General features: G+C 69.4%; 110 protein-coding genes, 2 tRNA genes, 3 pseudogenes and 1 riboswitch (1 of these 116 only partly in view). Of the genes and pseudogenes, 45 read left to right on the top strand and 70 right to left on the bottom strand.

From position 1 onward, the window contains the following. The 11 genes and pseudogenes from urtA to KTN05_RS11780 all read right to left on the bottom strand — a co-directional run. A protein-coding gene (gene urtA, locus KTN05_RS11830) for an urea ABC transporter substrate-binding protein (protein ID WP_217329609.1) crosses the window boundary here: on the bottom strand, nt 1-741 show its 5' portion. 537 nt of this gene lie to the left of the window's left edge; the window shows 741 of its 1,278 coding nt (coding positions 1-741); its start codon is at nt 739-741; its stop codon lies beyond the left edge, outside the window. Between the two features lie 286 nt (nt 742-1,027). Continuing rightward, a complete protein-coding gene (gene ureG / locus KTN05_RS11825) occupies nt 1,028-1,645 on the bottom strand; it encodes an urease accessory protein UreG (protein ID WP_217329608.1) in 618 nt (205 codons plus the stop codon). Continuing rightward, complete coding sequence (locus tag KTN05_RS11820) at nt 1,642-2,301, bottom strand: urease accessory UreF family protein (protein WP_217329607.1); 660 nt, start codon at nt 2,299-2,301, stop codon at nt 1,642-1,644. The genes ureG and KTN05_RS11820 overlap by 4 nt, the downstream gene beginning before the upstream one ends. Beyond that, nucleotides 2,273-2,737 (bottom strand): urease accessory protein UreE, encoded by a 465-nt coding sequence (locus KTN05_RS11815; RefSeq protein ID WP_217329606.1) that lies wholly within the window; start codon nt 2,735-2,737, stop codon nt 2,273-2,275. The genes KTN05_RS11820 and KTN05_RS11815 overlap by 29 nt, the downstream gene beginning before the upstream one ends. An 8-nt stretch (nt 2,738-2,745) precedes the next feature. Beyond that, on the bottom strand, nt 2,746-4,449 hold the full coding sequence (gene ureC, locus KTN05_RS11810; protein ID WP_217329605.1) for an urease subunit alpha: 1,704 nt from the start codon (nt 4,447-4,449) through the stop codon (nt 2,746-2,748). Further along, entirely contained in the window at nt 4,439-4,753 is a 315-nt protein-coding gene (locus tag KTN05_RS11805; protein ID WP_217329604.1) for an urease subunit beta, read from the bottom strand. Before KTN05_RS11805 ends, ureC begins: the two co-directional genes overlap by 11 nt. A 1-nt stretch (nt 4,754) precedes the next feature. Continuing rightward, nucleotides 4,755-5,312: a HupE/UreJ family protein gene (locus tag KTN05_RS11800; RefSeq protein WP_217329603.1), complete on the bottom strand. Its 558-nt coding sequence runs from the start codon at nt 5,310-5,312 to the stop codon at nt 4,755-4,757. 10 nt (nt 5,313-5,322) lie between these two features. Further along, nucleotides 5,323-5,625, bottom strand: a complete 303-nt coding sequence (locus KTN05_RS11795) for an urease subunit gamma (protein WP_217329602.1) — start codon at nt 5,623-5,625, stop codon at nt 5,323-5,325. 9 nt (nt 5,626-5,634) lie between these two features. After that, nucleotides 5,635-6,438 carry an urease accessory protein UreD gene (locus KTN05_RS11790; protein ID WP_217329601.1) on the bottom strand — a complete coding sequence of 268 codons (804 nt, stop codon included), beginning with the start codon at nt 6,436-6,438 and terminating at the stop codon, nt 5,635-5,637. A gap of 289 nt (nt 6,439-6,727) precedes the next feature. Next, a pseudogene (locus tag KTN05_RS11785) lies at nt 6,728-7,641 on the bottom strand (MYG1 family protein). Between the two features lie 131 nt (nt 7,642-7,772). Continuing rightward, nucleotides 7,773-8,084 carry an ETC complex I subunit gene (locus tag KTN05_RS11780; RefSeq protein ID WP_217329600.1) on the bottom strand — a complete coding sequence of 104 codons (312 nt, stop codon included), beginning with the start codon at nt 8,082-8,084 and terminating at the stop codon, nt 7,773-7,775. A 191-nt stretch (nt 8,085-8,275) separates the two neighbouring features. Between KTN05_RS11780 and KTN05_RS11775 the strand changes: the two genes are divergently transcribed. Both KTN05_RS11775 and uvrB read left to right on the top strand, forming a co-directional pair. Further along, nucleotides 8,276-8,956 carry a superoxide dismutase family protein gene (locus KTN05_RS11775; protein ID WP_217329599.1) on the top strand — a complete coding sequence of 227 codons (681 nt, stop codon included), beginning with the start codon at nt 8,276-8,278 and terminating at the stop codon, nt 8,954-8,956. 119 nt (nt 8,957-9,075) lie between these two features. Beyond that, nucleotides 9,076-11,262: an excinuclease ABC subunit UvrB gene (gene uvrB / locus KTN05_RS11770; RefSeq protein WP_217329598.1), complete on the top strand. Its 2,187-nt coding sequence runs from the start codon at nt 9,076-9,078 to the stop codon at nt 11,260-11,262. 212 nt (nt 11,263-11,474) lie between these two features. On the opposite strand, the gene KTN05_RS11765 is transcribed toward uvrB, so the two are convergent. Together KTN05_RS11765 and parA are read right to left on the bottom strand one after the other, a co-directional pair. Further along, nucleotides 11,475-11,786, bottom strand: coding sequence for a hypothetical protein (locus KTN05_RS11765; protein WP_217329597.1), 312 nt, complete (start codon nt 11,784-11,786; stop codon nt 11,475-11,477). 51 nt (nt 11,787-11,837) lie between these two features. Further along, the gene (gene parA, locus KTN05_RS11760) at nt 11,838-12,494 is read right to left on the bottom strand and encodes a ParA family partition ATPase (protein ID WP_217329596.1); all 657 of its coding nucleotides are present in this window, start codon (nt 12,492-12,494) and stop codon (nt 11,838-11,840) included. A gap of 122 nt (nt 12,495-12,616) precedes the next feature. Between parA and KTN05_RS11755 the strand changes: the two genes are divergently transcribed. Then, nucleotides 12,617-13,657 (top strand): dipeptidase, encoded by a 1,041-nt coding sequence (locus tag KTN05_RS11755; protein WP_217329595.1) that lies wholly within the window; start codon nt 12,617-12,619, stop codon nt 13,655-13,657. A gap of 59 nt (nt 13,658-13,716) precedes the next feature. Beyond that, entirely contained in the window at nt 13,717-14,637 is a 921-nt protein-coding gene (locus tag KTN05_RS11750) for an NAD(P)/FAD-dependent oxidoreductase (protein WP_217329594.1), read from the top strand. A gap of 112 nt (nt 14,638-14,749) precedes the next feature. Here KTN05_RS11750 and fdxA read toward each other — a convergent pair whose 3' ends face one another. Genes fdxA through KTN05_RS11730 form a run of 4 tightly spaced genes read right to left on the bottom strand, consistent with a single transcriptional unit; the run spans nt 14,750 to nt 19,180 of the window. Next, nucleotides 14,750-15,088 (bottom strand): ferredoxin FdxA, encoded by a 339-nt coding sequence (fdxA, locus tag KTN05_RS11745; RefSeq protein ID WP_217329593.1) that lies wholly within the window; start codon nt 15,086-15,088, stop codon nt 14,750-14,752. A gap of 53 nt (nt 15,089-15,141) precedes the next feature. After that, nucleotides 15,142-15,528 carry an RNA-binding S4 domain-containing protein gene (locus KTN05_RS11740; protein ID WP_217329592.1) on the bottom strand — a complete coding sequence of 129 codons (387 nt, stop codon included), beginning with the start codon at nt 15,526-15,528 and terminating at the stop codon, nt 15,142-15,144. A gap of 26 nt (nt 15,529-15,554) precedes the next feature. Beyond that, entirely contained in the window at nt 15,555-18,632 is a 3,078-nt protein-coding gene (locus tag KTN05_RS11735; protein WP_217329591.1) for a helicase-related protein, read from the bottom strand. 11 nt (nt 18,633-18,643) lie between these two features. Further along, nucleotides 18,644-19,180, bottom strand: coding sequence for a tetratricopeptide repeat protein (locus KTN05_RS11730; RefSeq protein WP_371823349.1), 537 nt, complete (start codon nt 19,178-19,180; stop codon nt 18,644-18,646). Between the two features lie 88 nt (nt 19,181-19,268). Here KTN05_RS11730 and KTN05_RS11725 point away from each other — a divergent pair, with 88 nt between their 5' ends. Both KTN05_RS11725 and KTN05_RS11720 read left to right on the top strand, forming a co-directional pair. Beyond that, nucleotides 19,269-19,553, top strand: coding sequence for an SCP2 sterol-binding domain-containing protein (locus KTN05_RS11725; protein WP_217329590.1), 285 nt, complete (start codon nt 19,269-19,271; stop codon nt 19,551-19,553). Between the two features lie 19 nt (nt 19,554-19,572). Continuing rightward, nucleotides 19,573-20,529 carry an alpha/beta hydrolase gene (locus tag KTN05_RS11720; RefSeq protein ID WP_217329589.1) on the top strand — a complete coding sequence of 319 codons (957 nt, stop codon included), beginning with the start codon at nt 19,573-19,575 and terminating at the stop codon, nt 20,527-20,529. 210 nt (nt 20,530-20,739) lie between these two features. Here the strand turns inward: KTN05_RS11720 and pgi are convergent, their stop codons facing one another. From pgi to KTN05_RS11655, 14 genes and pseudogenes are all read right to left on the bottom strand, one after another. Then, nucleotides 20,740-22,359 (bottom strand): glucose-6-phosphate isomerase, encoded by a 1,620-nt coding sequence (gene pgi, locus KTN05_RS11715; RefSeq protein ID WP_217329588.1) that lies wholly within the window; start codon nt 22,357-22,359, stop codon nt 20,740-20,742. 8 nt (nt 22,360-22,367) lie between these two features. After that, entirely contained in the window at nt 22,368-23,039 is a 672-nt protein-coding gene (gene pgl, locus KTN05_RS11710) for a 6-phosphogluconolactonase (RefSeq protein WP_217329587.1), read from the bottom strand. Then, on the bottom strand, nt 23,036-24,496 hold the full coding sequence (zwf, locus tag KTN05_RS11705; protein WP_217329586.1) for a glucose-6-phosphate dehydrogenase: 1,461 nt from the start codon (nt 24,494-24,496) through the stop codon (nt 23,036-23,038). Before zwf ends, pgl begins: the two co-directional genes overlap by 4 nt. Nucleotides 24,497-24,549: 53 nt before the next feature. Continuing rightward, nucleotides 24,550-25,098, bottom strand: a complete 549-nt coding sequence (locus tag KTN05_RS11700) for an RSP_2648 family PIN domain-containing protein (protein WP_217329585.1) — start codon at nt 25,096-25,098, stop codon at nt 24,550-24,552. Next, a complete protein-coding gene (locus KTN05_RS11695; RefSeq protein ID WP_217329584.1) occupies nt 25,095-26,324 on the bottom strand; it encodes an RSP_2647 family RNA methyltransferase in 1,230 nt (409 codons plus the stop codon). Before KTN05_RS11695 ends, KTN05_RS11700 begins: the two co-directional genes overlap by 4 nt. A gap of 34 nt (nt 26,325-26,358) precedes the next feature. Next, entirely contained in the window at nt 26,359-29,022 is a 2,664-nt protein-coding gene (gene alaS / locus KTN05_RS11690; RefSeq protein ID WP_217329583.1) for an alanine--tRNA ligase, read from the bottom strand. Nucleotides 29,023-29,275: 253 nt separating this feature from the next. Next, nucleotides 29,276-29,653 (bottom strand): hypothetical protein, encoded by a 378-nt coding sequence (locus KTN05_RS11685; protein WP_217329582.1) that lies wholly within the window; start codon nt 29,651-29,653, stop codon nt 29,276-29,278. Between the two features lie 64 nt (nt 29,654-29,717). Further along, entirely contained in the window at nt 29,718-30,104 is a 387-nt protein-coding gene (locus KTN05_RS11680; protein WP_217329581.1) for a response regulator, read from the bottom strand. A 28-nt stretch (nt 30,105-30,132) separates the two neighbouring features. After that, nucleotides 30,133-30,972 (bottom strand): protein-glutamate O-methyltransferase CheR, encoded by an 840-nt coding sequence (locus KTN05_RS11675; protein WP_217329580.1) that lies wholly within the window; start codon nt 30,970-30,972, stop codon nt 30,133-30,135. Then, nucleotides 30,969-31,433 (bottom strand): chemotaxis protein CheW, encoded by a 465-nt coding sequence (locus tag KTN05_RS11670; RefSeq protein ID WP_217329579.1) that lies wholly within the window; start codon nt 31,431-31,433, stop codon nt 30,969-30,971. Before KTN05_RS11670 ends, KTN05_RS11675 begins: the two co-directional genes overlap by 4 nt. Before the next feature lie 7 nt (nt 31,434-31,440). After that, the gene (locus KTN05_RS18120; protein WP_371823348.1) at nt 31,441-31,809 is read right to left on the bottom strand and encodes a chemotaxis protein CheW; all 369 of its coding nucleotides are present in this window, start codon (nt 31,807-31,809) and stop codon (nt 31,441-31,443) included. Nucleotides 31,810-31,949: 140 nt separating this feature from the next. Next, nucleotides 31,950-33,494 (bottom strand): annotated as a pseudogene (locus tag KTN05_RS11665) (chemotaxis protein CheA); the annotation flags it as partial. Nucleotides 33,495-33,572: 78 nt separating this feature from the next. Next, on the bottom strand, nt 33,573-33,941 hold the full coding sequence (locus KTN05_RS11660) for a response regulator (protein WP_217329578.1): 369 nt from the start codon (nt 33,939-33,941) through the stop codon (nt 33,573-33,575). After that, entirely contained in the window at nt 33,932-34,213 is a 282-nt protein-coding gene (locus KTN05_RS11655; RefSeq protein ID WP_217329577.1) for an STAS domain-containing protein, read from the bottom strand. The genes KTN05_RS11660 and KTN05_RS11655 overlap by 10 nt, the downstream gene beginning before the upstream one ends. Before the next feature lie 279 nt (nt 34,214-34,492). On the opposite strand from KTN05_RS11655, the gene rpsB reads away from it, so the two are divergent. Together rpsB and tsf are read left to right on the top strand one after the other, a co-directional pair. After that, nucleotides 34,493-35,293 (top strand): 30S ribosomal protein S2, encoded by an 801-nt coding sequence (gene rpsB / locus KTN05_RS11650; RefSeq protein ID WP_217329576.1) that lies wholly within the window; start codon nt 34,493-34,495, stop codon nt 35,291-35,293. A gap of 93 nt (nt 35,294-35,386) precedes the next feature. After that, the gene (gene tsf / locus KTN05_RS11645; protein WP_217329575.1) at nt 35,387-36,265 is read left to right on the top strand and encodes a translation elongation factor Ts; all 879 of its coding nucleotides are present in this window, start codon (nt 35,387-35,389) and stop codon (nt 36,263-36,265) included. Between the two features lie 74 nt (nt 36,266-36,339). On the opposite strand, the gene gshB is transcribed toward tsf, so the two are convergent. The 3 genes from gshB to rsmI all read right to left on the bottom strand — a co-directional run bounded on the left by gshB (nt 36,340) and on the right by rsmI (nt 38,719). Next, the gene (gene gshB, locus KTN05_RS11640) at nt 36,340-37,284 is read right to left on the bottom strand and encodes a glutathione synthase (protein WP_217329574.1); all 945 of its coding nucleotides are present in this window, start codon (nt 37,282-37,284) and stop codon (nt 36,340-36,342) included. Between the two features lie 69 nt (nt 37,285-37,353). After that, on the bottom strand, nt 37,354-37,773 hold the full coding sequence (locus KTN05_RS11635; RefSeq protein WP_371823347.1) for a YraN family protein: 420 nt from the start codon (nt 37,771-37,773) through the stop codon (nt 37,354-37,356). A 34-nt stretch (nt 37,774-37,807) separates the two neighbouring features. Then, nucleotides 37,808-38,719: a 16S rRNA (cytidine(1402)-2'-O)-methyltransferase gene (gene rsmI, locus KTN05_RS11630; RefSeq protein ID WP_217329573.1), complete on the bottom strand. Its 912-nt coding sequence runs from the start codon at nt 38,717-38,719 to the stop codon at nt 37,808-37,810. 117 nt (nt 38,720-38,836) lie between these two features. Between rsmI and KTN05_RS11625 the strand changes: the two genes are divergently transcribed. The 3 genes from KTN05_RS11625 to murJ all read left to right on the top strand — a co-directional run bounded on the left by KTN05_RS11625 (nt 38,837) and on the right by murJ (nt 44,440). Continuing rightward, nucleotides 38,837-40,039 carry a penicillin-binding protein activator gene (locus KTN05_RS11625; protein ID WP_217329572.1) on the top strand — a complete coding sequence of 401 codons (1,203 nt, stop codon included), beginning with the start codon at nt 38,837-38,839 and terminating at the stop codon, nt 40,037-40,039. Continuing rightward, nucleotides 40,039-42,825 (top strand): [protein-PII] uridylyltransferase, encoded by a 2,787-nt coding sequence (locus KTN05_RS11620; protein WP_371823350.1) that lies wholly within the window; start codon nt 40,039-40,041, stop codon nt 42,823-42,825. Before KTN05_RS11625 ends, KTN05_RS11620 begins: the two co-directional genes overlap by 1 nt. A 70-nt stretch (nt 42,826-42,895) precedes the next feature. Beyond that, nucleotides 42,896-44,440, top strand: a complete 1,545-nt coding sequence (murJ, locus tag KTN05_RS11615) for a murein biosynthesis integral membrane protein MurJ (protein ID WP_217329570.1) — start codon at nt 42,896-42,898, stop codon at nt 44,438-44,440. 9 nt (nt 44,441-44,449) lie between these two features. Here the strand turns inward: murJ and KTN05_RS11610 are convergent, their stop codons facing one another. Further along, the gene (locus KTN05_RS11610; RefSeq protein WP_217329569.1) at nt 44,450-45,157 is read right to left on the bottom strand and encodes a rhomboid family intramembrane serine protease; all 708 of its coding nucleotides are present in this window, start codon (nt 45,155-45,157) and stop codon (nt 44,450-44,452) included. A gap of 112 nt (nt 45,158-45,269) precedes the next feature. Here KTN05_RS11610 and trpS point away from each other — a divergent pair, with 112 nt between their 5' ends. Beyond that, nucleotides 45,270-46,286, top strand: coding sequence for a tryptophan--tRNA ligase (gene trpS / locus KTN05_RS11605; protein ID WP_217329568.1), 1,017 nt, complete (start codon nt 45,270-45,272; stop codon nt 46,284-46,286). 335 nt (nt 46,287-46,621) lie between these two features. On the opposite strand, the gene KTN05_RS11600 is transcribed toward trpS, so the two are convergent. After that, complete coding sequence (locus KTN05_RS11600) at nt 46,622-47,896, bottom strand: hemolysin family protein (RefSeq protein WP_217329567.1); 1,275 nt, start codon at nt 47,894-47,896, stop codon at nt 46,622-46,624. Nucleotides 47,897-47,899: 3 nt separating this feature from the next. Further along, nucleotides 47,900-48,223 carry an iron-sulfur cluster assembly accessory protein gene (locus tag KTN05_RS11595; protein WP_217329566.1) on the bottom strand — a complete coding sequence of 108 codons (324 nt, stop codon included), beginning with the start codon at nt 48,221-48,223 and terminating at the stop codon, nt 47,900-47,902. 75 nt (nt 48,224-48,298) lie between these two features. On the opposite strand from KTN05_RS11595, the gene KTN05_RS11590 reads away from it, so the two are divergent. Further along, nucleotides 48,299-49,519 (top strand): deoxyguanosinetriphosphate triphosphohydrolase, encoded by a 1,221-nt coding sequence (locus tag KTN05_RS11590; RefSeq protein ID WP_217329565.1) that lies wholly within the window; start codon nt 48,299-48,301, stop codon nt 49,517-49,519. Nucleotides 49,520-49,831: 312 nt separating this feature from the next. On the opposite strand, the gene KTN05_RS11585 is transcribed toward KTN05_RS11590, so the two are convergent. Beyond that, nucleotides 49,832-49,908: transfer RNA gene (locus KTN05_RS11585), tRNA-Met, on the bottom strand. A 105-nt stretch (nt 49,909-50,013) separates the two neighbouring features. On the opposite strand from KTN05_RS11585, the gene KTN05_RS11580 reads away from it, so the two are divergent. After that, nucleotides 50,014-51,147 carry an HPP family protein gene (locus KTN05_RS11580; RefSeq protein ID WP_217329564.1) on the top strand — a complete coding sequence of 378 codons (1,134 nt, stop codon included), beginning with the start codon at nt 50,014-50,016 and terminating at the stop codon, nt 51,145-51,147. Between the two features lie 173 nt (nt 51,148-51,320). On the opposite strand, the gene gltX is transcribed toward KTN05_RS11580, so the two are convergent. Then, nucleotides 51,321-52,655, bottom strand: coding sequence for a glutamate--tRNA ligase (gene gltX, locus KTN05_RS11575; RefSeq protein WP_217329563.1), 1,335 nt, complete (start codon nt 52,653-52,655; stop codon nt 51,321-51,323). Between the two features lie 91 nt (nt 52,656-52,746). On the opposite strand from gltX, the gene KTN05_RS11570 reads away from it, so the two are divergent. Genes KTN05_RS11570 through KTN05_RS11560 form a run of 3 tightly spaced genes read left to right on the top strand, consistent with a single transcriptional unit; the run spans nt 52,747 to nt 55,549 of the window. Beyond that, nucleotides 52,747-53,154 carry a metallopeptidase family protein gene (locus KTN05_RS11570; RefSeq protein ID WP_217329562.1) on the top strand — a complete coding sequence of 136 codons (408 nt, stop codon included), beginning with the start codon at nt 52,747-52,749 and terminating at the stop codon, nt 53,152-53,154. Further along, entirely contained in the window at nt 53,151-54,140 is a 990-nt protein-coding gene (locus tag KTN05_RS11565) for a 1-phosphofructokinase family hexose kinase (protein ID WP_371823346.1), read from the top strand. Before KTN05_RS11570 ends, KTN05_RS11565 begins: the two co-directional genes overlap by 4 nt. 26 nt (nt 54,141-54,166) lie before the next feature. After that, on the top strand, nt 54,167-55,549 hold the full coding sequence (locus KTN05_RS11560; protein WP_217329561.1) for a phosphomannomutase: 1,383 nt from the start codon (nt 54,167-54,169) through the stop codon (nt 55,547-55,549). A 17-nt stretch (nt 55,550-55,566) separates the two neighbouring features. Here the strand turns inward: KTN05_RS11560 and KTN05_RS11555 are convergent, their stop codons facing one another. Both KTN05_RS11555 and KTN05_RS11550 read right to left on the bottom strand, forming a co-directional pair. After that, the gene (locus KTN05_RS11555; protein WP_217329560.1) at nt 55,567-56,241 is read right to left on the bottom strand and encodes an ABC transporter ATP-binding protein; all 675 of its coding nucleotides are present in this window, start codon (nt 56,239-56,241) and stop codon (nt 55,567-55,569) included. 1 nt (nt 56,242) lies between these two features. Next, nucleotides 56,243-57,355: a capsule biosynthesis protein gene (locus tag KTN05_RS11550; RefSeq protein ID WP_254368160.1), complete on the bottom strand. Its 1,113-nt coding sequence runs from the start codon at nt 57,353-57,355 to the stop codon at nt 56,243-56,245. 658 nt (nt 57,356-58,013) lie between these two features. On the opposite strand from KTN05_RS11550, the gene KTN05_RS11545 reads away from it, so the two are divergent. Further along, entirely contained in the window at nt 58,014-58,895 is an 882-nt protein-coding gene (locus KTN05_RS11545) for an ABC transporter permease (protein WP_217329558.1), read from the top strand. A 1-nt stretch (nt 58,896) separates the two neighbouring features. Here KTN05_RS11545 and KTN05_RS18675 read toward each other — a convergent pair whose 3' ends face one another. From KTN05_RS18675 to KTN05_RS11530, 3 genes are all read right to left on the bottom strand, one after another. Then, entirely contained in the window at nt 58,897-61,974 is a 3,078-nt protein-coding gene (locus tag KTN05_RS18675; RefSeq protein WP_371823345.1) for a calcium-binding protein, read from the bottom strand. Nucleotides 61,975-62,141: 167 nt separating this feature from the next. Beyond that, complete coding sequence (locus tag KTN05_RS11535) at nt 62,142-63,272, bottom strand: GNAT family N-acetyltransferase (protein ID WP_217329557.1); 1,131 nt, start codon at nt 63,270-63,272, stop codon at nt 62,142-62,144. Nucleotides 63,273-63,416: 144 nt separating this feature from the next. Next, nucleotides 63,417-64,289 (bottom strand): branched-chain amino acid aminotransferase, encoded by an 873-nt coding sequence (locus KTN05_RS11530; RefSeq protein WP_217329556.1) that lies wholly within the window; start codon nt 64,287-64,289, stop codon nt 63,417-63,419. A gap of 160 nt (nt 64,290-64,449) precedes the next feature. On the opposite strand from KTN05_RS11530, the gene KTN05_RS11525 reads away from it, so the two are divergent. Continuing rightward, nucleotides 64,450-64,989 (top strand): MarR family winged helix-turn-helix transcriptional regulator, encoded by a 540-nt coding sequence (locus KTN05_RS11525; protein ID WP_217329619.1) that lies wholly within the window; start codon nt 64,450-64,452, stop codon nt 64,987-64,989. Beyond that, nucleotides 64,986-65,711, top strand: a complete 726-nt coding sequence (locus tag KTN05_RS11520) for a response regulator (protein WP_217329555.1) — start codon at nt 64,986-64,988, stop codon at nt 65,709-65,711. Before KTN05_RS11525 ends, KTN05_RS11520 begins: the two co-directional genes overlap by 4 nt. A gap of 132 nt (nt 65,712-65,843) precedes the next feature. On the opposite strand, the gene KTN05_RS11515 is transcribed toward KTN05_RS11520, so the two are convergent. After that, nucleotides 65,844-66,356 carry a CAP domain-containing protein gene (locus KTN05_RS11515; RefSeq protein WP_217329554.1) on the bottom strand — a complete coding sequence of 171 codons (513 nt, stop codon included), beginning with the start codon at nt 66,354-66,356 and terminating at the stop codon, nt 65,844-65,846. Between the two features lie 251 nt (nt 66,357-66,607). On the opposite strand from KTN05_RS11515, the gene KTN05_RS11510 reads away from it, so the two are divergent. Then, nucleotides 66,608-67,264 (top strand): L,D-transpeptidase, encoded by a 657-nt coding sequence (locus KTN05_RS11510; RefSeq protein ID WP_217329553.1) that lies wholly within the window; start codon nt 66,608-66,610, stop codon nt 67,262-67,264. A 55-nt stretch (nt 67,265-67,319) separates the two neighbouring features. On the opposite strand, the gene KTN05_RS11505 is transcribed toward KTN05_RS11510, so the two are convergent. Both KTN05_RS11505 and ilvA read right to left on the bottom strand, forming a co-directional pair. After that, the gene (locus tag KTN05_RS11505) at nt 67,320-68,588 is read right to left on the bottom strand and encodes a PP2C family protein-serine/threonine phosphatase (protein WP_217329552.1); all 1,269 of its coding nucleotides are present in this window, start codon (nt 68,586-68,588) and stop codon (nt 67,320-67,322) included. A gap of 54 nt (nt 68,589-68,642) precedes the next feature. Continuing rightward, on the bottom strand, nt 68,643-69,905 hold the full coding sequence (gene ilvA / locus KTN05_RS11500; protein ID WP_217329551.1) for a threonine ammonia-lyase IlvA: 1,263 nt from the start codon (nt 69,903-69,905) through the stop codon (nt 68,643-68,645). A 127-nt stretch (nt 69,906-70,032) separates the two neighbouring features. Here ilvA and KTN05_RS11495 point away from each other — a divergent pair, with 127 nt between their 5' ends. The 3 genes from KTN05_RS11495 to mog all read left to right on the top strand — a co-directional run bounded on the left by KTN05_RS11495 (nt 70,033) and on the right by mog (nt 72,289). Continuing rightward, nucleotides 70,033-71,262, top strand: coding sequence for an argininosuccinate synthase (locus tag KTN05_RS11495; protein WP_217329550.1), 1,230 nt, complete (start codon nt 70,033-70,035; stop codon nt 71,260-71,262). Between the two features lie 31 nt (nt 71,263-71,293). Next, nucleotides 71,294-71,677 carry a pyrimidine dimer DNA glycosylase/endonuclease V gene (locus KTN05_RS11490; RefSeq protein WP_217329549.1) on the top strand — a complete coding sequence of 128 codons (384 nt, stop codon included), beginning with the start codon at nt 71,294-71,296 and terminating at the stop codon, nt 71,675-71,677. 63 nt (nt 71,678-71,740) lie between these two features. After that, the gene (gene mog / locus KTN05_RS11485) at nt 71,741-72,289 is read left to right on the top strand and encodes a molybdopterin adenylyltransferase (protein WP_217329548.1); all 549 of its coding nucleotides are present in this window, start codon (nt 71,741-71,743) and stop codon (nt 72,287-72,289) included. Nucleotides 72,290-72,370: 81 nt separating this feature from the next. Here the strand turns inward: mog and KTN05_RS11480 are convergent, their stop codons facing one another. Then, nucleotides 72,371-72,643, bottom strand: a complete 273-nt coding sequence (locus KTN05_RS11480) for a hypothetical protein (RefSeq protein WP_217329547.1) — start codon at nt 72,641-72,643, stop codon at nt 72,371-72,373. A gap of 147 nt (nt 72,644-72,790) precedes the next feature. Further along, on the bottom strand, nt 72,791-73,351 hold the full coding sequence (gene rsmD, locus KTN05_RS11475; RefSeq protein WP_217329546.1) for a 16S rRNA (guanine(966)-N(2))-methyltransferase RsmD: 561 nt from the start codon (nt 73,349-73,351) through the stop codon (nt 72,791-72,793). Between the two features lie 123 nt (nt 73,352-73,474). On the opposite strand from rsmD, the gene rfbC reads away from it, so the two are divergent. The 5 genes from rfbC to rfbA are packed head-to-tail and all read left to right on the top strand — an operon-like array spanning nt 73,475 to nt 77,469. Continuing rightward, complete coding sequence (gene rfbC / locus KTN05_RS11470; RefSeq protein WP_217329545.1) at nt 73,475-74,029, top strand: dTDP-4-dehydrorhamnose 3,5-epimerase; 555 nt, start codon at nt 73,475-73,477, stop codon at nt 74,027-74,029. Then, complete coding sequence (gene rfbB / locus KTN05_RS11465) at nt 74,026-75,063, top strand: dTDP-glucose 4,6-dehydratase (protein WP_217329544.1); 1,038 nt, start codon at nt 74,026-74,028, stop codon at nt 75,061-75,063. The genes rfbC and rfbB overlap by 4 nt, the downstream gene beginning before the upstream one ends. Then, nucleotides 75,063-75,743 carry a hypothetical protein gene (locus tag KTN05_RS11460; protein ID WP_217329543.1) on the top strand — a complete coding sequence of 227 codons (681 nt, stop codon included), beginning with the start codon at nt 75,063-75,065 and terminating at the stop codon, nt 75,741-75,743. The genes rfbB and KTN05_RS11460 overlap by 1 nt, the downstream gene beginning before the upstream one ends. Then, on the top strand, nt 75,740-76,588 hold the full coding sequence (rfbD, locus tag KTN05_RS11455; RefSeq protein WP_217329542.1) for a dTDP-4-dehydrorhamnose reductase: 849 nt from the start codon (nt 75,740-75,742) through the stop codon (nt 76,586-76,588). Before KTN05_RS11460 ends, rfbD begins: the two co-directional genes overlap by 4 nt. Beyond that, nucleotides 76,585-77,469 carry a glucose-1-phosphate thymidylyltransferase RfbA gene (gene rfbA, locus KTN05_RS11450; RefSeq protein ID WP_217329541.1) on the top strand — a complete coding sequence of 295 codons (885 nt, stop codon included), beginning with the start codon at nt 76,585-76,587 and terminating at the stop codon, nt 77,467-77,469. Before rfbD ends, rfbA begins: the two co-directional genes overlap by 4 nt. Before the next feature lie 179 nt (nt 77,470-77,648). Here rfbA and KTN05_RS11445 read toward each other — a convergent pair whose 3' ends face one another. Next, entirely contained in the window at nt 77,649-78,212 is a 564-nt protein-coding gene (locus tag KTN05_RS11445) for a murein L,D-transpeptidase family protein (protein ID WP_217329540.1), read from the bottom strand. Between the two features lie 10 nt (nt 78,213-78,222). After that, nucleotides 78,223-79,407, bottom strand: coding sequence for a MalY/PatB family protein (locus tag KTN05_RS11440; RefSeq protein WP_217329539.1), 1,185 nt, complete (start codon nt 79,405-79,407; stop codon nt 78,223-78,225). Nucleotides 79,408-79,485: 78 nt separating this feature from the next. Here KTN05_RS11440 and def (KTN05_RS11435) point away from each other — a divergent pair, with 78 nt between their 5' ends. The 6 genes from def (KTN05_RS11435) to KTN05_RS11410 all read left to right on the top strand — a co-directional run bounded on the left by def (KTN05_RS11435) (nt 79,486) and on the right by KTN05_RS11410 (nt 83,742). Next, nucleotides 79,486-80,013: a peptide deformylase gene (gene def, locus KTN05_RS11435; protein ID WP_217329538.1), complete on the top strand. Its 528-nt coding sequence runs from the start codon at nt 79,486-79,488 to the stop codon at nt 80,011-80,013. Further along, nucleotides 80,000-80,509, top strand: a complete 510-nt coding sequence (gene def / locus KTN05_RS11430; RefSeq protein ID WP_217329537.1) for a peptide deformylase — start codon at nt 80,000-80,002, stop codon at nt 80,507-80,509. Before def (KTN05_RS11435) ends, def (KTN05_RS11430) begins: the two co-directional genes overlap by 14 nt. Then, nucleotides 80,502-80,741: a DUF1272 domain-containing protein gene (locus KTN05_RS11425; protein ID WP_217329536.1), complete on the top strand. Its 240-nt coding sequence runs from the start codon at nt 80,502-80,504 to the stop codon at nt 80,739-80,741. The genes def (KTN05_RS11430) and KTN05_RS11425 overlap by 8 nt, the downstream gene beginning before the upstream one ends. Beyond that, nucleotides 80,738-81,238: a peptide deformylase gene (gene def / locus KTN05_RS11420; protein WP_217329535.1), complete on the top strand. Its 501-nt coding sequence runs from the start codon at nt 80,738-80,740 to the stop codon at nt 81,236-81,238. Before KTN05_RS11425 ends, def (KTN05_RS11420) begins: the two co-directional genes overlap by 4 nt. Before the next feature lie 75 nt (nt 81,239-81,313). Further along, nucleotides 81,314-82,207: a methionyl-tRNA formyltransferase gene (fmt, locus tag KTN05_RS11415; RefSeq protein WP_217329534.1), complete on the top strand. Its 894-nt coding sequence runs from the start codon at nt 81,314-81,316 to the stop codon at nt 82,205-82,207. 164 nt (nt 82,208-82,371) lie between these two features. Further along, nucleotides 82,372-83,742, top strand: coding sequence for an MATE family efflux transporter (locus KTN05_RS11410; RefSeq protein ID WP_217329533.1), 1,371 nt, complete (start codon nt 82,372-82,374; stop codon nt 83,740-83,742). On the opposite strand, the gene KTN05_RS11405 is transcribed toward KTN05_RS11410, so the two are convergent. After that, the gene (locus KTN05_RS11405; RefSeq protein ID WP_254368152.1) at nt 83,739-84,569 is read right to left on the bottom strand and encodes an ABC transporter permease; all 831 of its coding nucleotides are present in this window, start codon (nt 84,567-84,569) and stop codon (nt 83,739-83,741) included. The two genes, KTN05_RS11410 and KTN05_RS11405, sit on opposite strands and share 4 nt — an antisense overlap. A 124-nt stretch (nt 84,570-84,693) precedes the next feature. Here KTN05_RS11405 and KTN05_RS11400 point away from each other — a divergent pair, with 124 nt between their 5' ends. From KTN05_RS11400 to argF, 5 genes are all read left to right on the top strand, one after another. Beyond that, complete coding sequence (locus KTN05_RS11400) at nt 84,694-85,389, top strand: GcrA family cell cycle regulator (RefSeq protein WP_217329532.1); 696 nt, start codon at nt 84,694-84,696, stop codon at nt 85,387-85,389. 420 nt (nt 85,390-85,809) lie between these two features. Beyond that, nucleotides 85,810-87,528, top strand: coding sequence for a methionine--tRNA ligase (gene metG / locus KTN05_RS11395; RefSeq protein WP_217329531.1), 1,719 nt, complete (start codon nt 85,810-85,812; stop codon nt 87,526-87,528). Beyond that, nucleotides 87,521-88,294 carry a sulfite exporter TauE/SafE family protein gene (locus KTN05_RS11390; RefSeq protein WP_217329530.1) on the top strand — a complete coding sequence of 258 codons (774 nt, stop codon included), beginning with the start codon at nt 87,521-87,523 and terminating at the stop codon, nt 88,292-88,294. The genes metG and KTN05_RS11390 overlap by 8 nt, the downstream gene beginning before the upstream one ends. Nucleotides 88,295-88,347: 53 nt before the next feature. Continuing rightward, complete coding sequence (gene rocF, locus KTN05_RS11385) at nt 88,348-89,268, top strand: arginase (protein ID WP_217329529.1); 921 nt, start codon at nt 88,348-88,350, stop codon at nt 89,266-89,268. 242 nt (nt 89,269-89,510) lie between these two features. Then, nucleotides 89,511-90,437 carry an ornithine carbamoyltransferase gene (gene argF, locus KTN05_RS11380; RefSeq protein ID WP_217329528.1) on the top strand — a complete coding sequence of 309 codons (927 nt, stop codon included), beginning with the start codon at nt 89,511-89,513 and terminating at the stop codon, nt 90,435-90,437. Between the two features lie 36 nt (nt 90,438-90,473). On the opposite strand, the gene KTN05_RS11375 is transcribed toward argF, so the two are convergent. From KTN05_RS11375 to KTN05_RS11365, 3 genes are read right to left on the bottom strand one after another with little or no spacing between them, the layout of a single operon-like run. After that, on the bottom strand, nt 90,474-91,580 hold the full coding sequence (locus KTN05_RS11375) for a CaiB/BaiF CoA-transferase family protein (protein ID WP_217329527.1): 1,107 nt from the start codon (nt 91,578-91,580) through the stop codon (nt 90,474-90,476). A 7-nt stretch (nt 91,581-91,587) separates the two neighbouring features. Next, entirely contained in the window at nt 91,588-92,250 is a 663-nt protein-coding gene (locus KTN05_RS11370; RefSeq protein ID WP_217329526.1) for a DsbA family protein, read from the bottom strand. Continuing rightward, nucleotides 92,247-92,810, bottom strand: coding sequence for a DUF721 domain-containing protein (locus tag KTN05_RS11365; RefSeq protein WP_254368151.1), 564 nt, complete (start codon nt 92,808-92,810; stop codon nt 92,247-92,249). The genes KTN05_RS11370 and KTN05_RS11365 overlap by 4 nt, the downstream gene beginning before the upstream one ends. A 106-nt stretch (nt 92,811-92,916) precedes the next feature. Between KTN05_RS11365 and KTN05_RS11360 the strand changes: the two genes are divergently transcribed. Then, complete coding sequence (locus tag KTN05_RS11360) at nt 92,917-93,942, top strand: A/G-specific adenine glycosylase (protein ID WP_217329616.1); 1,026 nt, start codon at nt 92,917-92,919, stop codon at nt 93,940-93,942. A 14-nt stretch (nt 93,943-93,956) separates the two neighbouring features. On the opposite strand, the gene lpxK is transcribed toward KTN05_RS11360, so the two are convergent. The 11 genes from lpxK to fabI all read right to left on the bottom strand — a co-directional run bounded on the left by lpxK (nt 93,957) and on the right by fabI (nt 105,136). Continuing rightward, nucleotides 93,957-94,958: a tetraacyldisaccharide 4'-kinase gene (gene lpxK / locus KTN05_RS11355; protein WP_217329525.1), complete on the bottom strand. Its 1,002-nt coding sequence runs from the start codon at nt 94,956-94,958 to the stop codon at nt 93,957-93,959. Nucleotides 94,959-94,986: 28 nt separating this feature from the next. Beyond that, nucleotides 94,987-96,189 carry a 3-deoxy-D-manno-octulosonic acid transferase gene (locus KTN05_RS11350; RefSeq protein ID WP_217329524.1) on the bottom strand — a complete coding sequence of 401 codons (1,203 nt, stop codon included), beginning with the start codon at nt 96,187-96,189 and terminating at the stop codon, nt 94,987-94,989. A gap of 6 nt (nt 96,190-96,195) precedes the next feature. Beyond that, nucleotides 96,196-96,441, bottom strand: a complete 246-nt coding sequence (locus KTN05_RS11345; RefSeq protein WP_217329523.1) for a DUF4170 domain-containing protein — start codon at nt 96,439-96,441, stop codon at nt 96,196-96,198. A gap of 78 nt (nt 96,442-96,519) precedes the next feature. Continuing rightward, the gene (locus tag KTN05_RS11340) at nt 96,520-97,263 is read right to left on the bottom strand and encodes an ABC transporter ATP-binding protein (RefSeq protein WP_217329522.1); all 744 of its coding nucleotides are present in this window, start codon (nt 97,261-97,263) and stop codon (nt 96,520-96,522) included. Then, entirely contained in the window at nt 97,263-98,267 is a 1,005-nt protein-coding gene (locus KTN05_RS11335) for an iron ABC transporter permease (RefSeq protein ID WP_217329521.1), read from the bottom strand. The genes KTN05_RS11340 and KTN05_RS11335 overlap by 1 nt, the downstream gene beginning before the upstream one ends. Beyond that, complete coding sequence (locus KTN05_RS11330) at nt 98,264-99,100, bottom strand: ABC transporter substrate-binding protein (RefSeq protein ID WP_217329520.1); 837 nt, start codon at nt 99,098-99,100, stop codon at nt 98,264-98,266. Before KTN05_RS11330 ends, KTN05_RS11335 begins: the two co-directional genes overlap by 4 nt. 73 nt (nt 99,101-99,173) lie before the next feature. After that, the gene (locus KTN05_RS11325; protein WP_217329516.1) at nt 99,174-101,048 is read right to left on the bottom strand and encodes a TonB-dependent siderophore receptor; all 1,875 of its coding nucleotides are present in this window, start codon (nt 101,046-101,048) and stop codon (nt 99,174-99,176) included. Nucleotides 101,049-101,177: 129 nt separating this feature from the next. Continuing rightward, nucleotides 101,178-101,384: riboswitch (cobalamin riboswitch) on the bottom strand. 240 nt (nt 101,385-101,624) lie between these two features. Further along, entirely contained in the window at nt 101,625-103,130 is a 1,506-nt protein-coding gene (locus KTN05_RS11320; protein ID WP_217329515.1) for a phospholipase D-like domain-containing protein, read from the bottom strand. A 28-nt stretch (nt 103,131-103,158) separates the two neighbouring features. Next, a complete protein-coding gene (gpt, locus tag KTN05_RS11315) occupies nt 103,159-103,680 on the bottom strand; it encodes a xanthine phosphoribosyltransferase (RefSeq protein WP_217329514.1) in 522 nt (173 codons plus the stop codon). A gap of 9 nt (nt 103,681-103,689) precedes the next feature. Then, nucleotides 103,690-104,301, bottom strand: coding sequence for a LysE family translocator (locus KTN05_RS11310; protein WP_217329513.1), 612 nt, complete (start codon nt 104,299-104,301; stop codon nt 103,690-103,692). A gap of 22 nt (nt 104,302-104,323) precedes the next feature. Further along, complete coding sequence (gene fabI / locus KTN05_RS11305; protein WP_254368156.1) at nt 104,324-105,136, bottom strand: enoyl-ACP reductase FabI; 813 nt, start codon at nt 105,134-105,136, stop codon at nt 104,324-104,326. Nucleotides 105,137-105,265: 129 nt separating this feature from the next. On the opposite strand from fabI, the gene pdxH reads away from it, so the two are divergent. The 4 genes from pdxH (at nt 105,266) to KTN05_RS11285 (ending at nt 107,797) form a co-directional block, all read left to right on the top strand. Next, nucleotides 105,266-105,868, top strand: coding sequence for a pyridoxamine 5'-phosphate oxidase (gene pdxH, locus KTN05_RS11300; RefSeq protein WP_217329511.1), 603 nt, complete (start codon nt 105,266-105,268; stop codon nt 105,866-105,868). Nucleotides 105,869-106,094: 226 nt separating this feature from the next. Further along, entirely contained in the window at nt 106,095-106,769 is a 675-nt protein-coding gene (locus KTN05_RS11295; protein ID WP_371823344.1) for a cold-shock protein, read from the top strand. Nucleotides 106,770-106,848: 79 nt separating this feature from the next. Then, nucleotides 106,849-107,553 carry a DUF192 domain-containing protein gene (locus tag KTN05_RS11290; RefSeq protein ID WP_371823343.1) on the top strand — a complete coding sequence of 235 codons (705 nt, stop codon included), beginning with the start codon at nt 106,849-106,851 and terminating at the stop codon, nt 107,551-107,553. A 167-nt stretch (nt 107,554-107,720) separates the two neighbouring features. Further along, nucleotides 107,721-107,797: transfer RNA gene (locus tag KTN05_RS11285), tRNA-Pro, on the top strand. Between the two features lie 66 nt (nt 107,798-107,863). Here the strand turns inward: KTN05_RS11285 and KTN05_RS11280 are convergent. From KTN05_RS11280 to KTN05_RS11265, 4 genes and pseudogenes are all read right to left on the bottom strand, one after another. Beyond that, a complete protein-coding gene (locus KTN05_RS11280) occupies nt 107,864-108,127 on the bottom strand; it encodes a hypothetical protein (RefSeq protein ID WP_217329510.1) in 264 nt (87 codons plus the stop codon). Continuing rightward, nucleotides 108,066-108,731: a hypothetical protein gene (locus KTN05_RS11275; protein ID WP_217329509.1), complete on the bottom strand. Its 666-nt coding sequence runs from the start codon at nt 108,729-108,731 to the stop codon at nt 108,066-108,068. The genes KTN05_RS11280 and KTN05_RS11275 overlap by 62 nt, the downstream gene beginning before the upstream one ends. Before the next feature lie 41 nt (nt 108,732-108,772). Further along, complete coding sequence (locus KTN05_RS11270) at nt 108,773-109,348, bottom strand: IS630 family transposase (protein ID WP_217329508.1); 576 nt, start codon at nt 109,346-109,348, stop codon at nt 108,773-108,775. Next, a pseudogene (locus tag KTN05_RS11265) lies at nt 109,345-109,551 on the bottom strand (hypothetical protein); the annotation flags it as partial. The pseudogene KTN05_RS11265 and the gene KTN05_RS11270, both read right to left, overlap by 4 nt.

The raw sequence follows: 109,551 nt of genomic DNA, 5'->3' as shown, positions 1-109,551 counted from the left end.
CGAGATCCCGGCCGCCGCCAGTTCCTTGTAGAAACCCACGTTCGCGTCGCCGTTGATGGTCGAGACGACACCGACCTTCTTGCCGTCATTTCCCAGCGCCGCCACGTCGGCCACGATCTTGGACCAGTCGGAATGGCCGAAGGGGGTGTAGTTGACGAAGATGTCCGCCTGCGCGACGCCCTGATCCGCCAGATAGGCTTCGAGGATCGTGTTGGTGGTGCGCGGATAAACGTAGTCGGTCCCCAGCAGCGCCCATTTCTCGACGCCCAGTTCGTTCATCATGTAGTCCACCGCCGGAATCGCCTGCTGGTTCGGCGCGGCGCCGGTGTAGATGACGTTCTTGCTGGACTCCTCGCCCTCGTATTGCACCGGATAGAACAGCAGCCCGTTCAGTTCCTCGATGACCGGCAGCATCGACTTTCGGCTGACACTGGTCCAGCCGCCGAAGATCGCGTCAACTCCCTGCACCGAGATCAGCTCGCGCGCCTTCTCGGCGAACAGCGGCCAGTCCGAGGCGGGATCAACCACGACGGCTTCCAGCTGATGGCCCAGCACGCCGCCCTTGGCGTTCTGTTGGTCCACCAGCATCAGCAGCGTGTCCTTAAGGGTGGTTTCCGAAATCGCCATCGTCCCCGACAGCGAATGCAGCACGCCGATTTTGATGGGGTCGTCCTGGGCCCATGCCGTGCCCGCCAGCGCGAGCGTCAGCGCCGTGCTGCAAAGGATCGTCCTTGCCGTCATCTTCCGTTTCCCCGTTCGGGCCGCAGTCGCCTGCCCGCTTCCCCGCAGGGAGGAGCGGTGCCAGGCTTTCGCGGCAACATCGTTATCGTTGCACCCGTGCGGCGGTCCTTGTTGTCCAGACGGCGGCCGCCGCACACTTTCGGCTGTTGCAGCCGTTCGCATTTGCAGCAAACCAGTGGGCGGGAAGTGCGGCAACGCGCCAGCGGCTGCTCTTTCCCGGGCAGTCCGCGTCTGGCGAAACTTGCGCCATCTGCACAGGCCGGTGCCTACGATCTGGGCGCGGGGGTTACGCCCGCAGCGTCAGCCCACCCTCGTGGATGATGAAATCGACGACCGCATCGACGCCGCGCCCGTGACGCAGCGCGGCCATGACGACCGGGCGGGTGCCCCGCGCCGCGCGGGCGTCGGATTCCAGCAGCACCGGGTCCACGCCGACGTGGGGCGCAAGGTCGATCTTGTTCACCACCAGCAGGTCCGACCGCGCCAGCCCCGGCCCCTTCTTGCGCGGAATGTCCTGCCCGGCCGCGGCGTCGATGACATAGATCGTCAGGTCCGCCAGTTCCGGCGAGAAGGTCGCGGCAAGGTTGTCACCCCCGGACTCGATCAGGACCAGGTCGAGGTCGGGGAATGCCGCATTCAGATCCGCGATGGCGGCCAGGTTGATGCTGGCGTCCTCGCGGATGGCGGTATGCGGGCAGCCGCCGGTTTCCACGCCCCGGATGCGCTCGGACGGCAGGACCTGCGCGCGCATCAGCGCCTCGGCATCCTCGCGGGTATAGATGTCGTTGGTGACGACCGCCATGGACAGGCGCGGGGCGAGTGCCGCTGCCAGTTTCTCGGTCAGCGTGGTCTTTCCGGCGCCGACGGGGCCGCCGATGCCGACGCGAAGGGGGCCGTTGCTCATGTCCTGAATATCCTCGTCTGCATGGTTTCGTGTCGTGCCTGCGCGATGTCGGCACCGATGGCGCAGCCGCCGAGATCGGATTCGCTGGCAGTTGCCGCCCGCGCGGCCAGGCGCAGGATCAGGGGGGCAAGACCCGTCAGCGCCCGCTGCCCCTCGGTCTGCCCCAGCGGCAGGAACCGCACCGCCGCCTGGATCAGGTTCAGCGCCTGCCCGTGAAGATACAGGCTGGTGACTTCGGCCGCAGGCTGGCCAAGCGGCGAGCACGCGCGCCCCACCGCGACCGGCAGCGCCGCCGGGGCGGGGTCCGTCCCGGTCAGCGCAGCCGCCACGCGCGCGAAAGCCGCGCCCTGTTCCAGCGTCTCGGTCAACCGCTCGGCCGTCAGGCACAGGGCGCGGGCCAGTTCGTCCAAGCCGCCATGATCCGCCCCCGAACGCAGCGCGAGCGACAGCAGCACGGCGTCGGACCAGCCGCTGCCATGTTCCAGCACATCGGCCAGCCATTCCGCCAGCGAGCCCGCGTCATGGACCGCGCCGCTGTCCATCGCCCATTCCAGCCCCTGCGCATAGGCGAAGCCCCCGGTCGGGAAGGCCGGGGACAGAAGCTGAACCAGCAGCAGGCCGCCCGCGTCAGTGGCTGTGCCCAAAGGTCCGCCCATGTCCGTAAGCCCCGCCCAGCGGCCGGAAGGGCGCAAGGCTGCGGGTCACCTTCGCGCCAAGCTGCGCCAGCATAGCCTCCAGCACCGGATCGGCGCGGATCACCAGATGATCGCCCGCGATCTCGCAGGGGCAATGGCGGTTGCCGATGTGCCAGGCGAGCATGGGCAGGTCACCCTTGATGCGCAGGACGGGCTCGCGCGCCTCGACCACCTCGACGGCGCGGCCATCCGCCAGCGCGAAGGCGGCGCCGGGCGCAAGGCTGACGGTCTGCGGCAGGTCCACCATGAAACCGGCGCCCTCGGCCGTGGCCAGCCGCTTGCGCCGCAGGCACCGCGCCTCATAGTCCAGCACGACACGCCCCGCGACGGGTCGCCCGTGGCCGGGTTCCAGAATTGCCTCGGCAGTCCCGAGGTCAGGGGGTGCGGGCAAGTCCATCAGTCACCTCAGAACAGGAAATAACGCTGGGCAAGCGGCAACTCGGTCGCGGGCTCGCAGGTCAGAAGCTGGCCATCCGCGCGCACCTCGTAGGTTTCGGGGTCGACCTCGATCACTGGCGTCGCGTCGTTCAGCCGCATGTCGGCCTTGCCGATGCCGCGCGTGCCCGCGACCGCGACCGCCTGCTTGCCAAGGCCATCGCAGCAGCCGTCCTCCAGGCCCGCGCGGCTCACGAAGCTGACCGAGGTCGCGTGCCGCGCGCGGCCAAGCGCCCCGAACATGGGCCGCGAATACATGGGCTGCGGCGTGGGGATGGAGGCGTTCGGATCGCCCATCTGCGCCATCGCGATCTGCCCGCCGACCAGCACCATCTCGGGCTTGGCACCGAAGAAGGCGGGGTGCCACAGCACCAGGTCGGCGCGCTTGCCGGGCTCAACGCTGCCGACATGGGCCGAGATGCCATGCGCCACGGCGGGGTTGATGGTGTATTTGGCGACGTAGCGGCGGGCGCGCAGGTTGTCGTTCTCGCCCGCCTCGCCCTCCAGCCTGCCGCGCTGGACGCGCATCTTGTGGGCGGTCTGCCAGGTGCGGGTGATGACTTCGCCCACGCGGCCCATCGCCTGGCTGTCGGACGAGATGATGCTAAAGGCGCCGAGGTCGTGCAGGATGTCCTCGGCCGCGATCGTCTCGCGGCGGATGCGGGATTCGGCGAAGGCCACGTCTTCGGGGATGGACCGATCGAGGTGGTGGCACACCATCAGCATGTCGAGATGTTCCTCGATGGTGTTGGCCGTGTAGGGCCGGGTCGGATTGGTGGAAGAGGGGATGACGTTCGCGGACCCCACCACGCGGATGATGTCGGGGGCGTGGCCGCCGCCCGCGCCCTCTGTGTGATAGGCGTGGATCGTGCGGCCGCGGATGGCGGCCAAGGTGTTCTCGACGAAACCGGACTCGTTCAGCGTGTCGGTGTGGATCATCACCTGCACGTCCATCGCGTCGGCCACCGTCAGGCAGCAGTCGATGGCGGCGGGGGTGGTGCCCCAGTCCTCGTGCAGTTTCAGGCAGCAGGCTCCGGCGCGGATCTGTTCCACCAGCGCCTCGGGACGCGAGGCGTTGCCCTTGCCGGCCAGCCCGATGTTCACGGGCAGGCTGTCGGCGACCTCCAGCATCCGGCGGATGTGCCACGGACCCGGCGTGCAGGTGGTGGCCAGCGTGCCATGCGCCGGGCCGGTGCCGCCGCCGATCATGGTGGTCACGCCGGAATGCAGCGCGTCGTCGACCTGCTGCGGGCAGATGAAGTGGATGTGGCAGTCGATCCCCCCCGCCGTCAGGATGCGGCCCTCGCCCGCGATGATCTCGGTCCCCGGCCCGATGACGATGGTGACGCCGGGCTGGGTGTCGGGGTTGCCCGCCTTGCCGATGGCGGCGATGCGGCCATCGCGCAGACCCACGTCGGCCTTGGTGATGCCGGTCCAGTCGAGGATCAGCGCGTTGGTGATGACGGTGTCCATCGCGCCCTGTGCGCGGGTCAACTGCGACTGGCCCATGCCGTCGCGGATGACCTTGCCGCCGCCGAACTTCACCTCTTCGCCATAGGTGGTCAGGTCGCGCTCGACCTCGATCAGCAGCGCGGTGTCGCCGAGGCGCACCCGGTCGCCGGTGGTGGGGCCGAACATGTCGGCATAGGCCGCACGGGAAATCTCAACCGGCATCGAGCGCCCCCATGACCTGGCCGTTGAAGCCCCAGACCTCGCGGGCGCCGCCGAAGGGCACCAGCCGCACCTCGCGCCGCTGGCCCGGCTCGAAGCGGACGGCGGTGCCGGCAGGGATGTCGAGGCGCATTCCGCGCGCCGCTTCACGGTCGAGAGCGAGGCCGGCGTTCACCTCGGCGAAGTGGTAGTGGCTGCCGACCTGCACGGGGCGGTCGCCGGTGTTGGCCACCATCAGCGTGATCGCGGGGCGGCCATCGTTCAGGGTGATCGAGCCGTTGGCGGGGATGATCTCTCCGGGGATCATCTCAGCCTCCGACGACCAGTGCGAGGCCCCCGAGCGCCGTCATCCCGCCCGCCGTCCTCAGCACGGGCCGCGCGGCGGCACGTCCGGCAAGGATGCCCGCGCCATGCAGCAGCGCCGTCGCCACGGCAAAGCCAAAGGCGTAAGTCAGCAGTCCCTGCGCCGGTCCCTCGGCCCCATGCGCCCAGCCATGGGCATAGCCGAAGACCACCGCCATCGCGGCCATCGCGCCCAGCGGCAGACGGACCGCCATCGCCACCAGCGCCCCCAGAACGATCACCGAGGCGAGGATGACCGGCTCGACCGCCCCGAAGGGCATCCCGGCCCATCCCGCCGCGCCGCCTGCCAGCATCGCCGCGACGAACGTGACCGGCAGCAGCCACAATGCCCGACCGCCTGCCTGCGCCGCCAGCAGGCCAAGCGCCACCATCGCCAGCACATGATCGGCCCCGCCCAGTGGATGGGCGAAGCCGCCGCTGAAGCTGTCATGATCGTGGCCCGGATGGGCGAGCGCCACGCCGGGCAGCGTGAGGGCGAGCGCAAGGGTAGAGACCCGCTTCATCGAAAATCTCCTATCGGATGGGATGGTGGACGGTGACGAGCTTGGTCCCGTCGGGAAATGTCGCCTCGACCTGGACGGTGTCGATCATCGCGGGGATGCCCTCCATGCACTCTTCGATGCAGACGACATGGGCACCGGCCTCCATCAGGTTTGCGACGCTGCGACCCTCGCGGGCGCCCTCGACGACGAAGTCGGTGATCAGCGCCACCGCCTCGGGGTGGTTCAGCTTGACGCCGCGGGCCAGCCGCCCTCGCGCCACCATCGCGGCGAGTGACACCAGCAGCTTGTCGCGTTCACGGGGAGTCAGGTTCATCGGATGCCCTCACATCTGCCAGCAGCGCGGAACGCCGCCGGGGTCCAGGCGCGAGATCAGCCTCACCATCTGCCGTCGCAGCGGCCAGGCATCAGTGGCAAGGCAGCGCAGCACCAGCCGGCCGTTGAGGGCTGATGCCGCGCCTTGCACGCCGGGTTCGTCAAGCTCCGCGCGCAAAGGCTCCAGTGCGAGGTCGGTGCCTGGCCCGGCGATGATCAGCGTCGAGAAGGCCCTCGCCCCGCCCAGCAGGGCCGCGCCGCCTGCGCGGGCCAATGCCGCGTCGTCCAGCCGCAACGGGTCGACCAGCAGCAGCTTGCCGCCGCGCCGCACCGTTCGCGTGTCCTCCAGCGCAAGCCGCGCCACGGTTTCGCCCATTGCCGCCCGGCCCAGAACGACGGTCTCGATGCCAAGGAAGCGCGCTTCATCCGCCATCTCCACCCGCGTCTGCCGACGCAGCGCAGAGCCGTCGAACAGGATCGTTTCCTGCGGCAACCAGGCGAGATCGGCCCCGCGCCCCAGTTGAAGCGTCACGGTGGCGCGCGCGCAGCCCCCTTCGGCGCGATAGGCCCGCTCGGCGGTCTGCGTCGTCGCCCGCGCGCTCATCCCCGCGCCGAGGCAAAGCGAATAGTCCAGCCGGTCCCCGGCCGTCAGCCCGCCGGAGGTATTCAGGAAAACGATCTCGGGCACGTCCGCGTAGGTGCGCGGCAGCATAACCTTGCCCGAGCCTGACTGCCGCAACTCGGTCAGCCCGCCGCCATCGAGCGAGATATGCGCCTCGCCATGGCTGCGCTGAAGGGGGATGCCGTCGAACATGCCTCCTTGCTGACGGGTGGACGGGGAAACTGCAGCCCATGCCGGCCGATGCAACGGCAGAAATCAAGCCAAACAGCGCGGGGTGGTCAATTTGTGTGCATGCAGACCGAAACAATGGCCTTGGGAGAACAGCCCACGCTTGCCATCAGGATACTGAACGCGCTCTCCAGTTTGGAGGAGCGTCTGCTTTCCGGGACGTGCTGCAGTTGCCATGCTGCGCTGCAATCAGACTGCTTCCCGCCCCCCTCGGCCGCTAACCGAAGCGCCAGCTACAGCATGCCGAGCTCTCTCACGCCGGAGCGTTCGGTATCCTCTCGTGCTGAACTGCCAGAGCGGCAAGCTGGAGGGCAGACTCACGATCCGCAGCCACGGCGATGAAGCGTCCATTGTGGCAGAACCGCGCGCCGGGCATGCTCGAGGCCGCCTCGAAGGCCGCGTCGGTCAGCACCGCCCACGCCTCCGGAAGATCAGCGCGAAGGGCAACGCCCTCGGCGTCGCGGCGGATGCCGGTGAGGGCCCAGCCCGTCTCTCGGGGGTGGATCACGCACAACAGGTGATCGGCGCCTGCTTCTCGATGGCGGCACGGAAGGCATGCCCATCGGCAGTTCCATTATCGAGCTGTCTCCGGCGGCGGCGATCGCCTCCATGACGACGGCTTCGGCGCGCAGCTTGGCCGCCTTGCGGGCGACCGCCGCCTCGACGAAGGCACGCGCGATGGTCAGCGCGTGGCCGAAGCCCCGGTCATGGGCTTCCGGGTCGCGGTCATCGAAGACAGGCTTGAGGCTTTCCAGTAGCAGCGGCAGGCTCAGGTCCGCGAGGGGCCCGGCAGGCGACAGCGCGCCGTTGTCCACCAGGTCGACCGGCAGGACGAAATCCGTGGATCGCCTCCAGATCACGCTCGGGCACGTCGAAGTCCCCCAGGTAGTCCCTGCCGAAATGGCGCCAGATCAGGCCGAACGAGCTGTATGGCTGGCCGTCGTCGCGCAGCGGCGGGTTTTTCTGGTGGTGATCGAAGATGAGCCGGGCCGGATCATGATCACCTCCGACGTCATCGATCACCCGGTCCGGCGCGGGAGTGGTCCAAGCCTTCTCGCGCGACCGCACAATCCTCGCCTGCGGATACAGCCGCGTCAGGACGACCGACGAGAGAAGCTCGTCGGCGTGGAAACCACCGGAATGGGTAACGCGATGGGTGATGGTCATGGCCTGTCCCCGAAAAGCAGATGACCGCCCGAAGGCGGTCATAGAAGAATCAACAGCTTACAAAACCTTTGCCCCGAACTGGACAAACATACCCCCAGCCGGCAGCAACTTTGCCCCGAACAACACAAAGCTCAATGCGTCCACGGACCCTTGCGGTCGGTGGCGAAGTTTTCGCCGTAGCCGCGCGGGCGCACGTTGGGGGCGCGGCGGGTGGGTTCCTTCACGGTGTAGTCGAGGCCGTTCTCCTGCGCGTAGGCCTCGGCCTCCTCGCGGGTGGCGAAGAACATGCGGACCTGGCTCTGCGTGTCGTGGCTGCTCGTCCAACCCATCAGCGGATCGATGTGGCGCTTGTCGGCGGGGGGGAACTCCACCACCCAGTCCTTTGTCCGGGCGGTTCCCGACTGCATCACGTTGCGGGAAGGCTGATAGATACGGACGCGCATGGCATGATCCCGAAACTGGCCCGTCGCGGGCGCGAGGCTCTCTTGCGCCCGTTCTTGCCGCAATGCGCCGCCCGGATCAAGCGCCGCGCGGTCGCACGCCGTTTCACAAACCGAGAACGGGCGGAACGTGTCGCCGCGTGGGGCGTTCGACTGTCATCCGATCACCCCCGACCACCCGAGGAGGAAAGTCCATGACCCGCACGACCGCAATCGCCCTGCTGATGTCGGCCGCGCTGCCGCTTGGCGCCGCCGCCCAGCAGCAGGAGACGACGACCACAACGACGGATTCGGGCTCGACCGTCACGACCACGGCCCCCACCACATCCGAGGCGCCCGCCCCCTCGCCGGCCGGCGGCGCGAGTTCCGAGGCACCCGCGCCATCGCCGGCGGCTGGCGATGCCACCGGTTCCGAAGGCGACTTCCGGCAGGCCGGCGCTCCCCTGCACAACGCCGAGGGCACCGAGATCGGCAACGTCGTCATCACCGAGACGGCGTCGGGCGTGATGCACCTTGTCCTCGACATCAACGAGGGCGCGCTGCCCACCTCGCAGCACGGGTTCCACATCCACGAGCACGGCGTCTGCGAAGGCCCGACCTTCGAATCCGCCGGCGGCCACCTGGCGGACGGCAAGGACCACGGCATCCACGCCGCGAACGGTCCGCATCCGGGCGACCTGCCGAACATCACCATGGGCGAGGCGGGCATGCTGCATGTCGAATACTTCCTGCCCGGCATCCTGATGGACCAGATCATGGACGGCGACGGTGCGGCGGTGATGATCCACTCCGGCGTGGACGACTATACCAGCCAACCGGCGGGGAATGCGGGCGACCGGATCGCCTGCGGCGTGCTGGAACTGACGCCGAACTGAGGCGCAGGCCGGGACGATGCAAAGGCCGCCCGCACGGGGCGGCCTTTTGCCTTGAAACGCTGGGCTCGGAGCCCCATTTTCCGTCATCGTTCGCGCCCTCCCCCGCCCGCAGGACCCCCATGGCCCACAACAACACCAATGCCCCCGCGCCGCTGCTGCTGACCCCGCAAAAGCGGGACAAGCTGGAAGGGGGGCGCCGCTTCGTCATGCAGTCCGAGTTCCAGCCCGCCGGCGACCAGCCGACCGCCATTGCGGAGCTGACGCAGGGCGTGGTGGACGGGGAACGCGATCAGGTGCTGCTGGGCGCGACCGGCACCGGCAAGACCTACACCATGGCCAAGGTGATCGAGGCGACGCAGCGTCCGGCCATCATCCTCGCCCCCAACAAGACGCTGGCGGCGCAGCTTTACGGCGAGTTCAAGGGCTTCTTCCCCGACAACGCGGTGGAATACTTCGTCAGCTACTACGACTACTACCAGCCGGAAGCCTATGTGCCCCGCTCGGACACCTTCATCGAGAAGGAATCCCAGATCAACGAGGCCATCGACCGGATGCGCCACTCGGCCACGCGGGCGCTTCTGGAACGCGACGACGTCATCATCGTTGCCTCGGTCTCCTGCATCTACGGCATCGGCTCGGTCGAGACCTACTCGGCCATGACGCAGGACATGGTGGTCGGCGAAAGCTACGACCAGCGGGGTTTCATCAACGAGCTGGTGGCGCAGCAATACAAGCGGCTCGACGCGGCGTTCCAGCGCGGCGGCTTCCGCGTACGCGGCGATCTGGTCGAGGTCTGGCCCGCCCACCTCGAAGATCGGGCGTGGCGGTTTTCCTTCTTCGGCAACGAGCTGGAATCCATCACCGAGTTCGACCCGCTGACCGGCGCTAAGGAAGCGGATTACAAGCAGATCCGCATCTACGCCAACAGCCACTACGTCACCCCGCGCCCGACATTGCAGCAGGCGATCAAGGGGATACGCGCCGAACTTCAGCCCCGGCTGAAGCAGCTTCAGGACGAAGCCAAGCTGCTGGAAGCGCAGCGGCTGGAGCAGCGCACCAACTTCGACCTGGAAATGCTGGAGGCGACCGGCGTCTGCAACGGGATCGAGAACTACTCGCGCTATCTCACCGGCCGCGCCCCCGGCGAGCCGCCGCCGACGCTGTTCGAGTTCATCCCCGACAACGCCATCGTCTTCGCCGATGAAAGCCACGTCAGCGTGCCGCAGATCGGCGCGATGTATAAGGGCGACTTCCGGCGCAAGTTCACGCTGGCCGAGTTCGGGTTCCGCCTGCCCTCCTGCATGGACAACCGGCCGCTGAAATTCGAGGAATGGGACGCGATGCGGCCGCAATCGGTGTTCGTGTCCGCCACCCCGGCCCAGTGGGAGCTTGACCAGACCGGCGGCGTCTTCACCGAACAGGTGATCCGCCCCACCGGCCTTCTGGACCCGGTGATCGAGATCCGCCCGGTGGAAACGCAGGTGGACGACCTGCTGGACGAGGTCCGCAAGGTCGCCGCGAATGGCTACCGCACGCTGGTCACCACCCTGACCAAGCGCATGGCCGAGGATCTGACCGAATATCTGCACGAGCAGGGCATCCGCGTGCGCTACATGCACAGCGACATCGACACGATCGAGCGGATCGAGATCCTGCGCGACCTGCGGCTCGGCGCCTATGACGTGCTGGTCGGCATCAACCTGCTGCGCGAAGGGCTCGACATCCCCGAATGCGGGCTGGTCGCCATTCTGGACGCCGACAAGGAAGGCTTCCTGCGCTCGACCACCTCGCTGATCCAGACGGTGGGCCGGGCGGCGCGGAACGTGGACGGGCGGGTCATCATGTATGCCGACAGGATCACCGGCAGCATGGACCGCGCGATGAAGGAGACCGAGCGCCGCCGCGAGAAGCAGATCGCCTATAACGAGGCGCACGGCATCACCCCGCAAACCGTCCGCAAGAACGTCGATGACGTGCTGGCGGGCCTCTGGCAGGGCGACACCGACCAGTCGCGGATCACCGCCCGGACCGACAAGCCGCTGGTCGGCGCGAACCTCGCCGCGCATCTGGACGCGCTGCGGACGCAGATGCGCAAGGCGGCCGAGAACCTGGAGTTCGAGGAAGCCGCCCGCCTGCGCGACGAGGTCAAGCGGCTGGAAGCGGTGGAACTCGCAGTCTCGGACGATCCTCTGGCGCGGCAGACGGCGGTCGAGGAAGCGGCGGAAGAGGCGGTGAAGTCGCGCGGCCGCTCGACCGCCGGGCGGGCCGGGCAGCGGGGCGGGAACAAGCGGTCGAAGCGGCACTGAGCGGGGCCGGGCGGATTGGCACCGCCTCGGACTGGAAGGGATAGCTGTTCGCGGGGATTGTCGTCTCGGCATGGACGCTTTCCAGCGTGTCGTCGGTGATCGGCACCAGCCGGAACCGTCCGCCCGTCCCTGTCGATCCGTCGCGCGCGCCCTTTGCTTCCGGCCCGGCCAAGGCACAGGCCGGGTCGCCCGGACCGGGCACCCCCTCCGCCTCAGCCGCAGGTGACGTCCAGCACCATGCCGGTGGCGGGGCCGGTGATGATGTTCAGCCGCGCGTCCATGTATTCCTCGGTGATCATCGCGCCGCGCGGAATCACGCGATAGGTCAGGCCGGGCGGCAGGCGGGCATCGTCCACGGGCTTGCCGATCAGCCCGCCCCATTCGCGCGGGGCGCAGGCCACCGGCGCGGCGCCGGGCTGGCCGGGATGGGTGCGCGGCACCTCGGTCGGGGCCGTGTCCGCCGCCGGAGCGCAGGCGGACAGCGCCAGCGCCGCCGCGGCGATCGTCAGAAAACGTGTCGTCATGGGCACCCTCCCGGCAACTTCCGCGCAGTCAGGCAGCGCCGGCGCCGCGCGTCAACCCGCTGCCGCGGCGGCGGCCGGTTTCAGCCGTCCCATCACCTCGGCGGCGAGCGCGTCCGCCTCGTCCCGCGCCGGGCTGCGCGGCTGGTCGCTGACCCCCAGCCCCTGCCCCAGCGTCTGCGCGAAGGCCACGCGGTTGCCCAGTTGCGTCTGCGCGACCTCGGCCCCCAGATCGCCCACGCCCGCCGCGATCTCGGCCCCGAGCCGTGTTCCGGGCCGGGTGCGGTTCAGCACCACCATCACCGGCCGCTGCTCGCGCTGCGCCAGATCCAGCACGCCTTCGGTCGCCCACAGGTCCACATGGCTGCTGGCGACCGGCACCAGCACCAGATCGGCCGCCCGCAGCGCCGGCCGCAGGTCGCTGTCGATCTTGGGCGGGGTGTCGATGATGACCACGTCGAAGCGGCGCTTCAGCTTCTCGGCCTCGTAGCTCGCGCCCCAGGCCGAGGAGGTGGTGAACTCCATCGCGTCCTCGTCCCCGCGCGAGGCCAGCCGCTCCATGAACCAGCGGCCGAGGCTGCCCTGCGGGTCGGTGTCCAGCAGCGCGACCGACATCCCCCGCGCCCGCCACGCGCAGGCGAGGTTCACGGCCAGCGTCGTCTTGCCCGAGCCGCCCTTCTGCTGCGCGACGGTGATGATATGCCCTGCCATGCCTGCCCCCTGCACGTTCGACTCACGTTAACGCCGCAGTGCAGCAAAAGCATCCCCCTTTCCGGCCATTGCCCTTCCGCGCGGGCGGGGGCATCGTCGGCGCGACAAATCCAGAGGGCGAGATGCGCGTATTCGACGGCCATAACGACATGCTGCAACGGCTGGTGGCGGCACCGGACGCCGCAAGGCTTTTCCTGAACGGCGACGGCACCGGCCATCTGGACCTGCCGCGGATGAAGGCGGGCGGCATGGCGGGCGGGTTCTTCGCCATCTGGGTGCCGGTGCCGGATTTCTCGGTCTCGCGCGGCAGCCAGCAGAACTGGACGCCTCCCTTCTGCCACGACCTGCCCGCTGAGGTGCCGCACGACGCCGCCCTGCCCTCGGCCTTCGAGCAGGCCGCGACCCTGCTGGCGGTCGAGCGGACCGGCGCGCTGAGCGTCTGCCGCAGCGCCGCCGAACTGCGGGCGGCGATGGACGCGGGCCGGATCGCCGCGATCATGCACATGGAAGGGGCCGAGGCGATCCGCGACATGGACGCGCTGCATCTGTGGCACGCGATGGGGCTGCGCTCGCTGGGGCCGGTCTGGTCGCGGCCGACGCCCTACGGGCACGGGGTGCCGTTCGCCTTCCCCTCCTCCCCCGACACCGGCGACGGGCTGCCCGAGGCGGGCAAGGCGCTGGTCCGCGAATGCAACGCGCTGCGGATCATGCTCGACCTGTCGCACCTGAACGAGAAGGGCTGCGACGACGTGGCCCGGCTGTCCGATGCGCCGCTGGTCGCCAGCCATTCCTGCGTCCACGCCATCGCGCCCAGTTCACGCAACCTGACCGACCGGCAGCTGCGCCAGATCGCCGACAGCGGCGGGCTGGTCGGGCTGAACTTCGCGATCGGCTTCCTGCGCCCGGACGGGCAGCGCGAGCAGATCGACGGCGCCGGGATCATGCTGCGCCATCTTGACCATCTGCTGGGGATTCTGGGCGAGAAAGGCGTCGCGCTCGGCTCGGATTTCGACGGGGCGCTGATGCCCGCCGACCTGCCCGACACCGCCGCCCTGCCCCGGCTGATCCAGGCCATGCGCGATCACGGCTATGGCGAGGAACTGGTCGAGCGGATCGCTTGGCGCAACTGGGTCGAGGTTCTGGAACGCACCTGGGGCGGTTGACCGCCACGCCGCGCCTGCCCATGTTTCACTTGCCCCGCAACCCGTGACAGGCTCGTGACATGGATGACATTCTCGACTGCCTCATCGTCGGCGGCGGCCCGGCGGGACTGACGGCGGCCGTGTATCTCGGCCGGTTCCACCGCCGCGTCATGGTGATCGACGCGAACGAGGGGCGGCTGGCGCTGATTCCCACCTCGCACAACGTCGCGGGTTATCCGGGCGGTGTGCACGGCCCCGACCTGCTGGACACCATGCGCGTCCACGCCCGCCGTTACGGCGTGGAGCTGCGCGGCGGAGAGGTGACGGAACTGGCGCGCGAGGGCGAATATTTCCGCGCCGAAACCAGCGTCGGGCCGGTGCAGGCCCGCACGGTCGTGCTGGCGACGGGAGTCGTGAACCTGCGCCCGCCCTTGCCGCAGGATGCCCATGACGAGGCGGTGGCGCGCGGCCAGTTGCGCTATTGCCCGATCTGCGACGCCTACGAGCAGACCGGCCGCCGCATCGGCGTGCTGGGCGCCGACCGGCATGGCGTGGCCGAGGCGCTGTTCCTGCGCGCCTATACCGATAATATCGTCCTGCTGGCCCTGTCCGCGCTGGACATCGACCCCACCACCCGCACCGAGGCCGAGATGGCCGACATCGTGATCGAGCCGGCCCCCGTCAGTGCCTTCGATTTCGGCAGCGACGACGTCGAGCTGACGCTGGATGACGGGCGCAAGCTGCGGGTCGATACGCTCTATATCGCGCTCGGCTCGCACACCCGCAACGATCTGGGCCGGATGCTCGGGGTCGATCTGGCGGACGATCAGTGCTTCGCGACCGACGGTTTCCAGCGCTGCTCGGTCCCCGGCGTCTATGCGGCGGGGGACGCGGTAGAGGGGCTGGACCAGATCAGCTCGGCCATGGGCACCGGCGCACGGGCGGCGGTGACGATCCACAACGACCTGCGCGAGAAGGACGGGCAGACGCTGGGGGATTGACCCCCGCCAGCGCCGGTGCGGCAACTGGCTCAGCCGTCCGGCCGTCACAGACGGCGTGCGATGCTGCCGCGTCGAAGGCGCCGCGGGCCTGACCCGCAGCGCCACTCGGGCGTCAGTCGCCCTCGCCCGGCGTTTCCGAGAAATACTGCGCCAGCTTGTTCGGCACGCCGTCCATCGCCTCGTAACCCGGCATCGGGTCCTTCTTGCGGGTGATGACGGGCCACTGGTCGGCGTATTTGCGGTTCCACTCGACCCACGGCTCCATGTTCGGCTCGGTGTCGGGGCGGATCGCGTCAGCGGGGCATTCCGGTTCGCAGACGCCGCAGTCGATACATTCGTCGGGATGGATCACCAGAGCGTTCTCGCCCTCGTAGAAGCAGTCCACGGGACAGACTTCCACGCAATCGGTGTATTTGCACATGATGCAGTTGTCAGTGACGACATAGGTCATCGGCGCATCCCTTCAGATTGTCGGGCCTGACCTAGACCTTCGAGCCGGGGTGTTCAAGCGTCCCCGGACGGGGCGTCCCGCCGCCGCGCCTCGGGTCCGTCCGCCGCCGCCGTATCACCCTGCGGTTGATCGTCGCGGGCACCCTCCAGCAGATCGTCATAGAGCCCCCGCGCCTCGGCGGCCGGTCCGCGCCGTTCGCCGGGAGAGAGGACGCGCAACACGCGCACCCCGCCAGGCGTCGCGGCGGTCACGACATCGCCGGGCCGCACGTTCTGGCCGGGCTTGCGGCAGGGTTGGCCGTTCAGCCGCACCCCGCCGGTGGCGATCCGGTCGGCAGCGAAGCTGCGGGTCTTGAACACCCTTGCGTGGAAGAGCCAGCGATCCAGCCGGATCTGTTCGCTCGCCGCCTCGGGCGGCGGGGCGCTGCGTCCCCGCGCCACTCAGCGCATCCCTTCGGGCCGGACCCTCACGTCCGGTTCTTCAGCGCCGCCAGAACGGCAAACGGGCTGTCGGGATCGATGGGCTTGTCGGCACGAGGAGGCCGCGCCTCGTAGTTGCGCTGCCCTTCCGGCTTGCCCTTGGGGCCGCCCTTGCCGCGCGGGCCCTTGTTCTTGTCGCCGAACTGCCGCTCGGCCCGCTCGCCGCCGCCCTCCCCGCGCGGCTTGCCGTGGCCGGGCTTTCCGTGGCGGGGCTTGCCCCGGCTCTGCTCGCCGCGTTCCTGACCTTCGCGGGGCTCGCCAGCCGGGGCGCCTTCGGCGCCTGCCGGTTGATCGCCGCGCGGCTGCCGCTCTCCCTGCGGGCCGCGCCCGCCCCGGCGCGGGCCACGGGCATCGCCCTCGCCCCCCGCATGGCGGCGCTGGCCGGCGCGGGGGCGCGGGGCCCAGGTGAAGCTGTAGAAGGTCTCCATCTCGACCGGCGCCGCCTCGGCTTCCGGGGCTGCCTCGCCGAATTCCGCCGCGGCCGGGGCATCTTCGCCATCCGCGCCGGCAGCGGCCTGCGCCTCCGCCTCGGCTGCGGCCTCTGCGGCGCGGCGTTCCGCCTGCTCGGCTTCCCAGCGGGCGCGGGTTTCGGCGGCGAGGACGCTTTCCTCCTCGGTCAGCGGCGCATCGGATGCGGGCGCCTCATCGGCCGCTGGCTCCGGCGCGGGCTCAGCCGCCGCGGCACGAGCCTTGGGCCGCTCGCCCGGCTCGGCCTTGTAGCCGAGGCCCTGCATCAGGTCCGCGAACTGGGCCAGTGTCATGCCGGTGATCGACAGCATGTCCGGCGTCGCCTCGAACCCAGCCCGGCTGTCCTGACCGCGCAGCAGGTCGGCCAGCCGTTCCAGCATGTCGATGCGGATCGCCCGCTCGCCCGCCGGGTGATAGCCCGACAGCGTATAGGCCCGGCGCGGCACGTCCGGGATGTTGGGGATCGTCACCAGGCCGGGCGGCGGGCTTTCCGGGAACTCGTCCGCGCCCTCCCACAGCGCGCTCAGCAGCAGCCGCAGCCGGGTCGGCGCGGGTTTCAGCAGCGCGGGCTGGAAGATCGTGTATTGCCCGAAGCGGACGCCGTGCTTGCGCAGGCTGCCGCGCGCGTCCTGATCCAGTTCCTTGATCTCGGACGCGATGCCTTCGCGCGGCAGGACGCCCATGGCCTCGACCAGCCGGAACGCCACGCCGCGGGCAAGGCCCGACAGCGCCTCGTCGTCGCGCATGGCCAGCAGCGGCTCGAATCCCGAGGCGATCTTGCGGTCAATGAAATGCTGCAAGCGGCGGCGGACCTTCTCGGCGATCTCGGGCCCCGCTTCCTCGTCCACGAAGGGCTGCACCTCGGGCTTGAGCGGGTCCGAACCCTTCACCAGCTTGCCCACCGCCGTGCTGCCCCACATCAGGCCGCCCTGTTCGGTGAAGTCCAGCTCAGTGTCCGGCGCGTTGTAGAAGCGGTCGGCGCGCAGGTGGAATTCGGGGCGCAGCGCCTCATAGGCGGCGCGGGTCAGCATCCGCGCCTCGTCGCCCGTGGCGGAGGGGTCGGTGCGGAACCGGAAGCCTTCCAGCTTGCCGGCGAACTCGCCCTCGACCGTCACTTCGCCCTTGTCGTTCACCTCGGCCACCAGGCTCTCCCTCTGCTTGAGCCGGCGCAACAGGACAGAGGTGCGCCGGTCCACGAATCTTTGCGTCAGCGCGGCGTGAAGCGCGTCCGACAAGCGATCTTCTACAGCCCGCGTCTCGCCCCGCCAATGGGCTTCGTCCTGAACCCAGCCCGACCGCTGCGCGACATAGGTCCAGGTGCGGATATAGGCGAGGCGCTTGGACAGCGTGTCGATGTCGCCGCCGGTCTTGTCGATGCGGGAAACGGCCCGCGTCATCCAGTCCGAGGGAACGCCCCCGTCCTGAAGAAACCCGAAGATGCGGGTCAGCAGGCTGGTATGTTCGACCGGCGAGATGCCCCGGAAATCGGGGATGCGGCAGACGTCCCACAGCAGCTTCACGTCTTTGGGGTGCGTCACGCGGCTGCGGATTTCCGGCAGATCGCCCAGCACCTTGAGCGCGTGCAGATCGTCCGCCTCGCGCCCGCGCCCCAGCCATTCGTCGCCCGAGGGTTGTTCCAGCGACTGCACCAGCCGCTCCACCGTCCCCAATTCCAGCGCCGAATTGCGCCAGATCAGGCGGCTGATCGGCTGGAAGCGGTGATTCTCGATCGCGTCGATCAGCCCTTCGTCCAGCGGCTGCGCCTCGCCGGTGACGCCGAAGGTGCCGGGCTCGGTATGGCGGCCTGCGCGGCCGGCGATCTGGCCCAGCTCGTGCGGGAACAGCGGGCGCATCCGGCGGCCGTCGAACTTGTGGGTGGCCTCGAAGGCGACATGGCGGATGTCGAGGTTCAGCCCCATGCCGATGGCGTCCGTGGCGACGAGGTAATCGACCTCGCCCGCCTGATACATGGCGACCTGCGCGTTCCGGGTGCGGGGGGACAGCGCGCCCATGACCACCGCGCAGCCGCCCTTCTGCCGCCGCAGCAGCTCGGCCGTGGCATAGACGTCATCGACGCTGAAACCCACGATGGCCGAGCGCGGAGGCATCCGGCTCAGCTTCTTGGACCCCGCCCATGTCAGGGTCGAGAACCGCTCGCGCCGCATGAACTGGACGCCCGGCACCAGCGCGGCGATAGCCGGGCGCATGGTGTCGGACCCCAGCAGCAGCGTTTCGTGCAGGCCGCGCATGTTCAGCAGCCGGTCGGTGAAGACGTGGCCGCGCTCGGGGTCGGCGGCCAGCTGCACCTCGTCGATGGCGACGAAATCGGCCAGCACCTCGGGCATCGCCTCGGTCGTGGCGACCCAGTAGGCGGTGCGTTCCGGCACGATCCTCTCCTCGCCGGTGATGAGCGCGACGACCGATGGCCCGCGCGCCTTGACGATCCGGTCATAGACCTCGCGCGCGAGCAGCCGCAGCGGCAGGCCGATGACGCCGGTGCGGTGGGCCAGCATCCGCTCGATCGCGTAATGGGTCTTGCCGGTGTTGGTCGGCCCCAGAACGGCGGTGACGCGGCCGCGCTCGACCTGCGCGCTCATGGTGCCGGCCATCAGATGCCGACCCCACGGGATGCCTGAAGCAGCCGCGCGACGCCATCCTCGGCCTCGGCCTGATGGGGATTGATGCTCATGCTTTCCAGATAGGCGGTCAGCGCGGCGCCATCGCTGCCGACCTCCTCCAGCATGGTGCCCAGCTGGGTCAGCGCGGGCCAGTGGCGGGGTTCCAGTTGCAGCACCCGCTCCAGATCGGCGGCGGCGGGGCCGAACTGGCCGCTCAGGTAGAACGCCTCGGCCCGCCCGAACCAGCCGGCGGGAAAATCGGGCGCGTGATCCGTCAGCGCCGTGAAATGGCCGATGGCGCCCGCCGTGTCGCCCGCATCCAGCGCGTCATAGCCGCGTTTCAGCAGCAGGTCGGCGCTGGCCGAGCCAGAACGCGACCATTCCCGCAGGATGTCGCTTTCGGCGGCGGCCCAGCCCTCGCCCTCGGGCTGGGCGAGTTCGGCGAAAAGATCGTCCATCGCGGGTGTCGTGTCTGCCGTCTGTGCCGCCGCCACGGACAGCGAGAGCGCCACGGCAAGTGCCGTCACGACAGGATGGAACCCAAGGAAAAAGCCGCGCATAAGGCGCATGTAACTATTCACCCGGCACGATGCCAGTGGAAGCAGGAGAACGGAAATGAGCAAAGTCGTCGATGCCGCGGTCAAGGCCCTGAACGAACGGATCAGCGGTTTCGATTCCACGGCCAAGTTCGTGATCGAGGACGAAGGCACCATCATGATCGACGAGAACGGCGCCCGCGCCGCCGACGAGGATGCCGACGTGACGCTGACCGCCAGCCGCGAGACGTTCGAGAGCATCCTCGACGGCAGCACCAACCCCGCGATGGCCTACATGTCGGGCAAGCTGAAGCTCGACGGTGCGCTGCCGGTCGCGATGAAGCTGGGCGCGGCCCTGTCCTGAACCTGATGGCCCGAGCGGCGTGACCCCCGCCCCGCTGCATACGCTTCCGGGCGATCCGCCCCTTCCGGCCCGCGCCTTCTGGACGCGGGCCGATGACGGTGTGCGGCTGCGGCTGGCGCATTGGCCGGCACAGGGTGAGGCGGCGGGCACCATCCTGCTGTTCCCCGGCCGGACGGAGTATCTGGAGAAATACATGCCGGTCGGGCACGATCTCGCCTCGGCCGGATACGCCGTGCTGGGGATCGACTGGCGCGGCCAGGGCATGTCCGACCGGCTGCAGACCGACCCGCGCCCCGGCCATGTCGCGGACTTCGCGGATTACCAGCGCGACGTGATCGAGATGGTCATCGCCGCCGAGCAGCTTGGCCTGCCGCGCCCGTGGCATCTGCTGGCTCATTCGATGGGCGGGGCGATCGGGCTGGCCGCGCTGCTGAACGACCTTCCGGTGCGGGGCGCGGTGTTTTCCGCCCCGATGTGGGGCATCCTGCCGCGCCGCCCCGCGCGGCTGCTGGCGGCGGGGCTGGTCAGGGCGGCGGGCTGGCTGGGCCGTTCCGGCCTGCCCGCCTTCAGCACGGGCGGGCGCGGCGCGTTCGTTCTGGACTGCACCTTCAACGACAACCTGCTGACCGGCGACGGCCAGCAATGGGGCCGGATGGTGGCCGAGGCCGCCGCCTGGCCCGAGCTGACGCTGGGCGGCGCCAGCTATGGCTGGGTCGGCGCCGCCATGGCCGAGACCGAGCGGCTGGCCGCAATCCCCGCTTCGGACATGCCCGACATTCCCGTGCTGGTCAGCGTCGGCGGGCTGGAGGCGGTGGTTTCCCCCGCCGCCATCATCGACCGGGCGAACCGCTGGCCCGGCGCGAAGCTGATGCAGATCCCCGGCGGGCGGCACGAGGCGATGTTCGAGACCGAGAGCCGCCGCACCCGCTTCATGCAGGCGGCGGTCGCGCTGTTCGACGAAGCCGGGCGGCGTTAGGCGGAGCCTTCGGGACAAGGCGCAGGCAGACTGACGGCGGCGCGGCAGGCTGCACCTCCTCGTCGCCCCCAGTCCCCTGCGGGGCGTCGTCGAGCGGCTGGCCCGTCTCCTCGCTGCGAGCGTCACTCTGCCGCGAGGATGCGGCGACCGGGCCGCATGTCCATCCGCCTGCTGCGGGCTTTCACCCTGCAAGGCGGCGGCCCCGCAAGGTCAGCCCTCTACGGCCCTTCGCATCGCCGCCATCGCCTCGGCCAGCCGCAGGGTCGATCCGTCCTGCCCCTCGGCCGGCTTTCCGTCCAGCAGCGGCGCGAGTTCCAGCGCCAGCTCCTTCCCGAGTTCCACCCCCCACTGGTCGAAGCTGTTGATCCCGAGGATCACCCCCTCGACGAACACCCGATGCTCATACAGCGCAACGATTGCGCCCAGCGTGAAGGGCGTCAGCAGCGGATAGACCAGCGTCGTCGATGGGCGGTTGCCGGGAAAGACCCGGTGCCGCGCCTGCCGCTCCAGCTCCGCCCCGGTCAGGCCGCGCTTTTCCATCATGGCGCGGGCGTCCTGAAGCGAGCGGCCGCGCATCAGCGCCTGCGACTGCGCGAGGCAGTTCGCGACCAGCAGCTCGTGGTGGTGGGCCAGTTCCGGCTCGTGCCCCGCAGCGCCGACCATGAACTCGCAGGGGACGACATCGGTGCCCTGATGGATCAGCTGATAGAAGGCGTGCTGGCCGTTGGTGCCCGGCTCGCCCCAGACGATCGGGCCCGAGGGGCGGGGCAGGTCGGAGCCGTCCATCGCCACGCGCTTGCCGTTCGATTCCATCTCCAGCTGTTGCAGATAGGCGGGCAGGCGCAGCAGCCGCTGCTCATAGGGCAGCACGGCGCGGGTGGGATATCGGCAGATCTGGTGGTGCCAGATGCCGACCAGCGCCAGCATCACCGGCATGTTCCCGGCCAGGGGCGCAGCCCGGAAATGCGCGTCCATCGCCGCGCCGCCCGCGAGGAACTCGTCGAAGCGGTCCGGCCCGATCGCCAGCATCACGGGCAGCCCGATCGGCCCCCAGACGGAATAGCGCCCGCCGACCCAATCCTCGAACCCGAAGACGCGGGCCGGGTCGATGCCGAACTCGGCGGTCTTGTCCAATGCCGAGGAAACGGCGGCGAACTGGTCCGCCGGGCGGCTGACCACGCGGGCCATCCAGTCCCGCACGGTCGCGGCGTTGGTCATCGTCTCGGCGGTGGTGAAGGTCTTGGAGGCGACGATCACCAGCGTCCGCTCGGGGTCCAGCCCGCGCAGCGTGTCATGCGCGTCCGCCCCGTCCACGTTCGAGATGAAATGCACCCGCGGCCCGTCATGATAGGGCGACAGCGCCCGCACCGCCATCGCCGGGCCGAGGTCCGAGCCGCCGATGCCGATGTTCACCACGTCCGTATAGGCCCCGCCCTGCCCCGCGATCCCGCCCCCGCGCACACGGTCGGCAAAGCGGCGCATCCGCTGCAACGTCTCGCGGATGGCGGGCATCACGTCGCGCCCATCGACCGGCAACGGCCCCGCATCCGCCGGACGTCGCAATGCGGTGTGCAGCGCGGCGCGTTCCTCGGTCTCGTTCACCCGCTCGCCCGCAAACATCGCCTCGCGCCGCGCAGGGACGCCCGCGGCGAGGTCCAGCAGCAGCGCCACGGCGCGGTCATCGAGCGCGGTCTTGGACCAGTCGAGCAGCATCCCGCAGGCGCGGGTGGACCGGCGGGCGGCGCGGTCGGGTTCGGCCTCGAACAGGGCTTCGATGCGGCGGCCTTCGGCCCCGCGCCGATGCGCGGCAAGATCGTCCCAGTTGGTCATCCCCGCCCTTACTCCGCCCAGTGCACGCAGAGATCGCCCCAGACGACACGCACCGGGGCCTCGGCGGGGGTCAGCTTGGCCGCCCGCTCCAGCGCCTCGCGCTTGGACTGGCCGAAGATCATCAGATGCGGGTCCATCGCCTTCTTCAGCACCGGCGCGGTCAGCGTCAGGCGCGGCTCGGCCCCGCCGTCCGGGTGGATCACGGCGACGGGCGGGGCGCCCGGCTCCAGCGCGGCGAGCGTTCCGTCATTGCCGGGAAACAGGCTCGCGACATGCATGTCCTCGCCCATGCCCAGCAGCAGCACGGTGATCGGCAGCGCGGGCTTCAGCCGCTCGGCGGCGGCGGCGGCTTCCTCTTCAAGCGTGCCGGTGCCGGTGAACAGGTCGATGAACTGCGCCGCAGCCGCCGGCCCCGCCATCAGATGCCGCCGCAGAAGCCCCGCGTTGGACCGGGCGTCATCCGGCGGCACGCAGCGCTCGTCGCCCGGGAAGACCACCACCCGCTCCCATTCCAAGGCCATGTCGGCCAGTTGCGACAGCAGCGGCTCGGGCGTGGAGCCGCCGGGCAGGCATAGCGTCGCCCGCCCTTCCGAGCTCAGGCTCTGGCGCAGCCTGCCGACGATCTCCTGCGCGAGCGAGAGCACCAGCGCCTCGCGGTCGGGGTATTCGATCAGCTTCATCCCGTCCTCACCTCTGCAATCCCGCGCCAGCGACGGCCGTCGCGGCGCATCAGTTCCGCCGCGGCCTCTGGCCCCGCCGAGCCCGCGTCGTAGGGCTGGGGCCGCTCGGCCCCCGCCTCCCACGCGGCGACGATCGGGTCGGTCCAGGCCCATGCCGTCTCGACCTCGTCGCCGCGCATGAACAGCGTCTGGTTGCCCCGGATCACGTCCATGATGAGCCGTTCATAGGCGTCCGGCAACTCCGCCCCGTCCTCGCCCAGAGCCTCGGCGAAGGACATGTCGAGCGGGACCTGCACCAGACGCATTCCCCCCGGCCCCGGCTCCTTGATCATCACCTTGAGGTCGATCCCCTCGTCCGGTTGCAGCCGGATGACGAGTTCATTGGCCTGCGGCGGCTCGGCGGCGTCGAAGATCGAATGCGGCGGGGTGCGGAAGACCACCGCGATCTCGCTCGCCCGCGCCCGCAGGCGCTTGCCGGTCCGCAGGTAGAAGGGCGTCCCCTGCCAGCGCCAGTTCGCCAGCCGCACCTTCAGCGCGACGAAGCTTTCGGTGCGGCTGGAATGGCCCACGTCGGCCGCATAGCCGGGCACATCACCCCCCGCGCGATACTGCCCGCGCACGATGTCGCCCGGATCGACCGGGGTCAGCGCCCGCAGCACCTTCAGCTTCTCGTCGCGCACGGCGTCGGGGTCGAAGTGATACGGCGGCTCCATCGCGATCATGCAGAGCAGTTGCAGCAGGTGGTTCTGCACCATGTCGCGCATGGCGCCGGCCTTGTCGTAGTAGTCGCCTCGCCCGGCGACGCCCACGGTCTCGGCCACGGTGATCTGGACGTGATCGACGGAATGGGCGTTCCACAGCGGCTCGAACAGAATGTTGGCGAAGCGCACGGCCATCAGGTTCTGGACCGTTTCCTTGCCGAGATAATGGTCGATGCGGTAGATCTGCCCCTCGCTGAAATGGCCGGAGAGCATGGCGTTCAGCGCGCGCGCGCTGGCGAGATCGTGACCGAACGGCTTTTCCACCACGATCCGCGTGTCGCCATCGGCGAGCCCATGCTCGGCCATGCCCCGCGCCAGTGCGCCGAACAGCCCCGGCGCGACCGAGAAATAGGCGGCGCGGATCACCCCGGGCCGCAGCGCGGCGCGAAGCCGGTCCCAGCCGCCCGGCTCGTTCGCGTCCAGCGGCACATAGTCGATGACCGACAGGAAGCGGTCCAGTTCGGGATGATCGGCGCGGGCCGGATCGTATTCCGCGACCGCCGCGCGGATGTCGGCGCGGAAGGTATCCGCGTCCATGTCCGTCCGGGCGCTGCCGACGATCCGCGCCCCCGGCGGCATCTGCCCCGCGATGAAGCGGCGCAGCAGCCCCGGCAGGATCTTGCGCCGCGCGAGATCGCCCGTCGCGCCGAAGATGATGAGGTCGAAATCCTCGACCGGAATGATGCGGGAGGCCATGTCGCGCTCCTTTCCGTCAACGGGTAGCCACTGCGGCCCGGCCCGGCAAGCGCTTAGACCCCGGCCCGGCCCATCGCCTTGGCAAGCCGGGACAACCTCGCCCGGCCCATCAGCTCGCGCAAGGTGGCGGTCCCGCCAAGGGCCTGCGCCCGGTCGTGGGTGGCCTGGACGGCGCGGGCCACGGCGTCGGGGGACTGGTGGAAGAGGCCGGTCAGGAACTCGTCGGGATGGACCGCCCGCAGGCCGAGCGTCGCGGTCGCGCGGCGGGGAAAGTCGCGCAGGTTGGCGGTGACGATCAGTTCGGCCCCCGAAGCGAGCGCCGCTTCCGCCACATGGCGGTCGGCCGGGTCGGGCCAGTCGAAGCCCGCCGCCGCCTGCCCACCATCGGGAGCCAGGTTCGCAGGGTAGCGCTCGCGCAGCAGCGCGATCTCGGCCCCGGCGATCGCCTGCTGATCGGGGCCCAGCCGGGATGCCGCGTGGCGCCATTCGGCGAGAATGCGATCCGACCAGATGGGTGTGTAAAGCCCTGCATCGGCCACGAGGATCAGGATTTCCCGCAGGACGGTCGGGTAAAGGACGCAGGCGTCCAGGACCGCCTTCATCCGTCCAGCCGGAAGAACAGCGCCTTGAGATAGCCGCTTTCCGCAAGCTGCGGCAGGATCGGGTGGTCGGGACCGGCAAAGCCGGTGTGGATCAGCTGCATCCACCGCCCACCCCGTCCGATGCCGCGGGCGCTGGCGCTGCGGAACGCGCTCAGGTCGGCGGCGTGGCTGCACGAGCACAGCACCAGATAGCCGCCCGGCGCGACCAGCGGTGCGGCCAGCCGCGCCACCCGCTCATAAGCCCGCAACCCGGCATCGAGCGCGGGTTTCGCGGGCGCGAAGGCGGGCGGATCGCAGATCACCAGATCGAAACGCGCGCCTTCGCCGGCCAGCGCCTCCATCTGCTGGAAGGCGTCGCCCTGCCGGGTGGTCAGCCGCGCATCGAGCCCCATCGCCCGCGCGCCGCCAAGCGCCAGCCCCAGCGCCGCCGCCGAGCCGTCCACCAGCGTCGCATGCTCCGCCCCCGCCGCCAGCGCCGCCAGACCGAAGCCGCCGACATGCGAGAACACGTCCAGCACCCTTCCCCCGCCCGCGAGCCGCTGCGCGAAGGCGTGGTTCGGGCGCTGGTCGAAGAACAGCCCGGTCTTCTGCCCGCCGAGCAGGTCGGCGAGGTAGATCGCGCCGTTCATCGGCACCTCGACCGGCGCGGTCAGATCGCCGCGCAGGATCTCGGTCCGCTCCTCCAGCCCCTCCAGCCCGCGGGCGCGGCCGCTGCCGTTGAGGATGACGGTGCTGACGCCCGTCACCTCGATCAGCGCATCGGCCAGCGGGTCGATCATCCGGTCGGCCCAGGCCGCGTTCGGCTGGATCACCGCCGCATCCCCGAAACGGTCGATGATGGTGCCGGGCAGGCCGTCCGATTCAGCATGGACGAGCCGGTAGAAGGGCGCGTCGAAGATCCGCTCGCGCAGCGCCAGCGCGCGGCGCAGGCGGGCGGCAAGCCACGGGCGGTCGATCTCCGCCCCCGGATCGGCATCCATCACCCGCGCGATGATCTTCGAGCCGGGATTGACCGTCACGACCCCGAGCGGCCGCCGCTCGCCATCCTCCAGCAGCGCCATGCTGCCGGGCGCGATGGCGCGGGTGCGGCGATCGACCACCAGCTCGTCGGCGAAGACCCACGGAAATCCGTGCCGGATCGCGCGGGCGTTCGCCTTGGGGCGCAGGCGGATCACGGGCAGCCCGGCGATGCCGCCCTCGCCGCCCGGATCAGGCAGGTCAGTCATGGCCAAGCCCTTTCCGCCATGCGCCGCTCGCGCATCACGCGCGTTCCGCGATCAGCTTCTCGACCGCTGCAATGGCATTGTCCGCCGCGTCCAGCGACGGGGCGCCGCCCTGCGCGCGATCCGGCCGCCCGCCGCCGCCTCTGCCGCCCAGCGCCGCGACGGCGGCCTGCACGATCTCGACCGCACTGAGCTTCTCAGTCAGTTCCGGCGTGACGGTCGCCGCGACGGTCGCCTTGCCGCCGTCATCCGACATCGCCAGCACCGCGCCGGGCGCCGAAAGCTGGCCGCGCATCTGATCGGCCAGCACGCCCAGATCCTTGCCGGACACGCCGGACAGCCGCCGCGCCACGAACTTCAGCCCGCCGACATCCTTCTCGGCCGCCTCCGCCGCGCCGCCGCCCATCGCCAGTTCGCGCCGAAGCTGCGCGACTTCGTTCGCCAGCGCCTTGCGTTCGTCCGCCAGCGCCTTGACGCGGCCCACCACGTCGCCCGCCTGCGCCTTGAGCAGCCCCGCGATCTCGCCGAGCTGCCGCTCGGCCCCGCGCAGATGCGCCAGCGCGGCCTGCCCGGTCAGCGCCTCGACCCGCCGCACGCCCGCCGAGGACGCGCTGTCGCCCAGCAGCACAAAAGCGCCGATGTCGCCGGTGCGTTCGACATGCGTGCCGCCGCACAGTTCGATCGAATAGGTGTCGCGGTTCGCGCCCCGTTCGGAGCCCGGCTTGCGGCCCATCGAAACCACCCGCACCTCGTCGCCGTATTTCTCGCCGAAGAGCGCCTGCGCGCCCAGTTCGCGGGCATCGTCCGGCGCCATCACACGGGTCTCCACCGGGGTGTTCTGGCGGATGATCTCGTTCACCTCGGCCTCGATCTGCGTCAGCTCCTCGGGCGTCAGCGCCTTGCCGTGGCTGAAGTCGAAACGCAGCCGGTCGTCCGCGTTCAGGCTGCCCTTCTGCGCGACATGCGCGCCCAGCGCGGCCCGCAGCGCCTCGTTCAGCAGATGCGTGGCCGAGTGGTTGGCCCGGATCGCGCCGCGCCGGTCGCTGTCCACCGACAGCGTCGCGCCCTGCCCGCGCGCGATCCCGCCCAGCGTGACCTCGGCAATGTGGAGGAACAGGTTGCCGGACTTCCGCGTATCCGTCACCCGCGCGGCGCCGGTTTCGGTCTTGATCAGGCCGGTGTCGCCCACCTGCCCCCCGCTTTCGGCGTAGAAGGGCGACTGGTTCACCACGATGCTGACCTTCGCGCCCTCGGCCGCGGTTTCCGCCTCGGCCCCGTCGATCACCAGCGCCTGGATCGCACCCTCGGCCTGATCGGTGTCATAGCCCAGGAACTCGGTCGCGCCGAAGCGGTCCGCAAGCTCGAACCAGATCGCCGCGTCCTTCGTCTCGCCCGAGCCGGCCCAAGCCGCCCGCGCCTTGGCCTTCTGCTCGGCCATCGCGGCGTCGAAGCCCGCCGCCTCAACCCCCCGGCCCTGCTCGCGCAGCGCGTCCTGTGTCAGGTCCAGCGGGAAGCCGTAAGTGTCATACAGCTTGAACGCCGTCTCGCCCGGCAGGTCCGCGCCCTCGGGCAGCCGTGCAACCTCGTCACCCAGCAACCGCAGCCCGCGGTCGAGCGTCTGGCGGAAGCGCGCCTCCTCGCCCCGCAGCGTCTCCTCGATCATCGCCTGCCCGCGCGTCAGTTCGGGATAGGCCGCCCCCATCTGCCGGACCAGCGCGGGGACCAGCCGGTGCATGACCGGGTCCTGCGCGCCCAGCATATGCGCGTGGCGCATGGCGCGGCGCATGATCCGCCGCAGCACATAGCCGCGCCCCTCGTTCGAGGGCATCACCCCGTCCGCGATCAGGAAGCTGGTCGAGCGCAGGTGGTCGGCGATCACCCGGTGGTGGATCTTGCCCGGCCCGTCCGGGTCCGAGTTCGTGACATGCGCCGACGCTTCGATCAGCGCCCGCATCAGGTCGGTGTCGTAGTTGTCGTGCTTGCCCTGCAGCAGCGCGCCGATCCGCTCCAGCCCCATGCCGGTGTCGATCGAGGGGTTCGGCAGCGGCTTCATCGAGCCATCCTCGAACTGCTCGAACTGCATGAAGACGAGATTCCAGATCTCGATGAAACGGTCGCCGTTCTCGTCGGGCGAACCGGGCGGGCCGCCCCAGACGTCCGGGCCGTGATCGTAGAAGATTTCCGTGCAGGGGCCGCAGGGGCCGGTCGGGCCCATGCGCCAGAAGTTGTCGTCGGTGGGGATGCGGATGATCCGGTCGTCGGTCAGCCCCGCGACCTTCTTCCACAGCGCCGCCGCCTCGTCGTCGGTATGATAGACGGTGACGAGCAGCTTGTCCTTGGCAATGCCGAAATCCTTCGTCAGCAGCTCCCACGCATAGGGGATCGCCTGCTCCTTGAAGTAGTCGCCGAAGCTGAAATTCCCCAGCATCTCGAAGAAGGTGTGGTGCCGCGCGGTGTAGCCGACATTGTCCAGATCGTTGTGCTTGCCGCCCGCGCGCACGCATTTCTGCGCCGTGGTCGCTCGCGTGTAGTCCCGTTTCTCGACCCCGGTGAACAGGTTCTTGAACTGCACCATGCCGCTGTTGGTGAACATCAGCGTCGGGTCGTTGCGCGGCACCAGGGGCGAGCTGTCCACGCGGGCATGGCCGTTCCGTTCGAAGAAATCGAGAAAGGTCGAGCGGATATCGTTCAAACTGGGCATGGGCGGGCTTTCCGGCTGGGCGAGAGGCAGGGTCAGCACATAATCGCTGGCCCCCGCGTGGTAAAGGCGCAAGCATGCGAGGGGCCGGGGACTGCGCGTGGCGAAGCGTGGCAAACCCGGCCTTTGGAAGGCGGGTTGGCGGAGAGACATTCCGCGTCCCCCGCTCTTTGGCGCGTCGGGCCGACTCACCACCACCTCCGCAGCGGCCCGGCGCTGCTCCTTGCGGCGCAACGGGCCAGCAACCGACCATCGCTCACACCCAGATCTCCGCCTCACCGCGCCCCGGTGCGTCATTCCCCGGGACCGATGCGACGCCCGAAAGTCGGTGCTGCACGGATTTCAGCGTCAACGCCTGAAGCGCTGTCGCCGCACAGCAGTCACCACCCCCAGACGACAGGCATGCCGCAAGCGCCTCGCATAGCCGCGAAAGCTCGGCCGCGATCTGGGTGAGCCGGTCAAGTTCCTGCAACGCGCCCGGCGGCCCCCGGCCCATCGGGACATGCAGTCGCGCCGTAATGGTGTGCGGGGGCCGGTCCGGTCCGTTCACCGCCAGACACCCCTGCACGAGCGGCGAAACGGCGTCCTGCAAGGCATTCAAGTCGCGATGCATGGCCTGAAACTCGACCATCATCGCCGCGATCAGGGCGGCGAGCGGCAGCGATCCGGGGGCACCGGCCGGGGCGAAAACCGTCACGTCAGAACCGCCCCACGACGGCTTCGAGGCAGGTCTTCAGCTCCGGCGCGGTGAACGGCTTGCGGATGAAGTTGTTCATCCCGGCCGCCCTGCCGCGCTCGATGATCTCCCGGTCGGCGCGGCCGGTGATCAGCACGAAGCCGATCCGGCGCGTGGGCACGCGCTCGCGCAGCGCCTGCAGCAGTTCCACCCCGTCCATGCCCGGCATGTTGAAATCGGAAATCACCAGATGCACCGGCTGGCGGAGCATCTTGTCCAGCGCATCCGGCCCGCTGACCGCGTGATGAACGTGACGCAGCCCCATGCTTTCCAGCGCCTGCAGCATCAGGCCCCGGCTGGTCGAGGTATCGTCCACCACCATGACCTGAAGCTGATCCTTGATGCTCATCGGCATTGTCCCCTCGGGATCCCGCGCCTCACGCGAGCGCCTGATAGATCGTCGGCGCGGCGGCGCGCAGCCGGCCGCGCATGGAATCGGGTGCCTGCTCCGAATGCCCGACCAGCAGCCAGCCCCCCGGCCCGAGCTGGCGATGGAACCGCTCCCACAGCTGCGCCTGCGCGTCGGCGTCGAAATAGATGAGCACGTTGCGGCAGAAGATGACGTCGAAGCGACACGGAAAATCCCAGGCGCGGAGGAGGTTGTGGCGGCGGAACTCAACCTTGCTGCGGAGCGCGCGGCGCGCCCGCAGGCCGGTCGGGATGGGCTCGAACCAGTGGCGGATCATATCGGCGCCAAGCGCGCCTGTCTCGGCCCGGCCGTATTCGCCCAGTTCGGCACGGGCGAGCACCGCAGAGCCGATATCGGTTCCCAGAACCGACAGCCGCGGCGCGGATGCCGGCGGAACGATGGGCGGCGACAGGGCCATCGCGATCGAATACGGCTCCTGCCCGCTGGAGCAGCCAGCCGACCAGATCCTCAGCGGCGTCCGCCCGTCATTGTGCCAGTCCCGCAGCACGGTTTCGCGCAGGAAGGTGAAGTGATGCGCCTCGCGAAAGAACTGCGTCACCTTGTTCGTCAGGGCGGAAATCATCTCCGGCATCTCGGCGGCGCCCGCCGGGCTGTCGAGCAGGTCGGCATAGGCCGCCAGGTCGCGGCAGCCCGACGCGGCCAAGCGCCGGGCCAGCCGGGCGCGGATCGCGGCGGACTTGTCGGGCCGCAGCACGATGCCCGCCTCGCGGCGAAGGATCTCCGCAATGCGGGCGCAATGCGGATCGTCCCATGCATCCGCGCGGCTTGGGACGCAGATCCCGCTCACGCCGCATCCGCAGTCTGGACCGGCAGCACCGCGCCCAGGTCCAGCACGCGGATCAGCCGTTCATCGACCAGCGTCAATGCGCTGATGCACATGCCGGCGCCATCGCCGCCCAGATCGGGCGGTGGCTGCAACTCCCCGCGGGCGATCGACAGGATGTCCGAGACGGAATCCACCAGCAGCCCGGCGGTGCGCCCGTTGATGCAGACCACGATGATGACGTTCCGCTCTCCCCCGCTGGCGGGCGGCATCCCGAGGCGGACGGCGAGATCGATGACGGGCAGGATTGCCCCGCGCAGGTTGATGACGCCTTTCATGTGATCGGGCGCGAAGGGCAGCGGGGTCGCGCGCGTCCAGCCCCTGATCTCGCGCACGGACATGATGTCGAGGCAATATTCCTGCTCGCCCAACCGGAAGGCGAGCAGTTCGGTCTCAAGGGTGGTCTGTGCCGAGAGGTCGGTCATCGCGGTGTCATCCTGCCAGGGGAAAGGGGATTGCCATGCCGCCGCTGCGCGGCCTCGTCAGGTCCGAGGGGTCGAGGATCAGCGCCACCTGCCCGTCGCCGAGGATGGTGGCCGCGGCGACGCCGGGCGTACGGCCGTAATGGCGGTCGAGCCCCTTGATGACTACCTGCCGCTGCTCCACGATCGCATCGACCACCAGCGCGGCCCGGCTGCCATCCTCGGACGCGGTCAGGATCGCGATCCGGTCGGCCCCTGCGGTCCCGCACGGACGGAAACCCAGCTGCGCGCCAAGATCGAAGAGCGGCAGCAGATGGCCGCGGACATGCAGGACCTCGGTCGTGCTGCCGATGCGGCGGACATCGGCGGCCGAGAGCACCACGGTTTCGACGATCGCCGAGAGGGGCACGACAGCGTCTGCCCGGCCACCCGCACCACCATCGCGTCCAGCACCGCAAGGGTCAGCGGCAGCGAAAGCGACAGGCGCGTTCCCGCCCCCGGCTCGCTCGACACCGTCACCCGGCCGCCCAGTGCCGTGATCGCGCTGCGGACGACATCCATCCCAACCCCTCGCCCGGACAGGGCCGAGACGCCCGCCGCCGTCGAGAACCCCGGCGCGAACAGGATGTTGTCGATCTCGGCGTCGGAAAGTTGCGCATTCTCCGCCACGAGGCCCCGCCCGACCGCGAGAGCCCGCACCCGCGCGCGGTCGATCCCGACCCCGTCGTCCGCAATCTCGATCAGCACCCGGCCCGCCCGGTGCGCAGCGCTCAGCGTGATCGTGCCCTGCGCGGGCTTGCCCGCGGCGAGCCGCTGATGCGGCATCTCGATCCCGTGATCGACCGCGTTGCGGACCAGATGCGTCAGGGGGTCGGACAGGCGCTCGATGACCGTCTTGTCGATCTCGGTCGCCTCGCCTTCGGTGAGCAGGCGGACCGTCTTGCCCAGACCTGCCGACGCTTCGCGGATGACGCGCGCCATGCGCTGGAACAGCGGCTTCACCGGCTGGGCGCGGATCATCATCACGCTGTCCTGGATGTCGCGGGTCAGCGTCAGGAACTCTTCCAGACCGGCCGCCACGGCGCCGTTCTCCGCCAGTCCGGCATCGGCCACGCTCTGGGCCAGCATCGCCTGGTTGATGACCAGCTCGCCCACGAGGTTCATCATGCGATCCACGCGGTCGAGATCCACCCGAACGGTGGCCGGCGCCGGGGGCGCTGCGTCGGGTTCAGGCCTCGGCAGAGGAACCGGCGTCGTCAGCGGGGCCGGGTTATGCTCGATTCGCGAAGCGGCCGCGGGGAGCGGGACCACATTGCTGCCAGCGTCCGGCGGATGAGCGGCAAGCGCGGCGCGGTTGCCCGGCACATCCAGCGGGCGGATCGAGATGTCGGCCAGATCCGTCACGAAGTCGAACACCTCGCGGATATCGGCCTCAGTCACATCACCGGTGAGTTCGATCTGCCACGACAGCATCGGGGTTTCGGCGGACGCCCCCGACAGCTCCAGATCGGGCGGCGCGTTGCAAAGAATGTCGGCCTGCCCGAGCGCGGCGAGGGCGCGCAGGACCAGAAGCGGCTCGTTGCCAGTGGTATAGAGCCGCGGGTGGGGCCTGAAGTCGATGCGCCAGACCGGGGGTTCGGTAACTTCAATGCTCTCTGGCGCAGCGGGATCGCCGAATACCGCGCCGAAATCCAGCGACAGAGGCGTGAACTCCGCGGGCTCATCGGCACGCGGCGGACCCAAGGGCATCAGCGCCTCGAGCGCGAGCAGCACCGCGCCCGCCCCCTCCGGCGCAGCCGCGCCTGCCGCGGCGGCGCGGACATGGTCGTGCAGCAGGTCGGCGCATTGGAAGAACAGTCGCACGGCCCCGCCAGTCGGCTCGATCCGGCCGGACCGCAACGCCTCCAGCACGGTCTCGAACCGGTGGGCGAAGGCGACCAGGTCGCCGAGCCCGAACGCGCCGGCACCGCCCTTGATCGAATGGACCGCCCGGAAGATGACGTTGACGGTCTCGCCGTCGCCACCCCTCTCCAGCAGGGCGAGCGCGTCCTGCAGGCTCTCCATCAGCTCCTCGCATTCCTCGAAGAACGAGGCGCGGATCGCGAGCATCGCGTCGTCGGACATCTTCCCTCTCCCCCTGTCTCAGCCGGTGACTTTGCGGATCGAGTGGACCAGCCGCTCGGGATCGAACGGCTTGACGATCCACCCCGTGGCCCCGGCCTCGCGGGCTCGCGTCTTCAGCTCCGGCGCGCTTTCCGTCGTCAGCACGAGGATCGGCACCGCCCGCATCGGATCGATCTCGCGCACCGCATGGATGAAGCCGAACCCGTCGAGCCGCGGCATGTTGATATCGGACAGGATGGCGTCCGGGCGGCCCATCCGGCGCAGCATCTCGAGCCCCTCGACGCCATCCTCGGCCAGCGTCACGTCCATTCCCGCGGCGCTCAGCGTGGCGGCCAGCAGGTCGCGGATGGTGCGGCTGTCATCGACGGCGAGTATTCTCAGCCCCATCCGGCGCTCCTTTCGGGCAGAAGATGCGCCGCGCCGAAAAGCTGCAGGGCCTGCACGAACGCCGCCGAGCGTGGAAGGATCGTCAGCCGCGCCCCGTCGGCCCGCCACCGCCGCTCCGCCGCCAGAAGCACCTGCAGCGCCAGCCCGCCGAGATGGGCGACATTGCCAGCATCGATCGTCAGATCGGACCCCGCCCGGTCCAGCAGCGCCTGCGCCAAGGGGCGGGCCGCCGGCAGGTCCAGACGCGGGGCAAGCTGCAATGACGTGGTCATTTCCCGCCTCGCACAAGCTGTCGCATGATCCAGACCCTCCTCGCCCTTCCGGTCCCCCCTTGTGACCGCATCGGGTTAAGTTTCGGTTGATCCGGCCCCCGCGTCAGCCCGATAGCGTTTAAAATGCACCGCATCCGCCCTTGCGCGGCGGTTACGGCTGTAGTATGGCGCACGCACTTCACAAGCAGGGGCGGGCCGCGACGGGAGAAATCCGGCGCAGGTCCACCGGTTGGGTCATCAGATCTCAAATCCCCTGCCAAGGCGCAAACCGGAAAGGACATGGACATGGCGCTTCCCGATTTTTCCATGCGTCAGCTGCTCGAAGCTGGCGTTCACTACGGCCACCAGACCCAGCGCTGGAATCCGCGCATGGCTGAGTATATCTACGGCGATCGCAACGGCATCCACATCGTCGATCTGACCCAGACGGTCCCGATGCTGGACCAGGCGCTGCAGGTCGTGCGCGATACCGTCGCCAAGGGCGGCCGCGTGCTGTTCGTCGGCACCAAGCGCCAGGCCCAGCGCCCGGTCGCGGAAGCGGCGGAAAAATCCGCGCAATTCTACATGAACCACCGCTGGCTCGGCGGCACGCTGACCAACTGGAAGACCGTTTCGCAGTCGATCCAGCGCCTCAAGCAGATCGACGAGGCGATGGAGGCCGGGGCCGAGGGCCTGACCAAGAAGGAACGGCTGGGGATGGAGCGCGAGCAGGCCAAGCTGCAGGCCAGCCTCGGCGGCATCCGCGACATGGGCGGCCTGCCGGACCTGCTGTTCGTGATCGACGTGAACAAGGAAGACCTCGCCGTGCTGGAGGCCAACAAGCTCGGCATCCCGGTCGTCGCGGTGGTCGATACCAACTGCTCGCCCAAGGGCGTCGATTATGTCATTCCCGGCAACGATGACGCCGCCCGCGCCATCGCGCTGTATTGCGACCTCGTGGCGCGTGCCGCGCTCGACGGGATGACGGCGCAGATGGGCGCCGCCGGGATCGACCTGGGCGCGCTGACCGATGCGCCGGCCGAAGAGCTGGACGATCCGGTTGCCGAAGGCGAAGCCAGCGAACAGGGTCTGTCGGCCTGACCCGGCGCGGGTGACGCCGCCGCGTCATCCGGTCGTCACCGGGCGGGGCCAGGCCCCCGCCCGTCCCCCACCGATATTTCAGGAGAATCACCCATGGCCGTTACCGCCGCGATGGTGAAGGAACTGCGCGACACGACTGGCGCAGGCATGATGGACGCCAAGAAGGCGCTGACCGAAACGAACGGCGACATGCAGGCCGCCGTCGACTGGCTGCGCACCAAGGGTCTTGCGAAGGCCGCCAAGAAGTCGGGCCGCGTCGCCGCCGAAGGGCTGGTCGCGGTCGCGGTCAGCGGTGGCAAGGGCGTCGCGGTCGAGGTGAACTCGGAAACCGACTTTGTCGGCAAGAACGTCGAGTTCCAGTCGATGGTGCGCAGCATCGCCGAGGCTGCACTGGAGGCCGACACGGTCGAGGCGCTGAACGACGCCAGGATCGACGGCAAGCCGGTGTCGGAAGTGCTGACGGACGCGATCGCCCGCATCGGCGAGAACATGACGCTGCGCCGGATGGTGACGGTCACCGGCGATCAGGTCGTCAGCTATGTTCACAACGCGGCCGCCGAAGGCATGGGCAAGATCGGCGTGCTGGTCGGCCTCAAGGGCGACAACGCCGAGATCGGCCGCCAGATCGCCATGCATGTCGCGGCAACCAACCCGGCTTCGCTGTCGGAAGCCGACCTGGACCCCGCGCTGGTCGAGCGCGAGAAGTCGGTCCTGACCGAGCAGGCCCGCGAATCCGGCAAGCCGGATGCCGTCATCGAGAAGATGATCGTCGGCCGCATGTCGAAATTCTTCGAGGAAGTGACGCTGCTGGGGCAGAAATTCGTCATCAACCCCGATCTGACGGTGGCTCAGGCCGCCAAGGATGCGGGCGTCGAGATCACCGGATTCGCCCGCGTCGAAGTCGGCGAAGGCATCGAGAAGAAGCAGGAGGATTTCGCCGCCGAGGTCGCCAAGACGCTCAGCGGGAACTGATCCGCAACTGCGTGACAATGGAACGCCGGTCCTTCGGGGCCGGCGTTCTTCTTTTGGGCGTCCGGCGCCGGGGGCTACACGCCCCGCCGCCGCTCGATCGCTTCCCAGATCAGCGCGGCGGTGTTGATGTCGTCGAAACGCTCGAGCTCCTGGATGCCGGTGGGCGAGGTCACGTTGATCTCGGTCAGCCAGCCGTCGATGACGTCGATGCCGACAAAGATCAGGTTCTTCTCGCGCAACATCGGCCCGATACGGGCGCAGATCTCGCGCTCCCGCTCGGTCAGCCCGACCTTCTCGGGGCGGCCCCCGACGTGCATGTTGGACCGCGCCTCGCCTTCGGCGGGGACGCGATTGATCGCCCCTGCCGGCTCGCCATCCACGAGGATGATGCGCTTGTCGCCCTTGACGACCGCGGACAGGTATTTCTGCGCGATCAGCGGCTCGCGGTTCATGACGGCGAAGGTTTCCAGAAGCGCCGACAGGTTGGGATCGTCGCGCCGCATATGGAACACCCCCGCCCCGCCATTGCCGTAGAGCGGCTTGAGGATGATGTCGCCATGACGCGCCCGGAAATCCCGGATCGCGGCGACATCGCGGGCGATCATCGTGGGGGGCGTCAGGTCGGGAAAGTCGAGGACGAGAAGCTTCTCGGGCGAGTTGCGGACCCAGAAGGGATCGTTGACCACCAGCGTCTCGGGATGAATGCGGTCCAGCAGATGCGTCGAGGTGACATAGGCCATGTCGAAGGGCGGGTCCTGACGCAGCCAGACGACGTCGAACGTCGCGAGATCGACGTCCTGCCATTCGCCGAAACTGACATGGTTTCCGTGCTCGACGCGCAGTTCGATCGGTCGCCCGATCGCGCCTACCCGCCCTTCATCATAATAGAGCCGATCGACGGTGTACTGAAACAGCCGGTGTCCCCGCGCCTGCGCCTCGATTCCCAGGCGAAAGGTCGAATCGGCGGTGATCGAGACATGCTCGACCGGGTCCATCTGCAAGGCGACGTGCAGGCTCATCTCGGTCACTCCATCAGGTCTGCGCGGTTGTCGCGCTTGCCCCAGACCTATGCAAGATCGTGCCGGATGTCAGTGCTGCCCGAAGGCGTTCGGGATGATTTCGATGCGGCCCGCATCATCGACCAGCGCCGCGTCGAAGCGCATCTCCGTCAGCGAGCCCGTCGGAAGCGTGTCGCAGAATTCCAGGGCGGCGTTGCAGATGCGATCCATCTGCCGGCGTCCGAGCCGTTCGGCCGCCATGTCGATCGTGCCGGATTTCTTCACCTCGACGAACACGACGCCGGTGCCTTCGCGCAGGATCAGGTCGATCTCGCCCGACAGGCCGCGCCAGCGGCGGGCCAGAACCTCGCAGCCTTGGGCGATATAGCGTTCCTCGACCAGCCGCTCTGCGGCGGCGCCCGAGGCATGCGCCGCGATCCCGCGGGCCACCTTTGACGGGCACGCCCGGCCAACCGGTGTGCCGGTGAAATGGAACTGCATCTGCGTCATCTGTTTCCCGATCTCCTCTGGCGGTCCCGCGCTGTCAGCCCCGGTCCGCCTTTCCCAACTCCACCGCGAACCCGTAAGCGAGCTTGCGGGGGACGCCATACTCCGCCGCGACCTCGGCTGCGGCATCGCGCACCGACATCCGTTCCAGCCGGGCGGCCAACGCCTCCCGCAGCGCGTCATCGTCCACGACCCGCCCCGCGGGCGGCGCGAGAAGGATTACCACTTCGCCCCGCAGCCCTTCGTCAGGCACCCGTGCGGCCAGTTCGGCGGCTGTTCCGCGCATCACCTCTTCGAATTTCTTCGTCAGTTCCCTGCAGATCACCGTAATTCGATTCGCCTCAATCTCGCACAACTCATTCAATGTTTGCTTAACGCGCCTCGGGCTTTCAAACATGACCACCGTTGCCCGCACCGCGGCGACGTCAGCCAGCCAGCTTCGCCTTGCGCCCTTGGCCGAAGGCACGAACCCCGCGAACAGGAACCTGTCGGTCGGCAGTCCGGCGACGGTCAGCGCCGCCAGCAGGGCCGATGCGCCGGGGGCCGCATGGACCGGCAGCCCTTCCTCGGCCGCCTGGCGCGACAGGGCGAAGCCCGGATCCGCGACCAGAGGCGTGCCCGCGTCCGAGGCGTAGGCGACCGAGCGCCCCTCGCGCACAGCCTGCAGGATCGTGCGGGCGCTGCTTTCGGCGTTGTGGTCGTGATGGGCGACGATCCGCCTTCCCCGCAGGGGGATGCCGTGGATCGACATGAGATGGCGCAGGGTACGGGTGTCCTCGGCGGCGAGGACATCCGCCGCGCCGAGGATGTCCAGCCCCCGCAGGGTGATGTCGCGGGCGTTGCCGATCGGCGTCGAGACGAGATAGAGCGCCGGCGCAAGCGCGGCCCCCATGTGCGCGGAACCGGCGGCGCTTTCCGCCTCGCCATCCTCCGCCGGATCGTCCTGCATCCCCGTCTCTCCCCATCGCTTTCGGCCCGCTCCGACCGGCGCGGCAGGTTGCCAGCAAAGCCGGTCTGTGGCTACCCTGCACCCGAAACCCGCCCCAATGGAACGTCAGGAACCCCTATGACCGCTCTTGCACTTCGCCGCGGCCTTCCGGCTCTGTCCCGTCCCCTGATGCGCGTCGCGGCCCTTGTCTCGGCCGCGTTTCTTGCCGCGTGCGAGCCGGTCGGCACCGGGGTCGCCCGTGGACCCCAGACCGGGCCCATGATCGATCCCAGCCAGCCGGTTCCGGTCGCGCTGCTGGTCCCCGGCGGCAGCGGCAACCCGGAACTCGACCGCATCGCCCGCTCGATCGTGAATTCGGCCCGGATGGCGGCGTCGGACGCGCAGGGCGCGCGGATCGACCTGCGCGTCTACGACACCGGCGCGGAGGCCGCCGCCGCGGTGGCGGGCGCGAACCGGGCCGTGGCCGAGGGCGCGCAGATCATCGTCGGCCCCCTGCACGCCGATTCGGCGAACGCGGTCGGGCAGGCGATGGCCGGGCGGGTCAACGTGATGGCGTTTTCCAACAATGCCGACATCGCGGGCGGCAACGTCTTCGTGCTGGGCAACACCTTCTACAACACCGCCGACCGGCTGATCGGCTATGGCGTTCAGCAGGGCAAGCGCCGGGTGCTGGTCGTGGCCGAGGATGACGTTTCGGGCCAGGCCGGGGCCGCCGCGATCGAGGCGGCAATCGCCCGCAACCGCGCCACGCTGGCCGGCAAGGCGGTGCATCCGATCTCCGAGCAGGGGATCGACGGCATCGTTCCGCAGGTCGCCGCCATCGCCCAGCAGCGGCAGGCGGATGCGATCTTCATGACCGCCAACTCCCCCGCCGTCCTGCCCTATCTGACCGGCGCGCTGGCGGATCGCGGCGTCACCTCGGACACGGCACAGTTCATGGGACTGACCCGCTGGGACGTGCCCGCCGCGCGGCTGCAACTGCCGGGCGTGCAGGGCGGGTGGTTCGCGGTGCCCGACCTTCCCCGCGTCGCGGAATTCTCGCAGCGTTACCAGCGCAGCTATGGCGAGGCCCCGCACGAGCTTGGGGCGCTGGGATATGACGCGGTCTCGGCCATCGCCTCGCTGGTCCGCGCGGGCCGCAGCGATGCGCTGACCACGGCCGGGCTGACCTCGGGCAGCGGATTCCAGGGGATTTCAGGCGTGTTCCGCCTGCGCCCGGACGGGACCAACCAGCGCGGCCTTGCCGTCGCCACGATCCGGGGCGGCCAGTTGACGATCATCGACCCCGCCCCGCGCGGCTTCGGCGGGGCCGGGTTCTGATCTTGCCCGACAGCACCCTGACCTCGGTCCAGAGCGCCCCGGCATTGCCCGGGGCGCATCCCCTTTTCGAGCCCGACATCTTCATCCCCCAGCTTGACGCGGCGCTGAAGGGCCTGTCCGATCCGCGCGAGATCAGGGCCGCCGCCGTTGCGATCATCGGACCCGCGCGCGCCGATGCCCTGGCAGAGGTGCTGGCCGGCTTCGAGGCCCATCCCCGCGCCGCGCGCGAAACGGTGCGCGCCATCGCTTCGGTCACGGACGCGGTTGTCGGCGCGGTCCATCACGTCGCCATCACCTGCCTGCACCGCCAGCAGAGCCTGACCACGACCGAGCGTCTGTCCGTCGTCGCGGTCGGCGGCTATGGCCGGGCCGAGATGGCGCCTCATTCCGACGTGGACCTGCTGTTCCTGACCCCCTGGAAGCCGACCGGCTGGGCCGAGAGCGTCGTCGAATCGATGCTCTACATGCTGTGGGACCTAAAGCTGAAGGTCGGGCACGCCACCCGCTCGGTCGATGAGTGCATCCGGCTGGGCGAAGGCGACATGACGATCCGCACCAGCCTGCTGGAACACCGGCTGGTCTGCGGCGACCCGCTGACCGCCGAGGAACTGCGCAGCCGCCTCTGGCCCGAGCTGTTCGAGCGCACCGTTCCCGAATTCATCGAGGCCAAGCTGGCCGAGCGCGACGAACGCCACACCCGGCAGGGCGGCCAGCGTTATGTGCTGGAGCCGAACGTAAAGGAGGGCAAAGGCGGGCTGCGCGACCTGCAGACGCTCTACTGGATCGCCAAGTATATCCACCGGGTGGACCGCGCGATCGAACTTGTCGGTCTCGATTTCTTCACCCGCGACGAGCACGCGACCTTCTGGAGCGCCGAGGATTTCCTGTGGGCCGTGCGCTGCCATCTGCATCTGATCGCCGGCCGCGCGGTGGACAAGCTGAGCTTCGACATGCAGGTCGAGGTGGCGCGGCGGATGCAGTATCAGGACAGCCACGGTCGCCGTGCGGTGGAAATCTTCATGCAGGATTATTTCCGCCACGCGACCCGCGTGGGCGAGTTGACGCGGGTGTTCCTGACCGCGCTGGAGAACCGGCATCTCTACCGCGCGCCCTTCTCGCGCTTCCTGCGGCGGCGCAGGCGGCTGCGCGAGGGGTTCAGGGAACTGAACGGGCGGCTGACCATCTCGGACCCCGATCTGTTCCAGCGCGACCCGCTGAACATCCTGCGCCTGTTCGAGGAGGCGGTGCGGACCGGGATCAAGATGCACCCCGAGGCGATGCGCGCCGTCACCTCTAATCTCGACCTGATCGACGAGAAGATGCGCTCGGACCCCGAGGCGGTGCAGATATTCCTCGACACGCTGCTGAAGCACGGGGCGCCGGAACGGGCGCTGCGGCGGATGAACGAATTGGGCGTGCTGGGCGCCTTCATCCCCGAATTCGGGCGCATCGTCGCGATGATGCAGTTCAACGTCTATCACCACTACACGGTGGACGAGCACCTGATCCAGTGCGTCGCCGCCCTCGCCTCGATCGAGGCCGGGAACGACGACCCGTCCCTGCCCATCGTCAGCGAGATCATGCGCGGCAAGATCAACCGCCGCGTCCTTTACCTCGCCGTGCTGCTGCACGACATCGGCAAGGGCCTGCCCGAGGATCACTCGATGATCGGCGCGCAGATGGCCCGGCGGATCTGCACCCGGTTCCGCCTGCCGGTGGACGAGATCGAGACGATCGAATGGCTGATCCGCTATCACCTGCTGATGTCGGACGTGGCGCAGAAACGCGACATCGGCGATCCGCGCACGCTGCGCGACTTCGCCAAGGCGGTGCGGACCCGCCGGCGGCTGGATCTGCTGCTGGTGCTGACGGTCTGCGACATCCGCGGGGTCGGCCCCGGCACCTGGAACAACTGGAAGGCCGAGCTGCTGCGCAGCCTCTACCGGCTCACCGCCGACGCGATGGAGAACGGGCTGGAAGAGGTGAACCGCGACCATCAGGTCGGTGAATCCCGCAGCAGCCTCCGCCACCTGCTGAGCGCGAAAGGGTGGGAGCCGAAGGCGATCCGGGCAGAGCTTTCGCGCCATTACGACAGCTACTGGCAGGGCCTGCCGACCGATACGCAGGCGGTCTTCGCCACGCTGCTGGACGGCATCGGCACGGGCGAGATCCGCGTGGACCTGCATCCCGACACGGCCCGCGACGCGACCCGCGCGGCCTTCGTGCTGGCGGACCATCCGGGCATCTTCTCGCGTCTCGCGGGGGCGCTGGCGCTGGTCGGGGCGAATATCGTGGACGCGCGGACCTACACCACGCGCGACGGCTATGCGACGGCGGTGTTCTGGCTTCAGGATGAGCAGGGCCGCCCCTACGCGGCCGACCGCCTGCCCCGGCTGCGGAAGATGATCGACCGGACGCTCGCCGGGGATATCGTGCCGCGCGAGGCGCTGGCCGACCGCGACCGGATGAAGAAGCGCGACCGCGCCTTCCGCTTTCCGACCCATGTCACCTTCGACAACGAGGGCTCGGAAATCTACACCATCATCGAGGTGGACACCCGCGACCGGCCCGGCCTGCTCTATGACCTGACGCGGACGCTGGCGGCGAACCACATCCAGATCTTCAGCGCCGTGATCGCGACCTATGGGGCGCAAGTGGTGGACAGCTTCTACGTCAAGGACGGCTTCGGTCTGAAGCTGCACCAGCCGCACCGCCGCGAGGCGCTGGAGCGCAAGCTGCGCGACGCGATCGCGCAGGGGGCCGAGCGGGCGACCGCGCCGGGCTGACGGCGCGCCCTTGCCGCCCCGCCCCGAATGCCGCAAAGACAGCCCGCCCAACCGAAGGTTCCCCCTGAAGATGAAACCGATCCGCCTGATCCGGGGATTTCTGACCGTTGGAAGCTGGACCCTGGCCAGCCGGGTGGTCGGCTTCGTGCGCGACGTGATGATCGCCGCCTTTCTCGGCACCGGCGTCGTGGCCGAGGCTTACCTCGTCGCCTTCACCCTGCCCAACATGTTCCGCCGCTTCTTCGCGGAAGGCGCGTTCAACACCGCCTTCGTGCCCATCTTCTCCAAGAAGCTGGAAGCGGACGACGATCCGAGGCGGTTTGCCGAGGATGCCTTTGCCGGCCTCTTCAGCGTCGTGCTGATCCTGTCGGTGATCGCCACCATCGCCATGCCGTGGCTGGTTCTGGCGATGGCGGCGGGCTTCGTCGGCGACGAGCGGTTCGCGCTGGCGGTGATCTATGGCCGCATCTGCTTTCCCTATATCCTGTTCATGTCGCTGACGGCGCTGCTGTCGGGGCTGCTGAACGCGGGCGGGCGCTTCACCGCCGCCGCGGCCGCGCCGGTGCTGATGAACGTGGTGCTGATCGCCGCGATGCTGCTGGCCGACCGCTTCGGCTGGGACATGGGGCTGGCGATGGCGTGGTCCACCCCCATCGCGGGCGTCGCCCAGCTTGCGACCGTCTGGTTCGCCGCCCGGCGCATGGGCTTTCCCCTGCGCCTGCGCCTGCCCCGGATGACGCCGGACCTGCGGCGGCTGCTGGTCATCGCCGGGCCCGCGGTGCTGGCGGGCGGGGTCGTGCAGGTCAACCTGCTGGTCGGGCGGCAGGTCGCGTCCTTCTATGAGGGCGCGATCGGCTGGCTGACCTATGCCGACCGGCTCTATCAGCTTCCGCTCGGCGTGGTCGCCATCGCCATCGGCGTGGTGCTGCTGCCCGACATCTCGCGCCGCCTCAAGGCCGGTGACGACGAGGGGGGCCGCGCCGCCTATAACCGCGCGACGGAATTCGCGCTGCTGCTGACGGTTCCCTGTGCGGTGGCGCTGGTCGTGGCGGCATATCCGCTGATCTCGGTCCTGTTCGGGCGGGGGGCGTTCGACGCCTCGGACATCGGCCCCACGGCGCTGGTGCTGGCGATCTATGGCGCGGGGCTGCCCGCCTTCACGCTGCAGAAGGTGCAGCAGCCGCTGTTCTTCGCCCGCGAGGACACGAGGACGCCGTTCCGCTATGCCGTCTGGTCGATGGTGGTCAACGCGGTGATCGCCTTCGGCCTGTCGCCGTTCCTCGGCTTCGCCGCCGCCGCGCTTGGCACCACGGTCGCGGGCTGGACGATGGCCGCGCAGCTCTGGTGGGGCAGCCGTGCCTTCGGCCCTGCCGCGCAGTTCGACGCGCGGCTGCGCCGCCGCCTGCCGCGGATCGTCGTCGCCTCGCTGGTCATGGGCGCCGGTGTCTGGGGGCTGATGCACCCGCTCGGCCCGGCGCTGGAGACGGAGGGCGCGCGCTATGGCGCGCTGGCGATCCTCGTCTTCGGCGGCATGGCGCTCTATGCCGCCGCCGCGCTGGTGCTTGGGGCGGTGAGCCCGGCCGACCTGCGCAGCCAGCTCAAACGCAGGCGCTGACGCTGACGCTCAGCGGTGGCGGATCTGCTGGCGCACGCGCCGGAAGCCGCCGGGGATCAGCACGAAGGACAGCGCAAAGCCAGCGCAGAAGCCCGCGATCTCGGCGATCCACGCATAACCCGCATTCCCGAACAGCAGCCCGAAGACAAGCTGGAACGTCAGCAGCAGCCCGATCAGCGAGAACGCCCGCAGCCGGTTCGCATTCTCCTGCCCCAGCCGGGTCCACAGCAGGAAGGTGAACGCCCCCAGCAGCCCGTAGACCCCCGGATATCCCCCCGCCAGCGGTCCGAACCGCAACTGCGGCAGCAGCGAGGCGGCCAGCGTATAGACCAGCGCCCCCAGAACGCTCGCGCCAAGGAAGATCGCCGCGACCGCCAGCGGCCGCATCGCCTGCGCCACCATGTTGCCGAGCGCCAGCAGGAACACCCCGACGAACACCGCGTGCATGATCGAGTAATGCACGAACGGATAGCTGAGCAGCCGGTAAAGCTGAATGTTCGGCTCGCGCCGTTCCCACATGCGGATCAGGAACTCGGGGGCGAAGGCGGTCCGCTCCACCCAGACCTGCCGCAGCACGTCGCCGGCGCCCTGCCCGCCGCCGATGAACCCCATCTGGCCAAGGCCGAACAGCGCCTCGGACAGGATGATCGGCGCGGCGAGCAGCCAGACGACCGGCGGCACGGGGTTGAGCGGGTTCTCGTCATAGCCTGGGCGCATGGGCGGTCCTTCGTGGGTGGCCTTCATGGGTGGGCCTTCACCGGCAGGGCGGTTGCGCCCGTTCCGGCCAAGGGGTAATCCCCGCAGAGCGATTTTCCAAGCAGGCAGCGCCATGACCACCCAATTCAAGCCGCGCGTGTTTTCCGGCATCCAGCCCTCGGGCGGGCTGACGCTGGGCAACTATCTCGGCGCGCTCAAGCGCTTCGCCGAGCAACAGGGGCAGGTCGAGACGGTCTATTGCCTCGTCGATCTGCACGCCGTCACCGTCTGGCAGGAGCCGCAGGCCCTGCTGCGCCAGACCCGTGAGCTGGCGGCGGGCTTCATCGCCTCGGGCGTCGATCCCGAGCAGTCGATCCTGTTCGTGCAGAGCCATGTGCCCGCCCATGCCGAGCTTGGCTGGCTGATGAGCTGCGTGGCCCGGATGGGCTGGATGAACCGCATGACCCAGTTCAAGGACAAGGCGGGCAAGAACGCCGAGAAGGTCAGCCTGGGGCTCTACGCCTATCCGGCGCTGATGGCGGCGGACATCCTCGCCTATCACGGGACCCATGTGCCGGTGGGCGAGGACCAGAAGCAGCATGTCGAACTGACCCGCGACATCGCCGCCAAGTTCAACCACGACTACCAGGTGGACTTCTTCCCCATGCCCGAACCGGTGATCGAGGGCGCGGCGACCCGCGTCATGTCCCTGCGCGACGGGACGAAGAAGATGTCGAAATCCGACCCGTCGGACGCCAGCCGCATCAACCTGACGGATGATGCCGACACCATCTCGCAGAAGATCCGCAAGGCGCGGACGGACGCCGACCCGCTGCCCGGTTCAGCCGAGGGGCTGAAGGACCGGCCGGAGGCCAAGAACCTCGTCAACATCTACGCCGCCCTGACCGGCGAGAAGCCGGACGCGATCTGTGCCCGCTTCGAAGGCCAGGGCTTCGGCGCCTTCAAGCCCGCGCTCGCCGACGCCGCCGTCGCGCATCTGGAGCCGATCACCCGCCGCATGACTGAACTGACCGCCGATCCGGCCGCGATCGACCGCATCCTGCGCCGCGGGGCCGAGCGGGCGAACGCCATCGCCGCGCCGATCGTCGAGGAAACCCGGCGGATCATGGGGATGATCCCGACGCGGTAAACCGCGCCGGCGCGCCCGAAGCCGGGGGCGCTGCCCCCGAACCCCCGGGATATTTGGGGCCGCCCGAATGAGGGGCGCGGTTCTGCGGGAAGGGTGCTTGTGCGCTCGCGCTGTCATGGTCCGCGGGCGAGGCATCAGAGACCATCCCGCTCGCTTGGGGAACCGCACAGAGTCCGACGTGAGTCTGCCTTTGCCGTGTCGAAGGCTGGCGAGGCGAGGAGCCAATTGGCTCGGCCGCTGCGTGCAGCGGGACCGAAGGCCCCCGCGCGCGAGAGAGAGAGAGAGAGAGAGAGAGAGAGAGAGAGAGAACGCGCGCGCCCGGCGCCCAAGCTGTCTTACGCCGGCAACGCCACCGGCGCGGTCACGATCAGCCGGTCGATCCGCATGGCGTCCATGTCCGCGATCTCCACCGTCCAGCCGTCATGGGTGAAGGTGTCGCCGGTCCGCGGGATGCGGTTGATGATCGCCAGCACCATGCCTGCCACGGTGGCGAAGTCGCCCTCGGGTACCGGGAAGCCGGTTTCGTTGCCGAACTCGTCGGCGCTCTCGCTGCCCGCGACCAGCCATGAGCCATCGGCGCGCTGAACGATGTCGGGCTCGTCGCCGTCCGGGTCCACGAAGTCGCCGGTAATCGCCTCCAGAAGGTCCATCGCGGTGATGATCCCCTGGAAATGACCGTATTCGTCATAGACCAGCACCATCCGGGACGGGGTCGCGCGCAGCACCTCGACCACCGACAGCGCGTCGGCGGCGTCCAGCACCGTGGGCGCCTCGCGGATCAGGGGGCGCAGATCGGGCTTTTCCACCCCGATCAGGTCGCGCAAGGCCACGACGCCCAGGATCTCGTCGGCGCTGCCGTCGGTGACGGGCAGCCGCGAGAAGCGCGCCGCGCGGGCCTTTTCCAGCACGGTCTCGGGCGGATCGTTCACGTCGATCATCTCGACGTCGCGGCGCGGCGTCATCATCGCGCGGGCGCTGCGGTCGGCGACCCGCATGACCCCGGCGATCATGCCGCGCTCGCCCTCCATCAGCACACCCGCCTGCGTCGCTTCGGCGATGGTCATGCGGACTTCCTCGTCGGTGATCGAGCGGTCCGAGCTGTCACGGACGCGGAGAAGCCGCAGCACCAGCCGCCCCATCGTGTCGAGGAACCACACCAGCGGCGAGGCGATCCGCGCCAGCCGCCGCATACCCGGCGCGATCCGGGTCGCGATGCGTTCTGGGTCCGACATGGCGATCTGCTTCGGCACAAGCTCGCCCATGATGACCGACAGCGCGGTGATGGCCGCCACGACGAGAAACACGCCCAGCGTCTGCGCCACTGCATAGGGCACCCCCAGCGTCACCAGCCCCGCCGCCGCCCGCACGCCCAGCGTCGCGCCGGACACGGCGCCGGTCAGCACCCCCACCAGCGTGATCCCGACCTGCACGGCGGACAGGAACTTGCCCGGATGGGCCAGCAGGTCCAGCGCCACCTGCGCCCCCCGGTCGCCTTTTTCGGCCATGCTCTGCAGCCGCGCGGGGCGCGACGAGACGACGGCAAGCTCCGACATCGCCAGCAAACCGTTGACGCCGGTCAGGACGAGAATGAACAGAATTTCAAGGATCATGCGTCAGATCGAGAACGAGGTGCCGCAGCCGCAGGACGAGCTGGCGTTGGGGTTGTCGATGACGAAGCGCGCGCCGATCAGCTCTTCCGACCAGTCGATCGTCGCGCCGCTGAGGAACGGCAACGAGATCGGGTCGATCAGGACCTTCGCGCCCTGCTCCTCGATCACCAGATCGTCGGCGGCGGGCGTGTCCATGCGGATGTCATACTGGAACCCCGAGCATCCCCCGCCATCCACGGCGACGCGCAGGGCCTGTCCCGGTGATCCGGCGGTGATCTCGGCCAGCCGCGCGAAGGCGCGGGACGTGACCTTGGGGGGCAGGTTCATGGGGCGTTCCCGTTACGTTGGCGTAACCCGGAATATAGTCTGGCCGGGCACAGCCCGCAAGGAACCCCCCGCTGCATGGACCCCGCCCGGACCGCCCCCTATGCCTGCCAGCCCGCCGAAAGCCGGGGGCGGCTGCATGCCGAGGAGCTGTCCACCTTCCGCAGCCCGTGGCAGCGCGACCGCGACCGGATCATCCATTCCAGCGCCTTCCGCCGGCTCAAGCACAAGACCCAGGTCTTCGTCGAGCAGGACGGCGAGGATTACCGGGGCGACTATTACCGCACCCGCCTGACCCACACGATCGAGGTCGCGCAGGTTGCCCGCACCATCGCCGGGGCGCTGAACCTCAACACCGATCTGGCCGAGGCGGTGGCGCTGGCCCACGATCTCGGCCACCCGCCCTTCGGCCATACCGGAGAGGACGCGCTGGCCGCGCTGATGGCCCCCTGGGGCGGGTTCGACCACAACGCGCAGGCGCTGCGGATCGTCACCCGGCTGGAGCGGCACTATGCCGGCTTCGACGGGCTGAACCTGACCTGGGAGACGCTGGAGGGCATCGCCAAGCATAACGGTCCGGTTGTCGGGACAAGCGCGACGGGGGGCCCGGTGTCGCCCCCCCTGCCCTATGCGCTGGCCGAGGTGAATGCCGGTTGGGATCTCGCCCTCGACACCCATGCCAGCGCCGAGGCGCAGGTCGCCGCCGTCGCGGACGACGTGGCCTATAACCACCACGACCTGCATGACGGCCTGCGCGCCGGGCTTTTCACCGAAAACGATCTTGCCGAGTTGCCCCTGATCGGCCCCGCCTTCGCCGAGGTGGACCGCCTTCACCCCGGCCTCGCCCCGATGCGCCGCCGCCACGAGGCGCTGCGCCGCGTCTTCGGCGTCATGGTCGAGGATGTGATCGCCGTGGCCCAGAACCGCCTGACCGCGCTGCAACCGACCAGTGTCGAGGACATCCGCAGCCTCGACGGCCCGATCATCCGCTTCTCCAAGCCGCTGTTCCAGAACCTGCGGGCGATCAAGTCCTTCCTGTTCACCCGCATGTACCGCGCCCCCTCGGTCATGGAGGAGCGCGCCCGCGTCACCGAAATGCTGCAGGAATTGTTCCCGCTGCTGATGAACGACCCCGACCTTCTTCCGCCCGACTGGCAGGCCGAGGCGCGCGCGGCACCCACCGAGACGGCCCGCGCGCGGCTGGTGCTGGATTACGTGGCCGGAATGACGGACCGCTTCGCGATTGCGGAGTGGATGCGGCTGACGAGCGACCGGCGGCGCGAGGGCGGCTCATCTTGATCGGGCTCCTGAGCACGCACGGCGTTATAGAGGGCGATATCCCCTGCGTTCTCGCGTGAGATGAACCCGCGAAATTCGGCTGTCCGCAATACCGCCGGATGGAAGTGGTAAGGACTCGTGTTTTCCCGCACCTCGAGTTCGAGCGGCTGCCCTGTCGCATACTCGGCGACCAAGGGCAGGTGCATTTCTGCCTCTATGCAATCATAGGCTTTGAGCGCGCGACGTATCTGGCCCGAGTTCCGCCCGCTCACATCCGCGCGAGATCACCGGCACAATCACACCGCTGGTCGCTTGGGTCATGGGGGATAGAAATGGTAGCGGAGGAGGGACTTGAACCCCCGACACGCGGATTATGATTCCGCTGCTCTAACCAACTGAGCTACTCCGCCACGGTTCGCGCGATGTAAGGCGCGGGCGTGGGGGCGTCAAGCGGAAAAGGGCGGGTGGCCGCGGCCGGGCTTTCAATCCGGTGGCGGACAGGGCAGGAAGCCGCGATGGAACCGTCTCGCGCCTCTCGCATCCTGCACGGTCTCGGGCCGGCCATGCCGTGGCCGGAGCGGCGGGACGTGCTGCGCTCGACCGCGGGGTTGGCCGCAGGGGTGCTGTTCGCGGTGACGGCCGGCACGCTGAGCGGGTTCGCGCCGGAACTCATCGCGCCGCTGGGGGCCAGCGCGCTGCTGATCTTCGTGACGCCGAACAGTCCGCTGGCGCAGCCCTGGTCGGTCATCGTCGGCTCGGCCGTTTCGGTCTTCGCCGGGCATCTCGCGTTATTGGCCGTGCCACTGCCCTGGGCGGGGGCGCTGGCGGTCGCGCTTGCCGTGCTGCTGATGGTCGGCGCGCGGGCGCTGCATCCGCCGGGCGGCGCGGTCGCCCTGCTCAGCGCGATCGAGGGGGTCGAGCACGACCCCTGGGACCTGCTGGCGCCGATGCTGGTGCTGCTGGCGGCGGTGATCGCGGCGGGCATGCTCTGGGCGCGGCTGACCGGGCGGCATTATCCGCTGCGCGATACCTCCGAGGTGGGCGCGGTGCAGCGGCTCGGGCTGAAGCCGGGGCAGCTTCAGGCGCTGCTGGTGCGTTTCCGGCAGGGGGCGAACCTCGGCGCGGCCGACCTTGCCCGGCTGGTGGCCGCGGCGACGGACGAGGCGGCGCGGCATCGCTTTCGGGCGCTGACCTGCGGGGACGTCATGTCATCGCCCCCCATCGCCGCCCGGCCGGGCGAGCGGCTGCCGCAGCTGGTCGCCCGGTTCCGGGGCAACGCGATCAAGTCGCTGCCGGTGGTGGACAGCGACGGGCGGCCCCTGGGCGTGATCCAGCCGGGCGAGATCATTGCGGCGCTGACCAGCGCCGATCCGGGCCGCCGCCATCAGACCGCGGCGCAGCTGATGCGCGCCGATATCGCCAAGGTGCCGGCCGACCTGCCGGTCGGCGCGCTGCTCCACGCGCTGGCCGACGACGGGCCGCAGATCGTGGGGGTGATGGAGGGGCCGCGGATGGTCGGCGTCATCACCCGCACCAATGTGATCACGCTGCTGCTGCACCACGACGAGGACTGGGAGGTGAGCGACGTCGAGGACCGGCCGAGGGCAAGGCTCGACGAAGGACGCTCATCGCCGGAAGCGAAGGCCTGAACCGGGGCTCGCCGCAGTCCGGGGCTGCCTGCTTGGAGTGAACGATGGGAAGACGCGGGGCTCTGCCCCGCACCCCGGGATATTTGGGCGAAGAAGAATGGGGGCGTGGGGCGAGACGCGGAGGGCGGATCGGAGTTGAGGGCGATTGCGGTATGCCTCGCCCCCGGCCGGAGTCAGGCGCGGTCCCTGGCCCGGACCACCTGCAGCAGCGGCATCAGCTCGCCCATGTCGGGGCCGGCATCCTGCCCGGTCAGCGCCTTGCGCAGCGGCATGAACAGGCCCTTGCCCTTGCGGCCGGTTGCCTCCTTCACGGCAGTCGTCCAGTCGGCCCAGCTGCGGTCGTTGTAGGGCGGCGGCGGCAGCAGGGTCAGGGCCTGCGCCACGAACTCGGCATCCTCAGGGGCGATGACCGGCTCGGCGCCTTCGGAGAAGATCACCCACCAGTCGGCCAGATCGTCCAGCCTGGTGATGTTCTGGCTGGCCACGCGCCAGAAGCGTTCGGCCAGATCGTCGGGCACACCCATGCCGGCAATGCGGGCGCGCACCGCCTCGAACGGCAGGTGCTGGTTGCGCTCGCGCGTCAGCGGCCACAGGTCATCCGCGTCGAACTTGGTCGGCGAGGTGCCGAACTGCGACACCTCGAACCCGTCGGCCAGCGCGTCGAGGCTCATCTTCAGCTCGACCGGCTGGCTGGAGCCGAGCCGCGCCATCAGGGACAGCAGCGCCTCGGGGGCGACGCCGTTCTCGCGCAGATCCTTGAGCGACAGGGTGCCAAGGCGCTTGGACAGCTCCTCGCCCTGCGCGCCGGTCAGCAGGCTGTGATGGGCGAAGCGCGGGGGGGTGCCGCCCATCGCGCCCATGATCTGGATCTGCGTGGCCGTATTGGTCACGTGGTCGGCGCCCCGGACGATGTCGGTCACGCCCATGTCCACGTCATCCACGGATGAGGCGAAAGTATAGAGCACCTGCCCGTCATGGCGGATCAGCACCGGGTCGCTGACCGAGGCCGCGTCGATCGACACGTCGCCGATGATGCCGTCGGTCCACTCGATCCGCGCCTGGTCCAGCTTGAAACGCCAGTAGCCCTCGCGCCCCTCGGCCCGCAGCCTGGCCTTGTCCTCTACCGACAGGTTCAGCCCGGCGCGGTCATAGACCGGGGGCCTGCCCATGTTCAGCTGCTTCTTGCGCTTGAGGTCCAGCTCGGTCGGGGTCTCGAACACCTCGTAGAGCCGCCCCTTCTCGCGCAGCGCCTCGGCGGCGGCGGCATAGCGGTCCAGCCGGTCGGACTGCCGCTCCACCCGGTCCCAGGTGAGGCCCAGCCATTCGAGATCGCGCTTGATCCCGTCGGCATATTCCTGCTTCGACCGCTCGCGGTCGGTGTCGTCCAGCCGCAGGATGAAGGTGCCGCCCGCCTTGCGCGCGATCAGCCAGTTCATCAGCGCCGTGCGCAGGTTGCCGACATGGATATGCCCCGTGGGCGAGGGCGCGAAGCGGGTGATCGTGGTCATGGGAGTCCTCGAAATCTGCGCTTGGTCTTTCACATGGTCCCGATCTTGTCCATATGAGAGGCCAAAGGCTTGCGACCAAGAGGGACAGCCGATGAACGACTGGACGGACAGGATGGCGCCCTCGATCGACGAGATCGACGCGATGGCCCGGCAGGTCTTCGACACCCTGCCCGCCGAGTTCGCGCCCCACGCGCAGGGCGTCGTGCTGAAGGTCGAGGAACTGGCCGACGACGACGTTCTGGACGAGTTGCAGATCGACGATCCGCTGGAGCTGACGGGGCTTTATGACGGCATCCCGCTGACGGAAAAAACCCCCAGTTCGCCGCAGCATTTCCCCGACACGGTCTGGCTGTTCCGCCGCGCGATCCTGGACGAATGGGTCGAGCGCGGCAATGTCACACTGGGCGAACTGGTCGGCCATGTGGTCGTGCATGAGCTGGCCCACCACTTCGGCTGGTCCGACGAGGACGTGGCGCGGATCGACAGGTGGTGGGAGTGACGCCGCCAGCGTCCGGCGTTCGCGCGCTGGGGCCGCAGCCGCAGGCGCCGGTGCTGACGGTGACGCTGAACCCGGCGCTGGATCTTGCGGCCTCGATCGAGCGGGTGGTGCCCGAAGCCAAGCTGCGCTGCGACGCGCCGCAGATCGATCCCGGCGGTGGCGGCATCAACGTGAGCCGCGCGATGGCCCGGATGGAGGGCGCGTCGCAGGCGCTGATTGCGCTTGGCGGGCCGACCGGGCAGCGGCTGGAGACGCTGCTGGATCAGGCGGCGCTGCCCGTGATCCGGGTCGAGGCGCCGGGCGATACGCGCGAGTCGCTGTCCATCAAGGACCGCAGCACGGGCGAGATGTATCGCTTTGTCCTGCCGGGGCCGACATGGGCCGAAAGCGACGTTCGCACCGCCTGCCGCGCGATCGTGGACGCGGCGCCCGAAGACGGGATCGTCGTGCTGTCGGGCTCGCACCCGCCGGGCGTTCCCGCCGACCTTCCGCTGCGGCTTTGCGAGCAGTTGAAGCCGCGCCGGACGCGGCTGTTCGTCGATACATCGGGCGAGCCGCTGGCCGCTGTCGCCGCCGCGCGCGCCTGCGTGTCGGTGCTGCGGATGAACGACGCCGAAGCGGAGGGCCTCGCCGGCCGCGCCCTGCCGACGCGGCGCGATACCGCGCAGTTCGCGGCCGGGATGGTTTCGGCGGGCGTGGCCGAGCAGGTCATCGTCGCCCGCGCGGCTGACGGCAACGTCATCGCAACGCGCGAGGGCTGCTGGCATGCCGAGTCGCTGCCGGTGCCGATCGTCAGCAAGGTCGGCGCGGGCGACAGCTTCGTCGCCGGTTTCACGCTGGGAATGGCGCGCGGTTGGGACGCCGCCGATGCGGTGGGGCTCGGCGCCTCGGCCGCCACGGCCGCCATCATGACCCCCGCCACCGAACTCTGCCGCCCCGAGGACGTCGAGCGCCTGTTCGACGCCCGCATCGTCACCCCCCTCTGACCTCCCTGCCCCAGACCGGAGCCGCCATGACGCGCCGCGAGATCACCTGCTTCAAGGCCTACGACCTGCGCGGCAAGCTCGGCAGCGAGCTTGACGAGGACGTGGCCTGGCGCGTCGGCCGCGCCTTCGCTGCCCGCCCTGAAACACGCCGCGTCGTGGTCGGGCGCGACGGGCGCGAAAGCTCGCCCGCGCTGGCCGCCGCACTGATCCGGGGGCTGACCGAGGGCGGCGCGGACGTGCTGGATCTCGGCCTCGCCGGGACGGAGGAGATGTATTTCAGCACCGCCCATTTCGGCACCGATGGCGGGATCACGGTCACAGCCTCGCACAATCCCATCGACTATAACGGCATGAAGCTGGTCGGCCGGGACGCCGCGCCTCTGGACCCGGCGACGGAACTCGAAACGCTGGCGGAACTGGCGCGGTCGGGCGCGTTTCCCACCCCCCCGCAGAAGGGCGAGGTGACGGACTTCGCCCATGCCCGCGCCACCTACGCCGCCGCGGTGTGCGATTTCGTGGACGCTGGCGCGCTGGCCCCGATGACGGTGCTGGTCAACGCGGGCAACGGCACGGCGGGCCCGGCCTTCGACGCCATCGCGGCGGAACTCGAACGCCGGGGGGCACCGTTGCGGTTCATCCGCATCAACCACAACCCCGACGCGAGCTTTCCGAACGGCATTCCCAACCCGATCCTGCCGGAGAACCAGCCGATGACCGCGGATGCGGTGCGCCGGCACGGCGCCGATCTGGGCGTCGCCTGGGATGGCGATTTCGACCGCTGCTTCCTCTTCGATGCGTCAAGCCGCTTCATCCCCGGCGAATATGTCGTCGGGCTGCTGGCGCAGGCGTTTCTGGAACGCCACCCCGGCGAGCGCATCGTCCACGACCCGCGCGTGGTGCTGAACACCCGTGACGTGATCGCGACGGCGGGCGGCGAAGCGGTGCAAAGCCGCACCGGCCACGCTTTCATGAAGCAGAAGATGCGGCAATCCGGCGCGATCTATGGCGGCGAGATGTCCGCGCATCATTATTTCCGCGACTTCGCCTTCGCCGACAGCGGCATGATCCCGTGGCTGAAGGTGGTCGAACTGCTGTCGCTGCGCGGCACCACGCTGGCGGACCTCGTGTCGGACCGGATGACGGCTTTTCCGTCGTCGGGCGAGATCAACTTCCGGCTGGACGACCCCGACGCCGCCATCGCCCGCGTGCTGACCGCGCTGGAGGGCGGCGCCATCGCCCGCGACGACCTGGACGGGATCAGCCTTGAATACCCGGAGTGGCGCTTCAACCTGCGCCGGTCCAACACCGAGCCGGTGGTGCGCCTGAACGTCGAAAGCCGCGGCGACGCCGATCTGGTCGCCGCCCAGGTCGCGCAGATCGAGGGGCTGCTGGGGGGCGAGCGGGCCTGACCCCCACGCAATAACCCTCAGTCGCCGACCGTATCCGGCACGCCCATGATGTATTCGTGGTATTTCACCGCGTCCCGCACGTCGTCGAACATCGTCAGGCGGCCCTTGTTCAGCACGCCCCCCATGTTGCACAGCCGCGTCAGCATCTCGGTCGAGTGGGTGACCACCACCGCCGAGGAATTCCTCAGCCGGTCCATCAGCACCTGCTGCGACTTGGCGCGGAACTCGGCGTCGCCGACGCTCGTCACCTCGTCCACCAGATAGGTATCGAAGCGGATGCCCATGCTGCACCCCATCGCCAGCCGCGAACGCATCCCCGAGGAATAGGTGCTGAACGGCACGTGATAGCGGTCGCCCAAAGCCGCGAACTCGCCCACATAATCCACCAGCTCGTCGCTGTCGGCCCCATAGATGCGGGCGACGAAGCGGACGTTCTGCGCCCCTGTCAGCTCGCCGTGGAAGCTGCCGGCGAAGCCCACGGGCCACGAGATCGTGCCGTCCGACCAGACCCGCCCGCGCGTCGGCTTGGTGGTTCCGGCGATCATCTTCAGCAGCGTGGATTTCCCCGCCCCGTTGCGGCCCAGCAGCGCCACCGAAGACCCGGTGGGGAACACCGCGTTGATGTTGTCGGCCACCGTCTGCGAGCTGCCGTGCAGGCTGAATATCTTGGTCAGGTTCTCAAGGACGATCATGTCACCTGCGATCGCGGATGCTGTAGAAGACCAGCATCGCGATCGACCACAAGACAAAGGCCAGCCCGAACCCCATCGCAAGCAGCCACGGCCGGTTCGGCACCAGCGAGCTTTCCGCGAGCGCCGGCTGGATATGCGCGGCCAGATACCGGCTCTGCCGCTGCGCGTTCTGCAAGGCGGCCTCGTAGGCGACGCGGGCGGCGGTATGCGCGCCTTCGGCGAACTCCAGATCGACGGCGAGCCGTTCGTATTCGTGCATCAACTGGGCATAGCTCTCGCCCTGCTCGGTGGTGCCGCTGAACTTGGCGCGCTCCTCCTCGATCTGGCGCTGGATCGCGGCGATCCGCTGCTCGGCCTGGACGATGCGGTGATCGCCGGCGCGGGCATTCTCGCGCAGCTGGTCCAGCGCGACCTGCTGTTCGGTCAGCGCGGCCTGAAGATTGCCCAGGATCGCCATCTGCGCCCCAAGATCGGCGGTCGGGTCCACGATCTGCGTGCGGACCCGGAACGAGGTGATGTCCTGCCGCGCCGTCACCAGCTCGTCCCGCGTGCGGTTCAGTTGCACTTCGGCAAGGCGCGTGGCGTCGGACAGCGCCTTGTCCGACAGCGCGTTGACGATCTTCTCGCTTTCCCCCAGCACCGACTCGGCGATCTGCAACGCATCCTCGGGCGCGAAGGCATTGGCGCGCACGGTGATGATCCCGGCATTGCTGTCCAGCAGCACCTTGACCTGCCGGTTCCAGTATTCGCTCAGATCCTCCTGCATCCCCGAGGGGTCGTAGGCGAACACGAAGTCATGCGGCCAGGCGCGGGTGAATGCGCCGACGAGGTCCATCTGCTGGCTCACCCGGCGCACCATGTCGGGGCTGCGGATCACCTCGAACAGGATGTCGGTGTCCGAGGCGGTCCCGCTCGACCCGCCCAGCGCGGTCAGCCCCCCCAGAATATCGAGCGATCCCTGCCCCTCTTCCTTGCGCACCGAGAACGAGGTGCTGGAGGTGTATTGGTCAGCCGCGCGCGTCCACAGATACCAGCCCCAGAGCGCGGCGGGCAGCAGCACGAACAGCACGAAGGTGACGATGGCGAGCCAGTGGCGGCGGCGCGGCCTGGCCATGCCGACGGGTGGACGGACCGGCGCGGTGGGCGGCGGCAAGCGGCGGACGCCGGCCGGGGGCTGCGCGGCGGGCCGACGCGCGGGCGCGTTCGCGGCGGGCCCCGCGGGCACCGGCACCGCGGAACCGGCCCGCGCCTGGGCCGCGGCCGCAGCTGTGGCGGGATCGGCGGGGGTGAGCCGGCCGGCGGGCGGCGGGGCAGGCGCGGGTTGCGGCTGGGGCTGCGGTTGCGCTTGCGGATTTTGCTGCGCTTGTGGCTGCGGCTGCGGTGCAGGTTGTGGTTTCGGTCCCGGCTGCGCTTGCGGATGAGCCTGTGGCTGCGGCTGAGCCGGCTGCCCTTGCGGCGGCTGGGCGGGTGCGGCGCCTTGTGCGGCGGCGGGGGCGGCCTGACCCGGAGCCGGACCCTGCCCTGCCGGCAGTGTCGGTGCCGCGTTCATCTTGGGCATGGCCGCGAATTGCGGCGCCGGCCCGGCGGGTTGAAGCGGCTGCTGCCCGGCCGGTCCTGCGCCCTGCCCGGTGCCGCCGTTCGGCTGCACGCCGGAATCTGCCCGGTCCGAGGCGGCCTGGTGGGTGCTCTGGTTCAATTGCACGCCTTTTCGTTGTGCTTATCCGCGCAGTTGTTACATACACCGGCAAGACAAGGCCAGCAGGCGCTTTCACATGTCCGAGACTGCAGTTTCCCGCCCTGCCCCGCAAGCAAAGCCGCCCGACGCCCCTGCCCGCAGGCGGCTGCGCCGCCGCCGGCTCCGCCCCGTCGGCCGGCGCCCGAAGGGGACGCTGCTGACGCAGACCGCCCGCTCGATCGGGGCGCTGATGCTGCGCGAGATCTCGACGACGTACGGACGCTCGCCGGGCGGTTACATCTGGGCATTGCTGGACCCGATCCTCGGCATCGGACTGCTGACGCTGGTATTCTCGCAGTTCTTCAAGACACCCGCGCTCGGCACCAACTTTCCGCTGTTCTACGCCACCGGCTACCTGCCGTTCATGCTGTTCAACGACATCGCGAACAAGATGGCGCTGTCGCTGCGCTATTCCATGCCGTTCCTGTCGTATCCGGCGGTGACGTTCTTCGACGTGCTGGCGGCGCGGCTGCTGCTGAACGCGGGCGTCCATCTGGTCGTGTTCGCGATCGTGCTGCTCAGCATCGTGGCGATCTACGACATGCCGATGGTGCTGGACGTGGCCCGGCTGGCCGAGGCGCTGGGGCTGACGATCCTTCTGGCCGCCGGCGTCGGTGTGCTGAACTGCTTCCTGATGAGCCGCTTCCCGGTGTGGGAGCGGACGTGGCAGATCGCCACCCGGCCGCTGTTCATGGTCTCGGGCATCTTCTTCCTGTATGAGACGATGCCGCCGCAGGCGCGCGATGTGCTCTGGTTCAACCCGCTGATCCACACCACCGCCATGGTGCGCCAGGGCATCTACCTGACCTACGACGCCACCTTCGTCAGCCCGCTTTTCGTCATTTCGCTGTCGCTGGGGATGCTGGTCGTCGGATTATTCCTGCTGATGCGGCATTATCGCGGCCTGATGGAGCGTTAGGCTACAGCAGCAGGTCATCGGGCGGCAGCGTCAGCAGGTCGCCGAAGCTGAGACTGTCGAGCCCCTCGAGATAGATGCCCATGTCGGCGACCCGATCCCCGTCGAGATCGGCGATCAGCAGCACGCCGCCGCCAGCGAGATCGTCATAGCGCATCCAGCGCACCTGCCCCGCACCGGAAAACGCCGCGTCGCCGATGAAGGTCAGCCCGTCCATGTCGAACCCGACGCGATCGGTCCCGCGGGTGAAGTCCTGCACCCGCATGAAGACCGGGCCGCCGGAATCGGGCAGCAGGACGAACTCGTCCGCGCCGCCGCCGCCGATCAGGGTATCCATCCCGCCCGCGCCGCCGCCGATCAGCCGGTCGTCGCCATGCCCTGCGTCGAGCAGGTCGGCACCCTGCCCGCCGAACAGCGTATCGCGGCCCCAGCCGCCATGAAGCGTATCGGCGCCCGCGCCGCCGTCGATCCAGTCATCGCCGCCATCGCCGCTCAGCCAGTCCTCGCCGTCGCCGCCCAGCAGGAAGTCGTGGCCCAGCCCGCCCCAGAGGACATCGTGCCCCGCGCCGCCGTCCAGCGTGTCGTCGCCGTCCTTGCCGAAAACCGTATCGTCGCCCGCCCCCGCATCCACCACGTCGTTGCCCGCGCCGTCATGGATGAGGTCGGCGCCGTCCCCGCCCTGGATCGTGTCGTCGCCATCGTCGCCGAACAGCGTGTCGGCACCGGCGCCGCCGACCAGCAGATCTCCGCCATCGCCGCCAAAGAGCAGATCGTCCCCGTCGCCGCCGATGAGCGAGTCGGCGCCGCCCTCCCCGCGCAGGACATCGTTGCCGGATTCCCCCGAAAGCATGTCGTCGCCCGCGCCGCCATGCAGCGTGTCGTTGCCCGCGGCCGCGTTCAGGGTGTCGGCGCCGTCATCGCCAAACAGCCAGTCATCCTCGGTGCCGCCATAGATCTGGTCGTCGCCCGCGCTGCCCCTCAGCGTGTCGGGCCCCGGCCCGCCGTTCAGCGAATCGCGCCCGTCGCCGCCGGACAGGCTGTCTGCCCCGGCGCCCCCGGTCAGCTGATCGTCTCCCTCGCCCCCGATCAGCGTGTCGTTGCCCGCGCCGCTGACCAGCGAGTCGTTGCCCGCCCCGCCGGCCAGATGGTTCGACCCGCCCTGATCGATGATGAGATCGTTGCCCGCCCCGCCATCGCTGAAGTCGTCCCCGCCCTGGCCGTAAAGCGAATCGTCGCCGTCGCCGCCATGCAGGGTGTCGGCACCCTCTCCCCCCTCCAGCCAGTCGTTGCCCGCCCCGGCGGTCAGCAGATCGTCGCCGCGCTCGCCGAAAAGGCGATCATCGCCTGCATCGCCGAACAGCGTGTCGGACCCGTCGCCGCCCAGCAGCGTATCCGCGCCGTCGTCGCCATGCAGCACGTCGTCGCCGGTGTTGCCGGCCAGAAGATCGTCGCCGCCGCCGCCCCGCAGGATGTCATCCCCGGCGCCCCCATGCAGCGCGTCGGGCGCGGCGCTGCCGATGATCGTGTCGTTGCTGCCGCTGCCCTCAATCGTCGCACCGGGAGGCGGGGCGACCAGCGTGTCCGCGCCGATGGTCCCGACGATGCGGACGGGAAGCTGAGGCGGGGTATAGTGGGCGATGGGGAACATCGCGTCGGTGAACTGATGCGGCAGCAGAGTGGTGCCATCGACGGAAAAGATGTCGATCACCGTGTCGTTGTAGAAGATCTTCATCCCGTAGCTCTGCGGGCGGAACACCAGCTGCGCGGTGCTGCGGATCATGCCCAACAATGACAGGTCCAGCCGGTCCTCGGTAATGTCGAAGTCGCGGACCGCGATGCGCCCGCCGGGATCGGTGGCGACGAACAGATCCGCCCCCTCGCCCCCCCACAGGGCGATCGACTGGGTTCCCGCGATCAGGATATCGTCGCCTGCACCGCCCCGGATCACCGTGGTGCCGTCCGAGCCCTGAAGCAGGTCGCCCTGCGCTGTCCCGTCCTGCACGCCGGCCCCGACCCGACCGGTGCGGCCGATCGCGCCGGGATCGATCACGAATTGCGAGAAGGCATGCTCGGTCGCCGAGGCGGCCACCACCACGATGCGGCCATCGATCACGGCAGCCGAGATCGAGCTCACATCCGCCAGCGCGAGTTGAGCCGTGTCGGCAATGGTGGCCAAATGAATAAGCTGCCCGTCGGCCGTCAGCGTGAGCAGCGTCAGCCCGTCATCGGCGCCCCCGGCGATGATGAAGCTGCGCCCGTCGATCGTGATCGATTCCAGCGCGGTGACATTCTGAAATCGCGTCGTCCGCTCGTCGATGACATGGTCCACCGGCATCATCCGCCCGTCGGCCGAGATGCTCACCACCGTCAGCGACGAGCTTTGCGCCGAGCTGACGACGAGGAAGTGACGCCCTCCCACCTCCGCATGGACGACATCGCGCGGCTGGTTGAAGCCGGTCCCCTGCTCGCTGCTCAGATACTCGCCCGGCGCCAGCGTTCCGTCATCCTGCACGCGATGCGTCGCGACATAGTTGCCGCCGAGCGAGGTCGAGACCACCACCACCGCGCCGTTGATCCTGACCACCAGCAGCGAATCGACCTGCGCGCCCTCCGGTTGCGGCTGGCGGATCGTCGCCGCCATCTGGGTGAACTCCCCCGCCGCCGAGACGCGCCACAGCGTGATCTGCGTGTCGCCCGCGCGCGTCGTCGCCACGCAATCGATGCCCGCCCCGGTCGTCAGCCGGGCCATATTGACGACGTCCTCCGGCAGCGGCGCATCGGCGAGCGCACGGTCCAGGCTGCCGATTTCCCCGCGGCTGCCGAGTATCCGGCCCATGTCCACAGCGCCCAGGATGCCGGGCGTCAGCAGGCTCGTGCCGCCGGCCCCCTCCAGCAGGACGATCTCCGGCGCCTCCCGATGGCGCATTCCCGGCGCCCAGGCGCTGCTCTCCTCCAGCCGGAAACCGCCGCTCGCGTCCAGCACCCAGCGGCTCAGCCCGCCGCCGAGATGGGTGACGACGAACAGGTTCAGCACCCCGCCGAACACGCCGAGCTGCACGTCGGTCAGATTGGTCGAAAACACCGATTGCGGGTGCCTGTATGTCCCGACATGCAGAAAACCGACCATCTCGCCCCCGTGTCCCGACTTCGGACAGTGGCGATGACCCTAGCGGCCCGCGTCTTTAGATTTGCTTTCCGACTGGCCCCCGCAGCCGGTTATTCGCCTACAATCTTAGGCTTCTGCAGCAGTCAGCCGCGCCGGAACGGGCCGAAGGCGGCCGTCTCGGCCATGTCGTCGCCGACCGCCTCCGCCTCGTGCTGCAGATACCCCTCCAGCGCGCGGCGGAAGCCCGGATCGGCGATCCAGTGCAGCGAGTGGATCTCGCTCGGCATGTAGCCGCGCGCGAGCTTGTGCTCGCCCTGCGCGCCCGCCTCGACGCGGGACAGGCCGTGTTCGATCGCCCAGTCGATGGCGCGATGATAGCAAAGCTCGAAATGCAGATAGGGGTGATCCTCGACACAGCCCCAGTAGCGCCCGAACAGCGTCTCACGGCCGATGAAGTTCAGCGCGCCCGCGATCGGGCGGCCCTCGCGTTCCGCCAGCACCAGCAGCACGTCGTCGCGCATCGTCTGGTGCAGCTGGTCGAAGAAGGCGCGGGTCAGATAGGGGCGGCCCCATTTGCGCCCGCCGGTGTCCAGATAGAAGGCCCAGAACGCGTCCCAATGCTCGGGGCGCAGATCGTCGCCCGTCAGGCTGCGGATGGTGCCGCCGAACGCCTGCGCGCGCTCCCGCTCCTTGCGGATGGCCTTGCGCTTTCGACTGCTCAGATCGCCGAGGAAATCGTCAAAGCTGCCATAGCCCCGGTTTTCCCAGTGATACTGCGTGGTCGTGCGGCCCAGCCAGCCCTGCGCCTCGCCCAGATCGCGCTCGGGCTTCGTGCAGAAGGTGACGTGGGCCGACGACAGCCCCGCCTGCCCCGCGACATGCTGCATCGCCGCCAGCAGCGCCGCCTGCACCGCCGGCTCGGCAGCAATCAGGCGCGGCCCGGTCGCCGGGGTGAAGGGCACGGCGCATTGCAGCTTGGGATAATACTCCCCGCCCGCCCGCATCCAGGCGTCGGCCCAGTTATGGTCGAAGATGTATTCGCCCTGGCTGTGACTCTTGAGATAGGCGGGCGCGACGCCGACCACCTTGCCATCCAGCCGCGAGACAAGATGGCTGGGGTGCCAGCCGGTGCGCCCGCCGACCGAGCCGGACTGCTCCAGCGCCAGCAGGAAGCGGTGGGTGGTGAAGGGATCGCCGCCGGGGCCGCAGCCATCCCAGTCGGACGCGGAAATGCCATCGATGCCGGGCAGGACGGAAACGGTCAGTTCGGACATCCCGCTCATCTAGTCACAAACACCCTGATCGCAACATGCGACAGGCGCATGGAACCCGCCCATGCGCCCGCGATCTTCTGTCCGCAAATATCCCGCGGGGGGACGGCCGCAGGCCGTGGGGGGCGCGCAGCCCCCTTCGACGTGTCAGGCCCGGACCAGCGCGTCGTAATCCTCGGCGATCTTGCGCGTCGTCGCGCCGACCTGGAAATGCCAGTCCTCGCCGATCTGGGCGACGGGCGTGACCTCGGCGGCCGAGCCGGTCAGGAAGCATTCCTGGAACCCGCCGATTTCCTCGGGAAGGATATGCCGCTCATGCACAGGCACCCCCTGCTCCTTGAGCATGGCGATGATCGTCTGACGGGTCAGCCCGTTCAGGAACACGTCGGCCAGCGGCGTATGCACTTCGCCGTCCTTGACGAAGAACACGTTGGCGCCGGTCGCCTCGGCCACGTAGCCGCGGTAATCCATGAACAGCGCGTCCGAGCAGCCCTTCTTCTCTGCCGCGTGCTTGGACATGGTGCAGATCATGTAGAGCCCCGCCGCCTTGGCCGCCGCAGGGATGGTTTCCGGGCTCGGGCGCTTCCACTTGGCGATGTCCAGCTTGGCGCCCTGCCACTTGGCGTCCCCGTAATAGCTGCCCCATTCCCAGGTGCAGATCGCCAGCCGCACCGGGTTGTGGCTGGCCGCGACCCCCATGTCCGGGCCGGCGCCACGGAAGGCGAGCGCGCGGATATAGGCGTTGGTGAAGCCGTTGGCGTCCAGCACCTCGCGCTTGGCGGCGTCGATCTGCTCGGCGGTCCAGGGGATCTCCATGTCGATCAGCTCGCCGGATTTCAGCAGCCGCTTGGAATGCTCGTGGCCCTTGAAGATCTTGCCGTCATAGCAGCGCTCGCCCTCGAACACGGCGCTGGCATAGTGCAGCGCGTGGGTCAGCACGTGGACCTTGGCATCGCGCCAGTCGATCAGCTCGCCATCCATCCAGATCTTGCCGTCGCGATCCTCGTAACTTCCGGCCATCGCCCTACTCCGCCTTGAGATTTTGCATATGTTTCGCCGCAGCCCCGCACATCCGGCATAAAGTTGCGCCAATTGACCCGAGCGGTAGCGATTGATTCTTGGAATGTCAACAAGCCTGCCCTATTTAGGAGCCAGCAGGAAAGGGGAGCAGCCGATGCAGATGTCAGGCCGGGTCGCGATCAGCAGGGGGGGCAGTTCGGCGCAGGCCGGGGGCGAGAGCCTGCTGTTCCTGACCGACGAACAGCTGCGCCGCGGGATCGAGGCGATGTATTTCGCCTATCGCGCCTTCACCTCGGACCCGGACCTGATCCTGGACGAGATCGGCTATGGCCGCGCCCATCACCGGGCGCTGCATTTCATCCACCGCGATCCGGGGCTGACCGTCACCGGGCTGCTGGACGTGCTGGGCGTGACCAAGCAGTCGCTGAACCGGGTGCTGCGGACGCTGGTCGATGACGGGCTGGTCGAAAGCCGCATCGGCCGCCGCGACCGGCGCGAGCGCGAGCTGCACCTGACCCAGAAGGGCACGGCGCTGGAGCGGCGGCTGTCGGAAAGCCAGCGGGCGCGGATGGCGGCCGCCTATCGCGCCACCGGCCCGCAGGCCGTGGCCGGGTTCCGGCAGGTGCTGGAGGCGATGATGGACCGCGACACGCTGCGCCAGTTCCAGGCCCTGCGTGACGTGGCCGAGGACCGGCGATGACCGAGGCGAGCGGAGCGGCTGCCGCGCCCGAAGCGCATATCCTGGTCGTGGACGACGACGAACGCATCCGATCGCTGCTGCGGCGGTTCCTGGTCCGCAGCGGCTATCTGGTGACGACCGCGCGCGATGCGCAGCAGGCGCGGCGGCTGCTGGCGGGGCTCGAGTTCGACCTGCTGGTGATCGACGTGATGATGCCGGGCGAGGACGGGTTTTCACTGACCCGCGGCCTGCGCAAGCGCCTTCAGACGCCGATCCTGCTGCTGACGGCGCGGGGCGAGACCGAGGACCGGATCGAGGGGCTGGAATCGGGCGCCGACGACTACCTGCCCAAACCTTTCGAGCCGCGCGAGCTGCTGCTGCGGATCGCCGCGATCCTGCGCCGGATGCCCGCGGCGGAACCGAAGCTGCCGCATTTCATGACGCTCGGGGCGCTGCGCTACGACACCGCCAAGGGCGAGTTGATGGACGGCGAGACGCCCATCCGCCTGACCGGCAGCGAGCAGGCGCTGCTGCGGCGGCTTGCCGAAACCCCGCGCGAGCCGGTCAGCCGCGCCGAGCTGATCGAGGATCTGGGCCGCAGCCCCGACGAGGGCGGCGAGAACTCGGAACGCGCGATCGACGTGCAGATGACCCGGCTGCGCCGCAAGCTGGAGCGCGACCCGCGCGAGCCGCGCTATCTGCAGACGGTGCGCGGGGCTGGCTACATGCTGGTGCCGGACTGAGGAAGAAAGGGGGCTTTCCGCCCCCTCTGGCGCGTGCCGCGCCATTCACCCCCGAGGATATTTGCCGCCGCCCGAGGGAACGGGCGGGGCGCGGTTCGGAAGGCCGGCGGGCGCCGGCCGCAGCCGCCAGGGTCAGCCGCCGACGTTCAGCACCCACCAGACCTTGTTGCTCGGCTCCTGCAGCCAGCCGATGCCGAGCTGGCGGGCGGCCGGGTCCATGATGACGTCGCGGGTGTCGCGGGTCTGCATCCAGGCGGAGAGGGTCGAGATCTCGTTCTCGTAGGTCTCGGAGATGTTCTCGCCGATCAGCGGGCCCTGATGGCCGGAGCGGCGGGCGCGGTCCAGCGGCGACGAACCGTCCGAGCCGAAATGCCAGGCGCGGTTCTGCGCCGCCATGTCGCGGGCATGGGCCATCGACGCCGCACCCAGCGCCGGGCTGAGCACCATCGGCGCAAGCCCCGACTGGGCGCGCAGCGCGTTGACCTGCGTCAGGACGCGGTTCGGGATCTCGGCCTGGTCGCGGGCGGTGATCCGGTAGGCCACGGGGATCGGCTGCCCGTCGGGACCGATCTGAACCTGCGGCGCGGGCTGGCAGGCGGCCAGCGCGAGCATGGCGAGCGCGGCCAGGTGGGGAAGCTTGATCATCTTGGGCCCTCGTGAATTTTCCTTTGCAGATAGCCGCGCCGCAGGGCAGCGGAAACCCAAGAATGCGTGAGAACGCCCCGTTCGGGCCTCAGGGTGCAACCAACGGGGGCGAATGTGTGTTTTCCTGCAACAGCGCCGGGCGATGACGCGCGTTTGAATTGCACAGCCGCCCTCTCCGGTCCAATCCGGGGATCGAACCTACATTCTTCCAGGGCCGCCCCAGAACGGCCCATCTGACGAGGAGCATTTCGATGAGCAAGATGGAAGGCGCCGCCCTGAGCCGCCGCAACTTCATCGCCGCGGGCGCGGCGCTTGGCGCGGCCGGGCTGGCGAGCCCTGCGCTGGCGCAGGCGATCGACCCCTATACCGGCCAGCCGCTGCAGGGCGCGGGCGGGGGCGCCACGCCCGATGCGGGTCTCGTCCAGCACGACGCCTCGCAGGACAGCCGGCGCAACATCTCCAGCTTCCGCATGCATGACTGGCGGCCCTATTTTCCCAACCTGACCAACGGCGCGGTGCTGGTGGACATGACCTCGCGCGCGCTGACCTACTGGTCCGAGGATGAGTCGGTATTCCGCCTGTTCCCGACCTCGATCCCGGTCAGCGAGGACCTGACCCGGCGCGGCCGGACCGAGATCATCAAGAAGGTCGAGGGGCCGAGCTGGTCGCCCACGCCCGAGATGAAGAAGCGCAACCCGGACTGGCCGGACTTCGTCGGCCCCGGCCCGGACAACCCGATGGGCACCCATGCGCTGTGGCTGAGCTGGACCTATTACCGCATCCACGGCACCCACGACACCCGCAAGATCGGGCGCAAGTCGTCGAACGGCTGCATCGGCCTTTACAACGAGCATATCGCGGAGCTTTACGCCCTCACCAAGGTCGGCACGCAGGTACTGCTGATCTGAGGCTCCTTTCCTCGTCTTTCTCTCGCGCAGCGGCCCCTTGGGCCGCTGTCTGCGTTCAGGGGGGCGGCGGCTCATCCGGGCCGTATTCCAGCAGCACCGCAGACATGTCGTCGAGCCGCGCGCCGCCGCTGAATTCCGACAGCGACCAGCAGAGCGATTCGAGGAAGATCGGCCCACGCAGCGGTGCGTTCGTCCGCATGACGGCGATCAGCCCGTCATCGCCAAGCTGGTCGCCGGCGGGGCTGACCGCCTCGGTCACGCCGTCCGAGGCGATGAACAGCCGCTCGCCGGGGGAAAGTTGAAGCTCGATCTCCTCGAATTCGGCGTCGCGGAACATGCCGACCGGCATCCCGCCTGTGCCGACCGACACGACATGCCCATCGGCGCGTTGCAGCATCGGGTGCGGATGGCCCGCCTGCACCAGCCGCATCCGGCCCGTCGCGGCCTCGATATCGGCGTGGATCATGGTGAGATAGACGTCCGAGCGGACCTCGTCGAGCATCAGGCGGTTCAGCCCGTCCACCACCTGCCGCGGCCCCGGCAGCATCCCGGTGCCGGGCAGTTCGGCGTCGGCACCCGACAGATGCGCGGCAAGCCGCGCCGTCAGCAGCGCCGCGGTGATGCCGCTGCCGGACACGTCGATCGCATAGGCGGCAAAGCGCCCCGGACCCGCGGGGCGGAAGCCGACCAGATCGCCGCCCAGATGCCCCGAGGGGCGCATGAGCAGCGACAGGTCGAACCCGCCGATCCGTGCCTGCCGTTCGCGCACCAGCCCCTGCTGGATCTTGCGGGCCTCGCGCAGGTCCGCCTCCATCTCGGCCTGGGCCGCGTGCAATTGATCCAGCGTCGCCTGAAGCCGCGCATTGGCGGCCATCAGCCGCTCCTGCATCAGCAGCACCCGCTCGCCCACCGCGAGCCGGGCGAGCAATTCGCCCCGCGGCGCAGGCTTGGTCAGAAAATCGTCGGCTCCGGCCGAGAACGCCCGCACCGCATCCCCGTCGGCCCGCCGCCCGGTGAGCAGGACGACATAGCTGTAGCTGGGCGCCGGCAGCGCCCGGAAGGCGCGGCAGAGATCCGGCCCGGTCATGCCCGGCATTTCCCAGTCGGTCAGCAGGATGTCCGGCCGATCCTCGATGCACATGGCCAGTGCCCGCTCGCCCGATTCGGCCTGGCGGACCACATAGCCGGCGGCGCGCAGCTGCATCGCCAGCAGGTCGTTGAAGCTGCGGCTGTCATCGACCAGCAGCACCACACGGCGCGCGGAGCGGCGCGGCTCGGACGCGGCGGGGGCGCGGATCTGGGTGGCGCGATTCGGCTGCTTCATTCCGCCTGACTAGCACCGGCAAGTAAAGCCGCCGTTAAGCCCGGCCGGACAGGCTCAGATCAGGAATTCGGACAGCAGCGTATCGCTCGTGATGTCGCGCCAGTCGAAGCCGGCGTCCGCCAGCCGCTGCGACAGGGCAGTGAGGTTTTCCGGCTTCGAGGTCTCGATCCCGATCAGGACCGAGCCGAAGTTGCGGGCCGATTTCTTCAGATATTCGAACCGCGCCACGTCGTCATCCGGCCCCAGCAGCCCGAGGAAGTCGCGCAGCGCGCCGGGCCGCTGCGGCAGGCGCAGGATGTAGTAGCGCTTGACGCCCCGGAAGCGCTGCGCGCGTTCCTTCACCTCTGGCAGCCGCTCGAAATCGAAATTGCCGCCCGAGCAGATGCAGACGACCCGGCGGCCTTTCAGCAGGCCCGCGGCGTCAAGGTCGCTCAGGATGTCGATGGAGAGCGCCCCCGCCGGCTCCAGCACGATCCCCTCGACGTTGAGCAGGTCGAGCATCGTCCCGCTGATCCGGTCCTCGGGCGCGGGATGGACCTGATCGGGAGAAAAGCGCGACAGCGCCGCGAAGGGCAGATCGCCGATCCGCGCGACTGCCGCGCCGTCCACGAAACTGTCCACGCGAGGCAGCGTGACGGGGTGGCCCGCTTCCAGCGCGGCAAGCAGGCTCGCGCCGCCCGCAGGCTCGGCAAAGGCAAAGCTTGTGTCCGGCATCGCCTCGGCCATCCAGCGTGTGACGCCCGCCGCAAGCCCGCCGCCGCCCACTGGCAGCACCACCAGATCGGGCGTTCCCGCCTGCGCGGCATCAAGCTGCGCGGCGATTTCCTGCGCGACGGTCGCCTGGCCTTCGATCAGCCGGGCATCGTCGAAGGGCGACAGGAAGACCGCGCCCTCGGCCGCCGAAAATTCCTGCGCGGCCTTCAGCGTCTGGTCGAAATAATCGCCCGTCAGCACGATCCGCACGGCATCGCCGCCGAACATGCGGGTCTTGGCGATCTTCTGCTGCGGGGTCGTCACCGGCATGAAGATCGTGCCCTTCGCCCCGAAATGGCGGCAGGCATAGGCGACGCCTTGGGCGTGATTTCCGGCGCTCGCGCAGACGAAATGGCCACCCTCCGGGCCGCCTTCGGACAGCCGCATGGCGTTGAACGCGCCGCGCAGCTTGTAGCTGCGCACCGGGGTCAGGTCCTCGCGCTTGAGCCAGATCTCGGCCCCGAAACGCTGGGACAGCAGGTCGTTCTTCAGCAGCGGCGTGGGGTCGAACAGCGCCCGCAGCGCGGTTTCGGCACGGGCGACGGAGTCCATGAATTCGCTCATGCCGCCGCAATCGCGCGAAAGGGCGGCCTTGGCAACCCCGGCGGGGCGCATCCCCCGCTCGTCCCCTTGTGAGAGCGGGCAAACATCACTATCCCGCGCGAAACCACGTCGTTCAGGGGTATGACAGATGACCGCAGCCGCGCCGAAGAAAGTCGTTCTTGCCTATTCCGGCGGGCTCGACACCTCGATCATCCTGAAATGGCTGCAGACCGAATACGGCTGCGAGGTCGTGACCTTCACCGCCGATCTGGGTCAGGGCGAGGAGCTGGAGCCGGCGCGGGCCAAGGCCGAGCTGCTGGGGATCGCCCCGGAGAACATCCACATCGAGGACGTGCGCGAGGAATTCGTGCGCGACTACGTCTTCCCGATGTTCCGCGCCAACGCGCTGTATGAGGGGCAATATCTGCTCGGCACCTCGATCGCCCGCCCGCTGATCGCCAAGCGGCTGGTGGAACTCGCGCATGAGCATGGCGCGGATGCGGTGGCGCATGGCGCGACCGGCAAGGGCAACGATCAGGTGCGGTTCGAACTGTCGGCCTATGCGCTGGACCCGTCGATCAAGGTGATCGCGCCGTGGCGGGAATGGGACCTGACCAGCCGCACGAAGCTGATCGAATTCGCCGAGGCGCACCAGATCCCGATCGCCAAGGACAAGCGCGGCGAGGCGCCGTTCAGCGTCGATGCGAATTTGCTGCACACCTCGTCCGAGGGCAAGGCGCTGGAGAACCCGGCCGAGGAAGCCCCCGATCACGTCTATCAGCGCACGGTGAACCCCGAGGACGCGCCGGACCAGCCCGAATACATCGAAGTCACCTTCGAGCGCGGCGACGCGGTGGCGATTGACGGCGAGGCGATGTCGCCCGCCACGATTCTGACCCGGCTCAACGAGCTTGGCGGCCGGCACGGCATCGGCCGGCTGGATTTCGTGGAAAACCGCTTCGTCGGGATGAAGTCGCGCGGCATCTACGAGACGCCCGGCGGCACGATCCTGCTGGAGGCCCATCGCGGGATCGAGCAGATCACGCTGGATGCGGGCTCGGGCCATCTCAAGGACAGCCTGATGCCGCGTTATGCGGAACTGATCTACAACGGCTTCTGGTTCTCGCCCGAGCGCGAGATGCTGCAGGCGCTGATCGACAAGTCGCAGGAGCATGTGTCGGGCACGGTGCGGCTGAAGCTCTACAAGGGTTCGGTGAGCTGCGTGGGCCGCTGGTCGGATCATTCGCTCTATTCCGAGGCGCATGTGACGTTCGAGGATGACGCCGGCGCCTATGACCAGAAGGACGCGGCGGGCTTCATCCGCCTGAACGCGCTGCGGCTGAAGCTGGTGGCGCAGCGGAACAAGCGGGTGAAGTAAGGGGCGAAAGGCGCCCCGCCCTGCCCCTTCGATGACCCGCATCAACTGCATCCCGCCGCAGGAACTCTCCGGGCCGCATCTGGTCGCCGAATACCGCGAACTGCCGCGCATCTTCACCCTTGTCCGCGCCGCCATCGCGCGTGGCGAGACGCCGGGCGACCCGCGCAATCCGGCCGAATACCGGCTGGGCGCGGGTCATGTCCGCTTCTTCTATCCGCGCCTCGGCTATCTGGCCCGCAGGCAGGCGGCGCTCGTGGCCGAGATGCTGGCCCGCGGCTATGCGCCGGGCTTCACCGAGACGGCGCATCTGCTGGACGGGATTGCGCCCGAATGGTGCGGCGACTGGCGGCCCAGCCCCGAGGCGATGGCGCTCAACCGGGCGCGCATCGCCGAACGCCTTTCCAGGGCGACCTGATCCCCGGCTTTCCTTTTGCGCCGCGCCGCACCACTATGGCGGCGCAGGATGAATGACCGAGCCATGAACCGACCCGAAACCCGACCCGCCCGCATCGCCATCGTCACCGTGTCCGACCGCGCCAGCCGCGGCGAATACGAGGACCGGGGCGGCCCCGCCGCCGAGGAATGGCTGCGCCGCGCCGTCACCTCGGAGATGGAGATCACCCGCCACATCCTGCCCGACGGGCGCGAGGGGCTGGCGGCCACGCTGCGCAAGCTGGCCGATGGCGACGGCGCGGACCTGATCCTCATCACCGGCGGCACCGGCCCCGCCGAGCGCGACCAGACCCCCGAGGCGTTGGCGGAGGTGCTGGAGAAGGAACTGCCGGGCTTCGGCGAAGAGATGCGCCGCGCCTCGCTGGCGGAAGGGGTGCCGACCGCGATCCTGTCGCGCCAGACGGCGGGCATCCGCGACGCCTGCCTGATGATCACGATCCCCGGCAAGCCCGCCGCCATCGCCACCTGCCTGAACGCGGTCTTCGCGGCGGTGCCCTACTGCCTCGACCTGATCGGGGCGGCGCGGATCGAGACGGATGAGGCCGTCATCAAGGCGTTCCGTCCGAAGGCGTGAACGCTAAGTGCGGACGGAGCGGCTGATCGGGGGCGGCCGGGTTAGTCACTCCCTTGCCCGATCCTGCCGACGCGGGCCGCCTCACCCGCGCGGATGGGCATAACGCAGCACCCTGCCCGAGCCGTCCACGTCGCAGAGATGCCGCCGGTCGCCATCCACCGCCTCGACGCTCGCCACGCCGCCGCTTTCGGCAACCCAGCGCGAGCGGACCTCGGCGGCGGGCCGGTCGATATGCTCCGCGATGACGGCGGTGCAGGCCGCCTCCTGCCGGGCGCGAAGGTCCGGCACGGTCGGCTCCGGCTCGGCGCAAGCGACGAGCAGCGCGAAGGGGAGTAATGGCAGGACGAGGCGCATCGTGGTCTCTCCAAGGCTAGGTCTTCGCCGGAGCGTAGCATCGACGGCGGGCTGCGGTCACGCTTCGGGCGCGGGCGGCGGCAGGACCGGGGCGCTGCCCCGGACCCCGGGATATTTGGGCGAAGAAGAACCGCGAAGCCGTCCCGCTCAGTTGCCGTTACGAAGCAGCGTCACCAGCGTGTCGCCGTAGCGGCGCTGGTCGATCTGGGTCAGGCCGGGGGGCGGGGTTGGCGCGGTGTCCTCCTCCCACACGACCAGCGCGCCGGGGGCGAGCCAGCCGCCAGCGAGCGCGGAGGCGAGGGCGGCCTCGCCCAGGCGCAGGCCATAGGGCGGGTCGAGGAACACGACGTCATAGCGCGCGCCCCGGTTCGGCCCGAGTTGCGTTGCGTCGCGCCGCCAGATGTCGGCCGCACCCATCGCCCGCGCCTTTTCGACGTTGGTCCGCAGCAGCGCCCGCGCCGCCGCGCCGTCATCCACGAAGGCAACCCGCGCCGCGCCGCGCGACAGCGCCTCAAGCCCCAACGCGCCGGTTCCCGCGAAGAGGTCCAGCACCCTCGCGCCCTCCAGCGACATGCCGGCGCTGTTCTCCACAAGGTTGAAGATCGCCTCGCGCACGCGGTCCGAGGTCGGGCGCAGATGCGCCGCCGGATCGCCCGCCCCGACATCGGCCAGCTTCAGCCCCCGCAGCCTGCCTCCCACGATCCGCATGTCGCATGTTCCCACGATTTCGCCCTGTGGCCTTAACCCCTCAAGGCCGGATTTGCCAAGCCGCAGGGCTTTCACGCGCCCGGTTTTGGTGGCATGCAACCGGCGACGGAAGTGGAGCGAGCGATGCAGATCGAAAAGACGAGCCTTCCCGGCGTGCTGATCCTGACCCCTGCCCGCCACGGCGATGCGCGCGGCTTCTTCGAGGAGACGTGGAACCGCCGGGCGCTCGAACAGGCGGGCGTGCATCTGCCCGAATTCGTGCAGGACAACCATTCGTTGTCGGCGCAGGCGGGAACGCTGCGCGGGCTGCATTACCAGGCGCCGCCCCACGCGCAGGGCAAGCTGGTGCGCTGCGGGCGCGGGCGGCTGCTGGATGTCGCGGTGGACGCGCGGCGCGGCAGCGCGACCTATGGGCAGTCGGTCGCCGTCGAGCTGAGCTTCGAGAATGGCCGCCAGCTCTGGGTGCCGGAGGGTTTCCTTCACGGCGTTCTGACGCTCGAGGATGACAGCGAGGTCATCTACAAATGCACCCGGTATTATGACCGCGACAGCGATGGCGGCGTGCTCTGGAACAGTGTCGGCGTGGACTGGGGCATCCGCGATCCGCTTCTGTCCGACAAGGACAAGCTCCTTCCGGCCTTCGCCGACTGGCAATCCCCCTTCGAGGTTCAGGCATGAAGATACTGGTGACGGGCGGCGCGGGCTTCATCGGCTCGGCGGTGGTGCGGCTGGCGGTCTCGCGCGGGGTCGAGGTCGTCAATCTCGACTCGCTGACCTATGCGGCGAACCTGGAGAACGTGGCGGAGGTCGCGGGCAGCCCGCTTTATGCCTTCGAGCAGGCCGACATCCGCGACCGCGCGGCGCTGGATCGGATCTTCGCCAAGCACCGCCCGGACGCGGTGATGCATCTGGCGGCGGAAAGCCACGTTGACCGCTCGATCGACGGGCCGGGCGCGTTCATCGAGACGAACATCAACGGCACCTACAACATGCTGGAGGCCGCCCGCGCTTACTGGACGAAGCAGGGCAAGCCCGAGGGTTTCCGCTTCCATCACATCTCGACCGACGAGGTGTTCGGCTCGCTCGGCGAGACGGGGCAGTTCACCGAGGACACGCCCTACGACCCGCGCAGCCCCTATTCCGCCTCGAAGGCGGGCAGCGACCATCTGGTGCGCGCCTGGCACGAGACCTACGGCCTGCCGGTGGTGCTGACCAACTGCTCCAACAACTACGGCCCGTTCCACTTCCCGGAAAAGCTAGTGCCGGTGGTGATCCTGAACGCGCTGCACGGCGTGCCGATCCCCGTCTATGGCGATGGCGGCAACGTGCGCGACTGGCTTTATGTCGAGGATCACGCCGACGCGCTGCTGCTGTGTCTGGAAAAGGGGCAGAACGGCCGCAGCTACAATATCGGCGGCGAGAACGAAGCCAAGAACATCGATCTGGTGCGCACCATCTGCGCCCATCTGGACGACCTGCGCCCCACCAGCGCCCCGCACGATCGGCTGATCCAGTTCGTCACCGACCGGCCCGGCCATGATCGCCGCTATGCGATCGACCCGGCCCGCATCCGCACCGAACTCGGCTGGCGTCCCTCGGTCACGGTCGAGGAAGGGCTGCGCCGCACGGTCGAGTGGTATCTGGCGAACGAGGCCTGGTGGCGCCCGCTGCTGGAGCGCGAGGGCGTCGGGCGGCGGCTGGGAACCGGCTGATGCAGCCGCCGCGCGGGACGCTCTGGCTGCATGCCGGAACCCACAAGACCGGCACCAGCTCGATTCAGCGCGCGCTGCAACTGCGGCGCGAGGCGCTTGCGGGCGCCGGGATCGCCGTGCATCCGGCCGAGAACGCCATCGCGCTCGCCAATCTTTTCCTGCGCTCCCCCTTGCGGACCACGCCGCGCCTGAACGGTCTGCCCCTGCCGGACCGGCCCGGCATCTTCGCGGCCGAAGCCGAGGCGCTGCGCGATCTGCGCGGGCCCCACGACGACATGGTCGTCAGCAGCGAGGAGTTCTGCATGATGCGCGACGCGCTGGAAGCGCATGCCCTGCGCAGCACCATGCTTGCCGTGTTCGCGCGGATCGTGCCGATCCTGTTCTTCAGGAATGTGGAGGACTGGCGCCGGTCGCGGGCGGACCAGCTTCGCAAGACCGGCTTCTGGGGCGCGCACAAGGCGCTGCCGGACGAGCTGAGCGCGGATGGCGCATGGTATTACGATCAGGACGCGATCCGCGCGTTCTGGTCGAAGATCGGCCCGGTGATCCAGATCGACTATGACGACGCCTGCCGCCGGCACGGATCGGTGCTGCCCGATTTCGCACGGGCCATCGGGCAGCCGTCGCTCTTCGACGGGCTGGAGATTCGCTTGAACCAGAGGGGCGTGGTGACGACATGACCATTCTCGTTTTCGGAAAGACCGGCCAGGTCGCGACGGAACTGGCGCGGATCGCCCCCGACGCGCGGTTCGCGGGCCGCGACGAGGCCGACCTGACGGACCCGGCCGCCTGCGCCGCGCTGATCCGCGCGGCCCGCCCCAGCGCCGTCATCAACGCCGCCGCGTGGACCGCCGTGGACAAGGCGGAAGCCGAGGCGGACGCCGCACGGCTGGTCAACGCGGGCGCCCCCGGCGCGATGGCGGAAGCCTGCGCGGAACTGGCCATTCCGTTCGTGCATATCTCGACCGACTACGTCTTCGACGGCTCGGGCGATCTGCCCCGCGCCGAGGATGCGGAGGTCGGCCCGCTCGGCGTCTATGGCCGGACAAAGCTGGAGGGTGAGCGCGCGATCGCCGCCGCCGGAGGGCAATGGGCGGTGCTGCGGACGAGCTGGGTGTTCTCGGCCCACGGGGGCAACTTTGTGAAGACGATGCGCCGGCTGGGGGCCGAGCGTCCGCGTCTGACCATCGTGGCCGACCAGATCGGCGGTCCCACCGCCGCCGCCGATATCGCCCGCGCGGTGCTGACGATGGCCGAGGCGATGGCCTCCGATCCGTCGAAGGGCGGCATCTACCATTTCGCGGGCAGCCCGGACGTGAGCTGGGCCGACTTCGCGCGCGAGATCTTCGCGCAGTCCGGCCTGTCCCCCGAGGTCGTGGACATCCCGACCGCCGACTACCCCACCCCTGCACAACGGCCGCTGAACTCGCGGCTCGACTGCACGGCCATCACCCGCGACTTCGGCATCCCGCGCCCTGACTGGCGCGACAGCCTCAGACCCGTCATCGAGGAGCTTACCGCATGACCCAGACGGCCCCGGTCAAACGCAAGGGCATCATCCTGGCCGGAGGATCGGGCACACGCCTCTATCCGATCACGATGGGCGTGTCGAAGCAGCTTCTGCCGATCTACGACAAGCCGATGATCTACTACCCGATCACCGTGCTGATGCTGGCCGGCATCCGCGAGATCGCGATCATCACGACCCCCGACGACCAGACGCAGTTCCAGCGCCTGCTGGGCGACGGCAGCCAATGGGGCGTCCGGTTCGAGTGGATCGTCCAGCCGAGTCCCGACGGCCTCGCGCAGGCCTATATCCTCGCCGAGGATTTCCTTTCCGGCGCGCCGTCCGCGATGGTGCTGGGCGACAACATCTTCTTCGGCCACGGCCTGACCGCCATGCTGAACGAGGCCGATCAGCGGCAGGACGCGACCGTCTTCGGCTATCACGTCGCCGACCCCGAGCGTTACGGCGTCGTCGCCTTCGACGAGGAGGGCCGCGCGGTGCAGATCATCGAAAAGCCCGCCGTGCCGCCGTCGAACTATGCGGTGACGGGGCTCTATTTCCTCGACGGCGACGCACCGGCCCGCGCGCGGACGGTCAAGCCCTCCGACCGGGGCGAGCTGGAGATCACCACACTGCTTGAGGATTACCTCCACGAAGGCCGCCTGCGGGTGGAGCGGATGGGCCGGGGCTACGCCTGGCTGGACACCGGCACCCATGCCAGCCTGCTGGACGCGGGCAACTTCGTCCGCACGCTGGAGCAGCGTCAGGGGATGCAGTCGGGCAGCCCCGACGAGGTCGCCCATCAGATGGGCTGGATTACCGACGCCGACCTGAAGGCGCGGGCGAAAAAGTTCGGCAAGAACGATTACGGCGGCTATCTGGCGCGGCTGCTGGACTGAGGCCCCTGCCCGTCTGAATGCTCGAACATCCGCACTCGCCGGCATTGCGGTGCAGCCGCCGTCCAGCCGCAGGCGATCCTTCAGCGGCGACGCATTGAGCCGTCGTCGATCACCGTCTCGCCATCGCACGGCCAGTGCTCACCCCTGCCGTCCGGTGCGCCTGCCGGACCCGGCACGGCTCAGGGCCTGATCTCGACCTCGGTGCCGATAGCGGTATGGGCGAACAGCTCCTCGATCTGCGCGTCGGCGACGGCGATGCAGCCCGCCGTCCAGTCGCCCGCCAGGATGGTGCCATCCGGCAGTTCGTTCGGCTGGCCGTGGATCATGATGTCGCCGCCCGGATCGTCGCCCGCCGCGCGGGCCCGCGCCCGGTGGGACGGCTGCGGATAGTCCAGCCCGAGCGACAGGTGGTAGGCACTGCGGTCATTGCGCCGGTCGATCCTGAAGACCCCCTCGGGCGTGCGCCCGTCGCCCTGACGAGATTTGTCGCCGTCCGGCGCGAAGCCGAGCGCGATGCGGTAGCTCCGCATCGCCCCGTCCTGCTGCCAGACGGTCATCCGCCGCGCCGCCTTTTCGATCAGGATGCGCTCGACGGGGCCGGTGAGTCCTCGGACCTCGCCCGGAAGGCCGGGTTTCGGCAGCGGCCGTGCGATCCGGGGCTCGGGCGGCGCGTCCCGGAACAGCACCGCCCAGCCGCCGATCACCAGCAGCACCAGCGCGACGATCCGAAGCAGCCGCCTCATCCGCGAAGGATCACTGCAGGTCCTTGAACGCGTCCCGCAGTCGGGCCACCGCCTCGTGCACCCGCGCGCTCGGGGTGGCGAGGTTGAAGCGCATCCAGCCCTCGCCGCCCAACCCGAAGCTTTCGCCGTGGTTGGCGGCGATGCGGGCCTGCTTGCCGATCCGGTCGTGCAGTTCGGCGGCGGGCAGGCCCATGCCGCGGAAATCGACCCAGGCGAGATAGGTCGATTGCAGCTTCATCGACTTCGCGCCGGGGATATGGGCGATGCCGTCGTCGAAGATGCGGGCGTTGTCCGCCAGATAGCGGCGCAGCGCGTCCAGCCACTCGGCCCCTTCGGGCGAATAGGCGGCCGTCACCATCGGCAGGCCGAACAGGCCGGGGGAAATCCCCAGCGCCATCATCCGCGCCTTGTAGCGGTCGCGCAGCGCGGGGTCGGAAATGATCGCGTTGCCGATATGAGCGCCGGCGATGTTAAAGGTCTTGGTGGCCGAGGTCAGCGTCACCAACCGGTCCGCGCAGTCGGGCGCGGCCAGCGCTGTCACGGTATGCGCGGGTGCGCCCGGCAGCAGCAGGTCGCAGTGGATCTCGTCCGACACCAGCACCAGGTCACGCTCGCGGCAGAAGGCGGCGATCTGGCGCAGTTCCTCGGCCGACCAGACCCGGCCGCCGGGATTGTGGGGCGAGCAGAGGATCAGCATCCGCTCGGACCCCGTCAGCAGCCCGGCCCAGCCGTCCCAGTCGAGCTGATACTGCCCGTTCTCGATCGCCAGCGGCAGCTCGCGCACCTCACGCCCGGCGGCGCGGATCACGCGGGCGAAGGCGTGATAGACCGGCGTCATCAGGATCACCGCGTCGCCCGGCTCCGTGTAGGCGTCCACCGCCAGCGCGGTGCCGTTGACGAGGCCGTGGACCGACAGGATGTCGCCGCGATCGACCTGCCAGCCGTGGCGCGTCTCCATCCACCAGCGGATCGCGTCCAGATAGGGCAGGTTCTGGCCCGGATAGCCGTAGATCCCGGTGGCGACCGTCTCTTCCAGCGCGCGGCGCACGGCGTCGGGGGCGCGGAAATCCATGTCGGCGACCCACATCGCCAGCGCGTCGGGCGCATCGACGCCGCAGGCGGCCCCCATGTCGTCCCATTTGCTGCACATGGACCCGCGCCGGTCGATCAGCGCGTCGAAATCGGGGTCGGCCATTCGTGTTTTCCTTCCTGTCGGGCGCGGGCAGCATAGCGATCTGTTGCACGGCGTGAAGCCTTGACCTACATCGCGGCAATGACGATCCGCCCCATCCTGATCCACCCCGATCCCCGGCTCAAGAAGACCTGCGCGCCCGTCGCGCGCATCACGCCCGAGATCGAGACGCTCGCCGCCGACATGCTGGCCACCATGTATCAGGCGCCCGGCATCGGCCTTGCCGCGCCGCAGGTCGGCGTGCTGTCGCGCCTGTTCGTGATGGATTGCAGCAAGGACCCCGATGCCGGTTCCCGGCCGATGGTGCTGGTCAACCCCGAGATCGTGAGCGTGTCCGAGGCCACGAACATCTATGACGAGGGCTGCCTGTCCCTGCCCGACCAGTATGCCGAGGTGGCGCGCCCGGCCGAGGTGCGGATGCGCTGGACCGGACTCGACGGGCGGGTGCATGAGCGTGACTTCGACGGGCTCTGGGCGACCTGCGCCCAGCACGAGCTCGACCACCTGAACGGCAAGCTGTTCATCGACCATCTCGGCCCGATGAAGCGGCAGATGATCACCCGCAAGATGGTGAAGATGAAGCGCGAGATGGACCGTGACCGCGCCTGACCGGGACGCGGCAACGGGGCCGCAGGGCCGGGTTCTGCCCGTGCTGCGGCATCCCGACGCGCGGCTGCGCGAACGCTGCGCGCCCGCCGCGGCGATGCCCTGGCCCGAGGCGCCGCAGCTCGCCGCCGATCTGCTGGCGACGATGTATGCCGCCGAAGGCCGCGGGCTTGCCGCGCCGCAGGTCGGGATCGCGGCGCGGATGTTCGTCATGGACGCCGCGTGGAAGGCGGACGCGCCCGAGCCGCGCGTGCTGCTGGACCCCGCTATCCTCTGGCGCTCGCCCGAGTTCACGACCGCCGACGAGCAGTGCCTTTCGATCCCCGGCCCGCCGGTGCCGGTCGCCCGCCCCGCGGCCATTCGCCTGCGCTGGTTCGACCTCGACGGCGGGGCGCACGAGGCGGGGCTTTCCGGGATCGAGGCGCGCATCGCCCAGCACGAGATCGACCATCTGGATGGAATCCTGATCCTCGATCATGGCGGAGGAGCCGATGCTTGAACTGCGCCCGAACTGCGAATGCTGCGACCGCGACCTGCCGCCCGAGGCGGCGGCGATGATCTGCAGCTTCGAATGCACCTTCTGCGCCGATTGCGGCGGCGACGTGCTGAAGGGCACCTGCCCCAACTGCGGCGGCAACCTCGTTCCCCGCCCGATCCGCCCCGTGTCGGCGGTGGCGCGGCATCCCGCCTCGACCCGCCGCGTCCTCAGGCCCGGCGGCTGCACCGCATGACGATCCGTCCTTTCATCCCCTACGAGGACCGCCGCCTTCACACCGCCGCAGCGCCGGTCGAAGCGATCACGGACGAGTTCCGCGCGATCTGGGCCGACATGATCGACACGATGGAGGCGATGCCGGGCGTCGGCCTCGCCGCGCCGCAGATCGGGGTGATGCTGCGGCTGGCGGTGGTGGACGCCTCCACCCGCCGGGGCGAGGCGGTGCGGATGGCGAACCCCGAGGTGCTGCACGCCTCGGTGCAGCCGCGCGCGCATGAGGAGGCGAGCCCCAACCTGCCCGGCGTGTCGGCCGTGATCGAACGGCCCCGCGCAGTCACGGTGCGCTTTCTGAACGAGCGCGGCGAGGTGGAGGAGCGGGACTTCGTCGGCCTGTGGGCCACCAGCGTTCAGCACCAGATCGACCATCTGGACGGGCGGATGTATGTGGACCACCTGAGCCCCCTGCGCAGGAAGATGCTGGTCGCGAAGTCGCGGAAGCTGGCGCGGCGCTGACGGACAGGGGCCGCCCGAAGGCGGGGGTGTCACACCCCCGAACCCCCGTGGGATACTTAGACAAAGGAGAATGTCATGCGCGTGGTCTTCATGGGAACGCCGGAATTCTCTGTTCCCGCATTGCAGGCGCTGGCCGCGCGGCATGAGGTCGTCGCCGTCTATTCCCAGCCGCCCCGCGCGGCCGGGCGCGGGCAGAAGCCGCGCCCCTCGCCGGTTCACGCGGCGGCCGAGGCGCTGGGGATCGGGGTGCGCACGCCCGAGCGGCTGAAAGGGGCGGAGGAGCAGGCGGCCTTTGCGGCGCTGGGGGCCGATGTGGCAGTGGTGGTCGCCTATGGGCTGATCCTGCCGCAGCCGGTGCTGGATGCGCCGCGGCTCGGGTGCCTGAACATCCACGCCTCGATCCTGCCGCGCTGGCGGGGGGCGGCGCCGATCCATCGCGCGGTGATGGCTGGTGACCGGGAGACCGGCGTCGCCATCATGCAGATGGAGGCGGGGCTGGATACCGGCCCCGTGCTGGCCGAGGCGCGCACCGGCATCGGCCCCACCGATACGACCGGCGACCTGCACGACCGGCTCGCGGGCTTGGGCGCGGCGCTGATCGTCGAGACGCTGGACCGCATGCCCCTGCCCGCCGTTCCGCAGGCGGAGGATGGCGTGATCTATGCCGCCAAGATCGACAAGGCCGAGGCGCGGATCGACTGGACCCACCCGGCCGCCGAAGTGGACCGGCTGATCCGCGGGCTGTCGGCCTTTCCCGGCGCGTGGTGCGAGATCGGGGGCGAGCGGGTGAAGCTGCTCCGCTCTCGCTTCGCTGAGGGACAGGGCGCGCCGGGCGAGGTGCTGGGCGGCTTCACCATCGCCTGCGGGGACGGCGCGGTGGAGGTGCTGGAGGCGCAGCGTCCGGGCAAGCGGCCGATGGGCGCGGCCGAGATCCTGCGCGGGATGATGCTGCCGGAACGGCTGGGCTGAGCGGCGAGCAGCGCCGCCGCTCGGACAGCGGCGCGGGCGAGATGACCGGCGCGCGACGTCCAAGGCAAACGGCTGACATTCCGCGGAAAACTCGCTCAGCATCCGCCGCCTGCCCGACACTCCGGCCACTTGCCGGAATAGCGCCCCCGTGCCAAGGGAGCCGTATGGGCCCCTGGCGTCTTCATACCCTTCCGACACTCGTGCTGGCGCTGCCGTTGATCGGCAGTCATCTCGCGCGCACGGCCATGGGCGTGATCGACACGCTGATGGTCGGGCGCTACGCGGTCGAGGCGCTGGCGGCCGTCGTGCTGGCGACCTCGGTGTTCCTGATCCTGTTCATGGCCGGGGGCGGCTATGCGATCGGGCTGATGGCGCGGGTCGCCTCGGCGCTCGCGCGCGGGGATGACACGGATGTACGGCGGGCGACGCGGATGGCGCTGTGGCTCTCGATCCTTCATTCGGCGTTGATGGCGCCGCTGATGTGGGCCTCGGGTCCGATCCTGTCCGCCCTGGGGCAGGAGCCGGTGATTGCCGCGCTGGCGCAGGAGTGGCTGCGGGTGATGGCCTTCGCGATGCCGACGGTGCTGGCCGGGATGACGCTGAACAGCTATCTCGCGGCGCTCGGGCGGGCGAATGTGGTCATGTGGATCACGCTGGCCGGGTTGCCCGCGAACGCCGTCCTGAACTGGCTGCTGATCTTCGGGCCGGGTCCGTTCCCCGAATGGGGCGTCTTCGGCGCGGCGCTGGCGAGCGCGGCGATCAACTGGGTGCAACTGGCAGCGCTGGCGCTGTGCGCCGCATGGTTGCCCGTTGCGCGGCGGTTCGAACTTTTCGCGCGGTTCTGGAAGCCCGACTGGGCGGCGTTCCGCGACATCCTGCTGCTGGGCCTGCCGATCGGGCTGACGACCGTGGCCGAGATCGGCATGTTCACCGGCTCGAACCTGATGATGGGGCTGTTCGGCACCGACGCGCTGGCCGCGCACGGGATCGCGCTGCAGATCTCGTCGCTGACCTTCATGGTCCATCTGGGCATTTCCAACGCGGCGACGATCCGCGCCGGAACTGCGAGGGGGCATGGCGATCCCGCCGGGCTGCGCGGGGCCGCGCTGGCCGCGATCCTGCTGTCGGGGGTCTTCGCGGTGCTGACGATGGCGATGTTCCTCGCCATCCCGAAGACGCTGGCGGGACTTTACCTGTCCACGAGCGATCCCAGGACGCCCGTCATCGTGGGGCTGGCGGCGGTGCTGATGATCTATGCCGCCGCGTTCCAGGTCGTCGATGCCCTGCAGGCCGTGGCGCTGGGACTGCTGCGCGGCGTCCAGGACACGCGGGTGCCGATGGTGCTGGCGGTCATCAGCTACTGGCTGATCGGCCTGCCTGCCGCATGGCTGCTCGCCTTTCCGCTGGGGATGGGGCCGCCGGGGCTGTGGGCCGGGCTGGTCGTCGGGCTGACCGCCGCCGCCGGGCTGCTGCTGCGCCGCTTCTGGGGGCGCAGCGACAATTGGGTCGAGGCGCCCGCCCGCAATCCCGCCTAGGGCTTCATCCGATAGCCGCTGCGCAGCCAGCGCCAGCCGATCCAGCCGACGAGCAGCACGGCGGCCGTGCAGACCAGCAGCCCCCGCGCGGGCGGGGCGTCGCTGACGCCGAGAAAGCCGTAGCGGACCCCGTCGATCAGATAGAAGATCGGGTTCCAGTGCGAAAGGGTGCGGAACGGCTCGGGCAGGGCATGGACCGAATAGAACGTGCCGGAGAGATACGAGAGCGGCGTGACCACGAAATTGGTGATCGCCGCCATCTGGTCGAACTTCTGCGCGATGATCCCGGCCAGCAGCCCCAGCCCGCCCATGAACAGCGCGCCCAGCGTGATGAACGTCGCCGCCCATAGCGGATGCTCGGGCACGAGGCCCAGCACGGCGGCGAGGCCCAGCCCGATCACCACCGCGACCAGCGCCGCCCGGATCAGCGAGCCGACCAGATAGCCGGTCAGGATCTCTCCCGCCGAGAGCGGCGGCATCAGCGTGTCGATGATGTTGCCCTGCATCTTGGCCGAGATGATCGAGGACGAGCTGTTGGCGAAGGCGTTCTGGATCACCGTCATCATCAGGATGCCGGGGCCGAGGAACTCGACATAGGGCACGCCCATCACCTCGCCCCGGTCGCGGCCAAGGGCCAGCGCGAAGACCAGCACGAACAGCCCCGCCGTCATCAGCGGCGCGAACACGGTCTGCTGCCAGACGGCGAGGAAGCGGCGCACCTCGCGCCCGATCAGCGTCTGAAGCCCCAGCCGGTTGATGCGGCCGAAGCGGCGCACGCCCATGGATTGGCCCAGCTGGCGGTCGAGATCGACGGGAGTGTGAGACATGGCGCGGCTGATCCTTGAAATCCGGGGGCGCAGGCTTTATTACCAACCATCCCGGTTTAAAGACGGCCCGGCCCGGATGTGCAACCCCGCGAGCCCGGCCGGTCCCCCGCAAGGAAGGCAACCCATGTCCTGGACGGATGAGCGCGTCGAGACGCTGAAACGCATGTGGGCCGAAGGCCTGTCGGCCAGCCAGATCGCCAAGGATCTGGGCGGCGTCACCCGCAACGCCGTGATCGGCAAGGTGCACCGCCTCGGCCTGTCGAACCGCAATGAGGGCGAAGCGCCTGCCGCGGCCGAGCCCGCCGCCACGGCCGAACCAGCGGCCGCCGCCGCACCGGCGGAGCGCAAGGGCAAGGCCGCGCCGCGCCCCGCCGCGAAGGCCGATACCGAGGCTGCGCCCGCCAACACCCCCGAAGCGCCGGCAGAGCCGAAGGCCCCCGCCGCCGCCGCATCCGCGCCAGCCGCGAAGGAACCCGAGGCGCCCGAGGTCGAGGACGAGCCCGAGGCCGCCCCTCCGCCGCAGCCGGTCTTCACCCCGCGCCGCCCGATCGTGCCCGCCGGCCAGCCGCTGCCGCCCCAACCCTCGGCCAACGAGATCTCGCCCGAGGCGCTCGCCTCCGTCCGCGAGGTCGAGAAGAAATCGCGCAAGCTGTCGCTGATGGAACTGACCGAACGGACCTGCAAATGGCCGATCGGCGACCCCGCGACCGACAAGTTCTGGTTCTGCGGCCTGCCCAGCCAGCCGGGCAAGCCCTATTGCGAGGCCCATGTCGGCGTCGCCTTCCAGCCGATGAGCTCGCGCCGCGACCGCCGCCGGTAAGCGCGGGGGCTGTCTGCCCCCGCGGCGGCTTCGCCGCCTTCCCCCGAGGATATTTGCGTCCGGCCCGAGAAGCGCGCCCCGAAAATGGACGCCCCCGATCCGGCCCGAAAGATGGGCGGGAACGAGGGCGCCTCGGTCCGGAGCGGTCATCGGCGTCCCCGCCTGTTCCGCCAGACCAAACTGCCACCATCATCTTAAGATCAGGTTAAGCCCCTCGGGCCGGACAGAAATATCCCGGGGGAGCCGCGCCCTGCGCGGCGGGGGCAGCGCCCCCTGCGGCGCCGCTGCGATAACGGCGCAGCCCGGCGATGAACGGGCCGACCGACATGATCCGGTCCCATCCGACGCCGCCCGCCCCTGCTCTGGCATTGGACCGGCGGCTTCGCTAAAGATCGCCCGACTTCCCCACAGGACGCGCATATGGCCCGCCATCTCATCACCTCTGCCATCCCCTATATCAACGGCATCAAGCATCTGGGCAATCTCGTCGGCAGCCAGCTGCCGGCCGATCTGTTCGCCCGCTACCAGCGCGGCCGCGGCAACGAGGTGATGTTCATCTGCGCCACCGACGAGCATGGGACCCCGGCCGAGCTTGCCGCCGCCAAGGCGGGCAAGCCGGTGGACGTGTTCTGCGCCGAGATGCATGAGGTGCAGGCCGACATCGCCCGCCGCTTCGGCCTCAGCTTCGACGAGTTCGGCCGCTCCTCCAGCCCGCAGAACCATCGTCTCACCCAGCATTTCGCCGGCAGGCTGGCCGAGAACGGGCTGATCCGCGAGGTGTCCGAGCGGCAGGTCTATTCCGTCGCCGACGGCCGCTTCCTGCCCGACCGCTATATCGAGGGCACCTGCCCCAATTGCGGTTATGACAAGGCGCGGGGCGATCAGTGCGAGAACTGCACCAAGCAGCTCGACCCGACCGACCTGATCGAGCCGCGCTCGGCCATCAGCGGCTCGACCGATCTGGAGGTGCGCGAGACCAAGCACCTCTACCTGCGCCAGTCGGCCATGCGGCAGCAGCTTTCGGACTGGATCGACAGCAAGACCGACTGGCCGATCCTGACGACCTCGATCGCCAGGAAGTGGCTCAACGATGGAGACGGGCTGCAGGACCGGGGCATCACCCGCGATCTCGACTGGGGCGTGCCGGTCAGGAAGGGCGACGAGCCCTGGCCGGGGATGGAGGGAAAAGTCTTCTACGTCTGGTTCGACGCGCCCATCGAATATATCGCCGCGACCAAGGAATGGGCCGATGCGCGGGGCAAGCCCGACGCCGACTGGCGCCGTTGGTGGCGGCTGGATCAGGGGGCCGAGGATGTCCGCTACACCCAGTTTATGGGCAAGGACAACGTGCCCTTCCACACCCTGTCGTTCCCGGTGACCATCATGGGATCGGGCGAGCCGTGGAAGCTGGTCGATTACATCAAGTCGTTCAACTACCTGACCTATGACGGCGGGCAGTTCTCCACCTCGCAGGGGCGCGGGGTGTTCCAGGATCAGGCGCTGTCGATCCTGCCCGCCGACTACTGGCGCTGGTGGCTGCTGTCGCACGCGCCCGAGGGGTCCGACGCCGAGTTCACCTGGGAGAATTTCCAGCAGTCGGTGAACAAGGATCTGGCCGACGTATTGGGCAACTTCGTCAGCCGGATCACCAAGTTCTGCCGCTCGAAGTTCGGCGAGACGGTGCCGGAAGGCGGCGAATACGGCCCCGAGGAACAGGCCCTGCTGGATTCGCTGACCACCCGCATCCGCGCCTATGAAGGCTTCATGGAGGCGATGGAGGTCCGCAAGGCCGCGAACGAACTGCGCGCCATCTGGGGCCTGGGCAACGAATACCTGCAATCGGCGGCGCCGTGGGCCAGCTTCAAGACCGACGCGGCGAAGGCGGCGATGCAGGTGCGTCTGGGGCTGAACCTGATCCGCCTTTACGCGGTGCTGTCGGCACCCTTCATCCCCTTCACCGCCGATGCGATGCTGACCGCGATGCGCACGGACGACCGGGGCTGGCCCGACGACGTCGGGGCGGCGCTGGAGGCCCTGCCCCCCGGCCATCCCTTTGTCGTGCCCGACGTGCTGTTCGCCAAGATAACCGACGAGCAGCGGGAGGAGTGGCAGGAGCGCTTCAAGGGCGTTCGTGGCTGATATCGTCTGGGCGAACCTGATCGGGTTCTGGCTGCTCGGCTTTGCCGGCGCGTGGTCGCAGACGCTGACCGGCTTCGCGCTCGGGCTGATCGTGATGAGCGGGACGACCCTTTTCAGGCTGCTGCCGCTGCCAGTGACGGCGCAGATCATCTCGGTGCTGGTGCTGCTGAACGGGGCGATGGTGCTGTGGCGCGACCATCGCCATGCGGACCGGCAGGCGCTGGTCTATGCCGTTGCCGGGGCGGTGCCGATGATCGCGCTCGGCTACTGGCTGCTGCACTGGATGGCCGGCAGCGCGCTGGAATGGCTGCGGCTGATCCTGGGCGTCTTCATCGCCGCCGCCGCCCTGCAACTGGTGAGCCGCCCCAAGCCCTGGACGAAACGTTCGCCGGCGATGGCATTCGCCGCGGCGGGCACGTCGGGCGGCGTCATGGGCGGGCTGTTCGCGACCTCGGGGCCGCCGCTGATCTGGCTGCTCTATCGCCAGCCGATGACGCTGGACACGATCCGGGTGACGCTGGTCAGCTATTTCGTGATCACCCAAGGATGGCGGCTGGCGCTGACCATGGCCGACCGGAGCATCGACCGCCTGACGCTGGTGGCGCTGGCCGGGGCGGTGCCGGCGATCACGCTGGGCACATGGGTCGCGCGGCGCTTTCCGCCGCCGGTCCCGCCGCTGGTGATCCGGCGGGCGGCGCTGACGCTGCTGTTCCTGTCGGGCGTGGCGCTGGTCGTGACCGCGGGGCTGGCGCTGGCGCGCGGTTGACGCGCTGCCCGGCGCGCCGCAAGGTCGCGGGCGATCCCAGCCGGAGGCCTGCCATGACCCACTGCATCCTGATCGGCGCCCCCGTGGACAGCGGCCAGCAGCGGCCCGGCTGTCTCATGGGTCCGGCCGCCTACCGGGTGGCGCGGCTGATGGATACGCTGGCGGCGCTGGGACATTCGGTCGAGGATCGGGGCGATCTGTCCCCCATCGAGGTGGAGCAGCAGGCCCATCCGAACCCGGCCGTGCTTCATCTGGGCGAGACGCTCGCCTGGACCCGCGCACTCAAGGCGGCGGGAGAGGCGGCGAGCGCCGAGGGGCTGCCGATCTTCATGGGCGGCGATCACTCGCTGTCGCTCGGCAGCGTCGCCGGGGTCGCGGCCCATGCGCGGCGGCTGGGGCGGCCGCTGTTCGTGCTGTGGCTGGACGCCCATTCCGACATCCACACGCCCGTCACCACCGAGTCGGGCAACCTGCATGGCACCCCGCTCGCCTATCTCGCGGGGCGGCCGGGCTTCGACGACTTCCCGCCCTTCCCCGCGCCGGTCCCCGAGGAGAACATCTGCCTGTTCGGCATCCGCAGCGTCGATCCCGCCGAACATGCGGCGCTGGAGCAATCGGAGATCACCATCAACGACATGCGCGTGCTGGACGAATACGGCTTTGCCGTGCCGATGCGGGCGTTTCTGGACAAGGTTCGGACGGCGGGCGGGATGCTGCATGTCAGCCTCGACGTCGATTTCCTCGACCCCTCCATCGCCCCGGCGGTCGGCACCACAGTTCCCGGCGGGGCCACCTTCCGCGAGGCACATCTGGTCTGCGAACTGATCCATGAAAGCGGGCTGATGACCTCTCTGGATCTGGTCGAGTTGAACCCGTTTCTGGACGATCGGGGACGGACGGCGAAGATGATGGTGGATCTGGTCGGCAGCCTGATGGGGCGCAAGGTCTTCGACCGGCCGACGCGGTCCGGGTAAGCCGGGGCTCTGCCCCGGACCCCGGGATATTTGCGGACAGAAGATGGGCAGGCGCGGCGTCAGGCGGCGCGGCGGGGATTCCGGGGTTGACCTGCCGCGCGCAAGCCGGTCAATTGCCGCGATCATGTCGATGATCCTGCCTTCCGATCCGAGATTCCTTTCCGTTCCCGTCCCCTGGGGCGGCGCGCGGCGACGATAGCCGCCCGGCGCGCCAATTTCGGAACAGGACAGGACGATTCACGATGCAAAGCTTTCTCGACATTCACACCACCTCCAGGGACGATCTGCGCAGCATCATCGACAATGCGCGGCGCATGAAGGACGCGCGGAACGGCGCCCCCAAGGGCACGCCGGACGCCGAGCAGCCGCTGGCGAACCGCATGGTCGCGCTGATCTTCGAGAAGCCCTCGACCCGCACCCGGATCAGCTTCGACCTCGGCGTGCGGCAGATGGGCGGGCAGGCCATGGTGCTGTCGGGGCAGGAGATGCAGCTGGGCCACGGCGAGACCATCGCCGATACCGCGCGGGTTCTGTCGCGTTACGTCGATCTCATCATGATCCGCACCTTCGAGGAGGCGACGCTGCAGGAGATGGCGGAATATGCCTCGGTCCCGGTCATCAACGGACTGACGAACCGCACCCATCCCTGCCAGATCATGGCCGACGTGCTGACCTATGAGGAGCATCGCGGCCCCATCGCGGGGCGCAAGGTGGTCTGGTCGGGCGACGGCAACAACGTCTGCGCCAGCCTGATCCAGGCGGCGGGGCAGTTCGGGTTCGACTTCACCTTCACCGGGCCGAAGACCCTGGACCCGGAACGCGAGTGGATGGAGTTCGCCCGCGCGCAAGGCGTGAATGCCGAGATCGAGCGTGACCCGGCGAAGGCGGTCGAGGGCGCCGATCTGGTCGTGACCGACACCTGGGTGTCGATGCACGATCCCCAGTCGGCGCGCGAGCGGCGGCACAACCAGCTGCGCAGTTATCAGGTGAACGCGGCGCTGATGGCGAAGGCCAGGGCCGACGCGCTGTTCATGCACTGCCTGCCCGCCCATCGCGACGACGAGGTAACGTCCGAGGTGATGGACGGCCCGAATTCGGTCGTCTGGGACGAGGCCGAAAACCGCCTGCACGCCCAGAAGGCGATCATGCGCTGGTGTCTGGACGTGTGATCCGCATGCCCGCGCGAAACCCGCGCGGGCAGCGATTCAGCCTTCGCCCAGCTTCGGCGAGGCGCGGTCCAGCGAAAGCTCCGCGTCGGAAAAGCGGATCGGGGTGCGGACTCCGGGAACACCCTCGGGCTCGATCCTGAGGCCGCGGGCGATCACCTGCGGGTCCGCGAAGACGTCCGCCATGTCGTTGATCGGGCCGGCGGGCACGCCCGCCTTTTCCAGCCCGGCAAGCAGGTCGTCGCGTTTCCAGCCGCGGGTCACGGCGCCCAGCATCTCGGTCAGCCGGTCGCGGTTCGCCACCCGGTCGGCATTGGTCAGGTAGTCGGGCGCCTCGGCCAGCGCGGGCAGGCCCAGCAATTCGCAGAGGCGGCGATACTGCCCGTCATTGCCCGTGGCGATGATGATCCAGCCATCCGCGCAGTCGAACACGGCATAGGGAACGATGTTCGGATGCGCGTTCCCCAGCCGCTTCGGCGATGTGCCCGCGGCGAGATAGTTCATCGCCTGGTTGGCCATCACCGCCACCGCCACGTCCATCAGCGCCATGTCCACATGCTGGCCGCGCCCGGTCCGCTCGCGCTGGTGCAGGGCGGACAGGATGCCGACGACGCCGTAGATGCCCGTGAAGATGTCCACCACCGCGACGCCGACCTTCTGGGGCTGGCCGGCGGGATCGCCGGTCACGCTCATCAGCCCGGACATGCCCTGGACGATGTAGTCGTAACCCGCGCGGCGCGCATACGGCCCGTCCTGCCCGAACCCGGTGACGGAGCAGTAGACGAGCCGCGGGTTCACCTTCTGCAGCGATGCCCAGTCGAGCCCGTATTTCTCCAGCCCGCCGACCTTGAAGTTCTCGATCACCACATCGGCATCCCGCACGAGGTCGCGGACCTTCGCCTGCCCCTCGGGCGTGCGGAAATCCGCGACGACCGAGCGCTTGCCGCGGTTGGCCGAATGGAAATAGGCGGCGGAGCTGTCCCCCTCACGCTCGATGAAGGGGGGGCCCCAGCGGCGGGTGTCGTCGCCTTCCGGCGCCTCGACCTTGATGACCTCGGCCCCCAGATCGGCGAGGAGCTGCCCGGCCCAGGGTCCGGCCAGGATGCGCGCCAGTTCGACGACCTTCAGCCCCGAAAGCGGTGCCATGACCGCCTCAGTTCGCGGCAGGGGCGGCGGGGCTGGCCGCGGCCAGCTTCTCGTCGATCTTGGCCTGCAGCTGCGGCCAGGGCAGATTCTGGACCTTCTCGCCGCCGATGATGAAGGTGGGCGTGCCTTGGATGTCGTCGCCACCAGCGTTCTGCTGGAAGGTCGCGACGAGCTGCTCCACCCGCTCCTGATCGGCCCAGCAGGCGTCCATCTGCTCGTTGCTGAAGCCTGCCGTCGCGCCGATCTTGCGCAGGTTCGCGGCAAGCTGGTCGCCGGACTCCGCCTTCAGCCATTCCGACTGCTGGTCGAACAGCATCCCCGAGATCGGGTAGTATTTCGCGTTGTCGCCGCAATGCGCCAGCACCCCGGCCCAGAGGCCCACCTGATCGAAATAGACGTCGCGCTGGATGAACTTGACCTTGCCGGTGTCGATGTATTCCGACTTCAGCAGCGGAAAGCTTTCCTCGTGGAAGTTCGCGCAATGGCTGCAGGTGAAGCTGGCATATTCGATCACCGTGACCGGCGCGCTCTCATCGCCCAGCACCACGTCGGGAAGGGTCTGGACCTCACCGGCGGGCGTCTCGGCCGGGGCGGTCTGCGCGATCGACGGCGCAGCGGCTGCGGCGGAAAGCGCGAACGCGGTCAGGACGGCGCGGAGGATCGGGGTCATGGGTTGGCCTTTCGGTGGTTTGCGTCCCGGCGGGACAGGATGTTCAGCGCCAGCCGCCGCATCGCCTGCGACAGGTCCGGGTCGGTGAAGTGATCGGCGAGCGCCTCGGCCTCGGCCAGCCGCTCGGGGGATGGCGCGGGCGCGGCGGCGCTGCGGGGGGCGGGGGTGAAGACCGCGTGCCCTTCGGCAAAGCCCTGCGGCGCGGTCTGGGTCACGGTGATGCGGGCGACCGCGTTGAAGCCGTAGCAGGCGTTCACCCTGTCGCGGATCGCGGGCAGCTGCATCTGCACCAGCGGCGCCTGCGGGCCGGTGGTCAGCAGCGTCAGCGTGCCGCCGAACCCCTTGCCGTGGGAGATCTTGACCGGACGGGTGCAGCGGGCGATGTCCTCGCCCACGATCTCGGGCCAGTTGGTCAGAAGCCGCGTCACGGCGAAGCCGCGCCCTTCGGCCCCGGCGCGGACCCGCTCGGCCACCAGCGCCGCCGCCGGCTCGAAGCCGCGCATCCGCCGTCGCGGCGGGGCGTCGGGATCGGTGCGGCGTTTGCGGGCGGATCGGACCATGAGCGGCCTTCGGTAGTGAAACTAGCCGCCACTCTGGACGCTCGGGCGGCGGGATGCCAGACCGCGCCGCAGCGGAGGGGGTGAAAGTTTGCGTGAGTCCGATGTCATGGCGGCGGCGTTCAGGGCGGCCGAGGTCGCGCCCGCGCTGCTGGGCTGGTATGACCGCCACGCCCGCGCCCTGCCCTGGCGCGCGCCGCCGGGCAGCCCGCCGATGGACCCCTATCGCGTCTGGCTGTCCGAGATGATGCTGCAGCAGACGACCGTCGCGGCGGTGAAGGACTATTTCCACCGCTTCACCGCCCGCTGGCCCGATGTCGAAGCCCTGGCGGCGGCGGAGGATGCCGAGGTGATGGGTGAATGGGCGGGCCTCGGCTACTACGCCCGCGCCCGCAACCTGCTGGCGGCCGCGCGTGCGGTGGCGGCAGCGGGCGGGTTCCCGGACACGCGCGCGGGCCTGCAGGCGCTGCCCGGCGTCGGCCCCTATACTTCGGCAGCCATTGCCGCGATCGCCTTCGACCTGCCCGAGACGGTGGTGGACGGCAATGTCGAGCGGGTGGTGGCGCGGCTGTTCGCGGTCGGGACGCCGCTGCCTGCCGCGAAGAAGGAACTGACCGCGCTGGCCGCGACCCTGACGTCGGCCGGGCGGCCGGGGGATTTCGCGCAGGCGACGATGGACCTCGGCGCGACGATCTGCACGCCGCGCAGCCCGGCCTGCGGGATCTGCCCGCTGGGCCATCTGTGCCGCGCACGGGCTCAGGGAATTCAGGCCGAATTGCCGCGCCGAACGCCGAAAGCCGCCAAGCCGGTGCGGCACGGCACGGTCTGGGCCGCGCTGAATGAAACCTCCGTATTGCTGGAACGCCGCCCGCCGCGCGGGCTGCTGGGCGGCACGCTCGCCTTCCCGACATCGGGCTGGGACGGGACCGACCTGCCCGCGCCCCTGCCCGGCGCGTGGATCGAGGCAGGCGAGGTGCGCCACGTCTTCACGCATTTCGATCTGCGGCTGACCGTGCTGCGGGGCGCCCTGCCCGATGGCGCGAACCCCTCGCGCGGGACCATCGTCTCGCGGGAGGAGTTCGACCCGCAATCCCTGCCGGGGCTGATGCGGAAGGTCTGGGCGCTGCTCCCCTGACGCGCAGCCCTCGGCTATCGCCGCGCCTTCCCTGGAAACAGCGCCGCCAGCCGCTCGTCGAGCGCCGCCGGATCGTCGATCTTCAGCCGCACCGGCAGCACCAGCACCTTGCCCCGGAACGCGTTCGGCAGCCGCGCCGCGTCCTTTTCGGTGGTGACGAGCTGCGCGCCGAGCATCTTCGATTCGGTCTCCAGCCGGGTCAGCAGGCGGGGCGAGAAGGGCTGGTGGTCGGCCAGCGCCTCGGCGCGGACGATCTCGGCCCCCTCGGCGGCGAGCGAGGCGAAGAACTTCTCGGGATGGCCGATGCCCGCGAAGGCCAGCGCCCGCAGCCCCTTCCAGTCCATGCCCATCCGCAGCGTCTCGAGCCGCCCGGTCAATCTCGGCACGGGCAGCGAGGGCCAGCGGGCGGTGAATGCCTGCTGGGTCTGGGGCGGGCCGATGGTCAGCACCAGATCGGCGCGGGAAAGCCCCGCCGCCACCGGCTCGCGCAGGGGACCGGCGGGGATGCAGAGGCCGTTGCCCCAGCCCTTCGCGGCATCGGCCACCACGATGGACAGATCATGCGCCAGCGCCGGGTCCTGGAACCCATCGTCGAGGATCACCGCCTGCGCGCCTGCCGCAACCGCGGCGCGGGCGCCCGCCGCGCGGTCGTCCGCGACCCAGACCGGGCCGAACGCCGCCATCAGCCGGGGCTCGTCCCCGACCCGCTCGGCCGGATGGCGCATGGGATCGACGCGCAGCGGCCCCTTTTCGGTCCCGCCATGGCCCCGGCTCACGACATGGACGCGCAGCCCCCGCCCCTCCAGCTTCTGGAGCAGCGCGATCACGGTCGGGGTCTTGCCGGTGCCGCCCGCGTTGAGATTGCCGACGCAGATCACCTTCGCCGCGACCCGCTCGCGCGGGCCCTGCGCCAGCCGCTTCGCCGTCGCGCGGGCATAGGCGGCCCCCAGGGGCCGCAGCGCGGTGGCGAGCGGCCCCCGGCGGCGGAACCAGAAATCGGGGGCCTGCCCGCTCATGCGACGCGACCCATCGCGCGGACGCCGCTCACCCTTCGGCCCCGTCGATGTCCGACAGGATGACCGCCGCCACGTTGCCCGCGACGGCGGCGCCGCTCGTCTCCACCCCCCAGGCCGCCTGCGCCATCCGCGCGGCGAGATCGGGCGAGGTCAGGTCCGAGGCCGCGACCGCCAGCCCCGCCGCGTCGTCGATCCGGCGCGTGGCGCCCGCCGCGCGAAGCTGGCGCCAGGCCAGCGGGTGGGCCGAGATGTCGGACCCGTGGATGATGGCCGAGCCGAGCGCCGCCGGCTCGAACGGATGGCGGGCCGCGAAATCGGGCGGCGGCGAGAGCGTGCCGCCCGCGAACGTCACCGAGGCGAGGCGATACCAGAGACCAAGCTCGGCCATGTCCTCGGCCACCAGCACCTGCATGTCCGGCCCCGGCTCGTCGTCCATGACGCGGCGGGCGACGCTCAGCCCCGCCTCCTCGGCCAGCTCGGCCAGCGCGGGCTCGTCGGCGGCGCGGGCGGGGGCCGCGATCAGCAGCGCGCGGTGGTTATAGGCGAGGACGGCCAGATGCGCGGCGATCACCGCCTCGGCCTCGGTCAGCGGCAGCGCGGCGGCGAGCCACAGATGGCGGCTGCGAAGCTGTGCCTGCAGCGCCTCGTATTCCCGCGCGTTGCAGGACAGGACGCGGCGGACCGGCGTCAGCTGGCCGGTGACCTCGATCCGCGCGGGGGCGACGCCCTGGCGCAGCGCCTCGATCCGCGAGGCGGTGTCGGGGACCAGCAGGCGCGAGATGCGTCCCAGAACCCCGCGCGGCATGTTGCTGCGCCACCATGACGCCTGCGCGGGGGCGAAGGGGCGCGTCTGGATCAACGTGACCGGCACCCCCGCCTCCTCGGCGGCGGCGAGCAGCGCGCGGGGCAGGTCGCCCTCGAACAGCACGATCGCGGCGGGCGCGGCCTGCGCGATCAGCGCCCGCGCCCCGGCCATGTCGCCGGGCGGCTTCGCCATCAACGGCACAAGGCCGGGCAGTTCGGCCGCCGCCGCGGGGCCGAGCGTTCCCAGCCGCAGATCCTTGCGCCGCGACATCAGCGCCTCGGCGACCGGCGCGGCGCCCGTGCCGCCGCCATGCAGCACGATCAGCGGCCCGTCGCCCGGCGGCAGGTTCGGCACCTGCGCCGTGCCCTCGGCCAGCGCCGGCCGCAGCCGCCGCCAGAGCGCGAGATCATGGATCGCGGGCGCCATGGCGGGTCAGGCGATCAGCTCACCGGTCGGGCTGCCTTCGCGCTTTTCGTCGTAAAGCCGATGCAGATGGGCGATGAAATACCGGGTCTGGGCGCTGTCCACCGTCCGCTGCGCATGGGACTTCCAGGCGGCGAAGGCGCTGGCATAATCGGGGAACAGCCCGACGACGTGGATGGCGGTGGGGTCCACGAACTCCTCCCGCTGGGAGTCGACCAATTCACCGCCGAAGACCAGATGCAGGCGCTGGTTCAAGGGTCCAACCTTTCATGCAGAATTCCTGCGCCGATCAATAGCCTGATGGGGCGCGAAACCCAAGTCCCGTTCGCCGGATCAGAGCGGCCGGGTGACCAAGACCGGCCCGTCCGGCGCGGGAAGGAAGCCGCCCCCGACGCCGAAGCTGCCGCGAAGATGGGCGGGGGTCAGCACCTCCTCCGGCGCGCCGTCGGCCCGGATGCGGCCGCGATCCAGCAGCACCAGCCGGTCGCAGTGACGCGCGGCAAGGCCGAGATCGTGCAGCGAGGCGATCACTGTGCGCCCCTGCCGCGCGAGGTTTCCGAACAGCGCCATCACCGCGAACTGGTGGGCCGGGTCCAGTCCGGCGATCGGCTCGTCGGCGAGGATAAGCGGCGTCTCCTGCGCAAGGACGCGGGCGATCAGGGCGCGGGCAAGCTCGCCGCCGGAAAGCTCGGTCGCGCGGCGGGCGGCGAGCGGGCGCAGGTCCATCCGGTCCAGCGCCTCGGCCACGGCGCGCTCGTCCGCGCGGCGGTCGGTGTGGGACCGGCGGCCGAGGCGGACGAGCCTGTCCACCGTCACGGGCCAGGCCACGTCGCGCGATTGCGGCAGATAGGCGGCGCGGCGGGCGCGGGCCTCAGGCGAAAGCGCCGCCAGATCGCTGCGCCCTTCCGCCGGGATCAACCCCAACGCGGCGCGCAGCAGCGTGGTCTTGCCCGCGCCGTTAGGGCCGATCAGCCCGACGAAGCTGCCGGGCGCCACGTCCAGCGTCACCTCGTCCACGACCGGACGCCCCCGCAGGCGGACGGTCAGGCCGGCAAGGCCGAGGGCGGGCGCGGCCATCACCCGCCCCGCCGGATGCGGTGAATCATGTGCAGGAACACCGGCGTTCCGACCAGCGCCATCATCACCCCCAGCTTCAGGTCGCGCTCGGGCAGGATCAGCCGAACGGCGATGTCGGCGGCCAGCACCAGCGCCGCCCCCCCCAGCGCCGCCGCCGGCAGCAGGCGTGAGGGCACGCCGCCCACGGCCCCGCGCAGCAGATGCGGCACGACCAGACCGACGAAGCCGATGGCCCCCGCGACCGCCGTGGCCGCGCCGACCGCCGCCGCGACCCCCAGCACCGTCACCAGCCGCAGCCGCCCCAGCCGCACACCCATCGAGGCCGCCGCGTCCTCTCCCAAGGTCAGCGCGTCCAGATCGCGCGCGGCCCAGGCCAGCAGCGCCCAGCCGAGCGCCATGACCGGCAGCGCGGTCCAGACCTCGTTCCAGCTGCGGTCGGCCAGCGAGCCCATCATCCAGAACACGATTTCGCTGGCGGCGAAGGGGTTGGGCGAGAGGTTCAGCACCAGCGAGGTCAGCGCCCCGGCAAAAGCCGACACCGCGATCCCGGCAAGGATCAGCCCGAAGCTGCCGCCGCCCGGTCCCATCGCCCGCGCCCCCGCGCGACCCGAAAGCGACAGCAGCAGCAGCGCCGACAGCGCCGCCCCCGCCAGCCCGGCGAGCGGCAGCGCCAGCGAGAACGCCGCCGCGACCCCCGTCTGGATCGCCAGCACCGCCCCGAGCGCCGCCGAGGCCGAGACGCCGATCAGCCCCGGCTCGGCCAGCGGGTTGCGCAGATAGCCCTGGATCGCCGCGCCCGACAGGCCGAGGCTGATCCCGATAAGCAGCCCCAGCACCGCGCGCGGCAGGCGGATTTCCCGCATCACCAGCGTCAGCGGCCCGCCATCGCCGCCCAGCAGCGCCGAAAGACTCGCCCGCGCGCCCACATCCGCCGGGCCGGTCAGCAGCGAGCCGAAAAACAGCGCCGCGCAGAGCAGCGCCAGCAAGGCGAGCAGCCGGGTCATCGCGGCAGCGCCTGCCGCGCTGCGTCCAGTCCGGCAACGGCATCCAGCACCTGCGGCAGCCCGCAGACCCATTCGCGGCCCTCGACCGCGATTCGCGCCGCGCCGGAACGGGCGAGCGCCGGGTGACGCACCACATCCTCGGCCCGCGCGGGCGCGCTGGCGGGCGGGCCTGAGACGATCGCGTCGGGGTCCGCCATCAGCAGCAGCTCCAGCGGGATCATCGCCCCGAACTCCATCCCCAGCCGCTCGGCCAGCAGGGCGAAGCCCGCCGCCCGCAAAACGTCGGATTCCAGCGTCGCGGTGCCGGTCATATAGCCGTTCGCCCGCCAGGTTGCGGCCAGCGGTGCATTCGGGTCGGGCGGGCGGCGAAGCGCGGCGAGATCGCGGTCGAAATCCCGCGCCATCTCCTCCGCCGCCGTCTGCCGCCCCAGCGTCTCGCCCATCTGGACTATCGAGGCGCGGATGCCATCCAGCGAGGTTTCCGGCGCGAAGGTCGCGACCGGCACATCCAGCCGCCGCAGCATCGACAGCGTCGCCGGGGTCGTGAAGCTGCTGGCGAGGACGAGATCGGGGCGGAGCAGGTAGATCTCCTCCGCCCGGCCATGGTTCACCGGATAGCCGGCCGCCTCATCGGCCATCAGCGACACGCCCGGATCGGCAGCCAGCGCCGAGACCGAGATCAACTGCCCCGGCGCGGCCAGCGCCATCGCAAGCTGGTCGGTGCAGAGGTTGATGGAGACGACGCGCTGCGGGGCCGGGGCGGCAGCAGGCTCCGCCGCCGCCGCGCCCGCCAGCGCCAGAATGGCGACGGCCGAAAGAAGCGCGCGTCTCATCCGCTCACCGCCTGTTCGCCGCCCGCCGCGAACGTCAGTGCTATCCGCAGTCCGCGATCCGGTCCGCCGGACCTCACCACCGGGTTTCCACCCCCAGCCACGCGGCGCGGCCCGGCGACGCATAGCCCCACACGTCGCTGTATTCCTCGTCGAACAGGTTGACGACGCGGCCCCGGATGCGCGCCTTTTCGGTCAGGTCGTAGCTGCCCGAGACGTTGACCACCGTGTAGTCGTCGAGCTTCGACACCCCGGCGCCGCCGACCCACCACTGGCCGTCGTAGTTGCCACGGACATGGCGCAGGTCGGCCGAGATCGTGCCGCGCCCCTCCAGCACCCGCAGGGCGGCGTTCATGGACAGTTCGTGGCGCGGACGGCGCATCTCGACGCTGCCGTCCGGCTCCTTCGCGTCGAGATAGGTGTAGCCGAGGCCGAGCGTCAGCGCGTCGGTCACGTCGTAGCGCCCGGCGATCTCGATCCCTTCGCGGCGGCTGGTGCCGTCCTCGTTGTAGTAGTTGGTGCCGTCGGGCAGGCCCATCCAGTCGGACTTGATCTCGTTCTCCAGCCTCTCGTTGAACCAGGTCACGTCGATGACGCCGCGCCCGTCCGCGAAAGTGGTCTCGACGCCGATGTCGAAGCTGCGGTTCTCCTCGGGTTCCAGATCGGGGTTGCCGACCAGCCCGAATCCGCCGAGCAGCTCGTAATAGACCGGGTTGACCACGCCGGTTCCGGCAGAGGCATGCAGGCGGAAGGGCGTGTCCGCGATCCGCCACGAGGCGGCGGCGACGTAACTGGTCTTGGACTGGAAAACCGAGTTGTCGTCGTGCCGCAGGCCGAATTGCAGATCGACGCCGTTCGCCAGCGCGGCGCGGTATTCCACCGCAACCGAGGTGTTGCGCCGCTCGTTGTTCCGGGCGAGGCTGTTTTCGTCCTTGCGCCGGTCGATCCCGAAGCTGAGCGTCTGCGTCGCATCGACGACCGCGCCGTCAAGCCCGATCGTCGCCCGCCAGCGCAGGGCGCGGGTCCGCGCCTCCTTGGTCTCGCCATCGTTCTGCGACAGGTCCACCTGCGTCTCCTGATAGGAGAGCCGGTTCACCACGCGCCCACCGGCCGAGACATGCTCGGCAAAGATTTCCCCGGCCAGTTCGTCCCGGTCGGTATGGTCGTCGCTGTTGACGACGAAGCCCTCGGCGCTGGTGGCGCCGTAATCCTCGACGTCGTAGCCATAGTGCTCATCCGCGCGGCGCAGCGAGAAGCCCAGCCGCAGGTCGTCGGTCGCCTGCGTGTCGCCGGAGACGGTGAGGTTGTGGCGGCGGATGCCGTCATCCTCGCCGCCGTCGCCCGAAACGTCGTAGCCGTCATCGTCGCGGCCGCTGTAGGAAAACGACAGCCGCCCCCGCTCGCCGCTGATCCCGGTGGAGAGCCATCCGGCGAGGCCGTTGCCGAACTCCAGCCCCGCGCGGCCGCCATCGGCGGGTCGGTTGGTGATGATGTTGATGACCCCGGCCGCCGCGCTCGCACCGTAGAATACCGATTGGGGGCCGCGCAGCACCTCGATCCGCTCGATGTTGGCGGTGTCGAGGCCGCTGAGGTAATATTCGTCGTCGCCCGCCGCCGCCTCGATTCCGTCGATGAGGATCATCGTGTGGTTGGCCTCGGCCCCGCGGATGCGGGTCTGGGTGAGCCCGTGGCCGGTGGCGCTGATCGATACGCCCGGCACGGTCCTGAGCGCGTCCTGGACCGAGGTGAAGCCGCGCTCGCGCAGATCCTCGCCGTCCAGCGTGGTGGCGGCGCGGCCGTAGGACTGCGCCTCTATGGGCGAGAAGCCGCCCGAGATCACCACCGGGTCCAGCGTGATCGCGTCCTGCGCGAGGGCCGAGGCGGGCAGCGCCACGGTCAGCGTCAGTGCGGCAAGGCGCAGGTGGCGGGGGGAAAGGTGGCGGGTGGTCATGGTCCCTGAAATCCCTTGCAGTCGATGGCGGGCGCGCGGCCTGCCGAGATGCGTTGGTCCGGGGCAACACGCCCGCAGACAGTGAGATCACCGCTGCGGCACGCCGCTTCCAAGGCGCGCCCCGCGCCGTGGAAAGGGTGTCGTCCAAGCAGGTCTCCTGGCTGGCGGGTCGATGCGGCGCCGGCCTTCCCGGAGCATGGCTCCAGTGGCAATTCGGCGCCGCTCACCGCTTACAGTTGCGGGGGCAGCCGCGGATCGGGATGCCGGTGTTCGGCGGCCCTTGCGCGTTCCCTTTTCATCCGGTGCGAGGCCGGAACTTGGACGGGGGCCACTTATCCGGCGGCGGGACGGCGCGTCAAGCTCGGACGGTGACGCGGGAACCACTGCGCCGCCAGAGCCGGGCGGCTCCGTCCCAATTGTCCGTCAAGCAGACCGGCAAGCAGGTCCGCGCAGTCCATCGCCGGGATCATGGCAGTCCGCCGGAATGATCGCGAGGTCGCGCCACTGCCCCCATGCTCATCGCTGCTTGAACAGCCAAAAAAGGCCAACAGCGCGGCTTCGGGGCAACTCCGCCAGTCAGCGCCGCCGCGTCCGGCGCCACAGCAGCGCCGCAGCGGCCAATGCACCCGCGCCGATCAGCCAGTGCCGCCCGGTCAGCCCGGTCCGGCGCTCGGCGTCGCGGGCATAGCGCGGGTCGAAGATGGCGGTGTCGGCCAGCCAACGGCCAAGCCAGCGATCGCGCCGACGCGGCACCGGCCAGAGGCCGCGCCCTTCGGGCCGGCTCAGCGCGTCGATGGCGGCGATGAGCCCGCCATGCCCGTCGATCGCCGCCTGCACCTCCTCGGGCGTGCGGCCCAGATGCTCGGCCAGCAGCCCGGCGCGGATGCGGCGGATGCAGGCGCGATGCGCGTCGGTTTCGGCGATCAGCGTCACGTCCACCTCGGTGTCGAAGCCCATCGAGCGGCGGTCGATGTTGCTCGACCCCACCCGCAGCAGCGCGTCATCGACCAGCAGCAGCTTGGCGTGGACATAGATCGGCTCGCCCGCTTCGGTCACGGGATAGAGGATGCGGAAGCGCCCGTAACGGTCGCGGCGGGCCAGCTGGCGGATCAGGCGGCCGCGGCTCACATGCATCGCCCGGTCCTCGATGAAATTCTGCGCGGCGCGGGGATTGATGACGACGATCTCGGGGCCGTCCGGCTCGGCCAGGCGGCGACGGATCGCGCGGGCGATGCCGGGCGCGCTGAAATACTGCGACTCGATGTAGATGCAGTCCTTCGCGGCGCGGATGGCGTCGAGATACTGCGTCTCGATCTCGACGATGCCGCGATGGTCGAAGCCGGGCGGCTCGGTGCGCGAGATGCCGATCTGCACGTCGCTGAAGTCGGGATCGACCTGCGGCGGCCAGAGATCGCGGCCCGGATTGTCGGCGGGGGCGATTTCTTCGTCCGTCGCGCGGTGCCACCGCCCGCGCGCCAGCTCGGCCATTTCCAGCACCGCGGGGCCGTCGAACATGCCGGCGGCGTCGTGCCAGGGCTGCGCGGTCTCGCCCGACTTGAGGCAGCGGCGCGCCTCGTCGGTCAGATGGTCGCGCGTGTCCCAGCGCCCGTCCGTCACGTCGATCCCGCCGCAAAAGGCGAGCGAGTCGTCCACCACCACGATCTTCTGGTGGTGGCAGGCGCCCAGCGGGTGGCGGCCGTCCAGTGCGAAATGCACCTGCTCGGGGCTGAACAGCTTGACCCGCAGCCCCGGCAGCAGCCGGGCCGGTGCGATCAGGGCGCCGCCGCTCCATTTCAGCAGGTAGATGTCGAGTTCGGGGTGCCGCGCCACCAGCTCCTCGAGGAACGGGCCGACCTTGTTGGGCAGCCCGTCGGGCGCGATTCCGTCCCCGTCGCTTTCGCCGGGCAGCATCTCGATCTCGAAATCGAAATCCCAGCCGATCATCAGCACTTCGTCGCGCGCTTTCAGCAGCGCCTCGCGCAATGCGCGGAAATAGTGCTGCGCATCCACGATCAGGGTGAAGCGGTCGGCGCGGGCGGTGCGCCAGCAGTTGCGGCCGGGCTGGAGCGAGAACTCGGTCATGTCAGTGGCCCCGCCCTGCCCGGCTGCCTCAGTCGCTGCCGCGATAGGGTTCCACATACTGAAGCGCCATGTCCCAGGGGAAGAAGATCCACGTGTCCTGGCTGACCTCGGTGATGTAGGTCTGGACCATCGGCTGGCCCTTGGGCTTGGCATAGACGGTGGCGAAATGGGCGCGCGGATACATCCGGCGCACCAGTTCCAGCGTCCGGCCGCTGTCCACGAGGTCATCGACCACCAGCACGCCTTCGCCGTCGCCCATCATCCCGGCGTCGGGGGCCTTGAGCACGACCATCTCGCCCTGCTCGCCCTTGAGGTAGGATTTGACGCTGACGGTATCGATCATGCGGATGTCCAGCTCGCGCGCGACGATCATCGCCGGGACCATGCCGCCGCGGGTGATGGCAACGACCGCGCGCCACTCGCCCCCGCCCGCCGGGGCCGTGTCCTGAAGCCGCCAGGCCAGCGCCCGTGCGTCGCGGTGCAGCTGGTCCCAGCTGACATGGAAGCCGCGCTCATGCGGCAGGCGGTCGGTCTGGGGGGCGCGGGCCATCGTTATCCTTCAGTTTCGTATGATGAGCGACAGGCCGAGCGCGCCGATCAGCGCCCCCGCGACCCTGTCGATCCAGATCTTGGCGGAGATATAGCTGCGGCGCACCGGGCCGGTCGCCATGACAAAGGTCACGACCGCGTAGAACGTGACCTCGACCGACAGCGCCACGACATAGATCATGCCGGCGGCGGGGCCGTGCAGCGCGGGGAAGATGGACATGATGATCCCGCCGTAGAACAGCGCGGGTTTCGGGTTCGAGAGGTTCAGCACCATCCCCTGAAGGAAGCCGGGGCCGGTGACGGTCTCGCCCGCCATCGCCAGCGGGTCGGCGGCGTGGCGCCACATCTGGATCGCGATCCAGATCAGATAGGCGCCGCCGGCGATCTTGAGCGCGGCGAACAGCGCCGGCACCAGCTGGAACAGCACCGTCAGCCCGAACAGCGCGAACAGGCACCAGAGCGAGGCGCCGAACGCCAGCCCCACCGCATAGGGCATCGACGGCCCCCTGCCCCGCGCCGCCGCCGACTGGCTGGCCGCGATGATCCCCGGCCCCGGCGACAGGATCGCCAGCGCCAGCGTGCCGACGAACAGCGCCAACTGGGGCAGCGTGACGGCGTCCATCATTCCTCCTGCTGGCAGGCGCTCACTCGGCGGCCTTGCGGTTCGCCGTCGCGTCGATGTCGGGCGCGTCCACCGCCTTCATGCCGACGACGTGATAGCCCGAATCGACATGGTGGGTTTCCCCCGTCACGCCCGCGCCGAGATCCGACAGCAGATACAGCGCCGAGTTGCCGACATCATCAATGGTGGTATTGCGGCGCAGGGGCGAGTTCAGCTCGTTCCATTTCAGGATATAGCGGAAATCCCCGATACCCGACGCGGCCAGCGTCTTGATCGGCCCGGCGCTGATCGCGTTCACGCGGATGCGGTCCTTGCCCAGATCCTCGGCCAGGTAGCGGACCGACGCCTCCAGCGCGGCCTTGGCGACGCCCATGACGTTGTAATGCGGCATCACCCGCTCGGCCCCGTAATAGGTCATCGTCATCAGCGAGCCGCCATCCGGCATCATCGCCGCCGCGCGCTTGCAGACGGCGGTGAAGGAATAGACCGAAATATCCATCGTCATCAGGAAATTGTCGCGGCTGGTATCGACATAGCGGCCGCGCAATTCGTCCTTGTCGGAAAAGCCGATGGCGTGGACCACGAAGTCCAGCGTGCCCCATTCCCGCTCCAGCGCCGCGAACAGATCGTCCACGGACGCCATGTCCGCCACGTCGCAGGGCAGCACCAGCGACGAGCCAAGTTGCTGGGCCAGCGGCACCACGCGCTTCTTCAGCGCCTCGCCCTGATAGGAGAACGCCAGTTCCGCGCCGTTGCGGGCCAGCGCGCGGGCGATCCCCCAGGCGATCGACTTGTCGTTCGCCAGCCCCATGATGAGGCCCCGCTTGCCCTTCATCAGCCCGGTCGCGGGCGGGCCGGACGCCTGATCCGCAGTCTCGCCGATGGCGTCGTCGCTTGACATGACACTTACCCCGCGTGTTCAACCTTCGGTGAGAGTTAGGGCAAAGCCGAAAGGTCAGCAAGCATGAGCGACAGCACCGGAATCTTCGTCGGCGACGATCCGTTCGCGCTGGCCCGCGCGTGGCTGGACGAAGCGGCGAAGACCGAGCCGAACGATCCCAACGCCATCGCGCTCGCGACAGTGGATGCCGACGGGCTGCCCGACGTGCGCATGGTGCTGCTGAAGGAGATCGAGGACGCCTCGTTCCTGTTCTACACCAACTACGACAGCGCCAAGGGCCACCAGATCGCGGCCACCGGCGTCGCCGCTTTCGTGATGCACTGGAAATCGCTGCGCCGGCAGATCCGCGTGCGCGGCACCGCCACGCGCGAGGACGGTGCGATCGCCGACGCCTATTACAACAGCCGCCCGCTGCCCTCGCGCATCGGCGCCTGGGCCAGCCGGCAGAGCGAGCCGCTCGACAGCCGCGAATCGCTGCTGGCCGAAACCGCCCGGCTGACCGCCCTGCACGAGGGGGCCCCGCCGCCGCGTCCGCCCTTCTGGGGCGGCGTCCGCATCACCCCGGTGCAGATCGAGTTCTGGGCGGACGGCGAATACCGGCTTCACGACCGTTTCCGCTGGACGAGGACGGGCGATCGATGGAATATTCAGCGCCTGAACCCCTGATTCATTTTGTTCAACCAGTGATTGCATCCTGAATAACCATACGTCAAAGTCACGGTAAGGAAGGCTGTGACTCTGGCGCAACGCTGCGGACGCGCATATTTCAGCCTCGTCTGCGCCATGTTGCATTTATTGTTGCATGCGATTGATGTAAGTTAGTTTTTGCCTGAGGTGGTACACTACGGTGCTGGAAGATCCCTCGATACACGCATGCGTTGTATCCGGCTATGTGAAATGGTTCGATTCTCAACGGGGCTTCGGCTTTCTGGTTGACGACGCGGGCGGTCAGGACGTCCTGATCCACGGCAACGTCGTGCGGAAATTCGGCCAGGGCACCGTCGCCGAAGGCACCCGGGTCGAGGTCGAGGCGGTCACGACCGACCGCGGCCGCCAGGCTACCCGAATCCTCTCGGTCGGACCCGCGGCGGAAGCCTCCGCCCCGCCGATCGCCGATCTCTGCAACGTCTCGCCCGACGAGCTGCTGAAGCTGCCCGTGCTGCCGGCTCGCGTCAAATGGTTCGACCGCGCCAAGGGCTTCGGCTTCGCCAACATCTTCGGCCGGCGCGAGGACGTGTTCCTGCATATCGAGGTCGTGCGCCATTCCGGCTTCGCCGATCTCGTCCAGGGCGAGGCCGTCGGTATGCGGGTGGTCGATGGCCGCCGCGGCCTGATGGCGGCGCAGCTGCTCGGCTGGGACCGCGTGGGCGAGGCCGCGGACGAGGGCGGCAGCGGAACCGGCGGTTCCGGCGGCCCGCAACCCGCGCGCCACGGGCCGCAGCCGCGGCTCTCGCCCGAGATCGAGAATCTCGATCTGCCGGACGACTGGAACAGCCGCGCCCGCAGGAACGGCAGCGCGGACACCCTGCGCATCCCCCGCCCCTTCGTCCTCGCCGCCAACGGATGAGCGGCCGGTGATGCGCCCGCCGCCCGCCTCCCTGCCGCAACGCGCGGCATCGTGGATGCCGGGGGGCGCTGGCGCTGGCTTGCCGAGCCATGCGGCCTGGCGCGGCTGGAATGCCGCTGCGGCGGCCATCTTGCCGCGCGTGGTGTTTCGGGTCGAAGGATCGGGCATCTTTGCCGCGCTTTATCGTTCCGCGCGCCGCGGGCGTGACTGTGTCAGGGATCCGACGCTCCACACAGTCCCGCCCGTGCAACGGAGCGGTGAGCACCGGAAGTCAGCCGCGACCCTGCACCGCTGGGCAGCGGGAGCGATCCTCGCCACCCTGATCCTGCCCGCCGCGCCGGCGGCGGCAGCCGGGATCTGCCGCGACTCCATCGCCGTCATCGTCGGCACGGACGGACGCGAGGTTCCCTTTTCCGTCGAGATCGCGGACACCCCGGCGGCGCGCGCGCAGGGCCTCATGCACCGCCGCTCGCTGCCGCCCGGCACCGGGATGCTGTTCGTGTACGAGCAGCCGCAGCCCGTCTCGTTCTGGATGAAGGACACGCTGATCCCGCTGGACCTGCTGTTCATCGACGCGGCCGGCACCGTGCGCCACATCCATGCGCAGGCCAGGCCGCTGGACCTCACCCCGCTCCCCGGCGCCGTGCCGGGCGATCCCGACCCCGACCGCCTGATGGTGCTGGAAATCGGCGGCTCCGAAGCCGAGCGCCTCGGCCTCGAACCCGGCGCCACCCTCCGCCACCCTCGCGTGCCGCAGGACAAAGCCGCGACGCCCTGCGGGTGAGCAGAGCTCGGGGAAACCGCGCGGCTTCCGGAGGCTTCGCACAAAGCGTCGTGTCGCTGCATTCTCGACTAGCGAGCGAAGCCAAACGGTCATCGACAAAGAAGCCGGCGTTCTTCTTGCGTTAACCCCTTTCGCGGCCCGCCCGCTGCGGTTACAAGACCGCCATTCGGGGCGTGGCGCAGCCTGGTAGCGCGACGGTTTTGGGTACCGTAGGCCGGAGGTTCGAATCCTCTCGCCCCGACCAGCACCCAGGCCCTTCCGGGGGTGTCCGTTTTGCAACCCGGTTTGCAAGATCGTTCCACTTTCGGCCCTAGAGAAGGCGCATCTGCTTCGCGCCGGGAACGAAGTCGATGACCGCCTTGATCGCGGTCTCTTTGGTCAGGCCGCCAGCAGCCAAGGTTTGTGTTTCGACGATTCGGCAGCGTAGGGTATCGTTCGCGGAGAGAGCGACCTGACCACTCGCAACCTTGTTGAAGAAGCTCTCGTCTTCGACGGTCGCGGTGAAGGTCTTCTCACCGCCGTCGGAGAATCGCCAGACATAGCCGTCCCGGAACGGCGCGGTGACGATCTTCAACCACGGTGCTCGTGACGATCGCCTCGTCCTCAACAGGTGGTGGAAGATCCAAGCTGGCCAGTTCGCCTTTGGGTATCGACACGTCTGGTCCGCTGCCATCGTCGAACCGCACCTCCGAGAGGCCCGGTATGCGGCTGAGTTTCCTTCCGAAATCCTGTGACGATTCCCGCGTAGGAGAATCCTGCAGGAGGATCAGGGTTCGATCATCCACGATCGTCTTCACGCCATCCTGCGTGATCAGCGTCGTACCATCCCCCATATCCTGGATGCGGTCGGGCCGCTTCCCTCGGAGACGATTAAGGACCGCAAAGAGGCCCCATGCCCCGCCGGTTATCGCGCCGCAGTTGATGAGCAGGTCGGTGAGTTCTTTAGCCGTGGCAATGCGTTCTTCGTGGCCCGCCGCCTGGTCGAGCAAATCTGCCATGGCTTTCAGGAAAGAGACATCGATCGAGAGAATAGCGTCAAAGCTGCCCTCGGCGGATGCCTTCATCTTCAATCGAGCCTCAGCTCGGTTGCCGTTGATCGTCTTGTTCGCACTTCTGACGACATTCCAGAGGGCCATCAATGCGGGCGCCAAATCAGCTACGTCGACCTGATGATCCATGAAGCCGGGCCCGTCGAAGATGAACCTAAAGCGTTTCTGTTTTAACCTGCGACATACCCTGCAGCCATGAAATAGTTCCAGCATTCGTCGGGGTCGAAGAGATCGCAGACCTCGCCGATGGCCTTGAAGACGTCAGTGAAGGTTCGTGCTCCGATCCTGCGCAGATGGGCCTTGAGCTTGGCGAATGCTATCTCGATGGGGTTCAGGTCCGGCGAATATGGCGGCAGGTAGAGAAACCAGCAGCCATGGCCCCGCAGAGCCTCGGCAGCCTGCTTGTTGCGGTGGGTGGCAAGATTGTCGAGGATCACGACGGTTCCCGGCTCGATCTCGGGGATCAGGACCTCGCGCACGTAGGTGGCGAAGGCGGGACCGTCCATCGCTCCCCTGATGCACCAGGGGGCGATCAGGGCATCCGACGTGAGGCCGGCGATCAGGGTCTGTGTTCCCCAGCTGCCGAAGGGCGCATCCATGCTCAGTCGTGTTCCGCGCAGGGCCCGGCCTCGCAGACGGGTGAGATTGGTCTTCACCGAAGTTTCGTCGATGAAAACAACGCGGTCCGGGCGATCCGCGATGGCGGGCAGGCGATGTTTGAGCCAATCGGCCCGCCGTTGTCTCACTGTGGCATGGCGACGTTCGGCGGCGACCAGCGATTTTTTTTATAGGTGAACCCAAGCCGTGACAGCAGGCTGGCAATGGACGAGTGATGGACACGAATGCCTTCCGCTGCGGCCAGCGCGTCCCTGAGTTCGAACAGCGTGATGTCGGGATCCTGCGCGAGCAACTCCTCGAAAAAGGCCCGATGCGGGGCAAGCTTGCCATG

It is taken from the genome of Paracoccus sp. Z118 (assembly GCF_019061185.1).
In the GTDB taxonomy this organism is placed as follows: Bacteria; Pseudomonadota; Alphaproteobacteria; order Rhodobacterales; family Rhodobacteraceae; genus Paracoccus.
This window is presented reverse-complemented; position numbering and strand designations above follow the sequence as displayed.

What these genes read in the sequence shown, in the direction of transcription:
- ureG (WP_217329608.1), bottom strand. Translation starts at nt 1,645, where the DNA reads ATGAGCAACGGCCCCCTTCGCGTCGGCATCGGCGGCCCCGTCGGCGCC.
- KTN05_RS11820 (WP_217329607.1), bottom strand. Translation starts at nt 2,301, where the DNA reads ATGGGCGGACCTTTGGGCACAGCCACTGACGCGGGCGGCCTGCTGCTG.
- KTN05_RS11815 (WP_217329606.1), bottom strand. Translation starts at nt 2,737, where the DNA reads ATGGACTTGCCCGCACCCCCTGACCTCGGGACTGCCGAGGCAATTCTG.
- ureC (WP_217329605.1), bottom strand. Translation starts at nt 4,449, where the DNA reads ATGCCGGTTGAGATTTCCCGTGCGGCCTATGCCGACATGTTCGGCCCC.
- KTN05_RS11805 (WP_217329604.1), bottom strand. Translation starts at nt 4,753, where the DNA reads ATGATCCCCGGAGAGATCATCCCCGCCAACGGCTCGATCACCCTGAAC.
- KTN05_RS11800 (WP_217329603.1), bottom strand. Translation starts at nt 5,312, where the DNA reads ATGAAGCGGGTCTCTACCCTTGCGCTCGCCCTCACGCTGCCCGGCGTG.
- KTN05_RS11795 (WP_217329602.1), bottom strand. Translation starts at nt 5,625, where the DNA reads ATGAACCTGACTCCCCGTGAACGCGACAAGCTGCTGGTGTCACTCGCC.
- KTN05_RS11790 (WP_217329601.1), bottom strand. Translation starts at nt 6,438, where the DNA reads ATGTTCGACGGCATCCCCCTTCAGCGCAGCCATGGCGAGGCGCATATC.
- KTN05_RS11780 (WP_217329600.1), bottom strand. Translation starts at nt 8,084, where the DNA reads ATGCGCGTCCGTATCTATCAGCCTTCCCGCAACGTGATGCAGTCGGGA.
- KTN05_RS11775 (WP_217329599.1), top strand. Translation starts at nt 8,276, where the DNA reads ATGACCCGCACGACCGCAATCGCCCTGCTGATGTCGGCCGCGCTGCCG.
- uvrB (WP_217329598.1), top strand. Translation starts at nt 9,076, where the DNA reads ATGGCCCACAACAACACCAATGCCCCCGCGCCGCTGCTGCTGACCCCG.
- KTN05_RS11765 (WP_217329597.1), bottom strand. Translation starts at nt 11,786, where the DNA reads ATGACGACACGTTTTCTGACGATCGCCGCGGCGGCGCTGGCGCTGTCC.
- parA (WP_217329596.1), bottom strand. Translation starts at nt 12,494, where the DNA reads ATGGCAGGGCATATCATCACCGTCGCGCAGCAGAAGGGCGGCTCGGGC.
- KTN05_RS11755 (WP_217329595.1), top strand. Translation starts at nt 12,617, where the DNA reads ATGCGCGTATTCGACGGCCATAACGACATGCTGCAACGGCTGGTGGCG.
- KTN05_RS11750 (WP_217329594.1), top strand. Translation starts at nt 13,717, where the DNA reads ATGGATGACATTCTCGACTGCCTCATCGTCGGCGGCGGCCCGGCGGGA.
- fdxA (WP_217329593.1), bottom strand. Translation starts at nt 15,088, where the DNA reads ATGACCTATGTCGTCACTGACAACTGCATCATGTGCAAATACACCGAT.
- KTN05_RS11735 (WP_217329591.1), bottom strand. Translation starts at nt 18,632, where the DNA reads ATGAGCGCGCAGGTCGAGCGCGGCCGCGTCACCGCCGTTCTGGGGCCG.
- KTN05_RS11725 (WP_217329590.1), top strand. Translation starts at nt 19,269, where the DNA reads ATGAGCAAAGTCGTCGATGCCGCGGTCAAGGCCCTGAACGAACGGATC.
- pgi (WP_217329588.1), bottom strand. Translation starts at nt 22,359, where the DNA reads ATGACCAACTGGGACGATCTTGCCGCGCATCGGCGCGGGGCCGAAGGC.
- pgl (WP_217329587.1), bottom strand. Translation starts at nt 23,039, where the DNA reads ATGAAGCTGATCGAATACCCCGACCGCGAGGCGCTGGTGCTCTCGCTC.
- zwf (WP_217329586.1), bottom strand. Translation starts at nt 24,496, where the DNA reads ATGGCCTCCCGCATCATTCCGGTCGAGGATTTCGACCTCATCATCTTC.
- KTN05_RS11700 (WP_217329585.1), bottom strand. Translation starts at nt 25,098, where the DNA reads ATGAAGGCGGTCCTGGACGCCTGCGTCCTTTACCCGACCGTCCTGCGG.
- KTN05_RS11695 (WP_217329584.1), bottom strand. Translation starts at nt 26,324, where the DNA reads ATGACTGACCTGCCTGATCCGGGCGGCGAGGGCGGCATCGCCGGGCTG.
- alaS (WP_217329583.1), bottom strand. Translation starts at nt 29,022, where the DNA reads ATGCCCAGTTTGAACGATATCCGCTCGACCTTTCTCGATTTCTTCGAA.
- KTN05_RS11685 (WP_217329582.1), bottom strand. Translation starts at nt 29,653, where the DNA reads ATGATGGTCGAGTTTCAGGCCATGCATCGCGACTTGAATGCCTTGCAG.
- KTN05_RS11680 (WP_217329581.1), bottom strand. Translation starts at nt 30,104, where the DNA reads ATGAGCATCAAGGATCAGCTTCAGGTCATGGTGGTGGACGATACCTCG.
- KTN05_RS11670 (WP_217329579.1), bottom strand. Translation starts at nt 31,433, where the DNA reads ATGACCGACCTCTCGGCACAGACCACCCTTGAGACCGAACTGCTCGCC.
- KTN05_RS11660 (WP_217329578.1), bottom strand. Translation starts at nt 33,941, where the DNA reads ATGGGGCTGAGAATACTCGCCGTCGATGACAGCCGCACCATCCGCGAC.
- KTN05_RS11655 (WP_217329577.1), bottom strand. Translation starts at nt 34,213, where the DNA reads ATGACCACGTCATTGCAGCTTGCCCCGCGTCTGGACCTGCCGGCGGCC.
- rpsB (WP_217329576.1), top strand. Translation starts at nt 34,493, where the DNA reads ATGGACATGGCGCTTCCCGATTTTTCCATGCGTCAGCTGCTCGAAGCT.
- tsf (WP_217329575.1), top strand. Translation starts at nt 35,387, where the DNA reads ATGGCCGTTACCGCCGCGATGGTGAAGGAACTGCGCGACACGACTGGC.
- gshB (WP_217329574.1), bottom strand. Translation starts at nt 37,284, where the DNA reads ATGAGCCTGCACGTCGCCTTGCAGATGGACCCGGTCGAGCATGTCTCG.
- KTN05_RS11635 (WP_371823347.1), bottom strand. Translation starts at nt 37,773, where the DNA reads ATGACGCAGATGCAGTTCCATTTCACCGGCACACCGGTTGGCCGGGCG.
- rsmI (WP_217329573.1), bottom strand. Translation starts at nt 38,719, where the DNA reads ATGCAGGACGATCCGGCGGAGGATGGCGAGGCGGAAAGCGCCGCCGGT.
- KTN05_RS11625 (WP_217329572.1), top strand. Translation starts at nt 38,837, where the DNA reads ATGACCGCTCTTGCACTTCGCCGCGGCCTTCCGGCTCTGTCCCGTCCC.
- murJ (WP_217329570.1), top strand. Translation starts at nt 42,896, where the DNA reads ATGAAACCGATCCGCCTGATCCGGGGATTTCTGACCGTTGGAAGCTGG.
- KTN05_RS11610 (WP_217329569.1), bottom strand. Translation starts at nt 45,157, where the DNA reads ATGCGCCCAGGCTATGACGAGAACCCGCTCAACCCCGTGCCGCCGGTC.
- trpS (WP_217329568.1), top strand. Translation starts at nt 45,270, where the DNA reads ATGACCACCCAATTCAAGCCGCGCGTGTTTTCCGGCATCCAGCCCTCG.
- KTN05_RS11600 (WP_217329567.1), bottom strand. Translation starts at nt 47,896, where the DNA reads ATGATCCTTGAAATTCTGTTCATTCTCGTCCTGACCGGCGTCAACGGT.
- KTN05_RS11595 (WP_217329566.1), bottom strand. Translation starts at nt 48,223, where the DNA reads ATGAACCTGCCCCCCAAGGTCACGTCCCGCGCCTTCGCGCGGCTGGCC.
- KTN05_RS11590 (WP_217329565.1), top strand. Translation starts at nt 48,299, where the DNA reads ATGGACCCCGCCCGGACCGCCCCCTATGCCTGCCAGCCCGCCGAAAGC.
- KTN05_RS11580 (WP_217329564.1), top strand. Translation starts at nt 50,014, where the DNA reads ATGGAACCGTCTCGCGCCTCTCGCATCCTGCACGGTCTCGGGCCGGCC.
- gltX (WP_217329563.1), bottom strand. Translation starts at nt 52,655, where the DNA reads ATGACCACGATCACCCGCTTCGCGCCCTCGCCCACGGGGCATATCCAT.
- KTN05_RS11570 (WP_217329562.1), top strand. Translation starts at nt 52,747, where the DNA reads ATGAACGACTGGACGGACAGGATGGCGCCCTCGATCGACGAGATCGAC.
- KTN05_RS11560 (WP_217329561.1), top strand. Translation starts at nt 54,167, where the DNA reads ATGACGCGCCGCGAGATCACCTGCTTCAAGGCCTACGACCTGCGCGGC.
- KTN05_RS11555 (WP_217329560.1), bottom strand. Translation starts at nt 56,241, where the DNA reads ATGATCGTCCTTGAGAACCTGACCAAGATATTCAGCCTGCACGGCAGC.
- KTN05_RS11550 (WP_254368160.1), bottom strand. Translation starts at nt 57,355, where the DNA reads ATGGCCAGGCCGCGCCGCCGCCACTGGCTCGCCATCGTCACCTTCGTG.
- KTN05_RS11545 (WP_217329558.1), top strand. Translation starts at nt 58,014, where the DNA reads ATGTCCGAGACTGCAGTTTCCCGCCCTGCCCCGCAAGCAAAGCCGCCC.
- KTN05_RS11535 (WP_217329557.1), bottom strand. Translation starts at nt 63,272, where the DNA reads ATGTCCGAACTGACCGTTTCCGTCCTGCCCGGCATCGATGGCATTTCC.
- KTN05_RS11530 (WP_217329556.1), bottom strand. Translation starts at nt 64,289, where the DNA reads ATGGCCGGAAGTTACGAGGATCGCGACGGCAAGATCTGGATGGATGGC.
- KTN05_RS11525 (WP_217329619.1), top strand. Translation starts at nt 64,450, where the DNA reads ATGTCAGGCCGGGTCGCGATCAGCAGGGGGGGCAGTTCGGCGCAGGCC.
- KTN05_RS11520 (WP_217329555.1), top strand. Translation starts at nt 64,986, where the DNA reads ATGACCGAGGCGAGCGGAGCGGCTGCCGCGCCCGAAGCGCATATCCTG.
- KTN05_RS11515 (WP_217329554.1), bottom strand. Translation starts at nt 66,356, where the DNA reads ATGATCAAGCTTCCCCACCTGGCCGCGCTCGCCATGCTCGCGCTGGCC.
- KTN05_RS11510 (WP_217329553.1), top strand. Translation starts at nt 66,608, where the DNA reads ATGAGCAAGATGGAAGGCGCCGCCCTGAGCCGCCGCAACTTCATCGCC.
- KTN05_RS11505 (WP_217329552.1), bottom strand. Translation starts at nt 68,588, where the DNA reads ATGAAGCAGCCGAATCGCGCCACCCAGATCCGCGCCCCCGCCGCGTCC.
- ilvA (WP_217329551.1), bottom strand. Translation starts at nt 69,905, where the DNA reads ATGAGCGAATTCATGGACTCCGTCGCCCGTGCCGAAACCGCGCTGCGG.
- KTN05_RS11495 (WP_217329550.1), top strand. Translation starts at nt 70,033, where the DNA reads ATGACCGCAGCCGCGCCGAAGAAAGTCGTTCTTGCCTATTCCGGCGGG.
- KTN05_RS11490 (WP_217329549.1), top strand. Translation starts at nt 71,294, where the DNA reads ATGACCCGCATCAACTGCATCCCGCCGCAGGAACTCTCCGGGCCGCAT.
- mog (WP_217329548.1), top strand. Translation starts at nt 71,741, where the DNA reads ATGAACCGACCCGAAACCCGACCCGCCCGCATCGCCATCGTCACCGTG.
- KTN05_RS11480 (WP_217329547.1), bottom strand. Translation starts at nt 72,643, where the DNA reads ATGCGCCTCGTCCTGCCATTACTCCCCTTCGCGCTGCTCGTCGCTTGC.
- rsmD (WP_217329546.1), bottom strand. Translation starts at nt 73,351, where the DNA reads ATGCGGATCGTGGGAGGCAGGCTGCGGGGGCTGAAGCTGGCCGATGTC.
- rfbC (WP_217329545.1), top strand. Translation starts at nt 73,475, where the DNA reads ATGCAGATCGAAAAGACGAGCCTTCCCGGCGTGCTGATCCTGACCCCT.
- rfbB (WP_217329544.1), top strand. Translation starts at nt 74,026, where the DNA reads ATGAAGATACTGGTGACGGGCGGCGCGGGCTTCATCGGCTCGGCGGTG.
- KTN05_RS11460 (WP_217329543.1), top strand. Translation starts at nt 75,063, where the DNA reads ATGCAGCCGCCGCGCGGGACGCTCTGGCTGCATGCCGGAACCCACAAG.
- rfbD (WP_217329542.1), top strand. Translation starts at nt 75,740, where the DNA reads ATGACCATTCTCGTTTTCGGAAAGACCGGCCAGGTCGCGACGGAACTG.
- rfbA (WP_217329541.1), top strand. Translation starts at nt 76,585, where the DNA reads ATGACCCAGACGGCCCCGGTCAAACGCAAGGGCATCATCCTGGCCGGA.
- KTN05_RS11445 (WP_217329540.1), bottom strand. Translation starts at nt 78,212, where the DNA reads ATGAGGCGGCTGCTTCGGATCGTCGCGCTGGTGCTGCTGGTGATCGGC.
- KTN05_RS11440 (WP_217329539.1), bottom strand. Translation starts at nt 79,407, where the DNA reads ATGGCCGACCCCGATTTCGACGCGCTGATCGACCGGCGCGGGTCCATG.
- def (WP_217329538.1), top strand. Translation starts at nt 79,486, where the DNA reads ATGACGATCCGCCCCATCCTGATCCACCCCGATCCCCGGCTCAAGAAG.
- KTN05_RS11425 (WP_217329536.1), top strand. Translation starts at nt 80,502, where the DNA reads ATGCTTGAACTGCGCCCGAACTGCGAATGCTGCGACCGCGACCTGCCG.
- def (WP_217329535.1), top strand. Translation starts at nt 80,738, where the DNA reads ATGACGATCCGTCCTTTCATCCCCTACGAGGACCGCCGCCTTCACACC.
- fmt (WP_217329534.1), top strand. Translation starts at nt 81,314, where the DNA reads ATGCGCGTGGTCTTCATGGGAACGCCGGAATTCTCTGTTCCCGCATTG.
- KTN05_RS11410 (WP_217329533.1), top strand. Translation starts at nt 82,372, where the DNA reads ATGGGCCCCTGGCGTCTTCATACCCTTCCGACACTCGTGCTGGCGCTG.
- KTN05_RS11405 (WP_254368152.1), bottom strand. Translation starts at nt 84,569, where the DNA reads ATGTCTCACACTCCCGTCGATCTCGACCGCCAGCTGGGCCAATCCATG.
- KTN05_RS11400 (WP_217329532.1), top strand. Translation starts at nt 84,694, where the DNA reads ATGTCCTGGACGGATGAGCGCGTCGAGACGCTGAAACGCATGTGGGCC.
- metG (WP_217329531.1), top strand. Translation starts at nt 85,810, where the DNA reads ATGGCCCGCCATCTCATCACCTCTGCCATCCCCTATATCAACGGCATC.
- rocF (WP_217329529.1), top strand. Translation starts at nt 88,348, where the DNA reads ATGACCCACTGCATCCTGATCGGCGCCCCCGTGGACAGCGGCCAGCAG.
- argF (WP_217329528.1), top strand. Translation starts at nt 89,511, where the DNA reads ATGCAAAGCTTTCTCGACATTCACACCACCTCCAGGGACGATCTGCGC.
- KTN05_RS11375 (WP_217329527.1), bottom strand. Translation starts at nt 91,580, where the DNA reads ATGGCACCGCTTTCGGGGCTGAAGGTCGTCGAACTGGCGCGCATCCTG.
- KTN05_RS11370 (WP_217329526.1), bottom strand. Translation starts at nt 92,250, where the DNA reads ATGACCCCGATCCTCCGCGCCGTCCTGACCGCGTTCGCGCTTTCCGCC.
- KTN05_RS11365 (WP_254368151.1), bottom strand. Translation starts at nt 92,810, where the DNA reads ATGGTCCGATCCGCCCGCAAACGCCGCACCGATCCCGACGCCCCGCCG.
- KTN05_RS11360 (WP_217329616.1), top strand. Translation starts at nt 92,917, where the DNA reads ATGGCGGCGGCGTTCAGGGCGGCCGAGGTCGCGCCCGCGCTGCTGGGC.
- lpxK (WP_217329525.1), bottom strand. Translation starts at nt 94,958, where the DNA reads ATGAGCGGGCAGGCCCCCGATTTCTGGTTCCGCCGCCGGGGGCCGCTC.
- KTN05_RS11350 (WP_217329524.1), bottom strand. Translation starts at nt 96,189, where the DNA reads ATGGCGCCCGCGATCCATGATCTCGCGCTCTGGCGGCGGCTGCGGCCG.
- KTN05_RS11340 (WP_217329522.1), bottom strand. Translation starts at nt 97,263, where the DNA reads ATGGCCGCGCCCGCCCTCGGCCTTGCCGGCCTGACCGTCCGCCTGCGG.
- KTN05_RS11335 (WP_217329521.1), bottom strand. Translation starts at nt 98,267, where the DNA reads ATGACCCGGCTGCTCGCCTTGCTGGCGCTGCTCTGCGCGGCGCTGTTT.
- KTN05_RS11330 (WP_217329520.1), bottom strand. Translation starts at nt 99,100, where the DNA reads ATGAGACGCGCGCTTCTTTCGGCCGTCGCCATTCTGGCGCTGGCGGGC.
- KTN05_RS11325 (WP_217329516.1), bottom strand. Translation starts at nt 101,048, where the DNA reads ATGACCACCCGCCACCTTTCCCCCCGCCACCTGCGCCTTGCCGCACTG.
- KTN05_RS11320 (WP_217329515.1), bottom strand. Translation starts at nt 103,130, where the DNA reads ATGACCGAGTTCTCGCTCCAGCCCGGCCGCAACTGCTGGCGCACCGCC.
- gpt (WP_217329514.1), bottom strand. Translation starts at nt 103,680, where the DNA reads ATGGCCCGCGCCCCCCAGACCGACCGCCTGCCGCATGAGCGCGGCTTC.
- KTN05_RS11310 (WP_217329513.1), bottom strand. Translation starts at nt 104,301, where the DNA reads ATGGACGCCGTCACGCTGCCCCAGTTGGCGCTGTTCGTCGGCACGCTG.
- fabI (WP_254368156.1), bottom strand. Translation starts at nt 105,136, where the DNA reads ATGAAGGGCAAGCGGGGCCTCATCATGGGGCTGGCGAACGACAAGTCG.
- pdxH (WP_217329511.1), top strand. Translation starts at nt 105,266, where the DNA reads ATGAGCGACAGCACCGGAATCTTCGTCGGCGACGATCCGTTCGCGCTG.
- KTN05_RS11275 (WP_217329509.1), bottom strand. Translation starts at nt 108,731, where the DNA reads ATGGATCATCAGGTCGACGTAGCTGATTTGGCGCCCGCATTGATGGCC.